Here is a 115,343-nt window from a genome sequence, read left to right as displayed (position 1 = left end):
GACCACGGGTGACTTCCCCCTCTCCCTCGGTGAGGTGTTCGACGCCCTGTTCGGCAGCGGCGGAGGTGCCGCGGACTTCATCGTCAACACCCTGCGGATGCCGCGCCTGGTGACCGCCCTGTGCGTCGGCGCGGCCCTGGCCGTCAGCGGCGCGATCCTCCAGAGCCTGACGGGCAACGCGCTGGGCAGCCCGGACATCATCGGCTTCACCAACGGCTCGGCCACCGGGGCCCTGCTGGTCATCGTCGTGGCGCACGGAAGCATGACGCAGATCGCGCTCGGGGCGCTGGCCGGCGGCCTGGCCACCGCCGCGGCCGTCTCCCTGCTGCTGCTCGGCCGCGGCCTCAACGGATTCCGGCTGGTCGTCGTCGGCATCGGCGTCAGCGCCCTGCTCCTCGCCGTCAACTCCTACCTCATCACCCGCGCGAGCTGGCAGGAGGCGCTGGAGGCACAGGCGTGGCTGCTGGGCAGCCTGGGCAACCGCGGCTGGGTCCACGCGAACGCCATCGGCCTCGCGGTCCTCGTCCTGCTGCCGCTCGCCTTCGTCCTCGCCCGCCGTCTGTCGATGGTGGAGATGGGCGACGGCATCGCGACCGCACTGGGCGTCGACGTGGGCCGCACACGCGCGGCCCTGCTCGTCATCAGTGTCGCGCTGGCCGCGTTCGCCACCGCGGTGACGGGCCCCATCTGGTTCATCGCCCTGGCCGCGCCGCAACTGGCCCGGGGGCTGACCCGGTCGTCGGGCCCCGCCCTGGTGCCCTCCGCCCTCATGGGCGCCCTGCTGCTGGCACTGAGCGACCTCCTCGTACAGCGCCTCTTCGCGCCCGCGCTGCTGCCCGTGGGCACGGCCACCGGGACCATCGGCGGGCTGTACCTCATCTGGCTGCTGATCACCGAGTCCCGAAAGAGCCGCGCATGACTGGACCCCAGACCCCGGCACACCGACTGCGCGCCGAGGACCTCACGCTCGCCTACGACCAGCGGACCGTGGCCACCTCCCTGGGGGTGGACATCCCCGACCGGTCGTTCACCGTGATCCTCGGGCCGAACGCCTGCGGCAAGTCCACCCTGCTCAAGGCGCTCGCCCGGATGCTCAAGCCCAAGGCCGGCCAGGTCTACCTCGACGGGCAGTCCATCGCCTCCTACCGGTCCCGCGAAGTGGCCCGCCGGCTCGGGCTGCTCCCGCAGTCCTCCAACGCGCCCGGCGGCATCACCGTCGGCGACCTCGTGGCCCGCGGCCGCTACCCCCACCAGCGGCTGCTGAAGCAGTGGTCGGCGGAGGACGAGGACGCGGTGACCGAAGCCATGAGGCAGACCGGCGTGCTCGAACTCGCCGACCGGCCCGTGGACGACCTCTCGGGCGGCCAGCGCCAGCGCGTCTGGCTCGCCATGGTCCTGGCCCAGCAGACCTCCATCCTGCTCCTGGACGAGCCCACCACCTACCTGGACATCTCGCACCAGGTCGAGGTCCTCGACCTCTGCGCCGACCTCCACGCCCGCAAGGGGCACACGGTCGTGGCGGTCCTGCACGACCTCAACCAGGCGTGCCGCTACGCCACGCACCTCGTCGTCCTGCGGGCGGGCGGCACGGTCGCCGCCGAAGGCCCTCCCGCCGACGTCATGACCGCCGAGCTGGTCGAGGACGTGTTCGGGCTGCCCTGCCGGATCATCGACGACCCGGAGACCGGCACCCCGCTGATGGTGCCCGCCGCCCCCCGGCGCCACGTACCCGAGGGCGGTGCGGCCGCCGATCCCGTGATGGCCGAGACCAGCTAGGACCGACCCCATGATGCTGTGCAAGAGGCTCACGAACGCCACCTTCGTCACCATGGACCCCGCCCACCCCGTGGCCCGGGAGCTGGGCGTGTGGCGGGGACGGATCGCCGGACTCGACGACGCCGTGCGGTCCCTCCCCGCGCGTGAGGTGATCGACCTCCAGGGCGCCACGGTGCTCCCGGGATTCATCGACAGCCACGTCCACCTCGCGTGGACGGGCCTGAGAGCGGGCTCCCCGAGCCTCGCCGGTGTCACACGCGTCGAGGACGCCCTGGCCGTCGTCGAGGACGCGGCCTCCCGCAAGGGCGACCCCGGCTCGTGGGTGTCCGTCGGCGACTACGACCAGCGGGCCCTCGGCCGCCATCTGACCGCAGCGGAGCTGGACCGGGCCGGCCACGGCCGCCGGGTGTTCCTCATGCACACCTCCGGCCACGCCTGTGTGGTCAGCAGCGCGGTGCTCGACCTGCTCCCCGCCGACGTGCCCCACGACGACGGCCTCCTCGTGGAGAGCGCCATGGGGGCCGTACGGCGGCTTCGCCTGCCGTACTCGCAGAGCGAACTCGCGGACGCGATCGAGCACGCGGGACGGGTCTGTCTCGCCGAGGGCGTCACGGCCTGTGCCGAGGCGGGCATCGGCGGCGGCCTGCTGGGCCACAGCCCGGTCGAGCTCGGCGCCTACCAACTGCTGCGGGACCAGGGCCGACTGCCGCTGAGGGTCCAGCTCATGCCGGGCGGCGACACACTGCGGCCGCTCGGCGCCCACCGGGACGACGGCATCCCCCGCGCGCTGGACCTGGGCCTGAGGACCGGGTTCGGCGACGACTGGCTGTCCGTCGGCGCCCTCAAGATCTACACCGACGGCGGCATGATGGCCCGAACGGCCGCGCTCACGGAGCCGTACGAGGGCATGACCCACACCGGGCAGCTCCAGGACGACCCCGGCAGCCTGACGGACCTCATCGTGGACGGGCACCTGGCCGGCTGGCAGCTCGCCGTCCACGCCATCGGCGACCGCGCGGCCGACCTCGCCCTGGACGCGCTGGAGAAGGCGCAGGAGCTCAGGCCGCGCCCGGAGGCACGGCACCGCATCGAGCACGCGGGACTGATCAGACCCGACCAGCTTCCGCGGTTCGCCCGGCTCGGTGTCAGCGCCGTCGTCCAGCCCAGCTTCCTGCGCTACTTCGGCGACGACTACGCGACGGTGATGGGGCCGCGGCGGGCGCCGTGGATGTACCGGGGCCGGGGCTTCCTGGACCACGGGATCACGCTCGTCGGCAGCTCCGACCGCCCGGTGGCGGACGGCGCCCCGCTGCGCGCGATCCAGTTCATGGTCGAACGCGCCTCCACCTCGGGGCAGGTGATCGGCCCGGACGAGGGCATCACCGTGGAACAGGCGCTGCACGCGTACACGGTGGCCGGCGCGTACGCCTGCCGGTGGGACGACAGCGCCGGCAGCCTCACCCCGGGCAAGCGCGCCGACCTGGTGGTGCTCGGCGACGACCCGCGGCGCGTCGATCCCGCCAGGATCGGCGACATCGACGTCGTGGCGACGTTCGTGGACGGTCGAGAGGCGACGGAGGGCGGGAAGCTGTGAGCGGGTACCCGGACGTGATGGAGCGCCTGACGCCGTTGTGGGACACCGCGGTGTTCCCGCCCCGTTACGTGATCTGGGACGCGGGGGAGCGCGACCCCGTCGTCTTCGACCGGGAGTACAACGTCCCCGTCGACGTCGAGCCGGAGGTCCTGGAAGAGGTGCTGCGCCGGATGCGTGAGGCCGGTGTGCCGAAGAGCGCCGCGTACCCCGGCCGGCCGTGCGCCTAGGGGCACTCTTCCGGCCGAGGCCGGGCGTCGTGGGCGGCGCCCCGGATGGTTCCGGCTAGGTGGCCCGCCAGTACCCGAGCGCGTGCAGCCGTTCCCTGGGAACGCCGAGTTCCTTGCGGACGAAGGCGGCCAGTGTCCGCGTGGTGACGGTGTCGCAGGCGATCCACACGTAGGAGGCGGGGCCCAGGTGCTCCGGCAGTTCCGACCTCACCGTCCTGACCAGGTGCGCCCCGCCGTCGCGCCGGGGTACGTGGACGACCTCGCGGTCCGGGGCGCCGTGGCGCGGGATTCCCCGCTCGCGCGCCGGGTCCGGTGTCTCGAACCAGATCCTCGCCGGTGTCGAGGGCATGGACTCCAGCAGGGAGTTGATGGCGGGGCGCGAGGCGGGGTCGCCGACCACGAGCAGCCGCGAGGGCGGCGGGTCGGGCGGGGCGAACGCCGTGCCCTGCACGGTGGCGTGGATCGTGTCGCCGGGCCGGGCCCCGCGCGCCCAGTCGCCGGCCGGGCCGGTGTGCAGGGTGAACTCCATGGCGAAGGTCCCGGTTTCCGGATCCGGATCCACCAATGTGTAGCCCCGCTGGTGGGGGCGTCCCGCCCGTTCGAACCAGAGCCGCACCCACATCGTGGGATGGACGCCCGTGACGCCCAGCATGCCCCCGTCACCGAAGCGCAGCCGACGGAGGTGCTCGGAGACTTGCTCGTTCGACCGGACGGTGAACGTGAAGTCCTTGCCCCCCAGCAGCTTGAGGGTGACGCCCTGCCAGCCGTGTCGCACGAGCCCCCCTCTCCTTGAGGTAAGGAAGCCTAAGGTTGCGTCCGGCAGGGTGTCCAGGCCGCCGACGAGGCCGGCCCGCCGGCCGGACACCGCACAGGCCCACGCTCCGAACCGGACGGGGGCGGCGGCCGTGCTAGGTTCCCGCCCGACATGATCACACGCCTGATACCGCGCTCCACGCGCGCCCGTTGCCTGCTCGTCGCCGCCTGCGCCGCCCTGGCCCTCGTTCTCGGCCTCGCCCTCACCGGCGTGTTCGGGCCCCCCGAATACGGCCCCGAAGAGCGCCGTATCACCGTGGAGGCGGGCGACGCCTTCACCCTCGAGGTCCCGGCCCGGCCCTGGATGGGCGAGCACTGGTACCTGGCGGACGACCCCGGGCCCGACGCGGGCGTCATCGCGTACGAGGGCACCCGCGAGGAGATCGAGGGGACCGACGAGGACATCGCCGGCGGCGGGGACGGCACCGCCTACTTCGACTTCACCGCCCGCGCCCCGGGGACGACGACGGTGACCCTGCTCCACTGCCCGATGGCCCGCTGCGCGGGTGTCGCGGGGGCGAGGGCCAGCGCCTCGCCCGTCCCCACGGCCGGTGCGACGGAACGGCCGGGCGACGACCCGGCGTTCTTCCGTTACGAGATCACCGTTCGCTGACCCGTCACCGGCTCTTCACCGGCTCCTCGCTGACGAGATTTCTACCAAGGGGTAGGCCCGGGCGGCCCTCCTGCTATACGGTCCGACCCACAGCTTGTTTACGTCACGTCTAACAAGCTGTGACCGAGCCACCGGAGCGAGGAAACCCCGCTCGACCCGAGGAGCCCCCGCATGGCACGCAGCACTGTCCGGCACGAGGTCCGCACCGGTCCCCCCGCACACGACGTCGCCCGCCGCCTGCTCGACTCGGCGGCCACACTGTCGTACGACCCGGCCACCGAGGTCGACTGGGAGACACCGCTCGACAAGGACTTCCACGGCGCCAGCCCCGAGTGGAGCACCCTGTACGGCACGGCGTACTGGCGCGAGATGACCGAGGAGCAGCGCAAGGAGCTGACCCGGCAGGAAGCGGCGTCGGTGGCCAGCACCGGCATCTGGTTCGAGATGATCCTCCAGCAGATGGTGCTGCGCGACATCTACGCCAAGGACCCCACCGACCCCCGCTTCCAGTGGGCGCTCACCGAGATCGCCGACGAGTGCCGCCACTCGATCATGTTCGCCCGGGGGGCCCAGAAGCTCGGAGCGCCCGCCTACCGGCCGCACAGGGTCGCCGTCGAACTCGGCCGCGCGTTCAAGACCGTCGCCTTCGGCGAGGCCGCGTACGCCGCCATCCTCGTCGCCGAGGAGGTGCTCGACGTCATGCAGCGCGACTGGATGCGTGACACCCGGGTCGTGCCCTTCGTCCGCACCATCAACAACATCCACGTCGTGGAGGAGTCGCGGCACATGAAGTTCGCCCGCGACGAGACCCGCAAGCGCCTGGAGGAGGCGGGGCCGCTGCGCCGCCGCGTCCACGCCCTGGTCATCGCGATCGCGTCGTACGTCATCGTCACCAGCATGGTGAACAAGGACGTCTACCGGCACGCCGGACTCGACACCGAGCGCGCCGTGCGCGAGGCCCGGGCCAACGAGCACCACAGGGCCCTGATGCGGTCGAGCTGCTCCGGCCTCATGGAGTTCCTCGCCTCGGCCGGGCTCCTCACCCGGCCCGCCCTGGTGTTCTACAAGCGCGCCCACCTGATCTGACCGGAGCGGGACCGAGCCGACGCCATGACCTTCGCCATCACCCAGACCTGCTGCGGCGACGCCACCTGCGTCTCCGTGTGCCCCGTCAACTGCATCCACCCCGCCCCCGGCGAGCCGGGGTTCGGCACCACCGAGATGCTGTACATCGATCCCCGGGCGTGCATCGACTGCGGCGCCTGCGCCGACGCCTGCCCGGTGGACGCCGTCTTCCCCGCCGACGAACTCCCAAAGGCGCAGCGGCACTTCGCCGGCATCAACGCGGCCCACTTCGCGGACGCGCCGCCCCCGCCGGACGACCACGGACCGAACTTCCACGCCTGGGGCGCACCCCGCTTCGAGCGCGACCTGCCGGCCGACTTCGCGCCGATCCGGGTCGCCGTCGTGGGTACCGGGCCCGCCGGCATGTACGCCGCCGAAGACCTCCTGCTCCACACCAACGCCCACGTGACCCTGCTGGACCGGCTCCCGGTCGCCGGCGGCCTCGTACGGTACGGCGTCGCCCCCGACCACCCGGCGACCAAGCGCATCGGCGACACCTTCGCCCGGTTCCACTCCCACCCCCGCGTCCGGCTCCACCTGGGCGTCGAGGTGGGCCGGGACATCACGGCCGGGGAACTCGCCGCCCACCACCACGCCGTCGTCTACGCGGTGGGCGCCCGCACCGACCGCAGGCTCGGGATACCGGGCGAGGACCTGCCCGGCAGCCTCTCCGCCACCACGTTCGTCTCCTGGTACAACGCGCACCCGGAGGTCGCCCCCGACGCGGTCCGCCTGTCCGGCGAGCGCGTGGTCGTGGTCGGCAACGGCAACGTCGCCCTGGACGTCGCCCGCATCCTGCTCACCGACCCCGATGCGCTCGCCGCCACCGACATCGCGGACCACGCCCTGGCCGCCCTGCGCGCGTCACGGGTGCGTGAAGTGGTGCTGCTCGGGCGGCGCGGACCGGCGGACGCGGCGTACACGGCGCCCGAACTGCTGGCCCTGTCCCACCTGGACGGCGTGGAGACGGTCGTCGACGACCACGACCCGCGCACCGGTGAGGCCGTCGACGGAGCCGGACCGGGCGGTAAGGCCGGGCTCCTGCGGGGCCTGCCACGGGAGCGGACCGACTGGTCACGGCCACCGGCACCGGGGCGCCGGATCGTGTTCCGCTTCCACTCCGCACCCGTCGAGGTCCTCGGTGCCGGCGCCGCCCGCGCCGTGCGCGTGACGGAGGGGGACGGGCACCGGGAGATCCCGGCCGGCATGGTCCTGCGCGCGGTCGGCCACCGGGGCGAGCCGGTGCCGGGGCTGCCGTTCGACGAGGCGGCCGGGACCGTACCGCACGAGGCGGGCCGCGTGGCCGGAGCGCCGGGCACCTACGTCGTCGGGTGGATCAAGCGCGGCCCGTCCGGGGGCATCGGGGCCAACCGCACCTGCGCCGCCGAGACGGTGGGCGCCCTCCTCGCCGACGCGGTCGCCGGCCGCCTGCCCGAACCGCCCGGCGGTGCCAAGGAGTTCCGCCGGCTGCTGCGCCGCCGCGGGCGGGACGTCGTCGACGCCCGAGGGCTGGCCGCCATCGACAGGGCCGAGCTGACCAGGGGCCGCCTCGCCGGCCGCCCCCGCGTCAAACTGGCCACGGTCGAGGAACTGCGGGCGACGGCACGGCGCGTCCCCCGGCTGACCGGCCGCTGAACGGTCACCGGCCGCCGGGCCGCCCGTGAGGCGGCGGCCCGGCCGGCGGCCCGCGTCAGCACGCCTGGCGCCAGGTGTCCAGCCGTGGCCGCTTGCGCATGGACGACAGACCCAGCTCGCGCGCCTCGGCGCAGAAGTCGGCCGGGGCCAGCGCGTACTCGACGTGGAACACCGCCTTGCCCGCCCGGACGAACGGGGTGAGCCGCCCGCACTCGCCGTACTCCGCGCACTGCTCGTTGACCGCGAAGTCGAAGTCACCGACGAGCGCGGGGATCTGCGGCAGGTCGTTCTTCAGCCCCACCGACAAACCCCGCTCCCGCGCGGCCCGGGCGAGCATCCTGTTGTACGCGAGCTGGTCCGCCGCCACCAGCGGGAACCCGGTGTCGTGCAGGTAGCCGTCCATGAGGTCCGGCTCCACCGCGTCGAACCCCTTGCGGCGGCACATGTCCAGCCGCCGCTCCATCAGGGGCCGCAGCACGTCCAGACGGCGGATGTCCAGCCAGCGTTCGCCGGCCCAGCCGTTGGGCCTGCCCCGCACCGATTCGGGGAAGTCGTCCCTGTCGGGGCGGAAGTCCTCCCAGGCACCCGCGTTGACGTAGCAGATGACGCGCCGCCCCTCACGGTGGAGCCGTGCCACGTCGCCCGCCGTGTTCTCGAAGCCGTCGATGTCGTACACGGGCACGTCGGCACCCGGATCGACCCGCCCGTCGAGCTGCCACTGCCACGGCGTGCCCGGCCGCGGCACCCACCGCGCCGCCGGCGGCGGGCCGGGCACCGGGGAGGTGTCCCCGGTGCACCCCGCCACCACCAGCAGCAGCGCGGCCAGCAGCAGTGCCGGACGCCCGCCGGTCCGGCCGCGACCGCTCACCGCACGGCACCCCCTCCCGGCGCCGCCACGGCACCGCCCGCCCCCGCCCGGCCGGCCCGTCCCGGCGGCCCGCCGGCGACGGACGCCCACAGCGCCGCCAGCGAGTCCTCCAGCCCCAGGCGCGGCTCCCAGCCCAGCGCCCGGCGCGCGGCTGTGATGTCGGAGCACTGCCAGCCGACGGCCGCGGAACGCGCCGACCCGCCGCCCGCCTCCTCGATCCGGCCCGCGAACCCGGCCGTACGGACCAGGGTGCGCACCAGTTCGCGCACCCGCACCGCCCGCCCGCCGCCGACGTTGAGCACCGGCGGCACCGGCTCCGGCCGGGTCGCCGCGAGCACCGCGGCCCGGGCGACGTCCCGTACGTCGACGAAGTCGCGGTACGCGGAGAGGTCACCGAGCCGGACCACCTCCGCCGTGTCGCCGCCCGCCCGGTGCAGCCGCCTCGCCAGCCCGCCGGGCAGGCCCGCCTCCGGAGCGCCCGGACCCACCGGATTGCCCACCCGCAGGACCACGGCGTCGAGGCCCGAGGAGGTCACGGCGACCGTGCCGGCGAGCTTGGTCGCCCCGTAGGGCGCGACCGGCCGGGTCGGCGCCTCCTCCGTGACCGTCTCACCGGCCCGGCCGGGGCCGTACTCCGCCGCCGAGCCGAGGTGGACCAGCCGGGCGCGGGGCGCGGCCTCCCGCAGCGCGGCGCACAGCACGGCCGCCCCCCGGGCGTTCACCTCGGCCAGGGTCACCGGGTCGCCTCCCACCGCCCCCGCGCAGTTGACCACCGCGTCGGGCGAGAGCGCGGCCAGCGCCTCGGCGAGCCGCCCGGCGCGGGCCGTGGCGAGGTCGACCACCAGGTCCGCGCCGGGGGACCGGGCACCGATGAGCGTGCGCACCCCCTCGGTGGCGCCCAACCGCTCGGTGACGTGACTCCCCAGGAAGCCCGAGGAGCCGAGGACCAGGATGCGCATCGGGTCTCAGACCCCCTTCAGCAGGAGCGACTGGTGGGTGGTGAACTCGGCGTTGGCCCGGTCGTAGTCGTCGGGGCGCCCGATGTCGAGCCAGTACCCGTCGAACTCGTACGCCGCCGGAGGGCGCGAGGTCTCCAGCAGGTCCAGGATCAGCTCGTCGAAGCCCAGCGGAAGCCCCGGCGTGTAGGCCTCCAGGGTGGCGCGCGACAGCCCGTACACGCCCATCGAGACCCGGTAGTCCAGGCTCGGCTTCTCCCGGAAGCCCACGACCCGGCCCGCGTCGGTGGTGAGCACACCGAAGTCGATGTGCACCTTGCGGCAGTAGGTCGCGATCGTCAGGGGCGCGCCGCCGTCCGTGTGGCGCCGCAGCAGATCGGCGTAGTCGAGGTCGGTCAGGACGTCACCGTTCATCACCAGGAAGGACTCCGGCAGCCGGTCGCGGATCGTCAGCAGCGGTCCGATGGTGCCCAGCGGGCTCTCCTCGGTGGAGTAGTCGACGTCCATGCCCCAGCGCGAGCCGTTGCCGACGTAGGCGCGGATGATCTGCCCGAGGTGGCCGATGGCCAGGGTGCAGCTCGTGAAGCCGGCCGACGCGAGCTGCCGCAGCACGATCTCCAGGATCGCGTGCTGGTCCCCGATGGGGACCAGCGGCTTGGGCAGGGCGGTGGTGTACGGACGCAGCCGGACGCCCTTGCCCCCGGCGAGTATCACAGCGTGCATGGGAACCCTCCCTCTCCATGGAAATCGGTGGGTCAGATGTTGTAGATGTCCGTCTTGTACCGGGCGAGATGTGCCGGGTCGCGGAAGAACTCCACCGTCCGGGCGAGCCCGTCCTCCAGGTCGTGCGCCGGGGTCCAGCCCGTGGCCTCCCGCAGCCGGGTGGCGTCCGCGACCAGCCGCATCACCTCCGACGCGGCCGGCCGCACGCGCTGCGGGTCCTCCTGTACGTCGAGCCCGGCGTCCATCACCTTGCCGATCAGGCGGACCAGGTCGCCGACCGAGATCTCCTGCCCCGTACCGGCGTTGAAGGTCCGCCCCACGACCCGGTCCGCCGGGGCGGTGCCCACGGCGAGGAACGCCCGGGCGGTGTCGGCGACATAGGTGAAGTCCCGCGTCGGCCGCAGGTCCCCGAGCGTGATCGTGCGGGACCCGGCCGCGACCTGCCCGATGACCGTCGGGATGACGGCCCGCATCGACTGCCGGGGGCCGAAGGTGTTGAAGGGGCGCAGCGTGACCACCGGGGTGCCGAAGCTGGCGTGGTAGCTGTCCGCGAGCCGGTCCCCGCCCGCCTTGGACGCCGCGTACGGCGACTGGGTGTTGATGGGGTGGTCCTCGGTGATGGGCACCGTACGGGCGGTGCCGTACGTCTCGCTCGTGGAGGTGTGCACCAGCCGGGGCGTCCCCAGCGTCCGTACCGCCTCCAGCACGTTGAGGGTGCCCGTGACGTTGGTGTCGACGTAGCTGTGCGGCGCCCGGTAGGAGTACGGGATCGCGATGAGCGCGGCCAGGTGGTACACCGCGTCCGCCCCCTCGGCCAGCGCGCGCACCGAGCCCGGGTCGCGCACGTCGCCCAGGACGATCTCGACCTCGTCGAGCACGTCGCGCGGGAGCACCTCCAGCCAGCCGTACGAGGAGAAGGAGTTGTACTGCGCCATGGCGCGCACCCGGTGCCCGGAGGCCACCAGGGCCTGGGTCAGGTGGGAGCCGATGAAACCGTCGGCTCCGGTGACTGCGGCGAGCGGTGCGGAGGTCACGTGGTCGTCCTTTCGTCCGGTGAGCATGGCGGGCGTGCACTGCGAGGTGGTGCCGGTGGTACGTCGGTGGTCAGGCGTGCGCGAAGGGGCGGCCCAGGGAGTACAGGGCGAGGCCGGCCAGGACGGTCGCGGCCGTGGCACAGCAGGCGGTGGCGAGCCATGGCCACGGGGACGGGCCGGTGGCCGCCACCGCGACCGGCGCCGCGGCCGCGAGGCAGACGCCCGCCGGAGGCCAGCCGACGCCGAACGCCTGCAACAGCAGCGCCACCCACAACACGGCGCCCAGCGCGGCCAGTTCCCCCGCGGGCGCCCCCGTCAGCAGCGCGGCCGGAACCAGGGGCACCGTGTACGCCCCGAGACATACCGCCAGGGCGCGCGCCACCCGCAGCCGGAAACCGCGCATCGTGGTCGAGGCCCGCAGCGCCGCCACCGCCGCCCCCCGGAAGCGGTACAGCAGCCACTCCGCGGGCCCCATGCTGATGGTGAGCGCCACCACGGCGTAGGGATGCCGGGCACCGGCCGACAGCACGAGCACCCCGGCCGCCAGCCCGAACAGCCCGTACGGCACGGAGGGCAGGTGCCCCGGCCGGGCGGCTCCCGGCACCGCGGCCGCCCCGAGGGCGTCCCGCACCGCGCGCACCGCCAGGACGGCCGTCGCCGCCAGCGACAGCAGGGGCAGCCCCACCCGTACGGCGGGCCCCGGCTCCCCGTGCAGCAGCAGCGCCCCACCGGCGGTGAGCGGGACCAGAGCCGCCGCCAGCAGCCGCTCCCGGCCCAGCACCAGCAGGACGCCCGCGGCGGCGAGGTACACGGACTGACCCAGGGCGAACAGCGCCGCCGCCCCCGGCCCGGCCACCGCCAGCCCCGCCAGGGCCGCGAGGACCGCGCCCGCCGGTGCCCCGGTGCTCAGGGTGAGCCCCGCCTCGCGCCGCCCGGTGGCCAGGCGGCCGTACGTCCGGTGGCTCAGCGCCTGTCCCCAGGCCCAGGACAGCAGCCCCGCGACGACGAGCGCGGGCACCGCCCCCGGGCCGTTCCACCACGGTGCCGTCAGCGGGTAGGACAGCCCGGGCAGCGCGAACAGCAGCCCGCGCAGCACGCAGCGCAGGTGGTCGGGGGCCCACGGGTCGGCCCCCGGGCCGGGCTCCGGGAAACCGCGCGGCACCCGCCGGTGGAGCTCCCGCGCGAGCGAGAAGATGTCCGGGTGCCCGTACCGCTCCCGTACCTGATCGCCCGTCAGCCCCTCGGACTCCAGCAGGGCGGCGACCTCGTACGGGTGCACGGCGGGGGCCGTCCGGTCCGCCAGTTGGGCGGCCAGCTCGTCGACGGGCCCCGCGACGCGCAGCGGGACGGTGTCGCCGTCGGGCCGCGCCGGGGAGGGGCCGTTCATCCGGCCACGCTCCCGCGCCCGGCGGAGGGAACGGCACCCTGGGGAACGGGGACACCTGCGGGGACAGTGCCCGAGGAGAGCTCCAGGTAGATCGAGCGGAACGTCTCCACGGTCTGCCGCAGCGTGAACTGCTCGATCACCCGCAGCCGGGCCGCCTCGCCCATCGCCGCCCGGCGGGGCGCGTCGGTCAGCAGCTCCAGCGCCGCCGCCGCCATCGCCTCCGGGTCGCGCGGCGGCACCACCAGCCCCGCCGTCCCCACCGCCTCGCGGACCCCGCCCACATCCGTGGAGACGGTGGCCCGGCCGCACGACATCGCCTCGATGAGGGTGAAGGGGAACCCCTCGCTGATGCTCGACAGCATCACCACGTTGCCCGCCGCGTAGGCGTCGCGGATGTCCTCCACCCGGCCCTCGAAGGTCACGGCGTCACCGTGCCCCAGCGACCGGGCCAGCTCCTCGCACCGCTCCCGGTACGCCTCACCGCCCCGGGGCGTCCCGCCGAAGAGCCGCAGGGCGGCCTCCGGCACCCGTTCGCGCACCAGCGCGAAGGCACGTATCAGCGTCTCCAGGTCCTTGATCGGGTCGACGCGGCCGGCCCAGCTCAGGGTGGGTTGGAGCGGTTCCGGACCGGCCGCCGGGAACGCCGCCGGGTCGACGCCGTTGTAGACCGTACGGATCAGGGCGGGGTCCGCGCCGCCCTGCTCCTCCCACAGCCGGTTGTAACGGTTGCCCGGGGTGATCAGGGCCGCCCGGCGGTACGTCTCACCCGCCAGGAGCCGGAAGAAGCCCAGCATCACCGCCTTCACGGGCCAGCGGTAGGGAGCCCCGCGATAGCCGAGGTACCGCTCCCGCAGGTACACCCCGTGCTCCGTCAGCAGCAGCGGAACGCCGTACAACTCGTGTGCGGCGAGGCCGGGGAGGGCCGCGATGCCGCCGCTGACCGCGTGGGCCACGCCCCGGCGCGGCGGGTCGGCCGCCAGCGGCCGCAGGGCGTGCTCCAGCAGGTTCGTCGCCGTCACGGCGTCGTGCAGCGTGGGCCGGGCCTCCCGGACCGTCAGACCGGGGCGGTTCCACACCCCGGTGAGCACCCGGATCGCGCGGTCCTCCCGCAGCGCGGGGGTGAGGAGCCCGTCACGGGCGGCACGGGCCAGTTCGTGCAGCGCCGGCCCGAACAGCTCCTCCTGGACCGGGTCGAGCAGGGCGGTGAGGAACCCCTCGTACGCCGCCATGAGACGGCGACGGCGACGCCCGGCGGGCGGGGAACCGGCCGGAGTGGGGCCCCACATGGGGACCGAGACCGGCTCGGCCACATGGGACGGGATCTCCCAGACGAGCGGCTCACGGCCGGTGCCGGTCACCGCGATCACCTCGAAGTCGATGTCGGGCATGCCGTTGACGAGCTGGTCGCACCAGACGCTGACCCCGCCGTGACTGTGCGGGTAGGTGCCCTCGGTGAGCAGGGTGACGCGCGCCGCGCCGGTGCGCGACGTGGGGTGCGGTATGTGCATGGACGTGCTCCGCGGCAGCAGGGGACCGGCCCGGGGCGGCAGCGGCGGTGTGCCGGTGACCGGGGCCGGAGAGGGACGGGGTGCGGCGGTCAGCGCCCGGGGCCGTGGAGCACCGGCCGCAGGACGCCGGCGGGCACCGGGGTGCGCGGGGCGGGCCGGTACGGGACGTCCTCGTGCGTGGCGTCCCCGGCGGCCGGGCGCACCGCGTCCGCCCCGGCGGAGGACCCCGGCAGCGTCAGTGACGTCGTGCCGTCCCCGTCGCCCGCGACCCGGCCGGAGAGCGAACCGGCGTACGGCTCCCCGAACGTGGTGGTGCCCTCGCCGGTGACCCGGACGGTACCGGCCGGCACGGTCGCGGCGACCGGGAGGCCGGCGGGCGTGCGGACGGTCACCGTGCCGCCGGTGCGGTAGGCGGTGACCTCTCCGGCGCGCACCGCGTCCCGCCACGCCGCCCGGTCGCGCAGCTCGGCGCCGATGGCGCTCATCGGCAGGTTCACCAGTGGCGTGTCGTCGGCGAAGAGGGCGGCGTACCGGTCCAGCACCCCGTCGAGGACGGGGTAACCGATGCGGTCCTCGGCGAGGTTGGACTGGTGGATGAAGTGGGGAAGGGGATCGCCGGACAGGACGTGGCCGAGCGCCACCCGGGTCTCCAGGGGCACGATGTGCCCGGTGTAGCCGGTGGCGGTGTCGAGCGGCTCGTCGAGGCAGGTCGTCGTGGCCAGTTCCTCGCAGAGCCCGCTGCCGCCCTGGGCGCGGCTGGTGTAGATCCAGTTGTACTCGTCGACCTGCTCGGCGACGCGGCCCGCGTTGTAGAAGATGTTGACGGGGTGGCGGGCGACGGTGAGGGCGGAGCCGACCCGGCGCTGGGCGGGGTCGCGGGAGTTGTCCGCCCCGAGCCAGGCGATGCGGTGGGCGGTGAGCGAGGGCGCCAGGTGCGGGTTGTCCTCGGGCTGCTGGGGCAGCAGCCGCAGCCCGGAGTGTTCGCCCGTGATCAGCTCGCCGGCGCGCAGCGGCAGCCCGGCGTCCTCGGCCCACGTGCGGTTGCCGGCGATCTGGCGGTCGATCTCGGCGCGGTCCACGTAGCGGATGCCGCCGTCCGGGTCGGTCGCGCACCGCCACGGCACGCTGCTGACGTCCTGCTCGCAGCCGAGGTACGGGTGGTCGTAGGTGTGGTTGATCCAGCGGAACGCGTCGCGGTCGGCGATGAGCCGGTCGGCGGCCGGGTCGGCGCCGCCGTGCTCCTCGCGGTGCTCCACGCTGCCGCCGCCGTTGAACGCCATGTCGAGGGTGAGGCCGCGCTCGCGCGACCACTGGACGGCGTGGCGGACGTCCGCCTCCGTCATCCGGATCGGGTCCGGGGTGCCGGTGCCGGGGAGGCAGTCCACGTCGCCGGGGGTGCAGTTCAGCTCGGTGTCCCAGCGGTCGTCGGCGGCGAACACGTCGTCGACGTGGACGGCGAAGTAGTGGCGGGAGGTGCCCAGCCTGGTCCGGTCGGTCATCCAGTCGACGATCCCCCGGGCGAGGAGGCGGAACTGCTGCTGGTGCTGGTTGTAGGCGAAGGTGACCACCAGTTCCCGGCGGCCGTCGTGGCGGTACTCGCCGACCAGCACGCCCCGGGTCTGCCGCCCGGGCAGGGCCACGTCGACGTAGGCCGTGAAGTCCGCCCCGGCGGCCGGCCGGGACAGGAACGCGTAACTCTCACTGACCGAGGGGGAGTTGTCCTCGAACGGCACGGTGCCGTCGAGGTACCCGAACGGACCGGTCCGGCCGGCCTCGGTCACCCCGGCGCGCACCCCGTCCACGGAGCCCGTGTAGCCGCCGCGCGCGGGGTACTCCAGTCCGACCTGGGGCCTCGCGTACGCGTAGGCGTCGACCTGCGGGATCGCGTACGCCTTCTCGTAGGCGACGAGCGCGGCCATCTCGCCGGAACCGGCGGGGAACGGGGCGTCGTCGGGCAGGACGACCGCCTGGAACTTCGCCCGGGGCCGGCCGTCGACCGTGTCCGCCAGGAACGCCGCGTCGATCAGGGGCCGCCCCGGCCGGGTCAGGTCCACCAGGGTGTACGGCGTTCCCGCACCGTCGAGTTCGGAGGCGATGGCCGCGGTGGCGGGGCCGCCGTCCGAGACGACCAGCACCCTCAGGTCCACGCGGGGCGCCGGGTCCGCCGCGGCGGCGGTCGCCTCCGTGCCCGGAGCCCCGAACCCGAGTAACAGCGCGCCCATGGCGAGCGCGGTCATGCGCAAGGTCCGCTTCATGCGGTGACGTCCCTCCCCGGAAGGACGGCCCGCCTCTCCCCGGCGGACGCGCCCCACCCCCCAGCGTCACGGACGCGCCCGCACCCAGGCGTCGCCGCTCCGCTCCGACGCGTCACATAGTGCGGGCTGTGTGGAGGCTTCGTGAGCGCGATGTGGAACATGACGGAAAAGTGCAGGTGCCCCCTGGCGCGCGGGTGGGTTCCGCGGGGTCCTCGAAGACGTGTGTGGCGGGCGCTTCCGCGTTCGCCCCCGGCGGGTGCCGCCCAGGTGCGGCGCGCGAGCCGCCGTTCGCGCCGGGGGAGCGCGGGCGCCCGTGCGGGTCCTGGTGGACACGCGGGCGGGGCGTGCCGCCGTCTGCCGGTTTTCGGCCAGGTCGTACGGGGTCGGGGGCGGTGACCGCGGCCGGACACGGGGCGGCCGGCCGCACGCGGGGGTGCGGCCGGCCGGTGTCCTGACCGGGGAGGTGGTTCAGGACCGCGCGGAAGCCGCGGCGGGGGCGCAGGCGACCCGCGTCTCGGGGGTGGTGAACATCCCGTCCTTGGTGGCCTGACCGCCGTTGTACTCGTAGTACAGATACGAGTAGAAGCCGATGTTCCCGTTGCAGCCGGAGTTCTCGGCGATCCGGAGCGTCAGCGTCACCGTGCGGGTGGCGCCCGGCGGGAGCGGGACGGCGTAGCTGACCCCGAGGCTGGTGGTGCCGGTCCCGGTGCACGTGACGCCGTCGCCGGTGCAGGAGGTGAACGCGTAGGCGAGGTCCTTGCGCTGGGTCGTGAGCCAGGTCGGCTGCACCGACTGGTAGACGAACCAGATGTCCGTCTCCTGGTTGTTGGTGAAGGTCATGGTCAGGGCGACCGTGGAACCCGGGGTCACGGTCTGCTGGTCGACCGTGAAGCTCAGGTCGGCCGCGGCGGGTCCGGCGGCGGGTCCTGCGGCGGTCGCCGGCCCGGCCGGGCCGAGCAGTACGGCGGCGAGGGCGAGGAGCGCGGTCAGGGACAGTCTGGTGAGGTGTGTGAAGCGCATGGCGCGGGAGGCTAGGTCACGCCCGGCGGGGCCGTCTGCCCCGTCCCGCACGGGCGTACGCCCCCTCGGCTCGAACACCACGCGCACGCCCGGCCGGTGCCGCGGGTGCCTCCCGGGGCCGCCGGGGCGCATATGCCCGGGGTGGGAGCCGTGCGCCCGCCGGGCCCGGCGCGGTCACGGTACGCGGGCAAGCGATTGCTCCCGGTCGCGGAGGAATGGCGCATTCCGCCCCGGTGCGTCCCGCCACGCGGCCCACGGGCGGGGCCCGCTCAGGGGCCGGGCACACCCTGGGGCCGGGCGGCCCCGCCGCGCGCGTAGGCCCGGCCGATCGGTTCGGCGCTCAGACCGTGCAGCACGATGCTGAGCAGGACGGTGATCACCATCACGCGGGTGATGAAGTCGCCTCCGTGGTCCGGCAGTTCGACCGCCGCGAGCAGCCCGAACACGATCGATGTGACCCCCCGGGGCCCCATCCACCCCAGAAACAGCCGGTCGCGCGCCCGCAGTCCCGTACCCGCGAGCACCAGCATCACGGGCACCACACGCACCAGGCTGATCGTCACGGCGGCGTACAGGATCACGGACAGGTGGAAGCCGTCCCAGAACTCGTCGTTCACCATCTGCCCGAAGACGAACCACAGCCCCAGGCACAGCAGCGCGACCACGTCGTCCGTCATGGCCACCGCGTCCCGGGGGAGCCGCCGCATCGCCGGTGCCAGGCAGACCCCGGCGACGAAGGAGGCGACGAAGCCGTTGCCGCCCAGCGCCACCGACAGGGTGTACGCCGCCACCGGCACGGTCAGCACGCCCAGTCGCGTCGCCGAGGGCTGCGTCCAGCCGTGCTCCCACGAGCGGCGCAGCAGCCACCCGGCCGCGTACCCGATGACCGACCCGGCACCGAGCGCCCACCCCGCCGAGGCGACGGCGTCCACCACCGCCTCCGCGTAGTCCGCGCTCCGGGTGTGCGCCTCGGCCGCGGCGGCGACGCACAGGAGGAACACCGGCGAGACGATGCCGTCGTTGAGGCCCCCCTCCACGTTGAGCACGTCGCGCAGCCGGCCCGGAATCCTCCGGTCCCGGACGACGGCCGTTGTGGGCGCCAGGTCCAGGGGGACGACGACGGTCGCCAGGGCCGCGAGGATCCAGCCGGGCTGATCGGGGAAGAAGGCCAGCGCGGTGAGGAACGCGGCGCACAGCGTCAGTGGCAGCGCGCCACCGAGCAGGCGGGTCACGATGCCCTTCTCCGCGCGGATGACGCCCTGGGGCACCTCCGTCGCGTCGACGAAGAGGATCAGTGCCAGCACCACCTCCACCGCGTGCTCGAAGGAGGCGGTGTCGAAGTCGAAGCGCAGCGGGGGGTCGGCCCCCGCGGTGAGCGCGATACCGGCCATCACCATCGCGATGGGGGCCGTGATGCTCCACCGCGCCAGCCGGTGCGACAGGACGGCCCAGGTGAACAGGATGCCCGCGATGACGGTGACGGCCAGCATGACGCCCTGTCCCTTCCGGCCGGGACCCTCCCGACCGGGCGCAGCTTAGGGCGGGCCCGCCGTCCCGGCGGCGCGCGCACGCCGACGGTCGACAAGTCGGATGGTCCGCCCGGCGACCGGGCCCGGAGAAGGATGTTGGTGCGATCCGGCTTTCCGGGGCAGCATGGTCGCCGACCGGACCGGCGCGGCCGGTGACCGCTCGGGAGAGGAACAGCGTGGCAGAGCCGTTCGCCGTGGCCGTCGTGGTGCGCGGGTACGAGACCGACACCCAGGGCCATCTGAATCAGGCCGTCTACCTCCAGTACGCGGAGCACGCCCGCTGGTCGCTGCTCCAGCGGGGCGGCATCCGCCAGACGGACCTGCTCGACCGGGGGATCGGACCGGTGGCGCTGGAGGTGACGGTGCGTTACCTGCGGGAGCTGCGGGCGGGCGACGAGGTGGAGGTCACGTGCGCCTTCCACTGGGGCGAGGGCAAGACGTTCCGCATCGAGCAGACGATCCGCAAGACGGACGGCACCGTGGCCGCCGAGGTGTCCGGCGTCGGCGGCCTGCTGGACCTCGAGCGGCGCAGACTGCTCCCCAACCCGCGCGAGTACTTCGAGGAATTGGCCTCCGACCCCGGGGTCTTCGGCCTCTGACCGGGTGACCGGCCGGCAGCGCCGGCGGCCGGCCGGTCCGGTGGTCCGGGTCAGCGGGAGGTGTCGAGCACCAGCTTGCCGACGGTCCTGCGGGCGCGCAGGTCCTCGTGCGCGCGTGCCGCATCGGCCAGCGGGTAGACGCCACCGACCTGCGGCGCCAGGCGTCCGTCACCGACCATCGCCAGCAGCTCGGCCATCGGCTCCCGGTACATCCCGGGGCGGCCGATCGCGTGCATCAGCCAGAAGCCGACCACGGCCCGCGAGCGGCCCATGAGCTGTGCGGCGTGGACGGGCTCCGGGGCCTGCCGGCTCGCCATGCCGTACGTGACGAGCCGGCCGAACGGGGCCAGCGCGGCCAGGGACTCCTCGAAGACCGGGCCGCCGGTCATCTCCAGGACGACGTCGACCTTCCGGCCCCCGTTGGCCTCCACCAGCCGGTCCTTCATGCCTTCCGGGGCGGAGTCGACGGCGGCGTCGGCGCCGAGGGACAGGGCGAGGTCGCGCTTCTCCTGGGTGGAGGCGGTGGCGATGACGCGGCCCGCCCCGAACGCCTTCGCGAGCTGGACGGCGAGCGATCCGGTGCCGCCGGCGGCGGCGTGCACGACGAGCGACTCACCCGTGGCGACGCGCCCCGAGGTGCGCAGCAGGTGCCAGGCGGTGAGCCCTTGCACGATGAGGGCCAGGGCCTGGCCGTCGCTCACCCCGTCCGGGACGTCGATGGCCAGGTCCTCCCGGACGGAGGCCTTTTCGGCGTACCCGCCGTAGTTGTCCGCGAGGGCCACGACCCGGCGTCCGTCATGGGTGCGGCCGACCACCTCGCCGCCCGGGATCATCGGCAGGGCGGAACGGGACAGGTACGAATCCTCCACCGCGTGCGTATCGGCGTAGTTGACGCCGGCCGCGGAGACGTCGATCAGCAGGCGGCCCGGCTCGGGCCGGGGGTCGGGCGCCTCCACGAGTCGCAGCACTTCCGGCCCGCCGAATTCGGTGACGTGTATCGCACGCACGGTCGCTCCTCACTTCCTGACCTGTCCCGCGCGACGCTCCGCGGGGTCCCGGGCGTCACGTTCCCATCAGGTGAGGGAGATTACCAACTGCTCAGTATGTGAGCTGCGCCACGTCACCGGCATCGGTTCGGCTTATGGATTCTCCAAGCATGTATTGCGGTGGCGCACCATCCGTGATGGCGGCAATTCCTTGGAGTGAGCGATTCCGTTGACGTTCGGTCGAATAGCGGCGACGCCTATCTCAATTGAATAACGACAACCGCCGCAAGGACTGGACCAATCCCCGGTGCTCTGGCCAACTTGCCTCTCGATGAAGCGATTTGATGATTCGTCATTTCGAACCACCCGGTAACGGAACGCACATATTCTTTCGGCCCCTCTATGTCTGAATTCTCCGCCCCGGCGTTCTGGCAGGCTTCCGCGCACCGTTCCCCGATCAAGGAAGAGGTGCCTCTTGTCAGGACGCCGAAGACTGAAGCCCCAGCGGCGCAAGACCCCCCGGCTCATACTCGCGACGGCCGCCGTCGCGGCCGTCGCCGTCCTGGGCGCCGTGGCCTACGACGCCACCGCGCCGGCAGCCGGGACGGACCGCCCGCTGCCGCTCGCCCAGCCCGCCGCCACACCGACCGCGGCCCCCGAGCCGGCCGCCGCACCCACCCGGGACGAGGAGCCGGAGCCCCTCGTCGAGAAGCCGAAGAGCGAGCCCGGCCGCGGACTCGTCTACGAAGGCCTGACACCCGCGCCCGAGGGGGATCCGTGCGCCGGCGTCTACCGCACGACCACCGGCCACTGCACGCACGGCCCGGACGCCCCTCCGAAGGGCGTCGACATCAAGAAGGACACCCCGCCGGCCGTCCGCACGGCGGTTCCCGCCGAGGACCCCGCCAAGCCGGGGCGTGACACCTCCGGCGGCGAGCCCGGCACCGAACTGCCCCGGACCATACCCCCGCTGGACGCCGCCGCGCCCAAGGCGGGGGAGCCACCGGCCGCCACGGGCCCGAGTGCCCGCAAGGCGCCCGCCAACGGCCCCGCCGGACAGACCGTGCAGTGCGACGGCGACGGCACGACCGGCAACCGCGTCCAGGTCGTCTACGCCCACGCCCCCGGAAACGACCGGTACGCCACCTACCTGGCGTCCTTCCGCAAGTGGGCGGCCGACGCCGACCTGATCTTCTCCGAGAGCGCCGAGGACACCGGGGGAGTGCGGCACATCCGGTACGTCACCGGCTCCGACTGCGTCCCGACCGTGCTCAACATGGAGCTCCCCGCCTCGGCGATGGGCGAGTTCAGCGCCATGAACCGCGCGCTCGCCGCCCGGGGCCTGGACCGCCGCGACCGCAAGTACATGATCTTCGCCGACGCCCAGGTGTACTGCGGCATCGGCACCTTCGCGGGCGACGAGCGGCCCGCCCAGAACAACCTCAGCAACTTCGGCCCCTCCTACGGCCGTACGGACACGGGCTGCTGGGGCGGGCACACCGCCGCCCACGAACTGGGCCACAACCTCGGCGCGGTGAACAACAGCGCCCCCAACACCAGCCGGGGCGCCCACTGCACCGACGAGTGGGACGTCATGTGCTACTCGGACAGCCCGTACTACCCGCGGATGCGGTCGGTCTGCCAGGACGGCGCCTACGAGAACCGGCTCGACTGCAACCACGACGACTACTTCCACACCAGCCCCAGGCCCGGCAGCTATCTCGCCACGCACTGGAACATCGCCGACAGCCAGTTCCTCATGAGGAACAAGGGCACCACCCGGCCCGATCCCACGCCCACGCCCACCCCCACGCCGACGGGCGGGCCGACCACCGGGCCGTCGACGGCCCCCACGGTCACCGTCGGGCAGATCGCGCCGGACTCGGTCGTGACCACCTGGCAGGCCGTCGCCAACGCCGCCTGGTACCAGGTGATCCTCGACGGCAAGCCCATCGGATGGGTGGGGACGAACAGCGCCCGCGTATACAACCTGAAGCCCGGCACCGACCACACCCTCGCCGTCTCCGTGCGGGACCGGTCGGGGCGCGACAGCGGTCCCGGCAGGGCCACGGCCTTCCGCACCGCCGGCGACGGCGGCGGCGCAACACCGAACACCCGCTACCTGCTCACCAACGGCCCCACCGGCACGGCCGCCGAGGTGTGGGGCGGCCGGAGCGCCGACGGGACCGTCCTCGTCGGGTCGGCGCACAACGGCTACGCCCAGCAGCAGTGGTACGTCGACGACGCGGGCAACGGCTACAGCCGTATCCGCTCGGCCGCGACGGGCAAGTGCCTCCAGCCGGGTGGCACGGCGGGCGCGGGCATGTGGGTGTCCCAGCAGCCCTGCGGCACCACCGCCGCACAGCAGTGGAGGCTCACCCCGGCCGGCAACGGCGTGACGATCACGTCCGGTACGAGCCGCTTCGCGCTGGGCGTCAGCAACCGGCCGTACTACGGGTCCTGGCTGATCGAGCTCCAGCACGCGGTCTCCGCACCCGCGCAGATCTGGACGCTGCGGAAGTCCGCCTGACCTGACCCCGCCGGCTCCGGCCGGACCCATGACGGCCGACGGGCGGCCCACCGCCGCCCGTCGGCCCCCCTCGCTTTCCTCACCGGAGGACACCTGTGCACGCACCGCGTTCCACGGCCGTCGCGGCCACCGCCCTGACCGTGGCGGCCCTGACGGCCCTCGGCACGGCCACCGCCCACGGCCACGGAGGCACCCTGGCGGTCGACATCGCCGGACACGAGCAGGGCCGCGTGACGGCCCGCGTCACCTGGGAGAACGACCGGGACTCCGTCGACGAACGGGTCGCCGCGACCGTCAACGCCGTGAGTGCCGACGGGCGCCGCACGGCGGGCCCGTGGCGGCTGGTGCGCGACCCCGCCGACGACCGGCGCTTCACCACCGCCGAGGCACTGCCGCCCGGCCGCTGGAAGGTCCTGGTCGAGGTGGGCCACCCGGCCCTCGGCCGCGACGAGGCCGACCTCACCGTGACCGCCGCACCGGCCCGGCCCCCGGCCGCCGCGTCCCCCCGCCCCACCAGCGCGACCACACCGGCCGCCGCCGCCGAGCCCGCCCCCGCCGCACGGCCCGGCACCCTGGCGGCCGCGGCGGGCGCCCTCCTGGCCGTGGCAACGGCCGCCGTCCTGGCCGTACGCGCCACACGCCGCCGCCGCTCGTAGCGGCTCACGCCGAAACGATTCCCCTCCCCGCCCGGCTCACGGCCGCAATCGCTCCCCGCCCGGGTCACGCGTGCCGGGCGACCTTGACCGCGGAGACGAGCAGGATCACCGCCTTGTTGAGGACGACGGCCGCGAGCGCGGCGAACCCGAACAGGCCGATCAGCAACGGCGGGCGGAACTCCGCGCCGCCCAGGCCGATCACTCCGCCCAGCACGCCGACGGCCGCGCCGGCCCCGAACACCAGGGCCACCGCGCGCGTCGCCGGACGTGCGGGAGCGAGGTCGTGATCGGCGGTCATACGGGACGTCCTCGCCGGTGAACGCACCGGCGGCCATGCCGGCGGCCCCTCTTCGGAGGAAGGCACCGGGCACCCGCTCACGGCTCGTCCGGTCGCCCCGAGCACCGCGCGGGGCTTCCACCGCCAGGGACACCGCACGCCGCTCAGGTTGTCCGAAAGCCGTCGTCGCCCCGGCAAACCCCGTACCAAGCAAGATCACTTCATTGAGGTAATACCAACGGCCCCATGGGGCGCACCGGGCACACCCGCCGTTACTGTTCCCCGAGATCTGGACGGATTCCCAGAGATTCCTCCTGTTATCTCCCTTTCCACCCCGGCCGGCGCGTGCCCACGCCGCTCACCATCCCCGCGAAGGAGAGCCCGCCCGAGATGACCGTTGAGACCGGCCCCGAGGCGCCGGCGGAGCCGCCTGCGCAGTCCAGCCTGAGCACCGCGGCCGCCCGCAACCTCGCCACCACCACCAAGTCCGCCCCGCAGATGCAGGAGATCACCTCCCGCTGGCTGCTGCGGATGCTCCCCTGGGTGGAGACCAAGGGCGGCACCTACCGGGTGAACCGCCGGCTGAGCTACGCCGTCGGGGACGGGCGCGTCGAGTTCGTCCAGGACGGCGCCCACGTCCGGGTGATCCCGCGGGAACTGGGCGAACTGGCCCTGCTGCGAGGGTTCGACGACGTGGAGGTGCTCACCGCGCTCGCCGGGCGGTGCGTCCAGCGCGACTTCCGGGCCGGTGAGGTGCTGGCCGAGCGCGGTGCCCCCGCCGAGCACATCCACCTCATCGCCCACGGCCGCGTCAGCCAGACCTCCGTCGGCAAGTACGGTGACGACGTCGGTGTCGCCGTACTCGCGGACGGCGACCGGTTCGGTGACCACGCCCTGCTCGACGCCGACGCCACGTGGGACTGCACGGCCACCGCCGAGACGTCCGGCACCCTGCTCACCCTCTCCCGCGCCGACTTCGCCGCCGTGCTGTCCACGGCGCCGAACCTGAGGGCGCACGTCGAGCGGTTCAGGTCGCTCCCCCGCCAGCGGCAGAACAAGCACGGCGAGGCCGAGATCGCGATGTCGGCCGGCCACACCGGCGAAGTCCCGCTGCCGGGCGCCTTCGTCGACTACGAACTCCGTCCGCGCGAGTACGAACTCTCCGTCGCGCAGACCGTCCTGCGGGTCCACACGAGGGTCGCCGACCTCTACAACGGGCCGATGAACCAGACCGAGCAGCAGCTCAGGCTCACCATCGAGGCCCTGCGCGAACGCCAGGAACATGAACTGATCAACAACCGGGAGTTCGGGCTGCTCCACAACGCCGCCTTCAAGCAGCGCATCCAGCCCCACTCCGGTCCGCCCACCCCGGACGACATGGACGAACTGCTCTGCCGCCGCCGCGGCACCAGGCTCTTCCTCGCCCATCCCCGGGCCATCGCGGCGATCGGCCGGGAGTGCAACGCCCGCGGGATCGACCCGGGGCACCTGGAGATCGACGGACACCGCGTCCCGGCCTGGCGGGGCGTACCGATCCTGCCCTGCGACAAGATCCCCGTCACCGGCGACAACACCAGCTCGATCCTCGCCATGCGCACGGGCGAGGACAAGCAGGGGGTCATCGGTCTGCGTCAGACCGGCCTGCCGGAGGAGATCGAACCGGGCCTGTCGGTGCGCTGCATGGGCATCGACGAGCAGGCGATCATCTCGTACCTGGTGACCACGTATTACTCCGCCGCCATCCTGGTGCCCGACGCACTCGGCGTGTTGGAGAACGTGCAGGTCGCACGCAGGCAAGACTAGTGGACCAGTCCGCCGGCCACGACGGTCCGGCCCCTCCTGGGCCGGGCGTCCCGCCCGGGATCCGGGACAGCCCACCCACGTCACCAAGGAGCTACGGATGCCCGATCCAGGGCTTTCCCCGCTGCAGTCGAGCCTGCCCGGCGCTGCGGCCCGCTTCGGCGCCCACGTCATCGCCCACGTCCACCGCCACACCCTCACCACCGTCACCGGAGCGGCCGAGGCAACGCAGGCAAGCGAGGCTGCCGGGGCTGCCGACGCGGCCGGGGCGGCTGAAGCAGCCGAGGCAAAGGCAGTAACCGAGGCGATCGGGGCGGCCGCGGCCGTCGACGGCGCCGCACCCGCCACACCGGCCCCGCCCGCCGAACCCGCCGCGCCCACCGCCTCCTCCGCGCCTTCCGTACCCGCGCCTTCCGTACCCGCGCCTTCCGTACCCGCGCCTTCCGTACCCGCGCCTTCCGTGCCCGCGCCCGCCGCGGCGGCCCTGCCCGCCCCCTCCGTGTCCGGGAGCACCCTGGGCGGCGAGGTGACCACCGGTCAGGTGCCGGGGCCCAGCCCCGCACTGGAACGCATCCTGCGCGGCCCGAGCGGTCTCGGCACACAGGGGCTGTACCTGGGCCGGCGCGAGGAGCCGGCGCCGCCCCCCGCGCCCGAGCCGTCGTCCCAGGGCACACCCATCCCGGGTCTCTACCACCATCCCGTGCCCGAACCGGACCCTGTCCGGGTGGAGGAGGTCAGCCGCCGGATCAAGCGGTGGGCGGTGGACGAGGTCCAGGCCTACCCCCCGGAGTGGGAGGACCAGTTCGACGGATTCTCCGTCGGCCGCTACATGGTCGCCTGCCACCCGGACGCGCCGACCGTCGAGCACGTCATGGCCGCCACACGGCTGATGGTCGCCGAGAACGCGGTCGACGACTGCTACTGCGAGGACCACGGCGGCTCGCCCGTCGGCCTCGGCAGCCGCCTGCTGCTGGCGCACACCGCTCTCGACCCGGTGCACACCACCAAGGAGTACGAGCCGGAGTGGGTCGAGTCGCTCGAGTCGGACGCCCCCCGGCGCGCGTACCGCTCCGCGATGGAGTACTTCGTCCAGCTCGCCACGCCCTCCCAGGCCGACCGGTTCCGGCACGACATGGCCCGTCTGCACATGGGCTACCTCGCCGAGGCCGCCTGGGCCGAGAAGGACCACGTGCCCGAGGTGTGGGAGTACCTGGCGATGCGTCAGTTCAACAACTTCCGCCCCTGCCCCACCATCACCGACACCGTCGGCGGGTACGAACTGCCCGCCGACCTGCACGCCCGGCCCGCGATGCAACGCGTCATCGCGCTCGCGGGCAACGCCACCACCATCGTCAACGACCTGTACTCGTACACCAAGGAACTGGCCAGCCCCGGCCGGCACCTGAACCTGCCCGTGGTGATCGCCGAACGCGAGGACCTCCCCGAACGGGACGCCTACCTGAAGGCCGTCGAGGTCCACAACGACCTGATGCACGCCTTCGAGGCCGAGGCCGCCGCCCTGGCCGCCGCCTGCCCCGTGCCGAGCGTCCTCCGCTTCCTGCGGGGAGTGGCCGCGTGGGTCGACGGCAACCACTACTGGCACCAGACCAACACCTACCGATACAGCCTGCCCGATTTCTGGTAAGAAGGACACATCTGTGACCAGCGAACTCAGCACCGTCAGCACCACCACCGCCTCCGGGTTCGTCCCCGCCCCGGCCTCGCCCTACCAGGGCGACATCGCCCGCTACTGGGACCAGGAGGCCCGGCCCGTCAACCTGCGTCTCGGCGACGTCGACGGGCTCTACCACCACCACTACGGCATCGGTGACGTCGACCACGCCGCCCTCGGGGACCCCGAGGACAGCGAGTACGAGAAGAAGCTGATCGCCGAACTCCACCGCCTGGAGTCGGCGCAGGCCGAAGTCCTGCTGGACAACCTCGGTTCCATCGGGTCCGACGACACGCTCGTGGACGCCGGCTGCGGCCGGGGCGGGTCGATGGTCATGGCCCACCAGCGCTTCGGCTGCAAGGTCGAGGGCGTCACGCTCTCCGCCAAGCAGGCCGAGTTCGCCAACCGGCGGGCGCAGGAACTCGGCATCGGGGACCACGTCCGCGCCCGCGTGTGCAACATGCTGAACACGCCCTTCGAAACGGGGCGTGCGGCGGCGTCGTGGAACAACGAGTCGAGCATGTACGTCGACCTCCACGACCTGTTCGCCGAGCACTCCCGCATCCTCGGGGTCGGCGGCCGCTACGTCACCATCACCGGCTGCTGGAACCCGCGTTACGGCCAGCCCTCGAAGTGGGTCTCGCAGATCAACGCGCACTTCGAGTGCAACATCCACTCCCGCCGGGAGTACCTGCGCGCCATGGCCGACAACCGGCTCGTGCCGCAGGCCGTCATCGACCTCACGGCCGCGACCCTGCCGTACTGGGAGCTGCGGGCCACCTCCTCCCTGGTCACCGGCATCGAGGAGGCGTTCATCAACTCCTACAAGGACGGCTCCTTCCAGTACGTCCTGATCGCGGCCGACCGCGTCTGACGGCGACCGCACCACGGGGACCGGGCCCGTCACCCGACGGACCCGGCCCGCGTCACGCGGTGGCCTGGTCGATCAGGTGGTCGACGACGTCGTGGAGGCTGTGCCGCCGGCGGTAGGCGGCCCGCTGCCGGTCGGCGCCGTTGCCCGCCGAATCCAGGTGCCGCCGGGCCGCGCGGACCGCCGTGCGGTCCACCGGGGCCAGGGCCGGCAGGGCCGTGTCCCAGAGCCTGGCGAGGTGGGCGGCGGCCGGTTCCAGGCGGCCGGTGTGCAGGTTGATGCTCCGGCCCCGGACGCCGTCGCGGGCGGCGCGCCAGTACGCGGCCCGCAGCAGTTCCGGCTGCGGACGCGGGGCGGGCCGGGCGTCCCGTACGGCGGTCAGGGCGGCGGTGGCCAGTCCTTTGACCGCGGCGGCGACCAGCAGGGTGTCGTCGACGGTGGGGACGGCGTCGGCGATGCGGAACTCCAGGGTGGGTACGTGGTGGGACGGGCGGATGTCCCAGTACAGACCTCCCCGGTCGAGCAGGGTCTCGCTGGTGAGGAGGCGGTCGACGAGCCCCTCGAAGTGGGAGACGGACTCGAAGAACGGCGGGGGACCGGCGGCGGGCCAGCGTCCCCAGGTGAGGGTGCGCCAGCTCGCGTAACCGGTGTCCCGGGCGGCCCAGTAGGGCGAGTTCGCGGCGAGGGCGATCAGGGCCGGCAGCCAGGGACGCAGGTGGTTGCTCACCCCCAGCGCGGTGGCCAGGTCGGGGACGCCGATGTGGACGTGACAGGCACAGGCGGTCTGCTCGTGGTCCAGGGCGCGGAAGGTCGCCAGGCTCCGGGCGTAGCGGTCGCCGGTGGTCAGCGGTGGGGGAGTGTGCTGGCCCAGGACGGGCGTGCCGCTGGAGACGATGCGCAGCCCCAGGGCCGCGGCGGCGCGGGCGACGGCACGGCGGGTCGCGCGCAACTCCTCGCCCAAGTGGACCAGATCGGTGTGCGGGCGGGTGCGGATCTCCACCTGATAGCGGGTCAGTTCGGTGGTGACCCGGTCGCCGAGCTCCGCGGCCGCCTCGGCGACGACCTTGTCCGCCCGGGTGCTCACGTGCCGGGACACGGGGTCGACCAGCAGGTACTCCTCTTCCACGCCCACCGTGACCGGGGGCGCGGTGCCGGTGGTGCGGGGTGACGGGTCGTCGCCCGTCGTCGAAGGCCGCGCGTCGGTGGAGGTCCACTTCTCGCTCTTCATGGCCCTCAGTGTGTCACTGACAGTCACGGTGCCGGAGCCCCTTCCCGCCCGAAGGGGCCAACCTGCCGAGGCTGTCCCGGCCGGCGCGGGGCCGGCCGGGACACCGTGGGTCAGCGCAGGTCGAACCGGTCGAGGTTCATCACCTTGTCCCACGCGGTCACGAAGTCACGGAGGAACTTCTCGTCCGCGTCGTCGGCCGCGTACACCTCGGCGACCGCCCGGAGCTGGGAGTGCGAACCGAAGATGAGGTCGACGGCGCCGGCGGTCCACCTGACCTCGCCGGTGGCGCGGTCGCGGCCCTCGTAGACGTTCTCGGCGGACTCCGACGCCTTCCACTCCGTGCCCGAGTCGAGCAGGTTGACGAAGAAGTCGTTGGTCAGCGCCTCCGGCCGGTGGGTGAACAGCCCCTGCCGGGAACCCTTGAAGCCGGTGTTCAGAGCGCGCATGCCACCGATCAGCACCGTCATCTCGGGCGCGGTCAGCGTGAGCCGGTTGGCGGTGTCCAGCAGGAGGGTCTCCGGTGACAGCTTCTCGCCGGCGCGGAGGTAGTTGCGGAACCCGTCCGCCTTCGGTTCGAGCACGGCGAACGACTCCACGTCGGTCTGCTCCTGCGAGGCGTCCGTGCGCCCCGGCGCGAACGGGACGGTGATGTCGTGCCCGGCGTTCCGCGCGGCCTGCTCGACGGCCGCGCATCCGCCGAGGACGATCAGGTCGGCGAGGGAGACCCTCGTCCCGCCGGTCTGTGACCCGTTGAAGTCCCGCTGGATGCCCTCGAGGGTCCGCACCGTTTCGGTCACCTCGGGCAGGTCGTTGACCTCCCAGTCCTTCTGCGGCGCGAGCCGGATGCGGGCCCCGTTGGCCCCGCCGCGCTTGTCGGTGCCGCGGAAGCTGGCCGCGGCCGCCCAGGCGGTGGTGACGAGCTGCGGGACGGACAGCCCCGAGGCGAGGATGCGGCTCTTGAGGGCGGCGACGTCCTCGTCGCCGATCAGGTCGTGATCGACCGGCGGTACCGGGTCCTGCCAGAGCTGCGGCTCGGGGATCCACGGGCCGAGGTAGCGCGAGAGGGGACCCATGTCGCGGTGCAGCAGCTTGTACCAGGCCCTGGCGAACGCGTCGGCGAGCTCGTCCGGGTTCTCGTGGAACCTCTTGGCGATCGGCCCGTAGACCGGGTCCACCTTGAGCGCGAGGTCCGTCGTCAGCATCATCGGGGCGTGCCGCTTCGACGGGTCGTGGGCGTCCGGCACGGTGTCCTTGGCCGCGGGGTCCGTGGGGGTCCACTGCTTGGCGCCGGCGGGGCTGGTGGTGAGCTCCCACTCGTAGCGGAACAGGTTGTCCAGGTAGCCGTTGTCCCACTGGGTCGGCCGGGAGGTCCAGGCGCCCTCCAGGCCACTGGTGAGCGCGTCACCGCCCTTGCCGGTGCCGTAGGTGTTCCGCCAGCCCAGGCCCTGCTGCTCGAGGGGGGCGGCCTCGGGCTCCGGGCCGATGTACGAGGGGTCGACCGCGCCGTGGCACTTGCCGAACGTGTGACCGCCGACGATGAGCGCGACCGTCTCCTCGTCGTTCATCGCCATCCGCCCGAAGGTCTCGCGGATGTCCCGGGCGGCGGCCACCGGGTCCGGGTTGCCGTTGGGTCCCTCCGGGTTGACGTAGATCAGGCCCATCTGCACGGCGGCGAAGGGGCCGGCGAGCTCCCGGTCGCCGCTGTAGCGCTCGTCGCCGAGCCAGGTGTCCTCGGGGCCCCAGAAGATCTCCTCGGGCTCCCAGATGTCCTCGCGACCGAAGCCGAACCCGAACGTGGTGAAGCCCATCGACTCCATGGCGCAGTTGCCGGCGAAGACCAGCAGGTCCGCCCAGGAGATCTTCCGGCCGTACTTCTGCTTGACCGGCCACAGCAGGCGGCGCGCCTTGTCGAGGCTCGCGTTGTCGGGCCAACTGTTGAGGGGCGCGAAGCGCTGGGCGCCGGCCCCGCCGCCGCCCCGGCCGTCGGCGATGCGGTACGTCCCCGCGGCGTGCCAGCTCATCCGGATGAACAGCGGCCCGTAGTGGCCGTAGTCGGCGGGCCACCAGTCCTGGGAGGTCGTCATCACCTCGAAGACGTCCCGCTTCAGGGCCTCGACGTCGAGGGTCGCGAACTCCTTCGCGTAGTCGAAGTCCTCGTCCATCGGGTTGGAGCGGGACGAGTGCTGGTGGAGAACCTGGAGGTCGAGCTGATTGGGCCACCAGTCGCGGTTCGTCCTGGGCCGGGTCGGCGTGGGGGTCGGGGAGGGGATCGAGGGGTTCTCGCTCTCGCTGCGGGACACGTCCGCCCTTCTTCCTGTCTCGGGGTTTCCTTCTGCTGGGTGCTGCTCTGACGCTGTTCGCCTTGCCGGTACCGAGCACCGCGACACACGCTCGTGGCGCGTCCGAGGCGCCCGGCGGCGCGGAACGCCCGCCGGGCCCGCGTCCTCGAGAACACCGGGCCGGCGGCCGGCGGGAACCTCTCCACACGTACGACGCCGATGGCTGTGCCCGTGTCGGCGTCCGTATGGTCGCGCACCGCGGACCGCACCGCCACGAGAACACGCAGGGCACCCCCGCCCAACCGGAAGTCACGGCCGCAAGGAACCGCTCAAACCCCGACGACCCTGCCCTTGGCGGACACCTCGTAGACCAGGGTGACCGTGCGGCGGCCGCCGGGCGCCAGGGGGACGTCCCAGCGGACGATGCCCTCGGCGTCCACCGCGTCGGGCGCGGGGGAGCAGCTCTCCCGGCGCAGGCGGACCTCCACCGCCGAGACCTCGGAGACCGGGACGCGCTCCCGGACGACGACGACCCGCTCGTCCCGCTCCCCGGGCGCGGAGAACCGGGACAGGTGCAGCGTGACCGTACGGGTCACCACGGTCCGCTGGGTGAGGCCGGAGACGTCGCGGGACTCATCCGCGCACCGGACGACCCGGTGGTCGTCACGGCTGCCGAAGGCGAGCTCCACAGGGGCGCCGGGGGCGGTGAACTCCAGCGTGCCGCGGCCGCTGAAACCACTGCCGCGCACCAGGTCCACCGGCCCGGCGAGCAGGGCGTGACCGGAGAGGTTGTCGCACCGCACCACCTCGGTGACCAGTGGCGACAGCTCGGGCGAGCAGGCGTACTCGCGGCCGGCCGCCGTGGTGAACGAGGAGAGCGGCACCCGGTGGGCGCGGCCGTCCGCGGGCACGGAGACCGGCGCGGGAGCGTGCAGCACCCTCGCCTCACCGCCGTCGTCCACGCCCGGCAGGCCGAGGACCGGGGCGGGCCCGAGGTCCCCGATCTCCTCCTCGCGCAGCTCGACGTCGACCGTGCGGCGCTCGGCGGGGGAGCGGTCCTCCAGCGTCAGCCGGTCCTCGCCGAGCCGCGGCGGGTCGGTGGCCAGCGCCGAGCGGGCCGTCGACAGCGTCAGCCGCACGCCGGACCAGTCCTCCCCGGTCCGCTGCCAGACCACCGCGTCGGTCTCGAGCGTCAGACGGTCGCCGTCGAGCACGGCCCGGTAGGCGGGCCGCCACAGCGCGCACGGGGTGAGGTGGCTCAGCCGCAGCCGGGCCGGCCCGGCTGCCGAGGACTCCACGGTCAGCTCGACATGGCCGACCAGCTCGGCGGGCTCGCTCCCGGCGAGGCTCATGCCCTGGAGCGCCTCCCCGATCTCGGTGGCGAGGGCGGCCAGGCGGGCCTGTGCGGCGCGCAGCTCCTCACCGTACGCGTCGCGCTCGGCGTCGACCCGGTCGAGTTCGCGGTTCCAGCGCACTCCGTCCGTCTCGCCGGCGCCGGCGCCCTCGCCGATCTCGCGCAGCAGGTCGGTGGCGAGGCGGCCGAGCAGGTCGAGGCGGGTGCGCAGCCGCTCGACCCGCTGCTCCAGCCCGTCCCGCTCCTCTTCGAGGGCGTGCACATGGCGGCGCAGGGCGGAGTCGTCCTCCGCGGGCGGCCGCGGGCCGCGTGGCGTCCAGTCGCGGACGATCCGCACGTCCAGCACGGTCGCGGGGTGATCGGCGGTCAGTTCGGCGTGGAGGGTGCGGTCGACGGCGGACGCGCCGACCGGACCGAGGCGCAGCCGCTGGACCCCGGCCTCCAGGTCGAGCACGGCGGTGCGCTCGACGTGGGCGCGGTCCTCCAGGCAGGTGACGGCCGTGACGGGCAGGGCGATCGGCTTCGAGGGGGTGGACATGGTGGGTGTCAGCTCCTGCGGTTGCCGCCGACCAGGGCCTTGCCGGCCGGGATGCGGATCTCGTAGCCGCCCTCCAGGGCGGCGGTGCCGCCGGCGGGCAGGTCCACCCGCCGGACGCGGGTGCCCGGCGCGTGGTGCTCGGGCGCGGAGCCGGTGTCGACGGCGGTCCAGCCGGCCCGTTCCTCGATCCGCACGTCCGGGTCGGAGGTGACCGGCACGCGTTCGCGGACCTCGACGGTGACGGACCGGGCGAGCCGGTTGGCCAGCTCGACGTGGACGCGGTGGTCGAGCACGGTGGTGCTGCCCCGCAGGCCCGAGGCCGACTCGTGCAGGTGGGTACGGCGGGTGACCGCGATGCCCTCGGCCGGCCCGAGCCCGACACGGCTGACACCGCCGGGGGCGAGCGTGGGCAGGGCGGTGGTGAGCAGGAAGTCGTCGTCGACGGTGACCTCGACCGGCCCGGCCAGCAGTGCCTGGTCGGTGGTGTTGGAGAGCACCAGCGTCGCGTACACGGTCTGCTCCACGGACGGCACGCTGAGGTACTCGGTGCGCAGGCCGACCGGGATCTCGGTGACGGTGACGGTGTGCCAGGTGCCGTCCGAGGGGATGTCGGCGCGGGCGGCGGCGTCGAAGCGGTGGTCGAAGGAGCCCGCCGACTCGCGGGGCCGTACGGCGTGTCCCGGCAGCGGCAGGGCGGCCACCGCTTCGGCGCGGCGGCGGTGTTCGGTGCCCACGGGGTCGAAGGACGTGTCGGGGAACAGCCGCCCTCTGCGGGCGGCCGGCTCGTCGGGGCCGCACAGGACGAGCGCCGCGTAGTCCAGTTCGCCGCCGCTGGGGCGCGGAGGGCCGGTCACCGGTGGCGGGGGCGCGGCGGGCGCTCCGGGCGCGGGGGGCGCCATGGCGGCGGGGGGTGCCGGGAAGGCCCCGGCGCCGGTGCGCGGCCGGCCGGCCGGGCGGGACGGGGCGGACCGCACGGGGGCGGGGACGGGGCCGCCCGGTGCCAGGGGTGCGGCGGCCGGTCCCCCGTAGCCCTGGTGCGGTGCGGGCGGGGGTGGCGGCGGCGGGGGAACGGCGCCGGGTGCGGCGCCGCCCGCGGCCACGGCTGTGGCGGACCCGGCCGGCGTGGGGCGTGGGCCCGCCGCGTCGTACCCGGCGAACAGGTCGGCGAGCCCGGCCGGGGGCTCGCGCCAGCCGGACGGCGCGGGGGCGGGCTGGCGGCGGCCGATCCGCTGGGAGCGGAGCCTGGGCAGGTCGGTGCGGCGGCGCAGGTCGGCGGTGGCGAGGGCGACGCGCACGCCGGTCCAGTCCTCGCCGGTGCGCTGGGCCACCGAGGCGCGCAGCACCAGGCGGCCGCGGTCGTCGCCCTGGCGGTGGGTGAGCCGGTAGGCGGGCACCCAGACGGCGCCCGGCACGCCGTACTCCAGCTCCACCTCCACCTCCGCCGGCGCGTCGCCGGTGCCGTCGAGCGTCAGCAGCGCGCAGAGCGTGGTCCGCACGTGTGCTGACGGTGCGTCGGTGGAGGCGCGGGCCAGCCGGTCGGTGGCGACGGCGAGTTCGTGCCCGACCCGGCTCAGCTCCTCCTCCAGCCCGGTCAGCCGGGCGTGCAGCCGCGCCAGCCGCCCGTCGACGAAGTCGGCGAGCTCCAGCCACGCGTCGACGGGTGTCCGGCGGTACGGTTCCTCCCGCTTGCGGCCGGGCGGCGCCGGCCGCAGCGCGCCGACCTCCTCGATCAGGCCGAGCTGCCGGTCCCGGCGGTCCTGCGCCGCCGCGTACGCGTCCTGGAGCCGCTCGACCTCGCGCCGCAGCTCGTCGGGGGCGCCGGTGCCGGCCGGCTCCGCCTCGACGTCCACCCGGGCCTCGGTGACGCGCACGCCGGGGGCGCCCAGGACGCGGGCCCGCAGCGAGCCCGGGTCCATCGACCGGGGGAGCCCCGTCACCCGCACCCGGCCGCCGGGCGGCACGCTGCCCCGCGCCAGGCGGCGGCAGAGCGCGCCCTGCGCGTACACCACGACCCCGTCGAGGGTCGATGCCCACCTCTGTGCCGCCCCGGTTGTCATCCGCTCCGCCCCCCGCCGAGTCCGTTCGGGGCGAAGCCTACGCGAGCCGTCCGCCGCGGTCGTGCCCGTTTCCGGCGAGGGGCAGGCGGGTCAGCTCCCCGGCTGTTCGATCACCTGGGCGATGTAGAGGGATTCGCCGAGCGTGCCGATCAGATCGAGCTGGGTGTCCAGGTAGTCGATGTGCTCCTCCTCGTCGGCGAGGATCGACTCGAAGAGGTTCGCGGAGGTGACGTCGCCCTTGCCGCGCATGACGTCGATGCCGCGCCGGAGGCGGTCGATCGCCTCGACCTCGATCTGCCGGTCGGCCTCGAACATCTCCTTGGCCGTCTGCCCGACCCGGACGTGGAACAGCCGCTGGTAGTTGGGCAGGCCGTCGAGGAGCAGGATGCGGTCGGTCAGTGCCTCCGCGTGGTTCATCTCCTCGAACGACTCGTGGCGCGTGTGTGCGGCCAGGCGCGTCCAGCCGTTGCTCTGCTGCATCTTCGCGTGCAGGAAGTACTGGTTGATCGCCGTCAGCTCGGCGGTGAGCTGCTCGTTGAGGAACGCGACGACTTCCGTGTCGCCCTTCATGGCGGTTCTCCTTCCGCACGGGGGCGGGCGGATGCCTTCATCGTCGCACCGCTGGAATGATCGGTTCCAGTAAGTTCGGCCTTCCTTGCCGGGCGCCCGGGCGGGTCGTCCCCGGGGGCCGGATCAGCCGTCCGCGTCCAGGCGCCGTACGCGCTCCGCGTCGCACGTCCTCGGGCAGGTCAGGCACGCCTGGGCCGGCTCCAGCGTGTAGTACAGGCAGCAGCCGAGCCGGGTGCGGGTCGGGTACCGCCGCCCTTCGGCGCCGTGCAGGACGCGGAAGGCGGCGCCGCCCGGGAACGGGGGAAGGCCGGCCGGGAGCAGCTCGGTCGCGGCGGCGATGGCCCGCTCCTCCTCGCCCAGCGCCCGGCCCAGGTACCAGATCCCGGAGACCAGGTCGTCGGTGACCATGCCCCACAGGGCGCGCGGCCCGCGCCGCACGTACGGCCCGGCCGCGGCCAGCAGGGGGCGTACGTGGTCGGCCACCGCGGCCCGCAGCTCGGCCCGCAGCGCCTCCTCGTGGCCCAGCACCCGCGTACCCGGCAGGCCCGCCGCCGGGTCGTCCGGCAGGCAGGCGAACCCCGACGCGGGCAGGACCTCGAAGGCGCCCGTCGACGGGTCGAGCCGCACCTCGCGCGGGTGGACGCGGGGCACGCGCCGCTCCAGGTACCAGGCGCCGCTCATCAGCAGGCTGACGGTCCAGAGGTAGCCGTGCAGGGCCCGGGAGGCGGCGACGTCGCCGCGCGGGGCCCGTCCGTGGTGGGCACGGATGCGGGCGGCCTCGGCGCCGACGAAGGCGTCCAGGGCGGCTGGGCTCTCCGCCAGCTCCGCCCCGTCCAGTTGCCCCCGGGCGGCCGGACCCGGGGCCGCGACCCGCGCGTCGAGCGCCTCGCAGCAGGCCGTCAGCCGCTGATAGGTGCTGGTCAGGACGGCGGCCGTGGTCAGGGCCCGGCCGGTGGCGGCGGTCCCCGGTGCCATGGTCATCGGCGCTCCAGAGTGAAGGGAGGTAGGTAAGGCTTACCTTAACCACACGTCGGGAGTTGAACGTCCTCCGGGGGTCATGTCCGGCGCAAGCGGCGGAAGTTGAACCCTTAGGGTTGCCTAACCTAGGCTGGCGCCGCCGATGTGGCGGAATCCACCGGCTCCCCACCTCTTCGATCGGAAGGGGCCACCGCCATGCGGTTGTACCTGCTCGCCCTCAACCCCACCGACTCGGTCAGCGAAGGCTTCCTCCCGGCAGCGGCCCGGCTCGGCCTCGACGTCACCGTGCTCACCGACCAGCCCGGACCCCACCTGCGACGCCACCCCGGCACCGAGGTCCTGGAGTGCGACGTGCGCGACTTCCGCGCCGTCATCACCCGCGTGGCGACCCACCACCCGCCGGACGCGGTCTTCACCAACAGCGACCACCTCCAGACCCAGGCCGCCCTGGCCGCCGAGTACTTCGGGCTGCCCGGCAAGAGCTGGCGGACCGCGCTGCGCACCAAGGACAAGGCGCACCTGCGCCGCCACCTCGCCGCGACCGGCGCCGACACGGTGTGGTCCGCCGAACTCCCCGCCGGACACGACCCGGCCGTGCTGACCGGCCTCGACGTCCCCCACCCCTGCGTGGTCAAACCGCGTGAGGGCGTGGCCAGTGAGGACGTGGTGCTGGTCGGCGCGCCCGGGGACCTGCTGCCGCGCTGCCGCGAGATCCAGGCGCGGCGGCCCGACGCGGCACTCGTCGTCGAGGAGTACCTCGCCGGAGAGCTCCACACCCTGGAGACGCTCGGCGACGGTCGCGTACGCCACGTCCTGGGCGGCTTCCACACGGAGCTGTCCCCGCCGCCGTACTTCATCGAGGAACGCCTCACCTTCGTCCGGGCCCACCCCGAGCCGGTCGTCGCCCAGGTCCTCGCCCAGCTCGACGCCCTGGGCGTCCACTTCGGCGCCTGCCACACCGAGTTCGTCGTCCACGAGGGCCGCGCCCGCATCATCGAGGTCAACTACCGTGCCATCGGCGACCAGTGCGACCTGGTGCTGGCCCAGCTCCTCGGCATCCCGCTCTTCGAGCACATCCTCCGCACCCACCTGGGCGAACCGCTCCCGGCGGACCTCGGCGCCCGCACCGACGGCGCGGCCCGGCTCGAATACCCCTGCGCCCACCGCGCGGGCACCCTGACGGCCGCCCCCGCCGCCGCCGACCTGACGGTGGACGGGGTGAGGCTGACGTACCGGCCCCTGCGCGAGGTGGGGGAGCGGCACGAGCTGTACCACACCAACCGGGACTTCGTCGGCGTGCTGCGGGCCACCGGCACCGACCAGCGCACCGTCGACCGCGTCGCCGCCGGCTTCCTCGCCGCACAGCGCTGGGAGATAACCCCGTGACCACCGTGACCCCCTCCGGCGCCACCGGGTCCGCCACCGACGAGCGCGAACTGATGCTCCGGGTGCTCGGCGCGCTGCTCCGGGAGGACGTCGCCGGGCTGCGCACCCGCTCCACACCCGTGGAGCGGGCCGACGGCCCCTGGCTGCGCCTCCCCGACCCCGGCCGGGAGGGCGGCGCCCTGCTGCTGCCCGTGACGGAGGACGGGTTCCAGAGCGTGTACGCGGCCCGGCTCCCGCTGCTCCTCCGCGAGCCGGACGGCGCCGGACTGACCGGCCACGACGAGGTGCTCGACGCCCTCGCCGCGCTCGCCGACCCGGCCGACCGGGACGGCTTCCGCGCCTTCGCCGAGGAGTGCCGCCAGACCCTCGCCACCATGCGGCTGCACCGGCGCACCCACGACGACGTCACCCGCGCCCTGACCGCCCGCCACGGCACCGACCCGGCCGGCTGGACCGGGCTCACCGGCGCCCTCGCCCACGACACGCTCGCCGCCCGCCACGACCACCCCGTCTACCCCACCGCCCGGGGCCGGGCCGGACTGGACGAGCGACACCTGCGCGCCTACGCCCCGGAGTTCCACCCGCGCTTCGCGCTGCGCTGGCTGGTCGTACCGCGCCGGGCCCTCACCGTGACCGGCACCCTCCCCGACCTCTGGCCCACCCCGGCGGCGCTCGGCCTGCCGCACCTCGACACCGGCCACCTCGCCCTGCCCGTTCACCCCCTCACCCTCGGCGAGCCGCTGCGCGAGGCCCTGCGCGCCACCGGACTCCAGGCAGAGGCGGTCCTCGCCGACCGCCCGTACCTCGACGTCGTCCCCACCCTGTCCATGCGGACGGTGGCCCTCACCGCCGACCCGGCCCTCCACCTCAAACTGCCCCTCGCCACCTCCACCCTGGGTCTGCGCAACCGCCGCACCATCAAGCCCGGCACCCTCGTCGACGGGGCCGCCGGCCAGCGGCTGCTGGAAGCGGTGACCGCCCGCGAGCCCCGCTTCCGCGCCACCGTGCTGCACGCCGACGAGACCGTCCACGCGCACGCCGGGCACGAACTCCTCGCCGTGCTCTGCCGCCGCTGGCCGGACGGGCTCGACGGCGCGGCGGTCGTCCCCCTGGCGGCCCTGCTGAGCCGGGCGCCCGGAGGCCGGCTGGTGATCGACCACCTCGCCGACCGCTTCTACGGCGGTGACCCGGTCGCGCTGCTCGACGCCTGCCTCACCCTGCTCCTCGACTGGCACACGACCCTCTTCGCCTACGGCATCGCGCTCGAGTCCCACCAGCAGAACACCTCGCTGGTGCTGGACGGCCCACCCGGCCGCACCCGGATGCGGCTGCTGCTGAAGGACAACGACGGGCCGCGCGTCCACACCGCCCGCATGCGCGGCGCCCTCGGCGCGGACGCCCCGCACCCGGCCGCGTTCGCCGACGCCCGTGTCTTCGGCGACGACGACCGGCCCGTCACCGACCTGTTCACCACCATCACCGTCCATCTGTGCGCGGGCGCCCACGCCTTCGGGCTGGCCCGGCACGGCCGCGCCCCGCTGGACCGGCTGCTCGGCCTCGTCCGCGACCGGCTGGCCGAGGCCGTCGAGCGGCTCGGCACCGCGCCGGGGGAGCCGGGAGCCGTGCTGCGCGCGCACGTCCTGGACGCGCCCGAGCTCCCGGTCAAGGCGATGGTCACCGCCGGGACCCTGCTGACCAAGGAACGCTCCGGCGCGGCCGACATCAACAAGCACTACACCACCGGCCCCAACTACCTGCGCCGTGCGCCGTGACCGTGGCCCCACGCCCGCCCGCCCACGACCGGCCCTCCGCTCCCCCCGATCACTCCGCACTGGAGCCCTGTGATGTCCCCCCTGAACAACCCGCCCACCGCCACCCCCACCGGCCTGCCCACCGCCGGCGAGGTGACGGCCCACACGCTGCTCAACTGCCTGCTGCGTGAGGTGTCCGGCCCCGAGGAGCAGGCCGAGGTCACCGGCGGTCACCTGCTGCTGCGCCTGCCCCGCCGGGGCGTGCTGCTGCGCGTCGCCCTGCGCCGCACCTCCCTGTCCGGCGCGCACCGCTTCACCGGGCCCGTGCGGGAACGCCGCGACGGCGACTGGGCGGAGGTCGGCTGGCGGCGCCTCGCGGCGTACGTACAGGACGAGCTGGCACTGCGCACGGGCGTCCGCAACGAGGAGTTCCCCGACCAGCTCGCCTCCAGCCACCGGGCGCTCGCCGCCACGCTCGCGGCCCGCACCCCGGCCCGGCCCGCCGACGAGGGCGGCACCGGGGGCGGCGACAGGGCCGCGACCTACCTGGCCTCCGAGCAGTCCCTGCTGTTCGGCCACCGCTTCCACCCCACGCCCAAGGCCCGCTCCGGCGACACCGCCTCCTGGCTGTCGTACGCCCCCGAGGCCCGGGCCTCCTTCCCGCTGCGCCACCTCGCCGTCCGCGCGCACCTCATCGCCGAGGAGAGCGCCGCACCGGGCGCCACCGCGCCGCTCGACCGGCTGAACCCCCGCGTCCCGGACGGCTACCGGACGCTGCCCGCGCACCCGTGGCAGTACGAGATGCTGCGCGACCACCCCGCCCTCCGCGCGGCCCTCGGCCGCGGCGACGTCATCGACCTGGGCCGCGGCGGGCCGCCCTTCGCCGCCACCGCATCGGTGCGCACCCTCTACGACGGCGAGACGTTCCTTAAGTTCAGCCTGAACGTCCGCATCACCAACTGCCTGCGCAAGAACGCGCACTACGAACTGGCCGGCGCGGTCGCCCTGACCCGACTGCTGGAGCCGGTCTGGGCCGACCTGGCCACCCGCTTCCCCGGCAGCGCCATGCTGCGCGAACCCGCCTACCGCACGCTCGCCCTGCCCGGCCCCGACGGCACCCCGGACCGCGACCTGTTCGAGGGCCTCGGCGTGATCGTCCGCGAGGGCCTGGCCGGCCGGCTCATGCCCGGCACCACCCCGCTGCTCGCGGGCGCCGTCGCCGACGAGTACCCGACCGGCCCCGCCCACGTCTCCCGACTCCTGGCCGGGGCGGGCCCGGCGACCGCCCGCGAATGGTGGGCGGCCTACCTCAGGCTCCTCGTCCCGCCCGTCCTGGCGGCCTACTTCGACCACGGGGTGGTCCTGGAACCGCACCTCCAGAACGTCCTCGTGTGCGTGGACGACGACGGCATGCCCGCCCAGGTGCTCTTCCGTGACCTGGAGGGCACCAAGCTGCTCGCGGACCACCACGCGCGGACCCTCGCCGCCCTGCCCGCCGAGGTCGCGGGCCCCCTGACGTACGACGCCCGGCGGGGCTGGGACCGCGTCGTGTACTGCCTGCTGGTCAACCACGTCGCCGACATGCTGGCCGCCGTCGCCGACCTGCACCCGGGCACCGAACGCGCCCTGTGGGCCCAGGTCCGCACCACCCTGCGGTCCCACGCCCGCCGGTACGGCAGCCCGCCGCCGCTCACCGCCCTGCTCGCGGGCGGGCCGCTGCCCGCCAAGGCCAACCTGCTCACCCGCTGGCAGCGCAGGGCCGACCGCGAGGCCGGTTACGTCCGCCTGCCCTCCCCGTTCACCCAGCTCGTGCCGTCCACCGCCGACCCCGTCCGGAGCGCCGCCCGATGACCGCCCCCACCGCCGCCGTCCGTGACCGGGTCCTGGCCCTGTCCTCCGCCGAACTGCCCGCCTACGTCTACGACCTCGCCGCGCTGCGCGCGCACGCGGCGGCCGTGCGGGCGGCCCTGCCGGGGTGCGTGGAGCTGCACTACGCCGCCAAGGCCAACCCCGAGCCGGAGATCCTGGCCGCGCTCGCCCCGTACGTGGACGGCTACGAGGTGTCCTCGGGCGGCGAACTCGCCCACGTGGGCCGGGCGGTGCCGGGCCACCCGCTGGCCTTCGGCGGCCCGGGCAAGACGCCCGACGAGATCGCGGCGGCGCTGGAGCGGGGCGTCGCGCGCTTCCACGTCGAGAGCGCGCACGAACTGCGCGTCCTGGCCGAACTCGCCGGACGCGCCGCGCCGGACACCCCGGTGGCCGTCCTGCTCCGCGTCAACCTGCCGCCGGCCGACGGGGCGCTGGCGGGCAGCTCCCTGACGATGGGCGGCCGCCCCACACCGTTCGGTCTCGACCCCTCCGAGGCCGGCGCGGCCGTCCGCCTCCTCACCGACGGCACCCACCCGCACCTCGAACTGCGCGGCGTCCACGCCCACCTGGCCAGCGGCCTCCACGCGCCCGAGCTGCTGGCGGTGGCCGGGTCGGTGGTGAGCTGGGCCGTGGAGCTGGCCGCTCGCCACCGCGTCCGCCTCGCGGAGGTCAACGTCGGCGGGGGCATGACCGTGGACTACGCGGCCCCCCGGCGGCGGTTCGACTGGACCGCGTACGGCGCCGGTCTCGCCCGCCTCGCCGCGGCCCACCCGGACCTCACCCTGCGCATCGAGCCGGGCCGGGCGCTGACGGCGTACTGCGGCTGGTACGCCACCGAGGTGCTGGACGTGAAGCACAGCCACGGCGAGGAGTTCGCCGTCGTCCGGGGCGGTACCCACCACCTGCGCACCCCCGCCACCAAGGGGCACGACCAGCCCTGCTCCGTGCTGCCCGTGGAGTCCTGGCCCCACCCCTGGCCGCGTCCCTCCGCCCGGGGGGACCGCCTCACCCTCGCCGGCCAGCTCTGCACGCCCAAGGACGTGCTCGCCCGCAACGTCCCGGCGCACGGGCTCCGGGCCGGTGACCGGGTCGCGTTCGGCCTCGCGGGCGCCTACGCCTGGAACATCTCGCACCACGAGTTCCTCATGCACCCCCGGCCGGGCTTCCACTTCCTCGGTGCCGGACTCCCGGGCCCCAGCCCGCTCGAAGATGGCGGTCGACCTGCTGATCGCACGGCGGGAGGTGCACCCGCGGGAGAAGACCAAGCCGGCCGAGCCGCACGCTGAACGGCAGCGCCAGCGCCTTCCGTCATGCGCGGGCCTCAACTCATCAACGCCGCCGAGTAGTTGACAGGCGATCCAGGGCGACGCTTTGATCAGGCACTCGTAACGTCCGAACACCTACAGGGGGAACGCTTGATGAAGCGCAGCACAGCGGCAAAGGCCGGTATGGCTCTCGCGGCGAGCGTCATCATCGTCGGGGGCATGGCGGGCTCGGCTTCCGCAAGCGGAAGCAACGTGACCATCTCCCGGACCTGGGGCACAGCGACCTTCACGACCTACGGCGACGAGCTGAAGGTGAAGGACCTGACCGCGGACGGCTACTCCGTGCATGCGAAGATCCAGCGCTACCAGAAGGTCAACATCGACGCGTGGAGCTGGGTGGATCACCGGACCGGCTGCTACGACACGACCACCACGAGCCACACGACCGACGGCTACTCGGTCTGCGACTACGACCTGATCGAGAACGACCCGGTCCGGGTCTGCATCGTCCGCTCGAAGGACGGCGTCCGCTACGGCGACTGGGTCTGCAGCGCCCAGACGCAGGCCTGATTCCCGCCGTCCCGCGCGCCTCCGCCCGTGCTCGGCCGCGGGCGCGGGCGCGCAGGACGCTTGCGCCCCACCCTCGCGGTAACGGTCTCCTCGCGGTGGACGGTTTTGCCCACGTCGTGGCGGGGTGCCTGGTGCTTGTCCGCTGTGCCGGGCGGTCGTCCAGGGCCGGCGGGCTCGGGCCGCGGAGCTGGTCGGCGGTAACCGCGGTGGCGGTACGCAGGTGCAGTCGATGAGTTTGGGCGGCTCTGGGAGTCTGATGGAGGACACGCGATCCCTGGAGGCCGCCCCATGGCTGAACCACATGTTCCGGAAACTCGGAAAGCTCTGGAACGGGCGATCCACGTCGAGCGGTTGGCGCTCGCTCAAGACCTCGCCGAACTCAGCGAGGCTCAGTGGGCGAAAGCATCACTGTGTGAACGCTGGACCGTGGAGGAGGTCGTAGCCCATCTGACGGCAGGCGCCGGCACGAGGATGTGGCGCTGGCTGCTGAGCATGCTGGCCGCGCGGTTCGACCCCGATCTGCACAACGACCGACGACTCGCGAAGCACCGTGGTGCTACACCTGAAGAGACCTTGCGGCGATTTCGCGAAGTTGTCGCCGGGCCCGCCGGGCCGACAGGACACACTGCGGCCTGGCTGGGCGAAACAGTCGTCCACGGCGAGGACATCCGCCGGCCATTGGGTCTCGTGCGGACACCCCCGGTGGCCACGACGACCGCCGTGGCTCGGTTCTTCGCCAGCCGCGATTTCACTGTCGCGAGCAGCACTGCGATCGCGGGCCTGCGAGTCGAGGCCACAGACGGACCGTTCACCACCGGCTCGGGGGATCTGCTCCGGGGGCCGACCCTCTCGCTGGTGATGGGGATGGCGGGCCGCGCAGCAGCCTGCGAGGACCTTGAGGGGGACGGGGCGGCAGTCCTGCGGGCCCGACTGCGTTCGGGTTAGAGCCGCGCCGGCGGACGGGGGTCACCTCGCCCTGGCCGCCTTCGTGGCGATCGGCCGTTTCGCACGGGACCCTTCACCGGCTGACCGGTCCGTCCCTCGGGGCGGGTGCGCGCGGGAAGGGCCGGGAGTGGCGCACACGTTTGGCAACTCGATTAGGTGAGGCTAACCTTAGTCCTCCGGTGTCCCAACTGCCGCGAGAAACGGCCCTCTTGCGCGACGTGGTGGGACCGAAGGAAGGGACCCCTTTGACCACGGCCACCCCCCGCCTCGTCGCCCCGCCGTCACGTCTTCTCGCGCTCGCCCCGCCCCTCGTGCGGGCCGCGCACGCCGGTGACGCCGCCGCGCTCGAAGCCCTGTCCCGGCCGTTCGTCCGCTCGGGCGCCCTGCGTGAGCGCCCCCGCTCCCTGTACGCCGCGGACGCGGCCGACTTCCTGGTGGCGGAGGGCCCGGACGGCACGCTCGAAGGCTGCCTGGGGCTGCGCGTCCACCGCTCCGAAACGGCCGGGGACCGCGGTCCCACGGGCGTCCTGTACAACTTCTGTGTCGCCCCGCACCGGCAGGGGCGCGGGGTGGGCCGGCTGCTGATGCGGGCGGCGCTCGCCCGGGCGGCGGCCCAGTCGCTGAGCGCGCTGTTCACCGCGACGACCGGGGGCGGGGACCTCTTCCTGCGGTGCGGCTTCACCCCCGCCGGGACGCGTCCGGCGCCCACCGCCTGGGTCGACTCGCTGGACCCGCGCCGCAATTCACGGATACTCGTCCGCGCGCTCTGACCGGTGGCCCCGCACGGGGGCGGGGTCCGGTCCGGCAACCGGCGTCCGGACCCGCCCCCCGGGCGTCCAGGACATCCGGCTCCTCCGCGGTGCCGCCCCCGCCGGCCACCAGAGCCGGCGGGGGAGTACCTCACGGCACGCGGCGGCCGGTGAGCACCTCGTACCGGTCGGAGGTCACGCGCCGCCCTCCTCGGGATCGGGCACCACGGTCGTGCCCGAGCCGCCGTCGCCGAGGACGCCCCGCAGCACCGCGTGGGGCACCCGGCCGTCCAGGACGTGCGCCGCGCGCACACCCGACCGGACCGCCCGCAGGCACCCCTCCATCTTGGGCAGCATCCCGCTCGCCAGTTCCGGCATGAGCTTCTCCAGCTCACCGGCCGTCAGGCGGTCGATCAGTACGGGGTCGTGCGGCCAGTTCGCGTACAGGCCCTCGACATCGGTGAGCACCACGAGCCTCTCCGCCTCCAGGGCCACCGCCAGCGCCGACGCCGCGAGGTCGGCGTTGATGTTGTACACCTGCCCGTCGTCCCCCCGCGCCACCGGGGACACCACCGGGACGCGGCCCTGGTCCATCAGGGCCAGCAGGACCCGCGGGTCCACGCCGACGATGTCACCGACCAGCCCGATGTCCACCGGCTCACCGTCCACCCACGCCGCCCGCCGCACGGCCGTCATGGTGTGGGCGTCCTCGCCCGTCAGCCCCACCGCGAGCGGCCCGTGGGCGTTGATGAGCCCCACCAGCTCCCGCTGCACCTGACCCGCCAGCACCATCCGGACCACCTCCATCACCTCCGGGGTGGTCACCCGCAGCCCCGCCTCGAAGCGGACCTCCAGGTCCAGGCGGTCGAGCAGCGCGCTGATCTGCGGTCCGCCCCCGTGCACGACCACCGGGCGCAACCCGGCACGCCGCAGCTCCACCACGTCCCGGGCGAAGGCGCGCTTCAGCTCCTCGTCGACCATGGCGTTGCCACCGAACTTGACCACGACCGTCCGGCCACCGGACTCCTGCGGCCGTGTCACCCCCGCGCTCATGAGCTGTACGCGCTGTTCTCGTGGACGTACTCGGCGGTCAGGTCATTCGTCCAGATCACCGCCGACGCGTCACCGGAGCGCAGGTCGGCCGTGATCCTGATCCGGCGCCCCGACAGGTCCACCCCGGCACGGCTCTCACCCGCCGCGCCGTCCCGGCACACCCATACGCCGTTGATGGCCACGTCCAGCCGGTCGGGGTCGAACACGGCGTCCGTCGTACCGATCGCCGACAGCACCCTGCCCCAGTTGGGGTCCTCCCCGTGCAGGGCGCACTTGAGCAGGTTGTTCCTCGCGACCGAGCGGCCCACCGTCACGGCGTCCTCCTCCGACGCCGCCCCGACGACCTCCACCTCGATCTCCTTCGACGCGCCCTCCGCGTCCGCGACCAACTGCCGTGCCAGGTCCTGGCAGACGGCGTGCACCGCCCCGGCGAAGGCGGCCGCGTCCGGTGTCACTCCCGAAGCGCCCGACGCGAGCAGCAGCACGGTGTCGTTCGTGGACATGCAGCCGTCGGAGTCGACCCGGTCGAAGGTCGTACGGACCGCCTCGCGCAGTGCGGAGCCGAGCGCGGGCGCGTCCACCTCCGCGTCCGTGGTGAGCACCACCAGCATGGTGGCCAGCCCGGGCGCGAGCATGCCCGCGCCCTTCGCCATCCCGCCCACGACCCAGCCGGGACCACCGGCCACCGCCGTCTTGTGCACCGAGTCCGTGGTCTTGATCGCGACGGCCGCGTCCTCGCCGCCCCCGGGCGAGAGCCGGGCCGCGGCGGCGTCGATGCCCGCGGAGACCTTGTCCATCGGCAGCATGACCCCGATGAGTCCGGTGGAGCACACCGCGGTCTCGTACGGGTCCACTCCCGCCGCCCGGGCGGTGCGCTCGGCCATGATGCGGGCGTCGACGGCTCCCGCCTGACCCGTACAGGCGTTGGCGCCACCGGAGTTCAGCACCACCGCGGACACCCGGCCACCGGCGAGCACCCGTCTGGACCAGCGCACCGGGGCGGCCTGGACCCGGTTGGAGGTGAACACCCCGGCGGCCGCGCGGGACGGGCCGCGGTTCACCACCAGGGCGAGGTCCGGGTCACCGGATTCCTTCAACCCGGCGGCCACACCGCTCGCGAGGAATCCCTGGGCAGCGGTCACACTCACGGAGCCACTCCATTCTTGGGCAGGCCCAGGCCTTCCGGCAGGCCGAGGGCGACATTCATGCTCTGCACCGCGCCACCCGCGGTGCCCTTGGTCAGGTTGTCGATCGCGCTCACGGCGATCAGGCGACCGGCCCGCTCGTCCACGGCCACCTGCACCTGCGCGGTGTTCGAGCCGAGGACGGCACCGGTCGACGGCCACCGGCCGGCCGGCAGCAGCCGGACGAACGGCTCGGAGCCGTACGCCGCTTCGTACGCGGCACGCGCCGCCCCACCCGCACCGGCGGCGGACCCGGACCGGTGCGCCGGGCGCAACCGCGCCGAGCAGGTGGCGAGGATGCCCCGCGCCATCGGTGCCAGCGTGGGTGTGAAGGAGACCGTCACCGGCTCGCCCGCCACCCGGGAGAGGTTCTGCGTCAGCTCCGGTGTGTGCCGGTGGCCGCCACCGACTCCGTACGGGCTCATGGCGCCCATCACCTCGGAGCCGAGCAGGTGCGGCTTGACCGCACGGCCCGCCCCGGAGGCCCCGCTCGCCGCGACGACCACGGCCTCCGGCTCCACCAGGCCCGCGGCGAAGGCCGGGTACAGCGCCAGGGTCACCGCGGTCGGGTAGCAGCCGGGTACGGCCACACGGGCCGCGCCCGCCAGTTCCGCACGCGCGCCGGGCAGTTCGGGAAGCCCGTAGGGCCAGGTGCCGGCGTGGGCGGAGCCGTAGAAGCGTTCCCAGTCGGCGGGGTCGCGCAGCCGGAAGTCGGCGCCGCAGTCCACGATCAGCGTCCGCGGGTCCAACTGGCCGGCGACGGCGGCCGACCGCCCGTGCGGCAGGGCGAGGAAGACCACGTCGTGCCCGCGCAGCGCCGCCGCCGAGGTCTCCCCGAGCACCCGGTCGGCGAGCGCGGTCAGGTGCGGCTGCACCTCCCCGAGCGTGCGGCCCGCGCTGCTGTGCGCGGTGACCGCGCCGATCTCCACCTCCGGGTGTGCCGCCAGCAGGCGCAGGATCTCCCCGCCCGCGTAACCGCTCGCTCCGGCCACCGCGACCCGTACCGTCATGTGCGTCGTCCCTCTTCGTGCGTGCTCGATGTCCGGCCGGTGCCCGGCCGGTTGTCTGATGGCGGGTCAGGCCCCCTCCGCGGGGCGGCCGGCCGCCAGGTCGCGCAGCAACCCGTCGGTGGTGCACACGACGCCGCTGCGCGCGGCCCACCGCAGGGCCATGGAGTGCTCCTCGGCGGAGAAGTCGGCCACCGCGTCGGCGACGACGAAGGGCTGGATGTCGTTCATGAAGGCGTCCGCCGCGGTCAGCAGGACGCCGAGGTGGGCGTACACCCCGCAGACGATGAGCTGGTCGCGCCCTTGGGACCTCAGCAGTCTGCCGAGGTGGCTGCGGAGGAAGGCGTTGTGGCGCACGTTGGCCAGCAGGTGCTCACCGGGGCGTGGTGTCAGCGGGGCCACGATCGCGGCGGCGTCGGACCCGTCGCCGATGCCCGGGCCCCAGACGTCGGCGAGCAGGCCGCGCCGGCCCGGCTCCTGCGCGGCCGGTTCGGCGCTGAAGACCACCGGCATGCCCAGGGTGCGAGCGAGTTCGCGGAGCGCGGCGATGTTGTCGACCAGCTCCACCACGGGCGAGCGGCCCGCCGGGAACGCCCGCACGAAGTGGTTCTGCATGTCGTGGACGAGCAGCGCGGCGCGCGCCGGGTCGACGGTCCAGGGGACGGAGGAGGCGGGGAGTGTGGAGCGGTCGGGCATGGGATAGGCCCCGATGACCGGCAAGCCCATGAATGGTCTCCTCCCCTGACGGACGTCCGCGGCGCTCAGCTTAGGGCATATGGTTAGGTCAGGCTAACCTAAGCTCACGTGTATGTGGGCGGGAAGAGGCGGAGAGAGAAGTGACGGTGACGACGTATCGGGACGCCTGGGGCATTCCCCACCTCAGGGCGTCCGACGCTCTGCAACTCGCCCGCGGTCAGGGCGAGAACGCCGCGCTCGACCGCGCCTGGCAGATCGAGGTGGAGCGGCACCGCTCCCAGGGCACCACCGCCTCCTTCCTCGGCGAGGACGCCCTCTCCTGGGACCGGCTCGCCCGCCGCGCCCGGCTCGACGACACCGCCCGCCGGTGCTTCGAGAACCTCGACGAGCCCACCGCCGCCTGGGTGTCCGCGTACGTCGACGGCGTCAACGCGGCTCTCGTACGCGGCGCCTCGGCGGCCCCGGAGTTCGCCGCCACCGGACTGGAGCCCCGGCCCTGGGAGCCGTGGACGCCGCTGGGCGTCTGGCTGGCCCACCACATCCTCTTCGCGGGCTTCCCGACCAAGCTGTGGCGCGAGGAGGTCGCCCGCCGGCTCGGTGACGACGCCATCGAGCTGTTCGCCACCGACGACCCGGGCACCGCCGGGTCGAACGGCTGGATGGTCTCGGGCGAACGCACCGCCACCGGTGCGCCGCTCATCGCGGGCGACCCCCACCGCTTCATCCAGGACCCGGGTTTCTACCAGCAGATCCACCTGTCCTGCCCCGAGTACGACGTCGTGGGCTTCGCCGTCCCCGGCGTCCCCGGCGTCGCCCACTTCGGCCACACCGGAGGCGTGGCCTGGGCCATCACCAACGCCATGTCCGACTATCACGACCTGTACCGGGAGCGGCTGCGCCGGACGGACGGCGGCGTCGAGGCCCTGGGCCCCGACGGGTGGCGGCCGGCGGTCCACCACCGGGAGACCATAGAGGTCGCGGGCGGCGAACCGGTCGAGATCGAAGTGATCGAGACGGAACGCGGTCCGGTCGTCATCGGCGGCCCCGACGAGGCGCCCGAACCGTCCGGCACGGCCGGGCGGCCGGACCAGGACCCGTCCAACCAGGACCCGTCGGACCCGTGCGACCTGTCCGGCGCGGCCGGGCTGCCGGGGGCCTCGGGGATCAGTCTGCGCTACCCGCCACGGGTCACCGCCGACCTGGGGTTCGCCGTGATCCCCGCCCTCATGCGGGCCCGCACGGTGGCGGACGTGGACCGAGCGCTCGACGGCTGGATCGAGCCGGTCAACGTCGTGCACGCCGCCGACACCGCCGGGGAGCTGCTCCACCGCGTGGCCGGGTACGTCCCCGTCCGGCACCGCGACAACCGCCTGCGCGTCGTGCCCGCCTGGCTGCCCGGACACGCCTGGCGGGGGCGCCACGACACCCCCCGCGCCGAGGTCGACGGGGTGGCCGTGATGGCCAACGCCCGTGGCATCGCGACCCCGCTGGGCGTGGAGTTCGCGCCGCCCCACCGCGCCGCCCGCATCGAGACCCTGCTGCGCCGGTCCGAGGAGTGGACGGCCCACGAACTGACGGCCATCCACATGGACACCCACCTCGCGGCCGCCAAGCCCCTTCTGGCGCAGGTGGCCGGACTGGAGGGGCTGGACCCCGCGTCGGAGCGGCTGAGGCGGCGCCTGCTGTCCTGGGACCTCCACATGGACGCCGACAGTGTCGAGGCGGCGGACTACGCGCGGCTGCGCTCGGCCGTCACCCGCCGGATCGCGGCGGCACCCGCGCTGAAGGACCTCGCCGCGCCGCTGTCGTACCCCGCGGTGTTCGCCCCCTGGCTGACGCTCACCGCCAAGGTCGCCTTCGCCCTGGAGACCCTGCTGACCACCGACCGGCTCCCGGGGCTCGACGTCCCGGCCGTCGTCCGCGCCGCCCTGGCCGAGGCCGCCGCGGCCGAACCCGTCCCCTGGGGCGGCCTCCACCGCCTCGCCCCCTGCCGGGCCCTGCCCGCCGGCCGGGAGGAGCACTGGCCCGGAGTAGGCGGCGACCACGACTGCGTCCTGGCCACCTCCAGCACGCCCGGGGTCACCCACCTCAGCTCCCGCGGCCCGTCCGCCCGTTACGTCTGGGACCTCTCCCACCGCGACAACAGCCTCTGGGTCGTCCCGCTGGGCACCCGTGGCATGCCGGGTGACCCGCACCACCGCGACCAGCTCCCCCTGTGGCAGCGGGGCGAACTCGTCCCGGTCGTCACCGACTTCGCCCGCCTGACCCAGGAGCCGGAGAGGCCGTGACGCGGGCGGCGCCTCAGTCGTGCGCCGGCCGGCCGCTGAGGCGGTGGTCCGCGAGACTGAGCGCCTCGTCGACGAGGCGGCGCAGGTGGCCGTCGCGCAGGGCGTAGACCACCCGGCGGCCCTCCTTGCGCGTGGTGACCAGTCCGGCGAGGCGCAGCCGCGCCAGGTGCTGGCTGACGGCGGGGCGGGCCGCGCCGCACACTCCGGTCAGGGTGCTCACGTCGGCCTCGCCGCCGGACAGCGCGTGCAGCAGTGTCAGGCGGGTGCGGTCGCCGAGCAGCGCGAGGAGCTCGGCGGCCAGGGCGAGCTGTTCCTCGCCCGGGTCTCGCGGATGCGCATCATGCGCAGGTGACAGGTGCGTGCGTGCGCTCATACGCACATAATGGGTGTGTGGGCCGTGTCGTGTCCACCTCCATGGCGGAAGGGGTTCCAGGTGAGCGTCCACCACGACCACGACCACGACCACGGCCACGGCCACGCGCACGATGGCAGTCACCACCACGACGGCGGCCACCACGGCCACCACCACGGACACGAGCACGGTCATGGCCGCCGGTGGCACCGGCTGAGGCACCTGCTCGCCCCGCATTCGCACGAGGCCGCCGACAAGGTCGACACGGCGCTGGAGTCCTCCGCGCGCGGCATGCGGGCGCTGTGGACGTCGCTGGCCGTGCTCGGGGCGACGGCCGTCGTGCAGGCCGTGGTGGTCGTCCTGTCCGGCTCCGTCGCCCTGCTGGGGGACACCGTGCACAACGCGGCGGACGCCCTGACCGCGGTGCCGCTCGGTGTCGCCTTCGTCCTGGGGCGACGCGCGGCGACCCGCCGCTTCACCTACGGCTACGGGCGGGCGGAGGACCTCGCGGGCATCGTCATCGTCCTCACCATCGCCGCCTCCGCCGGCTTCGCCGCGTGGAGCGCGGTCGACCGGCTCCTCGATCCGCGTGACATGAGCCATGTCCCCGCCGTCGCCGCCGCGGCCGTCGTCGGGTTCCTCGGCAACGAGTGGGTGGCGCGCTACCGCATCCGTGTCGGCCGGGCGATCGGCTCGGCCGCGCTCGTCGCCGACGGCCTGCACGCCCGCACCGACGGGTTCACCTCGCTGGCGGTGCTGCTGAGCGCGGGCGGCGCGGCACTGGGTTGGCGCCTGGCGGACCCGGTGGTGGGCCTGCTGATCACGGGGGCGATCCTGCTGGTGCTGCGGGACGCCGCCCGGGAGGTCTTCCGCCGGGTGATGGACGCGGTGGACCCGGCGCTGATCGACCGCGCCGAGCGGGCACTGCTCGGGGTCGGGGGCGTCCGGGGCGTCGGGGAGCTGCGGCTGCGGTGGATCGGGCACCGGCTGCGCGGCGAGGTGGCGGTCGTGGTGGACGCCGATCTGACGGTGCGACAGGCGCACGACATCGCCGTGGAGGCGGAGCACGCCCTGCTGCACGCCGTGCCGAGGCTGACCGCGGTCCTGGTGCACGCCGACCCCGCGTGCGGCGACGGTGCGCCCGACCCGCACCGGGCGCTCGCCCACCACCTGGCCGGGTCGCCCGGCGCGGGCGGCTGAGGACCGCGTACCGGCCCTCCTCGCGAGGGGGTGGGGAACCCCGTACGACGTGGGGGCGTCGCCCGGGGCTCCCGGCCGGTGGGGTGGGACGGAGGGTCAGCGGTCGTCGCCGAGCTCCTGGTGCATCTGCGGCTGGTCGTCCTTGTCGTGCGTCAGCGCGTACCTCTCGATCTCGTTGAAGTGCTTGGAGGCGGTGCCGAGGACCTCCTTGTAGGGGTTCACGCCGACCGTCTTTTTGGCGGTGCCGCCGAGGAGCCCGCCACCGATGCCGCTGACGACCTCGTGGCCCTCGGCGAGGGGCTTGGCGGGGATGTCGATCGGGCTCTTGGGGACGCCCGCCATGTCGGCGTAGGTGTCGCCGAGGCCGACGCGGATGACGGCGATGAACGCGTCACTGACCGCCGGGGGGAGCAGTTCGCGGTAGAACTTGACGGCCTGGGCGGTCATGAAGACGCCGTCGTCGGTCTTCTGCCACTCACGGGCGCGTTCCTGCTGCCACAGGTCCCGGACGATGCCGACGTCCTTGGGCAGGAGCCACTTGTCGGGTGTGCCGAGGTAGTGGTTCACGTAGTGCCAGGCGCACATGAAACCGTGGGCGTCCTCCTTGGAGACGTCGATGCCGAGGTTCTTCATGGCCTCGAGGATCTGGACGCTGAAGACGCAGGCGGCCCCGGTGGTGTACTTCTGCGAGACCGGCTCCCCCCACGTCTCGTAGTCCCACTCACCGCTCTTGTTGTGCAGTTGCCGCACCGAGGCGTGCACCAGGCGCACCTTGGTCACGGTGGCGGCCAGGGTCCCGTCCCGCAGTGCGTTCTTGTTGCCCATGTCGATGAAGAGCCGCGAGGACTGGGACAGCCGCCGGCCCGGGCCCTTCACCCCGCCGAGGCGGCCGGTGGACCGCAGGGTGAAGGCGCCCGTGGGGGAGAGGTAGGTGCCGATCAGGCCCACCGTGCCCTGGAGCATGGACACTTCGCCGTGGTGGTGGGCGAAGAACCCCTCCGCGGCCCTGACGTCCGCCTCGGTCCAGCCCGGCGGCTCCGCCTCGGCCTCGTCCAGGAACCGCGCCAGCCGCTGCGGCAGGTGCGAGCGGTCCTGGCCGGGACCCAGCGTGTTGATGGTGCGGAAGAGCTGGTTGACGCCGTCGATTTCCCGGTTCTCGATCAGCTCCGACACCAGCGCGTCGGCGGCCGGGTCCCCGACCTTGCTCGCGGCGTCCAGCTCGGCCGCGACCGTTTCCTTCGTCAATGCCACGGTGACACTCCCTTCCTCGTCCATCGGTGGGGGTGGCTGATCCGGCCCGGGGCATGACGGTGCGCCGGTGGGACCGACCGGCCGCGGGGCAAGATCACCGATCGTGATCATTCCCCCGTCGGGCCGGGCTCGCGATTCCCCGCCGGGAGGACGTGGAAGTGCGCCGGGCGCGCCCGAGGGGCGCACATGGCCGCGTGGTCACGGCGCGGAGCGATCCACCGCCGTCCCGTCCCTGTCCCCGGGCAGGAACGTCACCTGCGGCGCGCCCGTGCGCGGATGGACCGCCACCTCGCCCGCCACCCCGTACACCTCGGCGAGCAACCGCGCGGTGAGCACCTCGGCGGGCGGTCCGGACGCGTGGACCTCGCCGTCGCGCAGGACGTGGAGGCGGTCGCAGTAGTAGGCGGCGAGGTTCAGGTCGTGCAGCGCCACCAGGACCGTGGCCGGGAGCCGCCGCAGGACGCCGAGCACCTCCAACTGGTGCCGGACGTCCAGGTGGTTGGTCGGCTCGTCGAGCACCAGCAGGGCGGGCTGCTGGGCCAGGGCGCGGGCGATCAGCACCCGCTGCCGCTCGCCCCCCGAGAGGCGGTCGAAGAGACGGTCCGCCAGGCCGGTGGCGTCCACCGAGGCGAGGGCCGACGCGATCAGCCGGGCGTCCTGCGCGGTGTCGCCGTCCAGCAGCCGCTTGTGCGGGCTACGCCCCATCGCGACGACCTCCCGCACGGTCAGGTCGAAACCCGCGCCCGGGTCCTGCACCACGGCGGCCAGCGTACGGGCCAGCCGCCGCACCGGCAGCGACCGGACGTCCGTCCCGTCCACCCGTACGCACCCGGAGTCCGGACGCAGCACGCGGTAGACCGCCCGCAACAGGCTGGACTTGCCGCTGCCGTTGGGGCCGACCAGGCCGACCACCTCACCCGGCCGGGCCGTCAGCGACACGTCCCGCACCAGGAGCCGCGCCCCGGCGCTGAGCGTGACGCCCTCGACGGTGAGCTCGCTCGCGCTCATCCCACTCCTCGGTCGGTGTCCCGCCGGGCGTCCCGGCGCATCAGCCACAGGAAGAACGGCCCGCCGCACAGCGCCGTCAGGACACCGACGGGAATCTCCATCGGCGCCATGACCGTACGGGCGGCGATGTCGGCCCAGACCAGGAACACCGCTCCGGCCAGCGCGGCCGCCGGCAGCACCCGGCGGTGGTCCCCGCCCACGAAGAGGCGCACGATGTGCGGCAGCATCAGGCCGACGAAGCCGATCGGCCCGGCCGCCGCCACCAGCACGCCGGTGACCAGCGACAGCAGCACGAACATCCGGGCCCTGAACCGTGCCACGTCCAACCCCATCGTGGTGGCCGCCTCCTCACCCGTCAGCAGCAGGTTCAGCGCACGGGCCTGCACCAGCAGCACGGCGATGCCGGCCAGCAGCGCGGCGGCCGGCAGCCACAGCGTGCCCCACTGGACACCACCGAGGCCGCCCAGCGTCCAGGCGAGCACGGCACGCGCCTCGTTGCCCCCGTCGGAGGTGAGCAGCAGCAGGTCCACCACGGCCGTGAGCACCGCGCCCACAGCCACGCCCGACAGCACCAGCCGCACCGAGGTGATCCGCCCGCCGGCCCGCGCCGTGCTGTAGACGAGCAGCAGGGTGAGCAGGGACCCGGCGAACGCGGCCACCGACAGCGACACCGGCCCCAGCAGGCTCACCCCGAAGACGATGACCGCCACCGCGCCCAGGGAGGCGCCCGAGGACACGCCCAGCAGGTACGGCTCGGCGAGCGGGTTGCGCACCAGCGCCTGCATGGCCGTGCCCACCACCGCGAGCCCGGCCCCCGTCACCGCCCCGAGCAGCACGCGCGGCGCCCGTACGTCCAGCACGATCGTCTCGCGCGCGCGGGACCACACGGGCTCCGACCAGTCGGCGCCCAGCGCGTGCGTCACGATGCCCCACACCTGACCGGGTGGCACGTGCACCGAACCGATGGCCATGCCAGCCGTGACCGACACCAGGAGGAGGGCGCCGAGCGCCACCAGCGTCACGGCGAACGCCGGCCGGCGCCCCCGCTCCCCGCCACCGGTGCGTGGCACCCCGGGCGCGGCGGGGGGCGCGGTCTTCGCCGGTGCCGTCACCGGAACCTCTCCGGGTGCAGCCCGCGGGCCAGGTCCTCGACGGCGTACGGCGGCCGTACCCCGACCAGCGTCGCGGTCAGCGGCAGCACCACGAACCGCTTGTTCTTCACGGCCGGGACGTCCGCGAGGGCCGGCTGGGAGAGCAGGAACCTCTTCTTCTGCTCCACGCTCCCGGCGCCCGCGTAGTCGTAGATGGCGATGACCTCGGGCCTGCGGGCCACGACCTGCTCCCAGGAGGCGTCGCCGAAGACCTCGTCCAGGTCGGCGAAGACGTTCCGCCCGCCCGCCAGCCGGATGATCTCGGTGCCGAGGCTCTTGCCTCCGGCCGTGAACGCCGACTTGTCGCCGCTGTCGTAGACGAACACCGGTACGGCGGGCGCGCCCTTCACGGCCTCGGCCGTCCTGGCGATGCGTCCCCGCAGGTCGGCGACCAGCCGGTCGGCCCGGTCGCGTACGCCGAACACCGCGCCGATGGTGCGGATCTCGTCGTAGGTGTCCTGCATGGACACCTGCTTCTTGCCGCAGTACTCGCGGTTGAGGTAGGTGTCGATGCCCGCGTCGGCGAACGCCTTGCGGGAGCGGCCCTCGTTGTCGGCGAACGCACTGCCGTAACCGCCGTAGACGAAGTCCGGCTCGGCCTCCAGCACGGTCTCGAAGGACGGTTCCTTCTCCGCCAGTTCCGGGACGGCCTCGAAGTCCTTCCTGAGCGGGGGCAGGACGGCGGAGTCGGGGAAGGCGGTGCCGACCATCCGGTCCTTGAGCCCGAGCGCCAGCATCAGCTCCGCCGGATGCTGGTGGATGGTGACCACCCGGGAGGGCGGCCTGTCGTACGTGGTGCGGGTGCCGCAGTTGTCGATGGTGACCGGGAAGCCCGCGCCGGACGGCGCGGCGGCCTTCCGGTCACCGGCGGCCCGCTCGGGCGAGCCGCAGCCCGCGAGCAGGGCCACGGACAGGGCGAGGGCCACCGCCACGGCGCGCGGGGCACGGCGGCGGGGACGGGTCCGGGCGGGGGAGGGGGAAGAAGGACGGGGCGTGCCGTCGTACACGTAAAGCCTCCTGGGGAGTCCGCGCTCCTCGGAACGGGCCCGCGACAGGCCAGTGTCCTGACTCCCGGATCGACGTTCCCCCCGCCTTCCCGCGCGTGGTGCGCAGTGGCCTTCTCGAAGGGTTCCACTCCCCGGTCACAGTGGCGGGACCGTGCCGGAATCGCACCGGCTTCCTGTCTCCCGTCGCGGTGATGACCAGGTGATACTACGTTTCCGTCGATGACGGTCAAAAGGGCGCATGGCCGGAATCGTGCGCTCCGGGGACGTCGTCCGCGCCCCGACCGTCCGGTGCCGCGTCCGTCCGGCCCCGGGTCCCGGGTCTTCGCCGCGCGGTCCCGGCGACGCGGCCCTCCTCGCATGCCGCTGCCGGGGCGTTGTCCTGTTGTGGCCGGTGACACAGGGCGGGACCTGGCGCGTGGCGCGACGCCTCTGGAATGCTGCCGTCGACCCCACGGCCGAGAGGACGGTGGCACCCGTGTGCCCGCGTGTGTGTGACGGAGCGCCGGACGGCGACCCCGCCCCCGATGTCCTCGCACGGGTCCGGGCCATCGGCCCCTACTTCGCCGTCACCTGCGGGCCGCGCCCCGACGCCGCGCGCTTCCGGCCGCTCACCGACCTGTACGCCGACCGGGACGGGGCGCTGGGCGCGTACGTCGCGGAGGTGGGGCGGCGGCTCGGCACCGGACAGCGCCGGGTGGCCGCGTCCACCCTCCACATCGGCACGGCCGCCCGCCTGTGGTCGGTCACGCTGGCCGTCGCCGCGCTCACCGGCCGGGCGCCCGGTCTCGCGCCCGACCGCGTGTGGTGGAGTACGCCCGAGTCCGGCCCGGTCGACCTGTGGCTGCCCGAGGTGCCGGCGCTGTCGGCCCCGGCGGGCGGCGACCTTCCCGGGGCGCTGCACGAGACCGTCGTCGTACGCCACCTCCAGCCGCTGGGCGACGCGTTGCGCGCACACTGCGGGCTGTCCCCGCACGTGCTGCGCGGCAACGCCGCCGCCGCCCTCATCGGTGCCCTGCGGGTGCTCACCACCCATGCCCCCGACGCCCCGTGCCCGCCACTGCCGCTGGTCGCCGGCCTCCTGGCCCGGGAGCCGCTGGCGGGCGCCGGGGCGTTCACGCCCCGTCCGCTCACGTACCGCCGCCGGAGCTGCTGCCTCTACTACCGCGTCCGTGGCGGCGGTCTGTGCGGCGAGTGCGTCCTCAAGCCAAGCGGTACGCCCCGTTGAGGTAGTGCTCGCCGATGTCACGGAGCCGGTGGGCCGCGGAGCGGTGGGCCGTCAGCACGCGGGCGTTGCGCCAGAACCGGTCGAGGCCCGGCGCGTCGGCCAGCTCCAGCACCCGGGTGGTGACGCGCAGTGCGGCGTCGGCCGTGACGGTCTCGGCCGTGGCGACGAGGGCCGCGACATCGGCGGGCTCGTCCGGGTCGAGGTGCCGCCCGGCTTCGAGGGCCCTGGCCATGGCGTCCGTCGCCCGTTCGACGACAGCGGCCGCCGTCCGGGCAGCGGAGGCCAGTTCCCCGTACGCGAGGAGGACGTCCGGGTCCCTGACGGGCAGCCGGCCGTGGTCGGCCGGTGCCACCGGCCGGTCCGGCAGGACCGCGGGCGTGGTCCTGCCGGCGTCGCGGGCCTCCGACAGGGCTCCCTCGGCGATGCCCAGGCCGACGTGACACAGGGCGAGCCGGAGTGCGGGGCCGGCGAGCGCGGTGAAGGGCGCGGTCGACTCCTCGTCGTACGGCCGGGGGCCGAGGACCTGCGCGGGTGCGACGGCCACCCGGTCGAAGGCCACGGTGCCCGCGCCGGCGACCCGTTGGCCGAGCCGGTCCCGGGCCGGTTCGACGGACACCCCCGGGTGGTCGGAGGGCACCCGCACCACCAGGACCTCGCCCGTCACGGCGCACAGCGCGTCCACGACGAACCGGTCGGCGACGGTCACGGCCGTGTCCACCGGACGGCATCCGGTGAGGAGGTGGCCGGAGTCGAGCGGGGTCAGCGTGAGGTCGCGCCCGCCGCCGTCCGGGGCGGTGCCGAGCACGCGGCCGGCCATCAGCAACTGGCCGCGTGCGGTGTCCCGTTCCAGCGCGCCCGCGCGGTGCGGTGTGCCGTAGAAGCGTCCGCTCCAGGCGTGCACGTAGTGGCGGGCGAGCAGCTCGCCCACGGAGCTGTCCGCCGTGGCGATCTCCCGGACGGCGGCGCAGCCGGTGCGCCAGTCGACACCGTGGGCACGGCCCGGGGGGACGAGGGCCGCGAGCAGCCCGGCATCGCGCAGCCGGGCCACCTCGTCGGCGGGCGGCCTGCCCGCCCGGTCGCGGGTGACCGCATCGGCGGCGAGGTCCTCCGCGACGTCCCGCGCCGCGCGCAGCGGCGCACCGGGCTCGTGGGCAGGGGCAGGGGCGGGGGCAGGGGCGGTCGCGGACATGGCGGGCGTCATCGGCAGGCCCCGGCGGGGTGAGGCGGGTTGACGGCTGACGGTGCGTCGGAGCCGTGGGGGGTGGCCGTGGTCATCTGCGTACTCCAAGAGGGGGGGGGGGCGGGCAGGGTGGGCGCCGGTGGCGCCGCGTCCCGGGGGCTCGGACCGTGGTGCGGGTCCTGGGGGCCGTTGTCCGGGCGGGGGTGCTGTTCAGGGTCGTGGCCGGACCGGCGGACTGGCGGCGGCGCTCCCGGAAGGAGCACGCCAGGGCCGCCGCCCAGACCGCGTGGATCAGCGCGTAGACGGTCCACTGCACGGCGTCGCCGGCGCCGAGCCAGTCGCCGCGCAGCAGGGTGCGGACGTTGGTGAGGACGATCAGGCCACCCACCGCCGAACCGAGGATGCGCGGCGGCACGTGGCGTACCAGCCAGGCGGCGACCGGCGCGGCGATCAGGCCGCCGGCCGGCAGGGCGACCGCCCAGGTGTGGTCGATCCCCTCGGAACCGGGGCCGACCAGGAAGCCGGTGCTCGCGGCGACGGCGACCAGGAACTCGCTGGTGTCGATGGAGCCGCTCACCTCGCGCGGTTCCAGGCGTCCGCTCGCGAGGATCGCGGGGGTGCCGACCGGGCCCCAGCCGCCGCCACCGGTGGCGTCCAGGAATCCGGCGACGGTCCCGAGCGGGGTGAGGAACCGTTTGCGCAGGGGCTTGCCCAGGTTGCCGGTGGGCAGGCCCAGGAAGGTGAAGCGGCCGAGTACGTACAGGCCCAGGGTCAGCAGGATCAGGGTCATGACAGGCTTGGCGACGTCGGTGGACAGTCCGGCCAGGACCGTCGCCCCGGCGAACGCCCCGGCCGCGCCCGGGATGCCGATCCTGGCGACGACGCGCCAGTCCACGTTGCCGAACCGCCAGTGGGCGGCGCCCGAGGCGAGGGCCGTACCGATCTCGGCGAGGTGCCCGTGGCGGAGGCGGCGGCGGGGTTCGTGCCGACCGCCAGCAACAGGGTGGTGGAGGTGACGCCGTAGGCCATGCCCGGGCTCCCGTCCACCAGTTGGGCGCCGAGCCCGGCAAGTGCCGGCAGAATCACGCTCTTCACGGCCACCTCGCAGATCCCTAGTTTCCCTATCGGGTTAGTAGGAATAGTGGCGGCGGAACACCGCCTCGGCAAGGGGTTGTTCACATCGCGGAAGGAACGCGCCCGTAGGGTGAGATGTCGCGGCCGGGGCGGCGGGCCGGGTCAGCCTGTCGCGCGAGGCGGCACCGCCGGCACCCGGGTCGTCACGGGTTGGTCCAGGCGGCGGGATCGTCCACCAGCGCGTCCACATCACCGGGGAGGCGGCCGGAGGCCACATCGGCCAGCGAGACACCCTCCAGGATGCGCCGGACGTTCGCCCGCAGGGCGATCCACAGCGGCAGCAGGGACTCGGCGGGCCCGTTGTACGACAACTCCGGGGGTCGCACGCCCCGTACGGAGACCAGGGGACCGTCCACCGCGCGCACGACGTCGGCGACGCTGATCTCACCGGCGGGCCGGGCCAGCCGGTAGCCGCCGTTGGCGCCGCGCTGGCTGATGACCAGGCCGCCCCGGCGCATGTCGTTCAGGATGCCCTCGAGGAACTTGTGCGGGATCTCCTGCGCCTCCGCGATGGCCTCCGCCTTCAGGGACCCGTCCGGGTCACCCGCCGCGAGCAGCAACGCGGCGCGCACCGCATAGTCCGCCCTGGCCGAGATCCGCATGCGGCCATTATCCCGCACCCGCGCCGCCGCCCTCCCCCCGGCCCCTGCGCCCGTGTCCCGCCGGCACGGAGAACGGCGCGACACCGGCGCCCCGGCCGGTGCTGGGTGCCGGTACCCGGGCGGTGCCCGGCCGTCCGTGCCGGACCGTCCGCGCCCGGCCGTCCGCGCCGGACCGTCCGCGCCCGGCCGGCCGGGCCGGGCGTGTCCCGCCGTGGTGGCTGATCGTTCCGGCAGTGGGAGCCGGTGGACCGAGCCGCCGGACGCCCGCCGACACAGGAGCCGCCCATGTCCGTCGACCGCCGACACGTCCTGGGGCTCGCGGGCCGGGGCACCCTGGCCGGCCTCGGGGCCGCCGTGCTGGGCGGCGCCGGAAGCCGCGCCTTCGCCGCCGCCTCCTCGCGGACGCACTTCCGGGCCCTGGTGATCGGCTCGGGGTTCGGCGGCTCGGTGGCCGCGCTGCGGCTGGGACGGGCGGGGGTGGACACCCTGGTGGTGGAGCGCGGCCGGGAGTGGCCCGTCGCCCCGCGACGGCACGTCTTCGGGTCGATGAACGGCGTCACCGACACCATGTTCTGGTTCCGCCGTACGACGCGCTGGCCGGCGCTGGTGCCCACGCCGGTGCGGCCCGCCCCGGGGGTGATGGAGGTGTCCGAGGAACAGGGCCTCGACATCGCCTGCGGGGCGGGCGTCGGCGGCGGCTCCATCGTCTACACCGGTGTCACGGTGGCCCCGCCGCGACGGTACTTCGAACGGCTCTACCCGCCCGGGCTGCGGTACGAGGAGTTCGCCCGCACGTGGTTCCCCCGGGTCCGCCGCGCGCTGGGCGCCACGGTGATGCCGGCGGACGTCCACCGCTCGGCGCCGTTCACCCACTCCCGGCTGTGGGACGAGCACCTCACCAGGGCGGGCGCCCGGACCTTCCCCCTGGACTCGACGTTCGACTGGGACGTCGTCCGGCGGGAACTGGCCCACACCGCCCCCCTCTCGGCCACCGTCGGCGAGTCCGACTTCGGCTGCGGCAACGGCGCCAAGAAGTCCCTGACGCGCAGCTACCTCCCGGCCGCGCTCGCCACCGGCCACGTACAGCTCCGTCCCCTGCACGAGGTGCGCTCCATCGGCCGGCGGCGCGACGGGCGCTTCCGTGTGGAGGTGCGCCGGCTCGAGCCCGGCGGGGCCGTGCTCGGCACCACGGAGTTCACCTGCGACCTGCTGTTCATGGCAGCGGGCACCCTGAACACCAACCGGCTCCTGGTGGCGGCACGCGACCGCGGCGACCTCGCCGGCCTGCCCGCGTCCGTCGGCACCGGCTTCGGCGACAACGGCGACCAGGCCACCGCCCGCTCCCAGCCGCTCCGCTTCCACGGCGGTTCACAGGGCTCGCCCTGCGCCTCGGGCGCGTTCTTCCCCACGGAGTTCGAGCTGCCCCTGCTGGCCGAGAACTGGGTCCTGCCCGGGTACCACGCGCTTCCCGCACTCGTCACGTTCAGCATGACCGTCGACACCGACCACCGGGGCACGTTCCGCTCCGATCCGCGCACCGGCCGGGTGCGGCTGGCCGACTGGTCGGCCGACAAGTCCGCGGCGGCGGCGAGGTCCGCCACCGCGCTCAGCGACCGCGTCATCGGCGCCAACCCCGGCATGCTTCCCGTCACGGTCACCACCCGCCCCTTCACCGGCCACCCGCTGGGCGGCTGCGTCATCGGCCGCACCACGGACCTGGAAGGGCGGGTCCACGGCGTCAGGGGGCTGTACGTCCTCGACGGCTCCCTGCTCCCGGGCAACGCCGGCGGGGCCAACCCCTCCCTCACCATCGCGGCCCTCGCCGAGCGCGCCATGGCCGGCATCGTCGCGGCGGCCGGATGACCCCGCCCGGGCGCCCCGCCGTACGGGGTTACCGGCGCACCGGACGTGCACGGGCCCGCCGGGGGCGGTAGACACGAGGGTGTGCAGACGTTCCTGCCGTTCCCATGCTTCGAGGAGTGCGCCCGGGCCCTCGACCCGCGCCGCCTCGGCAAGCAGCGCGTCGAGGCGCTCCAGGTGCTGCGCGGGCTGACCGTGCCGGGCTACGGCTGGCGGCGGCACCCGGCCGTGCGGATGTGGACCGGCTACGAAGAGGCGCTGGTCCGCTATGGACTGGAGGTGTGCGAGGCGTGGACCGCCAGGGGGCACCGCGACACCTGCGCCGACTCGCTGCTCGTCGGCTTCCACGGCGTACGCCCGGGGGCGCCGGTCCGGCGGCAGGCGGAGCTGGCCGAGGACGGTGAGCTGCCGCCCTGGCTGGGCGATCCGGGCTTCCACCTCAGCCACCGGTCGGCCCTGGTGCGCAAGGACCCCGGCTTCTACACGGAACGTTTCGGCGATGTCCCGGCCGACCTCCCCTACGTGTGGCCCGGCTCCGACCGGGACCCGGAGAACCGGCCGCCCGGAGACGTCTGACACCCCGGATGTGACGCGTTTTGCGCTTGTGCCATACTCAGCCGCGCTCAAGCACTTTCGCAGTCGGGGGAACATCGTTGGTATCCGAGCCTGCCGTCCTCGGCACGTCGCCGGCCAGAGGCACGGGCGGCGCCGCATGAGCGGTGGCATAGCCCTCACCACCCCGTACCTGGACACCGACGCCGACCAGTTGGCGTTCGTCCTCGGGCGCCCCGCCCTCGACGCGCTCGCCGTCCGTGAGCTGACGGTCGGCGGGATCGACGTGCGGCTGCGCCTCCTGGGCGCCTCCCACCAGGTCTTCGCCGGGCCGGTGCGGGAGACCGTCGCCTGCCTGCCGGGCGTGGAGGGCGGCCTGCCGGACACGGCGGCGCGCGACTTCGAAGGCTGGCACTACCGCTTCACCGCCCGCGTCGAGCGCTTCGGCGCGGCGGAGTTCGGCGCCCGCGTCGCAACGATCCGCGACCGCTCCGAGGACCACCCCCGTGCGCTGTACGGCATCTTCCCCGGCTCCCCGGAAGCGGTCACCGCGATGACCGTCGAACGGGAGAGCACCGGGCTGAGCTGGCGCACCTGGCACACCTACCCGCAGAGCCGCCGGATCGTGGCGACGCACACCCGGCTGGAGGCCCGATGAAGACCGCCCTACGCATCAGCGCCGTGTTCCTCGCCATGGCGGCCCTCGCCGCCTGTTCCAGCGACTCGGACGACGACGACGGCGGCAACGCCGTCCCGTCCGCCTGGATCCGCGGCCAGTACACCTCCAGCGGGACCGGCTACGTCGACCGGACCGATGCGGCGCCGCAGGTGGCCAGGGAGATCGACGGCAACACCACGGCGGTCGCCCGCCTCACCGACGGCGACCGGGAGTTCCTGCGCTACCGCGACGACATCGTGGCGATCAGCCCGCACGCCAGCGGCACGGGCAGCCTGATCGAGATCGACGACTACCGCACCGGCCACCGCCGCTGGCGGACCCACATCGGCTCCGCGTGGCCGGACCCGGACAGCGCCGCCTTCCGCGGCGGCGGCCCCGGTTCCGGGAAGTGACCCGCCCGGCCCCGGCACCCTGAACCACCCCTTTCGTTCCGCACCCTTACGACGACGTCCCCGAAAGGCACACCGTGGCAGAGATCTTCGAGTCGGCAGGCATCGCCCTGCTCTACGGCCTGGTCGGCTTCGTCGTGATGGCGGTCGGCTTCATCGCGCTCGACCTCGTCACCCCCGGCAAGCTCGTCCACGTCGTGTGGACCGAGCGCAACCGCGGCGCCGCCGTCCTCCTCGCCGGCCAGACGATCGCCATCGGCCTCGTCATCGAGCAGTCCATCCGGGCCAGCGAATCCGAGCAGGGCCTGACGCAGGGCCTCCTCAGCACCCTGCTGTACGGCCTCGCCGGCGTCGCCGTGATGACGTTCATCTCCGTCGTCGTCGGCCTGCTGACCCCCGGACGGCTGGGCCACGCCGTGCTGGACGACAACGGCACCAGCCCGCACCCCGCCGCCTGGGTCCAGGCGGCCATGTACCTCGGCACGGCCTTCATGGTCGGCGCCGCCGTTTCCTGAACCACCCATGAGCACCACCCTCCAGGACCGCACCACCGGGGCCGCACCCGCCCGGCCGCCGGCCGCCCACCCGCGCGGAACCCGCTTCCTGCTGCTGCTCGCGGTGTTCGTCTGCGCGGCCTGCGGCCTTGTCTACGAGCTGGCGCTGACGGCGCTGGGCAGTTACCTCATCGGCAACTCCGTGATGCAGACCTCCGTGGTCATCTCCGTCATGGTGTTCGCCATGGGCATCGGGTCCCTGGCCGCCAAGCCCCTGCAACGGCGCGCGGTCGGGGCCTTCGCCCTCGTCGAGATCCTGCTCGCGCTCGTCGGCGGCCTGTCGGTGCTCATCCTGTACGCGGCGTTCGCCTGGCTGCGGCTGTACATGCCGGCCATGGTGGTGGTCTCGTTCGTCGTCGGCCTCCTCGTCGGAGCCGAGATCCCGCTGCTGATGACCCTGCTTCAGCGCATCCGGCGCCAGGAGGCCGGCAGCGCGGTGGCCGACATGTTCGCCGCCGACTACGTGGGCGCGCTCGTCGGCGGCCTGTGCTTCCCCCTGCTGCTCCTGCCCGCCTTCGGCCAGCTCAAGGGCGCGCTGGTGGTGGGGGCGGTCAACGCCGTGGCCGGGGTGGTGGTCGTGCTGTGGATCTTCCGCCGCGAGACCCGCCCGTTCGTGCGCAACGCGCTGCTGGGCGGTGCGGCCGCCACCCTCGCCGTCCTGGCCACCGTGTACGTCCTGGCCGAGGACATCGAGGTCACGGCACGCCAGCAGCTCTACCGGGACCCCATCGTCCACGCCGAGACCACGCCGTACCAGGACATCGTCGTCACCCGGTCAACCGCCTTCACCGGCGAACCGGACACCCGGCTGTTCCTCAACGGGGACCTGCAGTTCTCCTCCGTCGACGAGTACCGCTACCACGAGGCGCTCGTCCACCCCGCCCTCGCGGGCAGGCGCTCCTCCGTCCTGGTCCTCGGTGGCGGCGACGCGCTGGCCCTCCGGGAGGTGCTGCGCTACGACGACGTGGAGAAGGTGACCCTGGTCGACCTCGACCCGGCGATGACGCGGCTGGCCCGCACCTTCCCCCCGCTGGTCGAGCTCAACGGCGACGCCCTGTCCGACCCCCGGGTCACCGTCGTCCACGCCGACGCCTTCACCTGGCTGCGGGACGCCACCCGGCGCTACGACGCGGTCCTCATCGACTTCCCGGACCCCGACACCGCCGCTCTGGCCAAGCTCTACAGCGTCGAGTTCTACCACCTGCTCGGCCGCGTCCTCGCCCCCGGCGGCCAGGTCATGGTGCAGGGCGGCTCGCCGTTCTTCGCGCCCAAGTCGTACTGGTCCATCGCCGCCACCATCGGCGAAGCCGGCTACGCCACCACCCCGTACCAGGTCGACGTGCCCAGCTTCGGCAACTGGGGCTTCATCCTGGCCACCCCCGGCGCCGACGGCCCGGCCCCGGCCCTGCGCCTGCCGGCCGACGCCCCGCCGCTGCGCTTCCTCGACGACGACGTCCTCGCCGCCGCCACCGTCTTCCCCGTGGACCGGCGCCCCCAGGACGTCCGCGCCAGCACCCTGCTGGACCCGGCGGTGCTGGAGTACACCCGCCACGAATGGCAGAACTACTAGCGGGACGCACGGCCAGGCCGCCGCCGAACGGGCCCTGAACGGGTCCGCCGAACCGGCACGCGCCGGGGCGAACGGGGATAATCCCTCGTAAGGCAGGTCCTACCGCAGGGGAGTGCCAGTGATCCGTGTTCTTCTCGTCGAGGAAAACGGGCTCCTGCGCGGGGCGCTCGCCGCGGTCCTGACCCGCGAGGACGACATGGAGGTCGTCGCCGAGTCCGGCGGGAACGGGCACATCCTCGCCAGGGCCCTGTCGTACCGCCCCGACGTCGTCGTCATCGACGTCGACGCGCACCAGGACCGGGCGCTCGCCACCGCGGGCGAACTGTGCGAACGGCTGCCCGAGTGCCGCACCCTGCTGGTGGCCGGGGCGCCCACGCTGGAGCGGCTGCGCCGGGTGCTCTCCCTGCGGCCGCCGGGCCTCATCGGCAAGGACGGGCCCCCCGACCGGCTGGTCGAGGGCATCCGCAAGGTGGTGGGCGGGCAGCGGTACATCGACCCCGACCTGGCCCTGCAAGTGCTCGACGCCGTGGAGAACCCGCTGACCCCGCGCGAGCGGGAGGTGCTGCGGCTCGCGGCCGAGGGCACCCCCGGCATGGAGATCGCCGACCGGCTGTCGCTGTCCGTGGGCACGGTGCGCAACCACCTGTCGGCGATCACCCGGAAGATCGGAGCGCGGAACCGGATCGACGCGATCCGGATCGCTCGGGAGTCGGGCTGGCTGTGACCTCCCAGTGGCCCACGAGGTCGCGATAGAGCGCCGAGCCCGCCAGCAGCTCCTCGTGCGTGCCCAGCCCCGCCCGCGCACCGTCCAGCACCAGGACGCGGTCCGCCCGCAGCGCCGAACTGATCCGGTGCGCGCACACGACCAGCGTGCCCGGGCGGCGGGCGAACGCCTCCTCCGCGCACGCCTCGGCCGCCGGGTCGAGGTGACACGTCGCCTCGTCCAGCACGACGAGCCCGGCGGGCGGCAGATAGGCCCGTACGAGCGCGATGAGCTGGCGCTCCCCGGCCGACAGCGCCTGCGGGTCGACGGGCGCCCCGTACCCGCCGAGGCGGTCCACCAGCGCGCGGGCGCCGACCGCGTCCACCGCCGCGTCCACCGCCGCGGGGCCCGCACCGGGCTCCAGGTACGTCAGGTTCTCCCCGAGCGTCCCGGCGAACACGTACGCCTCCTGCGGGATCAGCACCCGGTGGCGGGCGAGCCCGCCCGCGGGGAGGCTCCGCACGGGTACGCCGCCCAGCCTCACCTGCCCGGCGGCCGGTTCCAGCACGCCCGCCAGCAGCGCGGCGAACGTCGACTTCCCCGCCCCGCTGGGCCCCACGACGGCCAGGTGCTCACCCGGCCGCAGCACCAGGTCCAGCCCGTCGATCACCGGCTCGGCCGAACGGGCGTACCCGAACGTCACCCCGGCCAGCTCCACGCCCGACCCGCGCGGCGCCGCCGCCGCACCCGGCTCGCGACCCGGCGGCCCGGCGGCCCCGGCGGGCCCGCCCACCTCGGCGATCCGGCCCACGGTGACCAGCAGCCACAGCCCGCTGCCGCCGACGCCCTGGACCAGACCCTGCAACGCGGGCTGGAGGCCCTGCGACACGTACGTCACCGCACCGAGGATCGCGCCCGCCGTCACACCGCGCTGCACCAGCCACGGCGCCCCGGCCAGGAGCAGCAGCAGGGGCAGCCAGCCGCCCACGCCCAGCGACGCGGTGCGCAGCGCCGTCGCCCGCGCCAGCGCCCGGGTGGCCCCGGCCGCCGCCTCGATCCGCTCACCGGTCCGCTCCCGTACGACGTCCTCGGCGCCGCACGCCACCACGTCCCGCAGCCCGCCGGTCACCGCGCCGACGCTCTCGGCCATGCGCTCGTCGGCCAGCACCACCGCCCGCTGGCGCGCGGCCAGCGCCCGCAGCGCCACGGCGAACAGGACCAGGCCCGCGAACAGCGGGGGCAGGACGAACACCAGCAGCGCCGGGTCCAGCGCGGCCAGGCCCAGCAGCACCCCCGCCACCGTGACCACGAAACCCTGCACGAACATCACGACCGCGCCGTACGCCTCCCGGGCGATCTCCACCTGCTCGGTCAGCCGGGCCACCCCGGCCGTGTCGGCCGGACGCCCCGCCCGCGCCGACCGGTGCAGCGTGCCCGAGGCGACCAGCGTGACCAGCTCGTCCCGGAGCGGTTCCACGACGGCGGACAGCACGAGCGTGGCATGGTGCGTCGCCCACGCCCCGACCACCACGGCCGCCGCCAGCGCCCCCAGCCACGCCAGCCCGGTCCCGGTCCGGCCGGCGAGGAAGCCGTCGTCCACGGCCCGTGCGACCGCCCACCCGGACAGGAACGCCGGCACGCCCTGGAGCAGCGACCAGCCCGTGAGCCGCACGAACGCCCCGCGCCGCCTGCGCAGCGACGCCAGCAGCAGCCCTGAGGCCCGCCCCCTCACGCCGGCCCCTCCGCCGCCGCGGTCCGCGGCACCCCCGCACCCGCGGCGCCGGACGCCGCACCGGACGGTTCCGGCTGGAACGCGGCCCGGTACGCGGGCTCCGACCACAGCTCCCCGTGCGTGCCCCGGCCGCGCACGCGCCCCGCGTCCAGCCAGACGACGAAGTCCGCCCGGGCGGCCGTGGAGGCCCGGTGCGTCACCACCAGACGGGTGCGGCCCGCCAGGGCGCCGGTGCCGGTGAGCACCCGGCCGATGTGGTGTTCGGTCACGGTGTCCAGGCTGGCGGCCACGTCGTCCAGCACCAGCACGCGCCCCGCCTGGAGGAACGCCCGCGCCAGGCCCACCCGCTGCGCCTCGCCGCCGGAGACGGGGGCGTCGGCGAGCCGCGTCGCGTAGCCGTGCGGCATCCGCCGGACGAACTCGTCCGCCCGCGCCGCCGCCGCCTGCCGGGCCACCTCCTCCGGGCCTGCCCGCGGCGCCCCCAGGGCGATCGCGTCGGCGAACGTCTCACCCAGCAGCACCGGCCGCTCGAACCCGTACGCCACCGATCGCCGCAGCGCCGTCCGGCCGAGGCGCCGCAGCGGCACGCCGTCCAGCAGCACCTCGCCCTCGTCGGGGTCCAGCAGCCGCCCCGCCAGCGCGGCCAGCAGCGACTTGCCCGACCCGGAGGGCCCCGCGACCGCGACCAGGGCGCCTCCCGGGACGGTCAGCCACAGGTCCGCCAGGACGGCCTCCCCGCCCGCCCCGCGCACGGTGACGCCCCGGAACTCCAGCCGCCCCGGCCCGTCGGGCGGTTCCCCGGCTCCGTACGCCACCGGCGGCTCGGCGAGCACCTCACGGACCCGGCCCGCGGTCGCCCGGGCGAGGGCCAGCCGGTGGGCCGACGACACCAGGGAGCTGATCCCGGTGGCCAGGGCCACGTACTCGCCGGCCGCCAGCACCTCACCGGGGGTGATCCGGCCGCGCGCCAGCTCCAGGCCCGCGACCGCCAGCACGGCCACCTCCAGCAGCGGGACGGCCAGCGCCTCCCGCGACGACACCCGCGCCAGGGCCCGCCACATCCCCGACCCGTGCCGGCGCAGCTCCGGCAGCGGGCCGAGCACACGCCGCACCTCCCGGTCCAGCGTCCCGGCGGCGGTGATCGTCCGGATGCCGGCCAGGGCGTCCACCAGCCGGGCGGCCAGCCGGCCCTGCGTGTCGAAGTAGCGCTCGTTGATGTCGGAGGCGTCGCGGACGAAGGTGCGCACCAGCCACAGCACGACGGGCAGCCCCACCAGGAAGGTGAGGCACAGCCAGGGGTCGATCAGCGCCAGGGCGACGACCGCGCCGAGCGGGGGCACCAGGTCCATGACCGCCCACACCAGGGTCGACGCCACCTGCCCGGTCCGGGCGGTGTTGCCGACCAGCCGGCTCACCAGGTCCCCGGCCGTGAAGCGGCGCGTGGCGCGCACGCCCAGGCCCAGGACGGCGCCGAGCAGGGTGCGGCGCAGCCAGGCGACGGAACGCGCCTCGGCCAGTTTGCCCGCGAGGTCGTCGGCGATGTCGCACACCATCAGCAGCGCGATCGCGGCGACGCTCAGGGACAGCCACAGGGCGACGTCGCCCCCACTGAGCACGGCGTCCAGCGTGCGGCCCATCAGGGCCGGCAGCACCGTGTAGACACCGGCGAGCAGCAGCGCGGTCGCCAGCATGACGGGCACCCAGGGTCCGCCCCGCCGCGCCGCCTTCAGCAGCAGGCGGTCCGCGCCGCGTCGGTCCATGGGCCTCTCCCGTACGTACACGTGCCCGAGCATGCGAAAGGGGCGGGGACGCCGTGGGCGTCCTCGCCCCGGTCCGGTTCAGCAAAGCAACAGGCTGAGCCTGCTGGCGCCGCCGCCGCAGTACTTGCTGGCGCCGCTCCTCCTGGGCTTGCCGTGGTGCCTGGTTTCCATGCCCTGCAGGTCGAGGATCGTCATGTGGTGTCACCTCCGTTCTGCAACTTCGTGGGGACGGGGACTTACGTGGCTCGGGGCCGTTCCGAGGAACGGCAGGTGCACGGGTGCGTCGTGGAGCGCTGCGCCGAGCGCCAGCAGCACACCGGCGCTCCCGGTGCCCAGGTCGAGGGAGAGCCGCAGCAACTGCTCGCCCGGGAACGTCAGCCGGCCCCGGCGCACCACCGCGTAGCGCGCCAGCCGGCGGATGTGCTCGGCGACGACGGGGTCGCGGTCGGCCGCCGTGCCGGGCGGGTACGCGCGGGCGAGGTGGAGGATCATGCCGGCCAGGCCGTCGAAGAGGCCCGGCTCCATGTAGAACCCGCCCTGGGCGGCCCGCCGGATGGCGGCCGACGCCCCGGCGAGCCCGTCGTCGTGGCGGCGCGCCAGGTAGTCGTCGAGGACCAGGCCGATGCCCACGCTGCCGTCGGCGAGGTACGGCATCGTCCGCCAGCCCTCGTTGACCTCCATGTCGCCCTCCTCGCGCACGAGGCACCGGCGCAGGTCCTGCCGGAGTGCCGTCTCGGCGAGGTCGAGGAGCACCGGCTCGCCGGTGCGGTCGTACCACCGCAGGAAGAGCAGCGCGGGTCCCGCCGAGCCGCGCATCAGCCCGGCGTACGGGTGGGCGCCGCCGCTGGTCTCCGGTACGGCGTCGACCGGTCCGAGCCGGGCGGCGACGGCCTCCACGGCCTGCACGGCCGCGTCGTGGAGGGCCGGGTCGCCGGTGACCGACGCGAAGTGGAGCAGGTTCAGGCCGATGCCGGACAGCCCGCCCTGGAGGTCGAGGCCGAGCTCCTGCCAGTGCTCGCCCGCGCACTGGTCGAGCACCTTCAGCGCCTCGTGCCGGTGGCCGAGGTGGTCGAGTGCCCAGGCGACGCCGTGGAGCCCGTCGTAGAAGCCGAGCCGTGTGCCCGGCTCGGGGCGCATGGCCCGCCCGATCAGCCACTCCTCGTGCCCGGGGTGGCGTCCGGCGCCGGTCACGTCGAGCGCGTACAGCACTCCGGCCGCGCCGTACGCGAGGCCCAGCCCGCCGCCCGGCGTCTCGAACTGCTCGATGTCGCCGGGGAAGAGCCGGTCGTCCCGCCGGGGTGTGGCCTCGGCGAGGATGGCTCCGGCCAGCGACGCCCGGGCCTGTGCCCAGCCGTCGCGGTCGGGCCGCAGCCGGGGCTCGGCGCCCACCGGCGCCGGGGCGCCGGCCGTGAGGGTCCGCACCGCGTCGTCGAAGAAGGAGCGGGGCACGGGGAAGGTGCGCGCCGCCTCCCGGGCGAGCTGTGCCGCCTTGCCGGGCTCCAGGCCGAACAGACCGGTCAGCGGCAGGAAGAGGAAGATCTTCAGGCAGGCGAGGGCGTACGCGTCGACGGCGAAGCCCCGCCGCTCACGGGGTGCGGTGAACCCCTGGGTGCCGAGGATCTGGCGCCGCCCCTCCGCCACGTCCGCCGCGCCCTCGAAGTCGATCAGCACCACGCGCCCGTCGGGCCGGACCATGATGTTCGACGGCTGGAGGTCCCCGATGACCACGCCGCGGTCGTGGACGGCGGTGACGGCCCGCTCCACCCGCTCGTACACGTCCAGGGCCCAGGCGGTGTGCCGGGCCAGCGCCGCGTCGTCGGTCCGCGGCCCGACGAGGGGGAAGCGGTCGACGAAGAGGTGCTCCAGCTCGGTGCCCTCGACGAACTCCTCGACCAGGAAGTGGTGCTCCGCCCGGACGAAGTGGTCGTGGAGCGCGGGTACGCAGTCGAGGCCGCGCAGCCGTTCCAGGATTTCCTTCTCATTGGTCAGCCGGGCGACCGCGTCACGGCCGTCGGCCGTCAATCCCGCGTACGGCCGGGCCTCCTTCAGCACCACCCGCTCCCCGGTGCGCTGGTCCTCGCCGGCGTAGAGGCCGCCGCCGTTGGAGAAGTGCAGGGCGCTGTCGAAGCGGTACGGCAGACCGGCGAGCGCGGCCCCGGCGCCCCGCGCCGCCAGGTGCGGGGCGAGGAAGCCGGGCAGCTCCACCCAGTCGGGCACCTGGAAGGTCGGCCCCCGGACGTCGGGCACCAGCCGGCCCTCGCCGTCCTCGATGGCGAGCTGCACCTCACCGTCCTCGGAGACGCAGTACCGCTCGGCGAAGGCGCCGTACCGGACGTACAGGGGTCCTTCGCCCCAGCGCAGGTCGCTGAGGATGTACGGGCCGGGGCGGCCGGAGAGGACGGCGCCCAGTTCGGTGAGCACCCGCTCCAGCGCGGCCTCGTCGGAGGGGTAGATCGTCATGAACTTGCCGCTCGACCCGCGGTGCGCGTACTTGGCGTTGGCGAGGAGCAGCACGTCCCTGCTGGGCAGGAACTTGAAGGCGATCCTGCGCGGGAGGCAGTAGTCCCATACGTCGGCGAGGATCTGTGCCGCGTCGTCGAGACATGCGGAGACGTGGATCTTCCAGCCCTGGAGGGGGAGGGGGACGCCGTCGGGCCGGAGCACGACCCACTCGTCGACCTCCGAGCGCCGCCAGGTGGCGGGAGCGGGACGTGTGGCCTGGGCGAACGCGGTGTCACCGCCCTGGGCACGGCCGGGTGCGTCGTAGAAGTCCGCGTCCATCAGGCAGTAGGCCTCGTAGCGCTTGTCCACCAGTTCCTCCCGTCCCGGGACCGGTCGGGCCCGTGAACCGGGTGGTGTCACCCTGCGCGGCGCGGATGCGGAGGGAAGGTCCGTTCCGATGCCGCTGTGGCACCGCCTCAGCAGCGACGATGGCAGACTCGGGCGCCCGGGAACACCACCGCGTGTCACCCGATGGGCGTGAAAATCGCATCGCCGGGCCGTGACTCCGTCAGGGCCCGCGGCGCGGCCGAGCCGGTGGGCGGGGTGGACGACTCGCCGGGTTCTGGGCGGAGTCGGGCCTCGGCGGGACCGGTCCCGGCACAGGTGCGCGCAGCCAATTCCCGTAAGGGAGAAGTTTCCTGACGGTTCGTCGGGTGGTCACGTCCGGCCGGGGCGCTGGCAGGTGGGGCACGGCCGGTCATGGCCGTGGGTGTCGATCACGGTGCCCCACTCGCCGCAGTCGTGGCAGTCACGGGCACGGGAGATGTCGACGCGGAGGGAGGGGGTGGGAGCAGTCGGGTCGGCTTCGTGGGCCATTCGGTGGAACTCCTCGGTAAAGCGCGGTATGGCCATATTGTCATCCTTTGCATAGGTATGCAATGGGTTCCCGCAGCCCCCGCAGCAGCAGCCCGCCCACCGCCGGCTCCGGACCCGGCACCAGCACGACACCGGCCACGGCCGGGACCGTCAGGGCGCGGGACCACCGGACCACGGGAAGGCGGCCGAACCGGGTGGCGAGGTGCCCCCCAGCACCGCGCCGACCGCCCCCCAGGTGCAGTACGGTCAGCGCCACCGTGCCGGCCGCGCCCCCGCCGCCCGTGCGCCCGGCCGCGTACAGCGGCAGGAAGGCGCTCAGGCCGACGAACACCACCGAGCCGCACACCACGGCGCCCGACAGTCCGGCGAAGGAGACCCGGTCGTCCCGCCCGGCGTCGGCCCGCCCCGGCCCGGAGGCGGCCGCCGCGGCGCCGGGCGGCCCCATCGACCGCAGCGCCGCCCCGCACAGGCCCGTCCACCGCCCCCACCGACCCCCGCTTCATCGACGTCTCCCACCGTGCCTTCGGCCACACCCCCGGCGCCCACGGCCGCCACTCCTGAGCGCGGGCACCGGGGGCGCGGGCGTCAGACGTTGGGCACCTTCAGCCTGTCCCAACTGGCCCTGCCCGGGGTGCCGTCGGCGTCGGCGCCCGTGTAGCCCAGCTTGCGCTGCCACGCGGCGTACGACCTCCGGTCGGCCTCGCTCCACTCGGGCCCGGGGCCGACCTCGTAGCGTCCGCAGCCCTCCGCCACCAGCCGCCTGCCCATGGCGGTGATCACCGGGCTGCGCCGGCCCGGCGCGAAGAACGCGGCGCCGGGGAACGGCTCGTAGGACACCGGGGGCTTCGGCGCGGGCGGCCCGGCCGGTCCGCCCGGCTGCCCGCCGAGCCGCTGTCTGATCCGGCCGCGCATCGCGTCCATGGTGAATCCGCGCGGGTCTGTCTTGCCCGGCTGCCACTCCTTGTGCCCGATCACCGAGCGGTCCGACCAGTCGTGTGCCCGGCAGAGCGCGGCCGCCGCCCTCTCCACCGCCTCCAGTTGCGCGGCCGGCCACGGGTCGCTGCCGTTGCCGAGGTTGACGCACTCGAAGCCGTAGAAGTGCCGGTTGCCGTCGGTGTTGGCCTCGTTGTCGGCGGGCAGCGGCGCGCGCTCGTCGATCACCGCGCGCAGGACCTCGTCGTCGCCGAGCCCCGCGTGATTGGCCCGGCCGTTGCCGACGAGGTGGACCGAGCCGTCCTTGGCGATCACCCCGTGACACAGCGGCCCCGGCAGACTCGCGTAGCCGTCGTAGCAGAGGTTCACGGAGTTCTGGGTGCCCGAGGTGACGGTGTGGTGGATCATCACCCCGTGCACCGGTCCCCACGGGCCCTTGTGATTGCGGTTGTGCGTACGCCAGCTCCGGTGCTCCACGACCTTCAGGCCCTCGTCACGCAGGACCCTGAGCAGTTGGGAGGCGGACAGCGGAGTCGCCATGGTGGTGCTCCCTTCCGGTGGGGATGCTCCGTCGGTTCCCTTCCTGCACCGGTGCACCGGCCCCTGGGGAGAGCTCACCTGCGTGGATCATGGAAAATGTGGCCGCGCTCCGCGCGCCCTCCCCCGTCGCCCGTCCCATGGGACCTTCGGTCTCGCGGAGTCATGGGCTCGGGCGTCTGCTCGCGGCTCCTGCACGAGTGCCTGTGGGCGAGTCTGGTTCGGCGCGCGCACCAGGGTCAAGGCGCCGTTTCGGTCCGCCCGTGGTGGGAAACCGGCCGTACTCCGGCAGGCCCGGCGCGCCGCCTTGTGCAACGCCGGGAGCACAACGCCGCCGGGGCCGGCCGCGGGTGTGCGGCCGGCCCCGGCGGGGGAGTGGAGGGGTCCGGTCAGTACGGGCCGTTGACGTTGTCGATGGAGCCGTACCGGTCCGCCGCGTAGTTGCAGGCGGCGACGATGTTGGCGACCGGGTCGTAGGCGTCCTTGGCCGTCCCGGGCACGTGGTACGCCTCGAAGGTCGGCGCGATCACCTGGAGCAGGCCCTTGGAGGGCGTGCCGTTGATGGCGTTGATGTCCCAGTTGTTGATCGCGAACGGGTTGCCCGAGGACTCGCGCATGACGTTGCGGTGGATGCCGTCGTAGCTGCCGGGGATGTTGTGGCGGGCCATGATGTCCAGGGCCTCACGGATCCAGCCGTCGAGGTTGTCCGGGTACGTCTTGACGGCGGCCGGTGCGGCCTTCCGCTCGGCGGACCGGTCGGCCCGCTCCGGGGCCGCAGCCCGCGTGGCCGGGGCCTTGGCGCCGATCGTCAGCTTCAGGCCCGGGCGGATCAGGGACGGGTCGGCACCGACGGTCTCGCGGTTGTCCTCGTACAGCTTCTTCCAGCCGCCGCTCACCCCGTGCTCCCTCGCGATCTTGGAGAGGGAGTCGCCCGCGACCACGGTGTACGTGACAGGGGCGGCCTTCTTGGCGGCGGCCGGTGCGGCGGTCACGGCGGTGGTGACCGCCTGCGCCGCGCTCGGGGCGGCCTCGGCGGCGGTGGCACCGAGCATGGGGAGCGCGAGCGCGGCGCCGCCCGTTCCCGCGGCGACGAAACGGCGGGCGAGCGGATTGTTCTTGGGGCGGCGGTGCTTACCCTTTGCGGGCATGGCGGATTCCTCTCCGTCGCCTGCGAGGTGAGCTGTCGGGTTCGGGCTGGAGATGCCCGGCCGCGTGTCGGCGCGGCTTCACCCCGAGCCGTCCCCGGTGGTCTCCGGAAACGGCGGCTTACCTGGTTCCCCCGCTCCTGCCGTGCGTACGTGAGTGGGTGGGTGCGATTCTCCGGGCGGCGGCAGGATTCGGCGGTCCGTCCGGATTGAGGGTGACCGTAAGCGAGAGGAGCCGCGCGGAACAAGGCTGGAATTCCACCCGCCGACTCTTTCCCGAACGTATGACGGCCCATCAACTTTGCTGCTGAAAAGCCAAAACAAGGCCGGCGGGACAGGGCGGGAGCCGTAGAGGGCGGTGATTCTTGTCACGCGGCGGTGCGATGCACCGACAAGTCGCCTATGTGCGCCTGGATATGGGTGAGACAGTCATAACTGCGAAAGTCCCCATACGGGAGAAAATGGGACGCAATGGCCTCGGTGACGGGTGGGACCGCCGGTTACTCGCGAGGAATGCGAGGCGTGAACTAAGGTGAGCGCCCCGATCGGCTCCCCCTCTGGATCGCAGGACAAAACGGTCCTGGTCAGTCCGATCGAAGGATGTCCTGTCAACCAGGGCGCACATTGCAGTGCAGGGCGACGTGATGTCGGCAACTCCGCCAGACGTCGGCTCCGTACGGGCCGGCGAGCCCTCGTCCTGTCATCCGGGACTCGAGGCGTTGGCCCCTTCTCTCATTCACCTACCTCGCGAAGGCAAGGCAGAGATGGCACGAGTCTCCCGGCAGCACTCCGGGAAGCAGACGCATCCCGTCGATGAGCTTCTTCCCCTCCCCAAACTCACCCTCTACGGCTTCCAGCACATCCTCGCGTTCTACGCGGCGGCGGTCATCGTCCCCGTACTCCTCGGGAACGCCCTCGGGCTTTCCCGGGAGGAACTGGTCTACCTGATCAACGCCGACCTGCTGACCTGCGGCATCGCCTCGATCATCCAGGCGCTCGGCGTCTGGAAGGTCGGCGCCCGGCTGCCCCTGGTCCAGGGCGTCACCTTCACCGCCGTCTCACCCATGGTCGCCATCGGCATCGGCGCGGGCGGCGGCACGGCCGGCCTGCTGGTGGTCTACGGCGCGGTGATCACGGCCGGCATCGCGACGTTCCTCCTCGCGCCCTTCTTCGGGAAGCTGGTGAAGTACTTCCCGCCGATCGTCATCGGCACGATCCTCACCATCATCGGCATGACCCTGATACCCGTGGGCCTCCAGGACGCGGCCGGTGGCGCGCACCTCATGGGGGAGCCCGAGTACGGCTCCGGGAAGAACCTCGCGTACGCCCTCGGCACGCTTCTGCTCATCCTGGCCGTGGTCCGCGTCGGCAAGCCGTTCCTGAGCAGCCTCGCGGTCCTCATCGGGCTCGTCGCCGGCACCGCCGTCGCCTGGCTCCTCGGCGACGCGCACTTCGGCGCCGTCAAGGACGCCGACTGGTTCGGCGTCAGCACGCCCTTCCACTACGGCATGCCGAAGTTCGAACTCCTGCCCGTCATCGCCATGGTGGTGGTCATGCTGATCACGATGGTCGAGACGACCGGTGATGTGTACGCGATCGGCGAGATCACCCGCAAGAAGGTCGACAGCGACACCGTCACCCGGGCGCTGCGCGCCGACGGCGTGGCGACCGTCCTCGGCGGCGTGCTGAACTCCTTCCCGTATGTGGCGTTCGCGGAGAACATCGGACTTGTCCGGATGTCCCGGGTGATGAGCCGTTTCGTGGTGGTCGCCGCGGGCGTCTTCATGATCGTGCTCGGGCTGCTGCCGAAGGCCGGGAGCCTGGTCGCCGCCGTTCCCCATCCGGTGCTGGGCGGCGCGGCGATCGCGATGTTCGGCATGGTCGCCACGGTCGGCATCCAGATCCTGGGCAAGGTCGACCTGCGCGAGGAGCGCAACGCGCTGATCCTCGCCGTCAGCCTGGGCGCCGCCCTGCTGCCCACGACGGTCGCCCCGTTCTTCGACCGCATGCCGGCCGACGTGCGGGCGGTCCTCGACAGCGGCATCACCCTGGGCGGCCTCACGGCGATCGCGCTGAACCTGTTCTTCCACGCGTTCTCCCGGCGCAAGGCGATGGAGATCGACTGGGAGGACTACGAGGACGACGGCACGCCGCCGCCGGTCGGCGCCGCGACGCGCTGACCCGGACGGCGCCCCGCGGCGCCCCCGCCCCCGCCCGCCCCCGGGACGGCCGCCGACTCCGGCCCGGGGGCGGGCGCACGGACGGGCCCGGCGCCCCGGGGCGTGGTCGGCGCTCCGGGGACGGGCCCGGCGCCCCGTGGGCGGGCTCAGTGTCCCGTCGCGTCGAACGGGGCCCGGTCGCCCACGTCGCCGATCAGCTCCCAGAAGTGGTCGGTCAGCCGGTGGAGGTAGGCCGAGCGCTCGGCGGCGACCTCCTTGAGGCGGGCGTCGTCGTTGCGGGCCACCAGGTGGCCCATGTAGCGCTCGGAGAACTCGGCGAACTCGGCGTGCATGGTGCGCAGCGCGTCGCCCACCAGGGTCTCGTTCACCACGACGATCTCCGCCACGGGCGCCACATGGGCCTTCCAGCGGCCCTCGACGGCCGAGCGCAGGTGCCGGGCCAGTTCCTCGCCCCGGCCCATGATCCCGACCAGCTTGCGCAGCGACAGGCCGAGCGCCTCCACCAGGGCCCTGGTCTGCCGCAGGTCACCGTCCCAGAACTGGGCCGCCTCCGCCTTCCGGTACTCCGCCGGGTCCATCCCGATCCGGTGGGCCAGCCGCTCCACGCCGAGCTGCCGGGCCAGCCGGTGTTCGGCCAGGGTCCGCGGCTCGACGCCCATCAGCGTGGTCGCCGAGCACCACAGCACATCGGCGAGGGCGAAGAGCTGCGGCTCCGAGGGGACGTGGGAGCCGTGCTCCCACGCGGCGACCAGGCCGGGGTGGACCGGGACACCGCACGCCGCCATGGAGTGCGCCACCTGGGCGGTGCTCAGGCCCATGCGGGCCCGCGCCGCCCGGGCCTCTGCGGCGGAGAACGGAGTGCTGTACACGAATGAGACACCTCGCTGCACCCGGCGAGCGCAGGGCGCTTGGGGGAGAGGGAACCGCTGGACGAACATCCAGGAGCGGGCAGATTAACAGATGGCCGAGTGGTGCAAATGGCCAACTTTCCCTTCGATAGCAAGGTGTAACGCGTGTTTCAAGGAGCAATGATGGGATGAACGGGTTCATTCCTGCCCTGATCGAAGGATCATCGTCCGCTGGCCGGAAGCTCCCGGCCGGTAGTCGGACACCCGGCTCCGGAGGGTCACGGCGACGGGGACGGCTCCGCGCTCCGGGGCCGCGCGCGTACGTGCATCCGCTCGCCCTGACGCCCGAAGAGGCTGAGCACCTCCACGGCTCCGTCCCCCGTGCTGCCGAACCAGTGCGGCACCCGGGTGTCGAACTCGGCCGCCTCGCCCGAGCCCAGCACCAGGTCGTGGTCGGCCAGGACCAGGCGCAGCCGCCCGGACAGCACGTACAGCCACTCGTAGCCCTCGTGGGTGCAGGGCTGCGGGGTGTTCCGGTCGGGCGGGAGGATCATCTTGTACGCCTGCTGCGGGCCCGGCTGGCGGGTCAGCGGCAGCACCGTGGTGTTGCCGTGCACGGTCCTGGGCGTGAGGCGCACGCGCGGGTCGCCCACCTCGGGCGCGCCCACCAGCTCGTCGAGCGGTACCTGGTGGGCCTGGGCGATGGGCAGCAGCAGCTCCAGGCTCGGCCGGCGCTGACCGGACTCCAGGCGGGACAGGGTGCTCTTGGAGATGCCGGTGGCCTCCGCGAGCGCGGTCAGGGTGACGCCGCGCCGGGTACGGATGCGCCGCAGGCGCGGGCCCACCTCGGAGAGCGTGCGGGCGATGGCGTCCTGGTGTTCTTCCCGTTCTTCCACGCGCCCATTAACCACCAGCCGTCCACAAGCGGCAAAGAACGTTGCCGTTTCCGGGAACACTCCTCACCACGACACGTCGTCCAGCACCAGTTCCATCGGCTGCCGGGGCTCCGTGCCGGGGGACTGCTCGGTCCACATCACCTTCCCCGTGGGCGTGTACCGGGTGCCCCACCGCTCGGCGAGCTGGGACACCAGGAACAGTCCCCGCCCGCCCTCGTCGGTCGTGGCCGCCCGCCGCAGGTGCGGGGAGGTGCTGCTGCCGTCGGACACCTCGCAGATCAGGCAGCGTTCGTACAGCATCCGCACGTGGATCGGCTCGGAGCCGTACCGGATGGCGTTGGTGATCAGCTCGCTGAGCATCAGCTCCGTGGTGAACCCCAGGTCGTCCAGCCCCCACTCCTCGAGCTGCCGGCCGCACGCGGCCCGCACCCGGGCGACGGCCGACGGATCGGGGGGCACGTCCCAGTCCGCGACCCGGGCCCGGTCCAGCAGGTTGGTGCGGGCGACCAGCAGCGCGATGTCGTCCCGGCGGTGAGCCGGCAGCAGGGCGCCGAAAACGGCCTGGCACGTCTCCTCCGGCGTCCGGTCCGGGTGCCCGGCCAGCGTGTCCCGCAGCACCCGCAGGCCGGTGTCGAGGTCGCGGTGGCGGTGCTCGATCAGCCCGTCGGTGTACAGGACGAGCCGGCTCCCCTCGCGCAGGTCCAGCTCGGCGGTCTCGAACGGCAGGCCGCCCAGGCCCAGCGGCGGGAAGACCGGCACCTCCGGGCAGTCCACGGTGCCGTCCGGCCGCACGAGCACCGGCGCGAAGTGCCCGGCCGTCGCCACGCTGCACCGGCCCGACGCCGGGTCGTAGATGGCGTACAGGCAGGTGGCGCCCGTGATGCCGTCCCCGTCGCCGTCGGCCCCCTCCTCCTGGTCGATCCGGGACACCAGCTCGTCGAGGTGGCCCAGCAGCTCGTCCGGCGGCAGGTCCAGCGCCGAGAAGTTGTGCACCGCCGTCCGCAGCCGGCCCATCGTGGCGGCCGCGTGCAGCCCGTGCCCCACCACGTCACCCACCACCAGGGCGACCCGCGCCCCGGGCAGCGGGATCACGTCGAACCAGTCGCCGCCCACCCCGGCCTGGGCGGGCAGGTAGCGGTACGCGATGTCCAGCGCCCCCTGCTCCGGCAGGACCCTCGGCAGCAGGCTCCGCTGGAGGGTGACGGCCATGGCGTGCTCGCGGGTGAAGCGACGCGCGTTGTCGATGGCCACGGCGGCCCGGGCGGCCAGCTCCTCCGCGAAGGCCAGGTCGTCCTCCTCGAACCGCTCGGCACGCTCGGCCCGCCAGAAGTTGGCCATCCCCAGCACCACGCCCCGCGCCTGCAACGGCACCGTCACCAGCGAGTGGATGCCGTACGCCAGTGCCTGGTCCGCCCCGGCGGGGTCCTGCGCCCGCCAGCCGTGGGCCACGTTCAGGTCCGGCTCCAGCACCGCGTGCCCGCTCGCCAGCGCCGCCGCCATCGGCGTGGTCGGGACGGCGAACCGGATGAGGTCGCCCACCGGCTGCAGCGGGTGGTCGTCGCGGATGCCGCTCACCGCCGTACGCCGCATCTCGGTGTGCGCGCCCGCCGGCTCCTCACCGCGCAGCACCGGGTCGAGCAGCTCCACCGTCACGAAGTCGGCGAACCGGGGGACCGTCACCTCCGACAGCTCCTCCGCCGTCCGCACCACGTCCAGCGTCGTGCCGATCCGCCCGCCCGCCTCGTACAGCAGCTTCAGCCGCTCGCGGGCCACCTCCGCCATCCCGGACACCGCACGCAGCTCGGTGGTGTCCCGGAGCGTCGCCACCGTGCCGGACGCCCCGCCGTAGGGCGCCGTCGGCCGGGTGTTGACGGCGAGCAGACGATCCCCCGCCAGGTGCACCTCGTCGGTGACGGTACGGCCCGACGCCAGCAGCTCCGCCATGCCCGCGTCCAGGCCCAGGCCCGTGACATGGCGCCCCTCCGCGTCCGGCGGCAGCTCCAGCAGGCGGCGCGCCTCGTCGTTGGCCAGCGTCAGGCGCCCGTCGTCGCCGATGATGAGCACCCCCTCGCGGGCCGCGTGCAGCACCGCGTCGTGGTGTTCGTACATCCGGGTCATCTCGGTGGGGCCGAGGCCGCGCGTCTGGCGCCGCAGCCGCCGGCTCACCAGCGCCGAGCTGCCCACCGCCAGCGCCAGCGCGGCGCCGGCCGAGCCCAGGAGCACCGGCAGGTGGCGGTTGACCGCGTCGCCGACGTTCTCGATCGAGACGCCCGCGCTCACCAGGCCGACGACCGTGCCGCCGGAGTCGATGACGGGCACCACGGCCCGGGCCGCGTCGTTCGGGGCCCCCTCGAAGATCTCGGTGAACGCGGAGCCCGCCGCGGCGCGCTCCACCTGCTCGGCGCGCCTGCCGATCAGGGTCGGATCGTTGTCGGCGACGCGGACCCCGTCCGGCGTCATCACCGCGATGAAGTCCAGTCCGGAGCCCTCCTTGGCCTTGCGGGTCGACTCCTGGAGCGCCGCCGTCGGGTCGGCGGCCCTCAGTGCCGTGGCGACACCGGGGGCCTCGGCGAAGGACTGGGCGGCCGCGAGCGACCGGTTCTGGGCGTCCCGCTCGCTGTCGTACCGCGCCTGGAACGCCAGCCCTGTGACCGCGGCCGTGATCAGCAGCACCGCGACCAGGATCTGCAGGAGCAGCACCTGGCCGGCGACGGTCCGCACGCCCAGCAGGGAGCGCACTCCCTCCTGCCGCGGGCGCCGTGCCATCCCGGGGTGGAGCCGGTGCGGAGCCCTCGGCGCGCGTCCCGGGGACGGGCGGCCCGACGCCCGCCTGGTCCGTCCGAGACGTCCGCTCATGTCCCATTTCTAGCACTGCATCCTCACGGGGAGCGACCCGCGCGGGCCCACGGCGGCCACGGAGCGTCACGGCCCGGCGCGCACGGCGGCCCACCCGGGCCGGACGTTTTCCCCGCCCGCTGAACGCAACCGGCACCACGCGCGTACCAACGGGCGGACGCGTCCCCCGGTTGCCGACGGCATCCGGAGTCCGAACCACCAGCAGGAGCAGCGGAGTTGAGTCACAGGCGCATACCCAAGCGAAAAGCCGTCCTCGCAGGAGCCGGGGCGGTCGGCATTGCCGCGGCGGCGATCCTGCTGCCCAACGCCAATGCTTCCCAGTCCGGGACCCGGCCGGCCCCTCTCACCGCCAAGACGATGAGCGCCGCGTCCGCCGCACAGGTGGCCCGGCAACTCGGCCAGTCCCTGGGCGACTCCTACGGCGGGGCGTACTACGACGCGGCCAAACGGCAGCTCGTCGTCAACGTGGCCGGCGGCGACGACGCGCAGAACCGCCGGGTCCAGGAGGCCGGCGCGGTCGCCCGGCCCGTGGAGAACAGCACCGGCGAGCTGACGGCGGCCACGCGCACCCTGTCGCAGAAGGCCGGCATCCCGGGCACGGCCTGGGCCGTCGACCCGCGGACGAACCAGGTCCTCGTCACCGCCGACCGCACGGTCACCGGTGAGCGCTGGGACCGACTGGAGTCGGCGGTCACGTCCCTGGGCCAGGGCATGGCCCGCATCCAGAAGTCCAAGGGCGAGTTCAAACCGTTCGTCGACGGCGGCGACGCCATCTTCGGCGGCGGGTCGCGCTGCTCGCTCGGATTCAACGTCACCACCCAGGACGGACGCAGCGGATTCCTCACCGCCGGGCACTGCACGGCCGCCTCCCAGGAGTGGGCGGACGAGAACGGCCAACAGCTCGGGACGGTGCAGGAGAGCGTCTTCCCCGGCGAGGGCGACTTCGGCCTCGTCACCTACGACGACCCCGCCGCCGAGGCACCGAGCGTCGTGGACGTGGGCGGCGGCCAGAAACTCCCCATCGGCCAGGCCGCCGAGGCGGCGGTCGGACAGCAGGTGTTCCGCATGGGCAGCACCACCGGGCTGCGGGACGGACAGGTCACCGGCCTGAACGCCACCGTGAACTACCCGGAGGGCACCGTCACCGGGCTCATCCAGACCAATGTCTGCGCCGAGCCCGGCGACAGCGGCGGCTCCCTGTTCACCCGCCAGGGGGACGCCATCGGCCTCACCTCGGGCGGCAGCGGCAACTGCGACGTGGGCGGCGAGACCTTCTTCCAGCCCGTGACGACCGCCCTCGCCGCGGTCGGCGCCACCCTCGGCAACGGCTGACGCCTCACCCCCCACCAGCCGGTCCCGCGCGGCGGCCGCGCGGGACCGGCCGGGACGGCGCGTCACCCGCCGGTCCCGCACGGCGTCCGGTGCGCCCGCCCCTCCTACCTCTTCACCGGCACGTACGGGGCGGACGGGAGGGCGGGCCGCACCGCGGGCACCCACCAGTTCGCCCGGCCGAGCAGCGCCATCAGGGCGGGCGCCAGCAGCAGCCGGATCACCGTGGCGTCCACGAACACCGCCACGGCCAGGCCCACCCCCACCACCTTCAGCAGCAGCAGCCCCGACGCCGCCAGCGCCGCCATGACGACGATGACCACCAGCGCGGACGCCGTGAACAGACCGGCCGTGTGCTGCACCGCCCGCGCCACCGCCTGCCGCGTCGAGGCGCCCGCCTCGTGCTCCTCCACGGTCCGCGACAGCAGCAGCACCTCGTAGTCCATCGACAGCCCGAACGCCACGCACAGCACCAGCACGGGGACGACGGTGTCGGTCACCCCCGTGGCCGTGAAACCGCCGAGCCGGCCGGCCAGGGCCCCCTCCTGGAACACCCACACCATCACACCGAACGTGGCGCTCAGGCTCAGCACATTGAGCACCAGGGCCTTCACCGGCAGCACCACACTGCGCGTGCACCACCCCAGCAACAGCAGCGTCACCACCGCGATCAACGACAGCGCCGGCACCACCCCGCCCCGGATGGCGTCCCCCAGATCGGCCAGCCACGCCTGCGTGCCGCCCACCAGTGCCGGCACGGGCGAGGACACCGCCCGCACCGCCCGTACCACCTGCGCCCCCTCCGGTGTCTCCGGGCCGACGTCCGTGACGACCGCCGCCCACACCCCCGCCGCCGACGCGTAGCCGTGCCCCGGCTCGGGGCGCCCCACCCGCCGGCCCTCCCGGTAGGTCCCCGTCGCCGTCTCCACCCGGGTCACGTGCTCCAGCCCGGACAGCCGCCGGGCGTAACCCTCCAGCGCGGCGGCCTCCGCGCGGGCGTCCAGACCCGGCAGCGCCACCTGCACGGGGCTGAGCGCGTGGTGGTCGAAATTCCGGCGCACCGTCTCCGTCGCCTGGCGCGTCGCCGAACCGGCGGGCAGCGCCCGGTCGTCGAACGTGCCGAACCGGGCACCCGTGAACGGCAGCACCAGCGCGGTCAGCAGGACGCCCAGCACCAGGACCACCGGCACGGGGCGGCGCATCACCCCGTACGCGAGGCGGTACCAGCGGCCGCCGTCCGGGACGGCCCAGGACCGGCGGCGGTGCACCGACAGCGCGTCGATCCGCGGGCCCAGCAGGAGGAGCGCCGCGGGCAGGGCGGTGATCGCGAGCAGGGCGCTCAGCGCCACCACGGCGATGCCGCCGTACGCCACCGAACGCAGCATGTCGAGCGGGAACAGCAGCAGGGCCGCCAGGCTGCCGATCACGGTCAGCGCCGAGCACACCACCGTGCGGCCCGTGCTGCACACCGTGGCGAGGAGTGCCTGGTGGGTGGCCTCGCCCGGGTCCCTCTCCTCGCGGTACCGCGCCCGCTCCTCCCGGTAGCGGGCCAGCATGAACAGGCTGAAGTCGACCGCCAGCGCGAAGCCGAGCGCGGTGGTGAGGTTCAGCGCGATCACCGACACGGTCGTCAGCCCGGACAGCCCGCTCAGGAACGCGGCGGCGCCCACCACCGCGCACAGGCCCACCAGCAGCGTCAGGCCCGCCGCGACGACGCTCCCGAAGACGACGACGAGGATGGCGGCCGTCAGCGGCGCGGCCAGCAGCTCCGTACGGTGCAGGTCCTGCCGGCTCTGCCGCTCGATGGCGAGCCCCACCGGTGTCTGCCCGGTCGCGGCGACCGTCAGCGGACCGTGGCGGCCCGTCAGCTCCCGCAGCAGCGGCTCCACGTCCTTGTGGGCCGTCGCCTCGCCGCCCGCCACCCGCAGCAGCACCAGCGCCGCCCGCCCGTCCCGGCCGCGCAGCGCGGCGGGGCGGTGCGGCCAGTACGCGCGGACCTCCACCACCTTCGGCAGCCGCCGCGCCCGCTCGGCGAGCCGCGTCCCGGCGCGCACCGCCGCCGGATCGTCCACCGACGCGCCGGTCGTCGCCACCAGCGTCACCGTCGGGCTCCCGCTGCGGAACGCCGTGGTCAGCGTGTGGTCGGCCCGTGCCGACTCGGCGCCCGGCGGTGTCGTGCCGCCGTGGTAGAGGTTCTCACCGACGCCCACCGCCGCCACCGCCGCGAGCAGCAGCGTGCAGCCGGTCACGACCAGCGTACGGACGGGGAAGCGCAGCACCAGCCCGGCGAGGGCGCCCAGCGGGTCGGCGGGCAGGACACGCGCGCGCCGCTTCACGATGCCGGACCGCACATGTGTCTCCTCACCCTCCGCTGTGGCTCGGACTGCTCAACCTTGCACACGGGCCGCCGGGACGGGCGGCGCGACCCGGCGGGTGTACTCGGACGGCGGAAACGCGGAGGGGTCACACCCCGTCGGGCTCCGGGTCGGCCTGCGGACGCGCGTGCGACGCGGCCCGGGTGTGGATGAACAGGTCCTGGCGGCCGGGCGGGGTCGCGCTGTGCCTGGGCAGTGGCAGCTCGTACCGCACGGGCCGCCGGTGGTCGGCCATCTGGCGCCGCACGTTGTAGACGCTGCCGAACTTCCACAGCATCCGCGCGAAGTTCGTCTGGCCCCGGGCCAGCGTGCGTCCCAGCACCCCCAGGGCGCCGATGGCGTTGCTCAGCCCCAGGTGCTTGCGGTTCAGCACGGCCTGGGTGCGCACCAGCTCCCGGTAGAACTCCTCCAGCGGCAGGGCGGTCGGCACGACGGCGTGCTGAATGTCGAAGAGCCGGTAGTCGCGGGTCGTGAGCTGGCGCGACTCGGTGTGCCAGATCTCCGTGCCCGGGTACGGCGTCATCACCGTCAGGTGCACGATCTCGGGGACGGAGAGCGCGAACTCCCGTACCAGGCGGAAGCGTTCCGCGTCCCAGGCGGGGTCGACGATCAGGTTGATGGCCACCATGATGCCCAGCCTGCGGGCCGTCTCCAGGGCCTTGAAGTTGTCGTCCGGGCTCACCCGCTTGCGGTAGAGGTCCAGCCCCTCCGCGTCCAGCGCCTCCATGCCCAGGAACATGTACCGCAGGCCCAGGCGCGTCCAGCGGGCGAAGACCTCCTCGTTGCGCAGCAGGACGTCGCTGCGGGTCTCCAGGTAGTACTGCTTGCGGATGCGCCGCCGCTCCAGCTCGGCGGCGATGCCCTCGCCGTGCTCCGGGCGGATGAAGGCCACGTCGTCCACGATGAACACGTTCGGCTCCCGGATCGACGCCATCTCCTCCGCCGCCGCCTCGGGGGACGCCTTGCGGTAGCTGCGCCCGTAGAACGTCCACGCGGAACAGAACGAGCAGTCCCAGGGGCAGCCCCGGGTGAACTCGATCGAGGCGCACGGGTCCAGCTCGCCGATGAAGTAGCGGTTGCGCCTGCGCATCAGATCACGGGCCGGCCGGGGGCTGTCGAGGGTGTCGAGCAGCTTGGGGGCCGGGCCGCGTCCCTCCGCGCACACCACGCCCGGCACGTCCTTCAGTCCGCCGTCGCGCACCGCGGCCAGCAGCGGTTCCACGGCCGGCTCGCCCTCACCGCGGACGACCGCGTCGACCGCGCCCTCGGCCTGCTCCAGCACGTGCTCGGCGATGAACGAGACGCTGTGGCCGCCCAGGAAGACGAAGCAGCCCGGCGAGGCGGCCTTGGCGTGGTGGGCGATCTCGATCGCCTCGGGGATGTTGGCCAGATAGTTGAGCGAGATGCCCACCGCCTCCGGAGCGAACGACTCCAGCTCCCGGTCGAGCAGGGCGCGCGAGAGCACCTGGAGGTCCACCACCCGTACCTCGTGACCGGCGTCCCGCGCCGCCGCGGCCACCCGTTCCAGCCCCAGTGGCTCCAGCCGCAGGAAGATCTCCGAGTACATCAGGGCACTCGGGTGAACCAGCATCACGCGCATCTCAGTCTCCAGCCGACGGCGGCACAGGGCAGCTACGTGAACCATTTCTGCCCCTTTGGCCGTATTCCGTGGGGGAGGCACGCCGGGGCCGGGGACGCCGCACGACCCGCCGCGGGCCCCCTCCGGCAGCCCGCCCGCGCACGGGCGGCGCTCTTGTGGCACGGCCGGGCAGCCGCCAAGGTGAACCCGTCCGGCCGTCCCCTCCCGAACGGAGCGACCATGGCCCCCTTCACCCTGCCCCACCAGCGGATCGGCGACGGGCCCCACCCGGTCCTCGCCGTCCACGGCTGGTTCGCCGACCGCACCGCCTACGTACCGCTCCTCGACGACCTCGACCGCGACGCGTTCAGCTACGCCGTCGTCGACCTGCGCGGCTACGGCGAGGCCAAGGACGCCCCCGGCCCGTACACCACCGCCGTGGCCGCGGCGGACCTGCTCGCCCTCGCCGACCGGCTCGGCTGGGACCGGTTCTCGGTCGTCGGGCACTCCATGGGCGGCAGCGTCGCCCAGCGCGTCCTGGCCGCCGCCCCCGGCCGGGTCCGCCGGCTCGTCGGCATCTCCCCGGTCCCGGCGGCCGGGCTGCTGATGCCGCCCGAGCAGTGGGAGCTGTTCGCCGGCGCCGCCGAGAACCCCGGCAACCGGCGCGCCATCATCGACGTCACCACCGGCGGCGACCGGCCCGGCGCCTGGCTCGACCGCATGGTGCGCCGCTCCCTGGAACGCAGCGACGCCACGGCGTTCCGCGCCTGGCTCGACTCCTGGGCGACCGAGGACTTCCACGCCGAGGTCCAGGGCAGCGACGTACCCGCCCTCGCCGTGGTCGGCGCGCTCGACCCGGCGCTCGGCGCCGACCTGATGCGCGGGACGTGGCTGCGCTGCTACCCCAAGGGACGGGTCACCGAACTGCCCCGCGCCGGCCACTACGCCATGGACGAGACACCGCTGGAGCTCCTGCGCGTCGTGGAGGACTTCCTGCGCGCGGACGGCCCCGCGTGAGCGTTCCCCCGCCGCCGGACGTCTTCGACCCCCGCCTGTACGCGCGCGGCCTCCCGCACGACGCCTACCGGGAGCTGCGCGACCACCACCCGGTGGCCTGGCAGGACGAGTACGAGGTGCGTGGCTGGCCCGCCGGGCCGGGCTTCTGGGCGGTGACCCGGCACAGCGACGTCGTCCGCGTGCTCAAGGACGCCCGCACCTTCTCGTCCTGCCTGGGCGCCACGCAGATCCGCGACCCCGACCCGGCCGACCTGCCCTTCATCCGCCGGATGATGCTCAATCAGGACCCGCCCGGCCACGCCCGGCTCCGGCGCCTGGTCAGCCGGGCCTTCACCCCGCGCCGTACCGACCGCTTCGAGGCCACCGTCCGGCGGCGGGCCCGCGAGCTGCTCACCGCCGCACACGCCGCCGCCCGTGACGGCGACGGCACCACCGACGCGGTGCGCGCCGTCACCGACGAGTACGCCCTGCTCAACCTCACCGACCTGCTGGGCGTGCCGGGCGCCGACCGGGGGCTGCTGCACACCTGGACCGAGCGGGTCATCGCGTACCAGGACCCGGACGAACCGCCGGTGCTCGGTGCCGACGGCAGGCCGCTCAACCCCCGCTCGCCCGCCCAGCTTTCGGAGATGTTCGCCTACGCCCGCGGTCTGGCGGCCCACAAGCGCGACCACCCCGGCGACGACGTGATGACCTCGCTCGCCCACGCGGACCTCGCCGAGGGGGAGCTGGAGATGTTCTTCTTCCTGCTCACCGTGGCCGGCAACGACACGGTCCGCAGTGCCGCCCCCGGCGGGCTGTCCGCTCTCGCCGCCCACCCCGACGCACAACACCGACTGCGCGCGGGGGAGTTCGCCGTCACCACCGCCGTCGAGGAGCTGCTGCGGGTGCACCCTCCCGTACTGACCTTCCGCCGCACGGCCGCCGAGGAGTGCCTCCTGCACGGGCGGCGGGTGCGCCGGGGCGACAAGGTGGTGGTCTTCCACGCCTCCGCCAACCATGACGAACGGGTCTTCGCCGGCCCGCACCGCTTGGACCTCGCCCGCTCGCCCAATCCGCACGTGTCGTTCGGCGACGGCCCGCACGTCTGCCTGGGCGCCCACTTCGCCCGGCTCCAGTTGCGGGTGCTGCACGAGGAGGCGCTGCGCGTGCTGCCGCCCTACGAACCCGCGGGGCCGCCCCGGCGCCTGGTGTCGAACTTCATCAACGGCCTGAAGTCACTGCCCCTGCGCCTTCTCGGATGAGACCAGCACCCCGATCTTGTCGATGCGGTGCTCGGGGTTGCCCTTGGCGTCCCGCCAGAAATTGCCCGCCGCGTCGTCCTCGGGCGTCGCGCACGTGGAGACGGTGATCATCGCCTTGACCGGCCGCTGGCCGGGCTTGCCCGGGACCGGGGCGCGCTGCTCGGCGAGGGAGCGCGCGGAGCGGAAGGACGTCTGGCGGGTCTCGGTGATCCGGTACTCGTGGACCGTGCCGCCCGACGTGACGAAGACCGACTCGCCCACGTCGAGGGCCGGGAGGTCGCGCAGCGGGCCGCCGGCCGAGAGGCGGTGGGCGGTGACCAGGTAGTTGCCGACCTCACCGGGCCCGGCGCCGCCGCCCTTCCCGTACGGGCTGGCGGCCACGCCCCGGTCCTGGATCCTGGTCCCCGGCCAGTCGTCGGTCGTCCCCTTGTACGGCACGACCCGCAGGTCCTCCACACCGATGGCGGGGATGGCCAGCACGGCGGTCCGGGTACGGGCCGTCTCGGCGGGCGCCGGGTCGGGGGAGGGCGCGGCGGGTGCCGCGGGGGTCCCGGGGGCCCTGGGGGCCACGGGCCCGGCAGGTGCCGGATCGGCGACGGCGGCCGCGGAGGCCGGTGCGGTGGGCGCGGCCGGGGCGGGGGCCGCCGCGGGGCGCTCGGCGGCGCCACTGCCACCGGCGGCGCATCCGACGAGCGCGATGACGAGGGCGCTCGTGAGCGCGGCGGAGGCGGTGCGGACCGTGAGCATGGACTTCCGGTGGGGTGTCAGGGACGGGTCGGTCACACCAACGTAAACCGGACACCTGTTCCCTGGATAGCCCCCTTGGCTCTGCGCGACCGGTCCCGCGCGTACCGTCACGGTGCGCCGACCCCGCCATCGGTCCTCCGCGCCGCCGCCGGGCCCGGCCGTGCGGCCGCGGGACCCCGCCCGCGTGTCGCTCTCAGCCGCTGCCCCTGGCGGCCCGGCGGGCGGCGCGGCGGCGCTTCAGCGCGCGGCGCTCGTCCTCGGTCGTTCCGCCCCAGACCCCCGCTTCCTGCCCCGACTCCAGCGCCCACTCCAGGCACGGTTCCCGCACCGGGCAGCGGCGGCACACGGTCTTGGCCTCCTCCGCCTGGAACAGGGCCGGGCCCGTGTTGCCGATCGGGAAGAACAGGTCGGGGTCCTCGTCGCGGCAGACCGCACGCTGGCGCCAGTCACTCATGGAACTCTCCCAGTTCGTCGGACGGTTCGTCCTTTCGGGTCGCCGGTGACGGCGGGGCTGAAACAGATCCCGGCGGACAAATCACGCCTGCCGCACCAGAAGCCGCACGGGTGCGGCGCCCGGCGGCCCCGGCAGACGCAGCCCGCCGCGGCCCGGTGTGAGTGAACCGAGGACGCTCGGATGCCGCGCGCCGGTGCACGCCGGTACCGTCCCCGCCAGCCCATGGACCGTCAGAAACCCCAGCACCGCGAAGGCGTACGCCTCCTTGGCGGCCGACGGCAGCCCCAGCTCGTCCGAACCGCGCAGCGGGACGCCGCCGAGTTCCTCGCGCAGCATCGACATCAGCACCGGGTTGCGGGTGCCGCCACCGGAGACGACGACCTCCGTGCCCCGTACGGAGCGGACCGCGCCGGCCACCGTCCGGGCGGTGAGCCGGGTGAGGGTGGCGACGACGTCCTGGGCGGGCAGCGCCTCGTGCCCGCTCAGCGCGGCACGCAGGTACGGCAGGTGGAACCGCTCCTTGCCGGTCGTCCTGGGCGGCGGCTGCGCGTAGTACGGATCGTCCAGCAGCCGCCGCAGCAGTGCCTCGTCCACCCGGCCGCGGGCGGCCAGGGCGCCGTCCTCGTCGTACCCGCGCGCACCGCCGGTGAAGTGGTGCACGGCCGCGTCGATCAGAGCGTTGGCCGGTCCGGTGTCGAACGCGGCGGGGGGCCCGGCGTGGGCGGCCACGGTGATGTTGGCGATGCCGCCCAGGTTCAGGGCGACCGGCACGCCGGGCCGGCCGCGCAGCCACAGCACGTCCACGACGCTGACGAGCGGCGCGCCCTGGCCGCCGGCGGCCACGTCCCGGGCGCGGAGGTCCGACACCACCGGGCGGCCGGTCGCCTCGGCGATCCAGGCCGCCCGGCCGAGCTGGAGCGTGCCGTGCACGGTGCCGCCCTCCACCCAGTGGTAGACCGTCTGCCCGTGGGAGACCACGAGGTCGGCGCGCCCGCCGCACAGCTCCTCGTCGGCCCGTACGGCCAGCGACGCGAAGGCCCGGCCGATGTGCGTGTCGAGCCGGCACACCTCCTCGAGGGTCGTGGCCGCCGGGGGCAGCGCGGCGGCCAGCGCGGCCCGCAGCCCGGCCGGGTAGGGCGCGCTCACCATGCCCAGCGGTGCCAGCACGAGGGCGTCGCCCTCCAGTGACAGATCGGCGGCCGCGGCGTCGACGGCGTCGTACGACGTCCCCGACATCAGCCCGATGACCCGCATCCCACTGCCTCCCGGTCAGTCGCGCAGCGCGCGGCGGTGGTCGTCGCCCCGCAGCGTCGCCAGGGCGAGGGCGCTGACCGCGCACGTGCCGGCCACGTAGTACGCGGGGATGTCGGCGCTCCCGGTCCGCTCGACCGCCTCGGTGATGATCAGCCCCGCACAGCCGGAGAAGACCGCGTTGGCCAGCGCGTACGCCAGCCCCAGACCGGTGTACCGGGCCCGGGTGGGGAACATCTCCGCGAGCATCGCCGGCCCCGGCCCCGCCAGCAGGCCGACGACCGCCCCGGCCCCGCACACCGCGAGGCCCTTCACGGCCGTGGGCGCGGCCGGGTCCTGGAGCAGGTTCAGCAGCGGGAACGCGGCGAGCGCCGCCACCACCGCGCCGGAGACCATCACCGCCCGCCGCCCCACCCGGTCGCTCAGCGCACCCGCCGGCAGGATCGCGGCGGCGAACCCCGCGTTGGCGAGGACCGTGGCGGCCAGCGCCTGCCGGAACGACGCGCCCAGGACGCTCTGGAGGTACGACGGCATGACCACCAGGAAGGTGTAACCGGCCGCCGACCAGCCCATCAGCCGTCCCGCGCCCAGCACGACGGCCCGTACCGTCTCCCGTGCCGGGGCGGCGGCCGGCGCCGCCCGGCGCTGCCGGAAGGACGGCGTCTCCTCCAGCCGCAGCCGCAGCCACAGGGCGGCCAGCCCCATCGGCAGCGTGAGCAGGAACGGCAGCCGCCAGCCCCACGCCCCGAGCTGGGCCTCGGTCAGGACGGTGGCGAGCAGGGCCGCCGCCCCGGCGCCGCCGAGCAGGCCGAGCGCCACGGTGAAGGACTGCCACGCCCCGTACAGGCCGCGCCTGCCGGGCGGGGCGAACTCCGTCATCAGGGACACCGCGCCGCCGAACTCCCCGCCGGCGGACAGGCCCTGGACGATCCTCAGCAGCGTCAGCAGCCAGGGCGCGGCGGCGCCGATGGTGGCGTACGTCGGCAGCAGACCGATCAGCGTGGTGGCCGCGGTCATCAGCAGCACCACCAGGATCAGCGTGGGGCGCCGCCCGACGCGGTCGCCGACCCGGCCGAAGAGCGCGGCGCCCACCGGGCGGAAGAAGAAGGCGAGCGCGAACGAGGCGTACGTCCGGATCAGCGCCTCGGCCTCGCTGCCGCCCGCCGGGGTGAAGAAGGCGGCGGCGATGACCGTGGCGAAGTAGCCGTAGACGCCGAACTCGTACCACTCGATGAAGTTGCCCACCGAGCCCGCCACCAGCGCCCTGCGGGAGCACGGCGCCCCTTCGGCGGGGCTGGACGGGCCGGTGGGCCCGGTGGACCCGGAGGGGCCGGCGGACTCGTCCGCGGGGCCGTGCACGGAGGTCGTCATGCGGTGCCCTTCCGGCGGTGTCGACTACGTCATCGCTTCCCTCCCCGCCCCGCCGAGGAAACGATCCAGCACCGCGTCCAGGCCGGCCGCCAGGACCTCCTCGCCGCCCCGCTCGGCGAGCGCGGGCACGACGGCGCGCAGATGGGGCAGCTCGTGCACGGGCATGCGGTGCAGGCCCAGCCGGATGGCGGGCTCCGGCTCGTCGGGGTCGTCCACCACGGCGGTCAGCTCCACGAAGACGTACCCCAGGGCCCAGGCGATCACCGCCCGGTACGCGAGCTGCGTACGGTCGTCGTCGAACCCCGCGCGGACGAGCGGCGCCAGGATGTGCTCCTGCGCCCGCAGCACCGCCGGCGGGCGGCGGGCCAGCGGCACGGCGAGCATCCGGGTGGCGAGGAGGGGCACCACGTGCGGGTGGCGCAGGGCGGTGCGGTGCATCTCCCGGACCGCGCGGTGCAGTTCGGCGCGCCAGCCGGTGTCCGGCCCGGCCGGCCGGCCGGCGCCGGGCCCCGCGGGGCGGGCGGTGTCGGGTTCGGCCGGCTGGTCGGCGTGGCGGTCGGTGTCCGCTCCGGCCGGCCGGCCGGCAACCGGCGGCTCGGCCACGGTGTCCAGAAACTCGGTGAACACAGCCTCGACCAGCCCGTCCAGCAGCGCGTCCTTCCCGGCCGCGTACCGGTACAGGGCCATCGCCTCCACCCCCAGCTCCGCCGCGAGGCGCCGCATGCTCAGGGCGGACAGCCCCTCCCGGTCGACCAGCGCGAGCGCCGTGGCCAGCACCAGCTCCCGGCTCAGCCGGCCACGCCGGCGTTTACGCCGCCCGGAAGCTGCCTGCTCGGGCATCCCTTGACCCTCGTCACGTATCGGAGCAAGGTGTACATGTACGTTGTAAATATACTCTTTCGGGCTAATCCAGAGCCACTGGCAGGTCACCGTGGAGCCGATCACCCGTCTCGAACAGTGGTTCCGGCCGGGGGGCCCACGCGTGCCCGGGCGCCCGTCCGGCCCGGACACCGGGCGCGGGAAACCACCCGTCTCCGCGTCCCGGCTGATGGTGGCGTACGTCCTGTTCGTGATCCCCTGCACCGTCGTCTACCTGACGGTCCCGGAACGGCACACCAGCATGTGGGCGGCGATCGGGCTCTCCGGCGTCGTGGCGATCCTGGTCGGCATCCACGTGCACCGCCCCGTGCACCGCTGGCCGTGGCTGATGCTCGCCGCCGCCAACCTGACGTTCACGGCCGGGGACACCACGTACAACATCCTGGAGAGCGTCTTCGGCCAGACCAATCCGTTCCCGTCGGTCGCGGACGTCTTCTACCTCTCCACGTATCCGCTCTTCGCCGCCGGGTTCTTCGGCTTCATCCGGTACCGCACCGAGTCCCGCGACCTCGCCAGCCTGCTCGACGCCCTCATTCTCACGTCCGGGCTGGCGCTGCTGTCCTGGGTGCACCTGATCAACCCGCTCACCATGACCGGCGGGGACACCTGGGTGCATCAGGCGGTCGCGCTCGCCTACCCGCTCGGAGACGTGCTGATCCTGGCCATGATGGTGCGGCTGCTCACCCTCGGCGGCACACGGGAGCGGTCCGTCCAGCTCCTCGCGCTGGGCACCGTCGGCATCCTCACCTCGGACGTCCTCTACGGGCTGCTCCAGCTCCAGGGCACCTGGCGCGTCGGCACCTTCATGGACCTCGGCTGGGTGGTCTTCTTCACCGCCTGGGGCCTGGCCGCCCTGCACCCCTCCATGGTCCGGCTCACCGAACGGGTGCCCCAGCCCGGGCCCGGGCTGGCCAGGCGCCGGCTCGTCGTCCTCGCCGGGGCGTCGCTCATCGCTCCGGTCATGCTGCTGGTCGAGGCCCTGCTCGGCTCGGTGCGGAACGCCGCCGTCATCGCCGCGTTCTCCTCCCTGATGTTCCTGCTGGTCATGGGGCGGCTGTACGAGCTCGTCTCCGAGCACCGCCGGGCCGTCACCCGCGAGCGGAGCCTGCGCGTGGCCGCCGCGTCGCTCGTCGGCGCGGTGACCCCCCGGGACGTGGCGCGCTGCGTGGAGACGGCCGCCGCCACCCTGTTCGGCGCCGGGGTCCCGCACCAGGCCGTGCTGCTCGCCGTGGACGCCGACCGGCGGCTCCGGCCGGTGAGCACCGCCGCCCGGCCCTGGACGCGGAGCCTGGACATCCCGGCCGAGACCCTCGACGCCCCCGGCCACCCCCGACGGCCGGGCAGCCGCTCCCGGCGCCGTGCCGCCCCCGCTCGTGGACGGGACGCGGCTCATGGACGTGGCCGCGCTGGGCCCCGAGGCGGCCGCGGCGCTCGCGCCGGCCACGCGGGTGATGCTCAGCCCGCTGACGCTCGAAGCGCCCCAGACGGTCAGCCCCCTCATCGGCGCCCTCCTGGTCGCGGGCCCGCACCGCCGGCTGGAGCAGATCGGCGTGTCCGTGGACTCCCTCGCCTCCCAGGCCGCCCTGGCACTCGAACGCGTCGGGCTCAGCGAGGAGATCCACCGCCGCCGCAGCGAGGCGTACTTCCGCACCCTCGTGCACAACGCCTCCGACGTGATCCTGATCGTCGACGACGACGACACCGTCCGCTACGCCAGCCCCTCCGCGCGGGGCATGTTCGGCGGCGCCCTCCTCGGCGGCACCCCGCTGGCGCGGCTCGTCGACGAACAGGACCGCGAGCGGGCCGTCCTCACCCTGCGGCGCGTACGGTCCGGCAGCGCCCGGGACGTCCACGACGACTGGCGCGTACTGCGCTCCGACGACCAGCGGCTGGACGTGGAGGTCCGGTGCAGCAACCTCCGCCACGAGCAGACCGTCCACGGCATCGTGCTGACCCTCCGGGACGTCACCGAGCAGCGCGAACTGGAACGGGAACTCACCCACCGGGCGTTCCACGACTCGCTCACCGGCCTGCCCAACCGGGTCCTGCTGCTGGAACGCATCGAGCGCGCCCTGCTGCGCGGCCGCCGCGACGGGACGCTCACCTGCGTGCTCTTCGTCGACCTCGACGACTTCAAGGTCGTCAACGACATGATGGGCCACTCCGTCGGCGACGAACTCCTCGTCGCCGTCGCCCGGCGCCTGACCGGCGCGCTGCGCCGCACCGACACCGCGGCCCGCCTGGGCGGTGACGAGTTCGCGCTCCTGATGGAGGGTGCCAGGGGACCCGAGGACGCCGAGAAACTCGCCGCGCAGGTCGTCGACGCCCTCGACGAACCCTTCCGGCTCACCACCGGTTCGACCAGCGTCTCCGCCTGCGTGGGCGTGGCGACGGCCCGCGACAGCGACGAGGCGGAGGAACTCCTCGGCCACGCCGACCTCGCCCTGTACGCCGCGAAGACCGCCGGGAAGGGCCAGTGGCAGCGCTACCGGCCCGACCTGCACGCCGGCATGGTCGAGCGGCACGAACTCCAGGCGGGCCTGGACACCGCCATCAGCGAAGAGGCGTTCGCCCTCCGCTACCAGCCCATTGTCGAGATCAACGGCAGCGGGGTCGCCGGCTTCGAGGCGCTCATCCGCTGGCCCCGCCGGCGCGGCCTCGTGCCGCCGGACCAGTTCATCACCCTGGCCGAGGAGACCGGGCACATCATGCCGCTCGGCGCGTGGGTGCTGGAACGCGCCGCGGGCGACGTCGCCCGCTGGCAGCGCGACCACCCCCGCAACCCGCCCCTGTGCCTCAACGTCAACGTCTCACCGCGCCAGTTCATCGACCCGGGCTTCGTCGAGGACGTACGGCGGGTCGTCGACACCTCGGGCCTGGCGCCCGGCTCCCTCGTCCTGGAGATCACCGAATCGGTCCTGATGCGGCGCGACGAACAGATCCGGACCACCATGCGCACGCTCAAGCGCCTCGGTGTGTCCATCGCGATCGACGACTTCGGCACGGGGTTCTCCTCGCTCAGCTACCTCCGCGAGTTCCCCATCGACGTGCTGAAGGTCGACAAGTCGTTCATCGACGACATCGTCACCGACGGCCAGCAGGTCGCGCTCGTCGAGGGCATCGTCCGCATCGCCGACGTCCTCGGTCTCCAGGTCATCGCCGAGGGCATCGAGAACGCGGGCCAGCGCGACCTGCTCGGCGCCATGGGGTGCAGCTTCGGGCAGGGCTTCCTCTTCGCCCGGCCCATGACCGCCGACGAGTCGCGGCGCTTCCTCTCCGTCTCGGCCGGGAGCCGGGCGGCCTCCCTCGTCGGCCGGCGCGGTGAACGCCGCACCGTGACCCACCCGGTGGCCCGCGGCGAGCAGCACGTCGGCGACCTGTCCCGCCTCCAGAAGACCAGCCGCATGTGCGACGCCGTCATCGACGAGGTCCACGGCCGGCGCATCCGCTGCGGCGACCAGTGGCTGGTCGACTTCGCGTCCTGCAACTACCTCGGGTTCGACTTCGACCCCGAGATCATGGAGGCCATCGGCCCCCACGTACGCCGCTGGGGCACCCACCCGAGCTGGTCCCGGCTCATCGGCAACCCGCGTCTCTACGCCGACATCGAGGAGCGCCTCGCGGGCCTGCTGGGAGCCCCCGACACCCTGCTGCTGCCGACCATCACGCTCATCCACGCCTCCGTGATCCCCGTCCTCGCGGCGGGCGGCCTGGTCTGCGTGGAGGCCCGCGCCCACCGCACCATGTACGACGGCTGCATGGTCGCCCGGGGGCAGGGCGCGTCGGTACGGCGCTTCCACGGCGACCACCCCGAGGAGCTGGAACAGCTCCTGGCCTCCGCCCCGCCCGGCGCGGCCCGGCTCGTCTGCGTCGACGGCGTCAACAGCATGACCGGCAACCTCACCGACCTGCCCGGGCTGGCCGCCATCTGCCGTGCCCACGAGGCCCTGTTGTACGTGGACGACGCCCACGGCTTCGGCATCATCGGGGAACGCGGCCCCGGCGAGACGTCGCCGTACGGCTCCCGGGGCAACAGCATCGTGCGCCACATGGGCGAGTCGTACGAGGGTGTCGTCCTGGTGGCCGGGTTCTCCAAGTCGTACTCCTCGCTCCTGGCGTTCCTCACCGCGCCCCCCGACGTCAAGGAGCACCTCAAGGTGACCGCCGGGCCCTACCTGTACTCCGGCCCCTCACCGACGTCCTCGCTCGCCACCGCCCTCGCCGGACTCGACGTCAACGACCGGCGCGGCGACGCCATCCGCGCGGGCCTCCACCGCAAGACGCGCCGCGTGCTGGACCACGTACGGGGCCTGGGCGTCGCCACCCCGAACACCGACGACCTGCCCATCATCGAGATCCCCCTCGCCGACAGTTGGGACCTCGACGCCGTCGGTGACTTCCTGTGGGACCACGGCATCTATGTCACCCTCGCCGGCTACCCGCTCGTCCCGCGCAAGCAGGTCGGCTTCCGCATCCAGGTCACCGCGCTCAACACCGACGAACACATCGAGCAACTCCTGGCCACGCTCACCGAACTGGCCGACCGTTTCCCCCTCCAGCAGCACCTGTCCACGCCCTCCCCGCCCGAGAGGTGGGCACCGTGACCGATCCCCGCCCCGACGACGGCCTGCCGCCCCGCCACCACCGCCACAACGCGGACGCGGACTGGGACCAGTGGCCCGTCACCGCCTACCTGGCCGAGAACTACCGGCGGATGCACGCCTCCGACGCGGCCGTCATCCGCCACCACTCCGGCTTCTACCGCCGGTTCCCCGCCGACGGACTGGCGCGCTCGCTGGAGTTCGGCGCCGGCCCCAACCTGTACCCGCTGATGCCCGCCGCCGCGGTCGTCCGCCGCATCGACGCCCTGGAACCGAGCGCCGCCAACGTCGCCTACCTCACCGCACAGCTCGAGCGCCCCGACGGGAGCTGGGACGCCTTCTACGCCCTGTGCCGCGACCTCGACCCCCGGCTGCCCCCGAGCCTCGGCCAGGCCCTCACCCGGGTCCGGGTGCTGCACGGCGACGCGTCGGCCGTCCCGGCGGGCACCTACGACGCGGCGTCGATGAACTTCGTCGCCGAGAGCGTCACCGAGGACGCGGACGAATTCACCGAACTGTGCGGCCTGTTCATCCACTCGGTACGGCCCGGAGGCCACCTGGTCGCCGCGTTCATGGAGAACATGCCGAGCTACCACATCGGCGCCGGACGTGCCTGGCCCGCCTTTCCCGTGGACGCGGCCGCCGTACGCCGCGTCTTCGCCCCGCACACCGAGGCCCTCCAGGTCACCCGGGTCGACAAGGACCCCACGCTGCCGGACTACGGCGACACCGGGATGGTGCTCCTCCAGGCGGAGCGCATCCCCGCCGGCGACGGCGCGTGACCCACCGGGGGCTCACGGGTGGTTCAGCAGCTCCCGGTAGAGCCGGAAGTACCGCGCCGCGAACCGCTCGGGCCCGAAGCGCTCCTCCACCGTGGCGCGGCCCTGCTCCGACAGCACCTGCCACCAGTGCGGCCGGTCCAGGAGCTGGCGCAGCAGGTGGCCGGTGCGGCGCGCGTCACCGACCGGGGCCCGCAGCACGGTGTCCCCGAGCGCGGCGAACTGGGGGTGGTCGCCCAGGATCACCGGCCGGCCGGTGCTCAGCGCCTCCAGCACGGTCAGCGGAACGTCCGACTTCACGCCCAGCAGGCGCGGCACGAACAGCAGCACGTCCGCCGACGCGACCAGCGGCCGCATGTCGCGTACGGGGCCGAGGACTTCCACGTCCCGCAGCCCCTCGCGCTCCGCCAGGGCCAGCACCGAGGCGCCGGACGTCCGGGCAGGGTGACCGGGGCGGGGGCGCAGCGCGAGCGTCAGCCGGAACCGCGCCCCGGCCCTGGCGGCGACCCCGGCCGCCATGACGGCCTCCTCGGCGCCCCCGTGCGGGCCGTGGTGCCCGATGACCAGCACCCTGGGCGTGGGCCCCGAGGGCCGCGGTGTGTAGGGCCACCGGTCCAGCCGGACCACCGGGGGGACGACCAGCACCTGGCCGAACCCGGCGGCGCTCAGCTCCCTGGCGGTGGCCGAGGACAGCGCCACCGTCTGGCCGAGCGGCCGCGACCGGCGCAGCAGCCGCGCGTCCTGTACGCCCGGAACGGTGTGCAGCACGGGCGTACCGCGCAGCAGCGACGGCAGCACCCGGGAGAACAGCGGGAAGGCCTCGTCGACCGCCAGCACCGCGTGGACGAGGTCGGCGTGCCGGGCCACCACGGCGGCGGCGACGGCCGTCTGAAGCCGCTGGGCGCGCTGGGGCAGGCCCTCCAGGACGGGCATCGTCACCGGCCGCCCGCGCTCGACGAAACGCGGACCGCGTGGCCGGGGCCACCGCGTGAACCACGTGAAGTCCACGTCCGTCACCGCGTCCGCGACGGCCGCGGCGAGTTCGCTGTCCGCCCCGTCCCGGCGGTCGAGGGGGCCACTGGCGAGCAGCAGCACGCGCGGGCGGCGCGCTCCGGCGGTCATGGCGGGGCGGGGCGTCGGAGCGTCATGGGCCGCGGGGCGACGGCGTTCCCGGCCCGGTGGGACCAGCACCGGACCGGGAACAGCGGCGCCGCGATGCCGAAAGCCGTCGGTGAGCGGGCGTCGCGCGGCACCAGCGCGTACGCCTGCCACGGCCCGGCGGCCGATATCGGCATCGCTTCCCCGGGGATGGTGACCGCGGCGCGGAGCGTCCGCATCCGCCCGCGGGCCCGCGGCCACCCGACAAGGATCGTGGTCACGCGCCCGCGCCCGCGCCCCACGCCGGTGGCGAGGGCGGCGGCGAGCACGCGAAGGGGGGCGAACACGCCCGCGGGCAGCGCCCGGTGCGGAGGACCCGGCCACCGCGCCGTCGGCGGACCCGCCGGCGAACAGCGCGAGAACGCGGGTGTCGCGGAGAAGAGCACCGCACGGGGGCGGGCGCCGAAAGCCCCGGCGACGTGCGCGTCGAAAGCCGGAACCCCGCCGCGGCCGGCGTGGCGGCCGAGGACCGGGTCCCCGCCGGAACCACCGCCGGAACCACCGCCGGAGTCACCGTCGGAAGCGCTGTCGGAACCGCTGTCGGGATGACCGCCCGGACCGCCGTCGGAATCGTTGTCGCCGCGGCGTGCCGTGGCGCGTGAGGCGACGGCGCGGCCCCTGCGGCGACGCCCGGCGGAGCACGGCCTGCGCACCGCCACGCACCGTGCGGTCGCGGCGAGTGTCACGCGGTCGGAGGCGCGGCGGGCGGGGTGGACGCCGGGCCGGTCGGAGACCGAGTCCGCGGCGACAGGCCAGTCCGTCACCCGTCGCAGCGGGTGCGGGACATAGGGCGCCGGATTCCGGCGTGCCTGGACGGAGGACACGGGGGACCTCTTCCTGCGACGTACCTGCCGGGAATGGCCTGCTTTCCATCCGTAGCACACCGCTTCGGGCCCGTCAATGCGAATGTGCACAGGCATGGAATGCCCCGGGAATTCATGCGGTTCCGTGCTGTTGCCGTGACATCCGGAGCCGGGATTAGAATTCTTGTCATGGTCGGGCGAATCGAGGACTACGCCCTCATCGGAGACCTTGAAACGGCGGCCCTGGTCGGCAAGGACGGGGCGATCGACTGGCTGTGCGTGCCGCGTTTCGACTCCCCCGCCTGCTTCGCCGCCCTCCTCGGCACCGACGACAACGGCCACTGGCGGGTCGCGCCCGCCGGAGCGGGGGCGTGCACCCGGCGCTCCTACCTCCCCGACACGCTCGTGCTCGAATCCGTCTGGGAGACCGTCGGCGGCACCGTGAAGGTCACCGACTTCATGCCGCCCCGGAGCGGATTCCCCCAGGTCGTACGGTGCGTTGAGGGTGTCTCCGGACGGGTGGACATGCGTGGCGACATGACGCTGCGCTTCGACAACGGGCGCATCGTCCCCTGGACCCGGACCGTCGACGGGCGGACGGTGGCCGCCGTGGCGGGCCCCGACTCCACGCTCCTGACGGCCGACGCCCCGGTGGAGATGTCGGTCGGCACCTCCCGTACGTCCTGCGTCTTCTCGGTGTCGGCGGGGGAGCGGGTCACCTTCGTCCTCGGCTGGAGTCCCTCGCACATCCCGGCGCTCGTGCTCATGGACCCCGGGGCGGCCCTGGACGGCACGACGGAATTCTGGCGCAATTGGGCCGCGAAATGCCTGTACCAGGGTCCGTGGCGCGACGAGGTCGTCCGGTCCCTCATCACCCTCAAAGCGCTCACCTATGAACCCACTGGCGGAATCGTCGCGGCCGTCACCTCCTCCCTCCCGGAATTGCTGGGCGGGGAACGCAACTGGGACTACCGGTTCTGCTGGCTGCGGGACTCCACCTTCACGCTCTCCTGCCTGCTGCGGTCCGGATACCGCGAGGAAGCCGTCGCCTGGAAGGACTGGCTGGTACGGGCCATCGCCGGCGAACCCTCCGATCTGCAACCGCTGTACGGGCTGGCCGGGCAGCGGCGGCTCGCCGAGACGACCGCCCCCTGGCTGTCCGGCTACGAGGGCTCGCGCCCCGTGCGGTTCGGCAACGCCGCCGTCGGCCAGCTCCAGCTCGACGTCTACGGCGAGGTCCTCAACACCATCTACTCCGCGCTCCGGGCCGGGGTCGCCATCGACGCCCAGGTGTGGCGTCTGATCGCCTCGTTCATGGACTACCTGGAGGAGCACTGGCGGGAACCGGACGCGGGGCTGTGGGAAGTGCGGGGCCCGCGACGCCACTTCGTCCACTCCAAGATCATGTCCTGGGTGGCCGCCGACCGCGCGCTGCGGATGGCGAGGGTCGCCGGTCTGCGCGGCTCGGCCGAGCGCTGGCGCGCGATGCGGCAGGAGATCCGCAAGGACGTGCTGCGCCACGGCTGGGACGACGAACTGGGCTGCTTCGTGCAGTACTACGGATCGCGGCGGGTGGACGCGTCCGCCCTGCTGATGCCCCGGCTCGGCTTCCTCCCGCCCGGGGACCGCAGGCTGCACGGCACGCTGGAGGCGGCCCGGCGGCTCGACCACCACGGTTTCGTGCGCCGGTACGCCGACACGGGCGGCGGCGGCCGGGTCAACGACGTGGACGGGCTGCGCGGCGCCGAGGGGGCGTTCGTGGCCTGTTCGCTCTGGCTGGCGGACTCACTGGCCCTGACCGGCCGCCGGGACGAGGGCCGCGAGCGGTTCGAGCGCGTCCTGGACGTCCGCAACGACGTGGGCCTGCTGTCGGAGGAGTGGGACCCCGTCCGCGGCCGCCAGCTCGGCAACCTGCCCCAGGCGTTCAGCCATGTGGCGCTGGTGAACACGGCGTTCGCCCTGCACGGTACGCGCACGGTCAGCCGCGCCGGCCACGGCTCGCGCGACGGCCACGGTGCGCCCGGCGGCGAGGGCGACGGGAACGGCAACGGCCACCGCCCCCGCGACGGTGTCCGCAGCGGGGACGGTGACGGGAGCCGCGCGGGGAGCGGCTCCCGTGTGCGGGCGGCCCGCTGAGGGCGTCGCCCGTCATGCCCCGTTGGTCGCGTCGGGCTGTCTCTGCCGGCGCAGCAGGGCCGAACCGGCCATGGCCGCGGTGAGCGCGGCGCACACCACCGCGACGGCGCTCGCCCAGCCGAACGACTGGCCCACACTGGTCGCCAGCAGGTCGAAGGCGCTGCCACCGGACACGGCGTGCAGGGCGACCACCCCGACGGCCGTCGCGCCCGCCGCCGCCCACACCCGTACGGTGTCCCGCGCACCCAGCCACAGGCCCAGGATCAGGCACAGCAGGGTGACGGCGAGGGCGACCGCGTCCGTGCTCCCGCCGGACCGCAGCCCGGCGAAGTCCGTCGGCAGGTGGATGACACCGCAGGCGGACAGGGCCGCAGCCGCGGGCCACCGCAGACCGGACCGCAGGGCGGGCGAGGTCCCGCCGGCCAGGTCGGCCACGGAGACCGGCTTCTCCAGCGAGGGAGTGGACTGGGCGGACTGGGCCACCGAAGCGGACCGGGGCGGGCGGACGTTGGGGTTCTCCGGCACGGTGATGGTGCCGTCGACCGCCTTCGTACCGGGCGCGGGGGCCGAGCCGGGAGCCGGGCGGGGCCGGGGGCCGGCGTCACCGGTGCCGAGGATGCTCACCAGTTCGGCGACGTCCTCGATCGGCCTGCCGACCGCCGCGGCACGCAGTGCTGTGTCGGCCTCGTCCAGCGGGTGGCCGGCCTCGTTGAGCATGGCGACGAGCTGCCGCACCTCTTCCAGGGGCCGGACCACCGCCGCCGCGCGCAGCGCCTCGTCCGCCGGGCTGGAGACCGCTCCGGTGCTCTTGAGCAGGGCCACCAGCGCGGCGACCTCCTCGAGCGGCCGGTAGGTGGCCGCCGTCCAGAGCAGTGTCCTTATGGGCTCGTCGCCGTCGTCGCCGTTCTCGCCGGCGCTCTTCGCCTCGGCCAGGACGGCGTCCACCAGCGCGGCGTCCACCGGCCCGGCACCGGCCCGCACGGCGTCGGCGGCGGAAGCGGCCCCCGTGCCCTCGGCGGAGGCGGTCCCGCCCGCGGCCCGGTCGGCCGGATCGGCCACGGCCCGCTCGGCGGTGGTGCCGTCCGTGGCGGTCCCGTCCGCCGGGGTGCCGGGCGTGCGCGTGGGGGCAGGCTCCGTCACCGCGTCGGTGCCCGTGACCGGCGGGGCCGGTGCCGCGGCCGGCATGGCCGCGCGGGATACCGGAGCGGGCTCGGCGGGCGGCGCCGTCGCCGGGCGCGCCGCCTCGAACGGCGCGGTCTCCGGGCGCGGCGGCACGGTGGCCGGTGGCGTGGGCGGCGCGTCCGGTGTGAACGGCGCCGTCGCGGGACGCCCGGCCTCCGGGTACGCGCCGTAGGCGCCGTTCGCCTGCGTGCCGTTCGTGCCGTTGGCGCTGTGCGTCTGTGTGCCGTTCGTGCCGTTGGCGCCGTTCGTCTGCGTGCCGTACGCGCCGTTCGTGTGCGTCGTCGCGGACTGGGCCGTTCCCGGGTACGGGGCCGCCGGGTGCGCCGTGTCGGCCGGTACCTCGCGCACGCGGGAGGGGGCGGCACCGAGGCGTATGGCGTCCGCGTACGCGGCGTCCACGGACGCCGCGCCCGTTTCGCGCGGGTCGCGCGCCGGGGCGGGCGGGTCGGGTGGCTTCGCCCGGTCAGGGGCCGCCGCCGGGGCGGGAGTTGTGGGGTCGTCGGTGGTCATGGCGTGGCTCCGTTCGCCGGACTCCGGTGAGGCACACACCGTGTCGGTCGTCGTGCGCCGCGAGGACGCGGCGCGGCGGTTCGCTCCATCTAAGGGGCAAGCCGGTCAATTGCGCCATCCGGGAAGGGCAGACGGGGGAGCGCCACCCGCGTGCGGACGTTGAAGCCTGTACCGAAAGCGGTTGCCCGCGCCGTTTGCACCCCGTGCCGGACTGCGTTCCACTGGAAGTGGAAGCAAGCATTCCTTTCCGCATAAGGGGATGATGGTATGACGTCACGCGAGCACGTGGTCCAGGGCCGGACGAAGGTGCCGGTCGCGGACATCGAAGCCGCCCTCAACCCGGGTGAAGCCGAAGGCTTCCACCGCGACACCCGTGAGTGCGGGCTTCTGGCCCTGCAAGGGGGCAAGGCGCAGTTGCTGCTGGCTCCTCCGACGCCGAGGCCGAAGAAGGGCTGACGCGGCAGTCATGGCCTCCGCCCGCGCGCGGCGCGGGCGGGGGCCGACCCGTCCGCGCCCCACGGCGGGAGGCGGGCCCCCTCGGGCAATCGATCATTTGCGCCCCCGGCGGCGCTGGTCTCCACTGGAACGGAAGCAAATATTCCATTTCCCTAGGAAGGGATGGTGGCATGACGTCGACCGACCACGAACTCCGGGACCGGACCAGGGTCCTGGACGACGACATCGAAGCGGCCCTCAACCCGGGTGAGCTCCAGGGCTTCCACCGCGACACCCGTGAGTGCGCGGCGCTGGCCCTCCAGGCGGGGAAGCTGCAACTGCTGCTCGCCCCACCGGCCCCGCGCCCCAAGAAGAAGGGCTGAAGGGCACCTGCATGGAGCAGAACGGCACTTCGTCCCCGCTGACGGACGCGGTGCGGGAACTGTCTGCCCAACTGGTCTCCGCTCTCGCGAGCGGGGGCCATTCTCCGGTCTCCGCCGGCACGGCGGTCACCATCGGGGACGACGAACTCGGCCTCGCGGCCGTACGCGTCGTGGGAGCGGACGTCCTGCTGCCGAGCGTCCTGCACGGCACGCCACCCGCACCCGTCGACCTCGCGGTGTGCGAGAAGGCGGTGCTCGCCTACCCGCCAGGCCCCGACGCCTCCGCCACCTCGATGTGGAGCCACTGGGCCATGACCCGCACCCTCGCCGGCCTGGGCGCCCCGGCCGCCGGGGCGGCCCCCGACGGGGCGGAGCCCGACGCCACCTGGCTGGAGGACCTGCCCTGGCAGGCGCTGACCCACCAACTCGCCCTCCTGGCCGCCCTCGCCGTCCCCGCCGCCGACAACGCCGTCGCCCGCGTGGCAGGGAGCCGCACCGTCGACCTCGCCCGGGGCTTCGTCCGGGCCGTACGGCGCCGGGGCTGGCTCCAGGCGGCCGGCGCGGGCCGCTGGCTGGCGCTGCTCGACGGCGTACCCGACACCCTGGGGCTGGACGCCGGTCTCGACTTCGTCGCCGGGATGGGGGGCGACGACCCCCGTGTGGCGCTGCACGTGCGGGCGGCGCGGCTGCTGCGCCCCGCCGCCGGGGTGGAGCCGCTGTGACGGCGCCGGCGACGACCACGGACGTACGGCGGCTGGCCGAGGACGCCCTGGGCTGGCTGTCCGACAACCGCGCCGGCTTCCGGCTCGGGGACGACGCCCTGGACGCGGGCGGCGACGTCAACTCGTCCTGGAAACCCCTGGGCGAACTCGCCCAGATCTGCGTCTGCGTCCGCCGCCACAGCCGGCCCGGGACCCTCCTGCACGACACCGCCGACGACCTGTTCCGCCACGCCTGGCGCGAGACCGGCGACGGGGCGCTCTTCCTGGAGCTGCAACGGCTCGAACCCTGCGCGACGTACCCCCTCGAGGTCTACGCCGCGTTCGCCTCGGGAGGGCTGCGGCACCCGGCGTACGAGGAGTTCACCGCCGGGCTGGTGCGCACCCGGAGCTGGCGGCAGACGGAGATGCTGCCGAACCGGGTGCTCAGCGTCCTCAACTCCGAGCGCCGCACCGGCTTCCCCCCGCACCGGGCGGCCCGGGAGGTCCTTCCCACCACCTGGCTGGGCGGCCTGCCGGAGCCCTGGACGTTCGAGCGGACCGCCGGGTACATGCTCACCCACGTGGTGTTCCACCTCACCGACTGGGGCCACGACGTGCACGGCGTACCCGCGGACCTCGTGGACTACCTGGAGACCTGGCTGCCCGCCTGGCTCGACAACTGCGTGGAGTGCCGGCACTGGGACCTGACCTGCGAGCTGCTCGCCGTCGCGGCCAGCCTGCCCCGGCCCCCGTCGCCGGAACTCACCGAGGACGCCTGGCGGGCGGTCGCCGGTGCCCAGGACGCCACGGGCGGCCTGCCGGAGGTGGGCCACGGGCCCCACGGCGAGGAGGTGCTGCGGATCTTCCCCAACTGCTACCACTCCACCCTGGTCGCGGCGATGGCCGCCACCCTGACCGCCGCCCGCCGCCCCGGCCATGGGACAGGAGTGCCGGAATGACCCCCGCCACCGCCGCCGACACCCGCCTCGTCCACACGGTCGGTGTGGGCGCCCTCGAATGGCTCTACGAACACCGCGACGGATTCCGGCTGGAACAGGACGCCGACCCGGAGACCGGCTTCCTGGAGCGCTTCAAACCGGTCGGGGAACTCGCCGTCATCTGCAAGGTGCTCTTCCGCGAGGGAGTGGCCGGCTCCCGCCAGGCCGACCTCGCCCGCAAGCTGCTCGACCACGCCTGGCGCGACGTCCTGGACGGCGGCCGGATGCTGGTGCGCGGCCAGCGCGGCGAACCGATGTCCCCGATCCCGTTCGAGGTGTACGTCCCGTTCCGCGAACTCGGCTACAGCCAGCCGGAGCTGGAGGACGCGATCCGGCTCAACCACCGGCTCGCCTCCTGGGCGGGCCTGGAGGTGGTGCCCGTCCGCAGGCTCGGCCTCGGCGCCTTCGAGCGCCGCTTCGGACTGCCGCCCAGCCTCCCCGAGGACGAGGCGTTCAGCAGGACCTGGCTGGGCCGCGCCCCCGAACCGTGGACCGTCGACGCCCGGATCGGGTACGACATCACCCACACCGTCTTCCACCTCACCGACTGGGGCGAGAACCGCGGGGGCCTGCCGTCCCCGGTCGCGGACCACCTGGCCCTGTGGCTGCCGGTCTGGCTGGACGACTGGCTCGACCTGAAGCGCTGGGACCTCCTCGGCGAACTGCTCGTCGTCGACGCCTGCCTGCCCCGCCCCACCCTCGACGCCGCCGCCTGGGAGGGCCTGGCCGGCGCCCAGCAGCCCGACGGCGCCATGCCCGCCCTGGGGCCGATGCCCGACGGCGACCCCGAGGACGTGTTCGACGTCGTGTACCACCCCACACTGGTCGCCGCGTTCGCCTCCGTCCTCGCCACCTCGCGCGCCCTGGAGCGGCTGTCCGCCGAGGCGAGCGGATGACCGACGCCGGGAGCCTCGACGAAGCCGTACGCGCGGTCGACGCTCCCGACGTGGTCTTCGCCCTCTCCCGGCACGGCCACCGCACCGTCCGCAGCGGCGGCACCGCACCGCCCCCGCCCGTACCGCGCGACGGCCTCCGGTACGAGATCGGGTCGGCGTCCAAGACCTTCACCGGCCTGCTGCTGGCCGACCTCGTCCGCAGCGGCGCCCTGTCCGGCACCACACCGGCCGCCCGCCTGCTGGACCCGGCCCGGCCCCCCGGCCGCCACCCCGTCACACTCACGCACCTGATGACCCACACCTCCGGGCTGCCCCCGCTGCCCGCCGACTTCTACCCCCAGGCCCTGCCCCGCTGGCGGACCAACCCCTACGCCCACTACCCGCCCGAACGCGTCGTCCGCGCCTTCCTCCGCGGCCGCCCGCGCCACCGCCCCGGCACCCGGTGGCGCTACTCCAACTTCGCGGTCGCCGTCCTCGGGCACACCCTCGCCGCCGCCACCGCCACCCCCTGGGAACGGCTCCTGAGCGAACGCGTCCTGCGGCCCCTCGGGCTGAACGACACCGCACCCCACCCCACCGGCCCCGGCACCGACGCCACCGGGCACCGCGCCGACGGCACCACCCCGGTCCCGCCCCTGCGCATCGGCGGCTTCCAGGCGGCCGGCGCGCTGCGGGCCACCCCGCACGACCTGCTGACCTTCCTCGAGGCGCACCTGGAGGCGCCCCGGCGCCCGGACGGCGCCCCGCTGACCGCCGCCCTGCGCGAGGTGCGCCGCCCCCTGCTGCGCCGCGGCCGCGGCCACGCGCACACCCACACACTGGCCTGGTTCCACCACCCGGCCGGCGGCGGCGCCACCATGTACTTCCACATCGGCGCCACCAGCGGACAGGTGGCCTTCCTCGGGTTCCGCCCCGACACCGGCACGGCGCTCGTCGCCCTGTCCACCCGTCGCCACCGCACCTCGGACGCCCTGGTCCCCACCGCCTACGCGATGCTCAGCTCCCCTTAAGGACCCGCCATGCTGACGACCGACTTCGTACCCGGCAGCCCCAACTGGATCGACCTCGGCGCCCCCGACACCGACGCCGCCGTGGCGTTCTACTCCGCCGTGTTCGGCTGGACGTTCCAGTCCGCCGGCCCGGACGCCGGCGGCTACGGCTTCTTCCAGCGCGACGGCGGCACCGTCGCCGCCCTCGGCCCGCTCACCGAGGAGGGCGCGAGCCCCGCCTGGACGCCCTACTTCCACACCCCGGACGCCGACGCCACCGCCACCGCCGTCCAGCGGGCGGGCGGCTTGGTGCGCGTCCCGCCCATGGACGTCTTCACCGCCGGGCGGATGGCCGCCTTCACCGACCCCACGGGCGCCGACTTCGCCGTGTGGCAGCCGGGCGACACCACGGGACTGGAGACGGTCATGGAACCCGGCACCCTGTGCTGGACCGAGCTCCAGACCACCGACGCGGCCGCCGCCAAGGACTTCTACCGCTCGGTCTTCTCCTGGGACTACCAGGACATGGACACCGGCGCGGGCCCGGCCTACTCCGTCGTCTCCTCACCCGGCGGCGGCAGGGCCGGCGACCCCGGCCAGGGCGGGATCATGCAGCGGCCCCAGGAAGGCCCGGTGGCCGGCCCCGGCTCCACGTGGTACCCGTACTTCGGCGCGGCCGACTGCGACGCCACCTTCGCCGCCGCCACCGGACACGGTGCCACGGCCCTGTTCCCGCCGACCGACCTGCCCGGGGTCGGCCGGCTCACCCTGCTCACGGACCCGTCGGGCGCCACCTTCGCCCTCATCAAGGGCGACCCGTCCACCACCTGACCCCCGGGCGGCTCAACCCGTCCGTGGGCGCCACGCAGACCGCCGCCTCCGCCCTCGGCGGCGTGCTCGTCGCCACCCTGTCGCCGCGCGGCACGCTGCCGGCCGCCGCCGCGCTGTACGGGGTGGCCGCCGCCGTCGCCCGGTGGGGGCTCACCCGTCGGCCGCCCCGCGCCACCGGGCGCCCCTCCATCGCCGCGACCTGGCGCGACAACGCCCGCCTGTGGTCCTCGCGGCCCCGCCGGTACGTGTTCCTCGCCCTGTGGGTGCCCAACGGGCTGATCGTGGGCTGCGAGTCGCTGTCCGTCGCGTACGCCCCCGAGGACGCCGGCGCGCTCCTCGCGTCCGCCGCCTCCGGCATGCTGACCGGAGACCTCCTGGCCGGCCGGTTCCTGCCCGGGCGGTGGCGCCGGGTCCTCGCCGTCCCGCTGCTGTTGCTGCTCGCCGCCCCCTACGCGCTGTTCGCGCTCCGGCCGCCCCTGCCGGTGCTGGTGGCCGCCACCGCCCTCTCCGCCCTCGGCTACGCGGCGAGCCTGCTGCTCCTGGAGCGCCTGATGGACCTGACGCCCGACGGCCTCGCCGGACACGCCCTGGGCCTGCACACCTCCGGGATGCTCGCCCTGCAGGGCGTGGGCGCCGTCCTCGCGGGCACCGCCGCCGAACTCACCTCGCCGGCCACGGCGATGGCCGTCATGGCCGCCGTCTCGGTCGCGGTCACCCTTACCCTCGCTCGCGGTCTGCCACGCGGCGACCGGGGGCGTCCCGCGGCCCCCGGGCCCGGCACCGGCCGAGGAACCCGCTGGCGTGTGCGCCGGTAGGCGCGGGTGGCGCAAGGCCGCGCCCGCGTACCCCAGTTGATAGTATGACTAGCTTTTGTCGTGCTTTGGGCGGTCCGCGGTCCGGACATCCACTGGGAGGAAGCCACACCCCCCGGAGGAGGCCGCATGGTGGACGTCGAGCGACTGCTGGCCGACTGCCTGCAGGACGCGCGTACCGCGCCCTTCGGCGCCCTGCCGCTGACCGCGGAGGGCGCCGCGTACGCCGAGGCTCGCCGCACCTTCCTCACCGCCGGCCTGCGGGCGCTGCGCGACGACCTGCCGGAGACCGGCTGGGTCCAGCTCGGCCTCGCACCCTGGCCGGACGCCTGGCCCGCCCTGTACCGGCGGCTCGCCGAGACAGCCCACGAACTCCTCGGCTGCGGCTGGGCGCACGACTTCTTCTTCATGCACAAGCCACCCGGCCTGCGCATCCGGTTCCACGCCCCGCGGCCGGCCGGTGTGGCCGCCCTGCGCGCCGAACTCCTGCGCCGCTTCGACCGCCGGGACGGCGCCTGGGCCAGCCCCACGGAGGGCGTGTACGAGCCCGAGACGTACCTCTTCGGCGGACCTCGCGCCATGCCCCTCGTGCACGGCCTGTTCACCGCCGACTCACTGGCGTGGCTGGACCACCACGCCGCACGCGGCGGGGGAGGGGAGCCGCCGCCGGCCGACTGGCGCGTCTCCCTCACCCTCCTGCGCGCGGTCCTGGACGGCCTGGGCGTCGTCGGCTGGGAGCACCGGGGGGTCTGGCAGGTCGTACGGGAGGAGACCGGGCGGCGCCTCGTCGGCGGCCTGCACGACCCGTCCCTCCGGCGGGCGGCCGAAGGCATCCGCGGGTACTGGCACCTCACCTGCGAGGAGCAGCTCGACGCCCTCCCCAAGGCGTGGCGACACGGCCTGCGCGACCACCAGGACGCCGTACGGCGGGCCGCGTCGCGCTGGCGCGCCGACCACCTCGAGACGGGCGAGGCGCTCGTCGGCCCGCGCCGGGCCGCCGCGCACTACGCCGTCTTCCACTGGAACCGGGGGCGGTTCTC

Annotated in this window: 96 protein-coding genes, 2 pseudogenes and 2 riboswitches (2 of these 100 only partly in view); of the genes and pseudogenes, 46 read left to right on the top strand and 52 right to left on the bottom strand. The window is 74.2% G+C overall.

The features are described from left to right. The 4 genes in view from E2B92_RS03610 to E2B92_RS03595 are tightly spaced (at most 13 nt apart) and all read left to right on the top strand, a layout consistent with a single transcriptional unit that may run on beyond the window. Positions 1-919 carry the 3' portion of a FecCD family ABC transporter permease gene (locus E2B92_RS03610; RefSeq protein WP_126883338.1) on the top strand. Its footprint begins 212 nt before the window's first position, so the window shows 919 of its 1,131 coding nt (coding positions 213-1,131); its start codon lies off the left edge, out of view; the stop codon is at positions 917-919. Next, on the top strand, positions 916-1,776 hold the full coding sequence (locus E2B92_RS03605) for an ABC transporter ATP-binding protein (RefSeq protein WP_126883337.1): 861 nt from the start codon (positions 916-918) through the stop codon (positions 1,774-1,776). Before E2B92_RS03610 ends, E2B92_RS03605 begins: the two co-directional genes overlap by 4 nt. A gap of 13 nt (positions 1,777-1,789) precedes the next feature. Then, on the top strand, positions 1,790-3,370 hold the full coding sequence (locus E2B92_RS03600; RefSeq protein ID WP_126883355.1) for an amidohydrolase: 1,581 nt from the start codon (positions 1,790-1,792) through the stop codon (positions 3,368-3,370). Then, entirely contained in the window at positions 3,367-3,597 is a 231-nt protein-coding gene (locus E2B92_RS03595; RefSeq protein ID WP_126883336.1) for a hypothetical protein, read from the top strand. The genes E2B92_RS03600 and E2B92_RS03595 overlap by 4 nt, the downstream gene beginning before the upstream one ends. Positions 3,598-3,652: 55 nt before the next feature. On the opposite strand, the gene E2B92_RS03590 is transcribed toward E2B92_RS03595, so the two are convergent. After that, on the bottom strand, positions 3,653-4,372 hold the full coding sequence (locus tag E2B92_RS03590; protein WP_126883335.1) for a siderophore-interacting protein: 720 nt from the start codon (positions 4,370-4,372) through the stop codon (positions 3,653-3,655). 150 nt (positions 4,373-4,522) lie between these two features. Between E2B92_RS03590 and E2B92_RS03585 the strand changes: the two genes are divergently transcribed. From E2B92_RS03585 to E2B92_RS03575, 3 genes are all read left to right on the top strand, one after another. Continuing rightward, positions 4,523-5,023, top strand: coding sequence for a protease inhibitor I42 family protein (locus tag E2B92_RS03585; protein ID WP_126883334.1), 501 nt, complete (start codon positions 4,523-4,525; stop codon positions 5,021-5,023). A gap of 171 nt (positions 5,024-5,194) precedes the next feature. Next, the gene (locus E2B92_RS03580; protein ID WP_126883333.1) at positions 5,195-6,109 is read left to right on the top strand and encodes an AurF N-oxygenase family protein; all 915 of its coding nucleotides are present in this window, start codon (positions 5,195-5,197) and stop codon (positions 6,107-6,109) included. 24 nt (positions 6,110-6,133) lie between these two features. Further along, positions 6,134-7,783 (top strand): FAD-dependent oxidoreductase, encoded by a 1,650-nt coding sequence (locus E2B92_RS03575; RefSeq protein ID WP_126883332.1) that lies wholly within the window; start codon positions 6,134-6,136, stop codon positions 7,781-7,783. A 55-nt stretch (positions 7,784-7,838) separates the two neighbouring features. Here E2B92_RS03575 and E2B92_RS03570 read toward each other — a convergent pair whose 3' ends face one another. From E2B92_RS03570 to E2B92_RS03530, 9 genes are all read right to left on the bottom strand, one after another. Continuing rightward, on the bottom strand, positions 7,839-8,651 hold the full coding sequence (locus tag E2B92_RS03570) for an endo alpha-1,4 polygalactosaminidase (protein WP_185923486.1): 813 nt from the start codon (positions 8,649-8,651) through the stop codon (positions 7,839-7,841). After that, on the bottom strand, positions 8,648-9,610 hold the full coding sequence (locus tag E2B92_RS03565) for an NAD-dependent epimerase/dehydratase family protein (protein ID WP_126883331.1): 963 nt from the start codon (positions 9,608-9,610) through the stop codon (positions 8,648-8,650). The genes E2B92_RS03570 and E2B92_RS03565 overlap by 4 nt, the downstream gene beginning before the upstream one ends. Before the next feature lie 6 nt (positions 9,611-9,616). Continuing rightward, positions 9,617-10,330: a nucleotidyltransferase family protein gene (locus E2B92_RS03560; protein WP_126883330.1), complete on the bottom strand. Its 714-nt coding sequence runs from the start codon at positions 10,328-10,330 to the stop codon at positions 9,617-9,619. A gap of 32 nt (positions 10,331-10,362) precedes the next feature. Then, positions 10,363-11,364 carry a GDP-mannose 4,6-dehydratase gene (locus E2B92_RS03555; RefSeq protein WP_126883329.1) on the bottom strand — a complete coding sequence of 334 codons (1,002 nt, stop codon included), beginning with the start codon at positions 11,362-11,364 and terminating at the stop codon, positions 10,363-10,365. A 70-nt stretch (positions 11,365-11,434) separates the two neighbouring features. Beyond that, the gene (locus E2B92_RS03550) at positions 11,435-12,751 is read right to left on the bottom strand and encodes a hypothetical protein (RefSeq protein WP_126883328.1); all 1,317 of its coding nucleotides are present in this window, start codon (positions 12,749-12,751) and stop codon (positions 11,435-11,437) included. Further along, positions 12,748-14,259, bottom strand: coding sequence for a GT4 family glycosyltransferase PelF (pelF, locus tag E2B92_RS03545; RefSeq protein ID WP_126883327.1), 1,512 nt, complete (start codon positions 14,257-14,259; stop codon positions 12,748-12,750). Before pelF ends, E2B92_RS03550 begins: the two co-directional genes overlap by 4 nt. Before the next feature lie 89 nt (positions 14,260-14,348). Beyond that, positions 14,349-16,514, bottom strand: coding sequence for a hypothetical protein (locus tag E2B92_RS03540; RefSeq protein WP_126883326.1), 2,166 nt, complete (start codon positions 16,512-16,514; stop codon positions 14,349-14,351). A 468-nt stretch (positions 16,515-16,982) separates the two neighbouring features. Beyond that, positions 16,983-17,534 (bottom strand): hypothetical protein, encoded by a 552-nt coding sequence (locus tag E2B92_RS03535; RefSeq protein WP_126883325.1) that lies wholly within the window; start codon positions 17,532-17,534, stop codon positions 16,983-16,985. Between the two features lie 269 nt (positions 17,535-17,803). Then, positions 17,804-19,024, bottom strand: a complete 1,221-nt coding sequence (locus tag E2B92_RS03530; RefSeq protein ID WP_126883324.1) for a cation:proton antiporter — start codon at positions 19,022-19,024, stop codon at positions 17,804-17,806. A gap of 215 nt (positions 19,025-19,239) precedes the next feature. Between E2B92_RS03530 and E2B92_RS03525 the strand changes: the two genes are divergently transcribed. Then, the gene (locus E2B92_RS03525; protein WP_126883323.1) at positions 19,240-19,662 is read left to right on the top strand and encodes an acyl-CoA thioesterase; all 423 of its coding nucleotides are present in this window, start codon (positions 19,240-19,242) and stop codon (positions 19,660-19,662) included. Positions 19,663-19,712: 50 nt separating this feature from the next. Here the strand turns inward: E2B92_RS03525 and E2B92_RS03520 are convergent, their stop codons facing one another. Further along, the gene (locus E2B92_RS03520; protein WP_126883322.1) at positions 19,713-20,669 is read right to left on the bottom strand and encodes a quinone oxidoreductase family protein; all 957 of its coding nucleotides are present in this window, start codon (positions 20,667-20,669) and stop codon (positions 19,713-19,715) included. 454 nt (positions 20,670-21,123) lie between these two features. Between E2B92_RS03520 and E2B92_RS03515 the strand changes: the two genes are divergently transcribed. Together E2B92_RS03515 and E2B92_RS32890 are read left to right on the top strand one after the other, a co-directional pair. Further along, a complete protein-coding gene (locus tag E2B92_RS03515; RefSeq protein WP_235023668.1) occupies positions 21,124-23,178 on the top strand; it encodes an RICIN domain-containing protein in 2,055 nt (684 codons plus the stop codon). Positions 23,179-23,273: 95 nt separating this feature from the next. Continuing rightward, positions 23,274-23,834 carry a hypothetical protein gene (locus E2B92_RS32890; protein ID WP_200836908.1) on the top strand — a complete coding sequence of 187 codons (561 nt, stop codon included), beginning with the start codon at positions 23,274-23,276 and terminating at the stop codon, positions 23,832-23,834. A gap of 64 nt (positions 23,835-23,898) precedes the next feature. On the opposite strand, the gene E2B92_RS03500 is transcribed toward E2B92_RS32890, so the two are convergent. After that, positions 23,899-24,132 (bottom strand): hypothetical protein, encoded by a 234-nt coding sequence (locus E2B92_RS03500; RefSeq protein WP_235023667.1) that lies wholly within the window; start codon positions 24,130-24,132, stop codon positions 23,899-23,901. A gap of 369 nt (positions 24,133-24,501) precedes the next feature. On the opposite strand from E2B92_RS03500, the gene E2B92_RS03495 reads away from it, so the two are divergent. From E2B92_RS03495 to E2B92_RS03485, 3 genes are all read left to right on the top strand, one after another. Further along, positions 24,502-25,914, top strand: a complete 1,413-nt coding sequence (locus tag E2B92_RS03495; RefSeq protein WP_126888508.1) for a family 2B encapsulin nanocompartment shell protein — start codon at positions 24,502-24,504, stop codon at positions 25,912-25,914. A 97-nt stretch (positions 25,915-26,011) separates the two neighbouring features. Continuing rightward, entirely contained in the window at positions 26,012-27,556 is a 1,545-nt protein-coding gene (locus E2B92_RS03490) for a family 2 encapsulin nanocompartment cargo protein terpene cyclase (RefSeq protein WP_185923737.1), read from the top strand. A gap of 13 nt (positions 27,557-27,569) precedes the next feature. Next, positions 27,570-28,457 (top strand): geranyl diphosphate 2-C-methyltransferase, encoded by an 888-nt coding sequence (locus E2B92_RS03485; protein ID WP_126888509.1) that lies wholly within the window; start codon positions 27,570-27,572, stop codon positions 28,455-28,457. A gap of 52 nt (positions 28,458-28,509) precedes the next feature. Here the strand turns inward: E2B92_RS03485 and E2B92_RS03480 are convergent, their stop codons facing one another. The 6 genes from E2B92_RS03480 to E2B92_RS03455 all read right to left on the bottom strand — a co-directional run bounded on the left by E2B92_RS03480 (position 28,510) and on the right by E2B92_RS03455 (position 37,461). Further along, positions 28,510-29,682, bottom strand: coding sequence for a carboxylate-amine ligase (locus E2B92_RS03480; protein WP_126888510.1), 1,173 nt, complete (start codon positions 29,680-29,682; stop codon positions 28,510-28,512). Positions 29,683-29,792: 110 nt separating this feature from the next. After that, positions 29,793-31,982 (bottom strand): catalase/peroxidase HPI, encoded by a 2,190-nt coding sequence (katG, locus tag E2B92_RS03475; protein ID WP_126888511.1) that lies wholly within the window; start codon positions 31,980-31,982, stop codon positions 29,793-29,795. 308 nt (positions 31,983-32,290) lie between these two features. Next, a complete protein-coding gene (locus E2B92_RS03470) occupies positions 32,291-33,853 on the bottom strand; it encodes a mucoidy inhibitor MuiA family protein (RefSeq protein WP_126888512.1) in 1,563 nt (520 codons plus the stop codon). An 8-nt stretch (positions 33,854-33,861) separates the two neighbouring features. Beyond that, the gene (locus E2B92_RS03465) at positions 33,862-35,910 is read right to left on the bottom strand and encodes a DUF4139 domain-containing protein (protein ID WP_133087384.1); all 2,049 of its coding nucleotides are present in this window, start codon (positions 35,908-35,910) and stop codon (positions 33,862-33,864) included. Positions 35,911-36,000: 90 nt separating this feature from the next. Then, the gene (bfr, locus tag E2B92_RS03460) at positions 36,001-36,480 is read right to left on the bottom strand and encodes a bacterioferritin (protein ID WP_126889298.1); all 480 of its coding nucleotides are present in this window, start codon (positions 36,478-36,480) and stop codon (positions 36,001-36,003) included. A 123-nt stretch (positions 36,481-36,603) separates the two neighbouring features. Further along, entirely contained in the window at positions 36,604-37,461 is an 858-nt protein-coding gene (locus E2B92_RS03455) for a (2Fe-2S)-binding protein (RefSeq protein WP_126889297.1), read from the bottom strand. 192 nt (positions 37,462-37,653) lie between these two features. On the opposite strand from E2B92_RS03455, the gene E2B92_RS03450 reads away from it, so the two are divergent. The 7 genes from E2B92_RS03450 (at position 37,654) to E2B92_RS03420 (ending at position 46,014) form a co-directional block, all read left to right on the top strand. Further along, positions 37,654-38,844 carry an ATP-grasp domain-containing protein gene (locus E2B92_RS03450; protein WP_126889296.1) on the top strand — a complete coding sequence of 397 codons (1,191 nt, stop codon included), beginning with the start codon at positions 37,654-37,656 and terminating at the stop codon, positions 38,842-38,844. Positions 38,845-38,897: 53 nt separating this feature from the next. Next, positions 38,898-40,616 carry an IucA/IucC family protein gene (locus E2B92_RS03445; protein WP_126889300.1) on the top strand — a complete coding sequence of 573 codons (1,719 nt, stop codon included), beginning with the start codon at positions 38,898-38,900 and terminating at the stop codon, positions 40,614-40,616. A 72-nt stretch (positions 40,617-40,688) separates the two neighbouring features. Continuing rightward, a complete protein-coding gene (locus E2B92_RS03440) occupies positions 40,689-42,446 on the top strand; it encodes an IucA/IucC family protein (RefSeq protein ID WP_133087383.1) in 1,758 nt (585 codons plus the stop codon). After that, entirely contained in the window at positions 42,443-43,750 is a 1,308-nt protein-coding gene (locus E2B92_RS03435; RefSeq protein ID WP_126887271.1) for a type III PLP-dependent enzyme, read from the top strand. Before E2B92_RS03440 ends, E2B92_RS03435 begins: the two co-directional genes overlap by 4 nt. Positions 43,751-43,981: 231 nt before the next feature. Then, a complete protein-coding gene (locus E2B92_RS03430) occupies positions 43,982-44,299 on the top strand; it encodes a hypothetical protein (protein WP_126887270.1) in 318 nt (105 codons plus the stop codon). A 288-nt stretch (positions 44,300-44,587) separates the two neighbouring features. After that, positions 44,588-45,244, top strand: a complete 657-nt coding sequence (locus tag E2B92_RS03425; RefSeq protein ID WP_126887269.1) for a maleylpyruvate isomerase family mycothiol-dependent enzyme — start codon at positions 44,588-44,590, stop codon at positions 45,242-45,244. Between the two features lie 245 nt (positions 45,245-45,489). Beyond that, positions 45,490-46,014: a GNAT family N-acetyltransferase gene (locus E2B92_RS03420; protein WP_126887268.1), complete on the top strand. Its 525-nt coding sequence runs from the start codon at positions 45,490-45,492 to the stop codon at positions 46,012-46,014. 174 nt (positions 46,015-46,188) lie between these two features. Here E2B92_RS03420 and argB read toward each other — a convergent pair whose 3' ends face one another. The 4 genes from argB to E2B92_RS03400 form a co-directional block, all read right to left on the bottom strand. Beyond that, a complete protein-coding gene (gene argB / locus E2B92_RS03415) occupies positions 46,189-47,046 on the bottom strand; it encodes an acetylglutamate kinase (protein ID WP_126887267.1) in 858 nt (285 codons plus the stop codon). Beyond that, positions 47,043-48,194, bottom strand: coding sequence for a bifunctional glutamate N-acetyltransferase/amino-acid acetyltransferase ArgJ (gene argJ, locus E2B92_RS03410; protein ID WP_126887266.1), 1,152 nt, complete (start codon positions 48,192-48,194; stop codon positions 47,043-47,045). The genes argB and argJ overlap by 4 nt, the downstream gene beginning before the upstream one ends. Further along, on the bottom strand, positions 48,191-49,240 hold the full coding sequence (gene argC / locus E2B92_RS03405; protein WP_126887265.1) for an N-acetyl-gamma-glutamyl-phosphate reductase: 1,050 nt from the start codon (positions 49,238-49,240) through the stop codon (positions 48,191-48,193). Before argC ends, argJ begins: the two co-directional genes overlap by 4 nt. A 66-nt stretch (positions 49,241-49,306) precedes the next feature. Beyond that, complete coding sequence (locus E2B92_RS03400; RefSeq protein WP_126887264.1) at positions 49,307-49,963, bottom strand: isochorismatase family protein; 657 nt, start codon at positions 49,961-49,963, stop codon at positions 49,307-49,309. A 110-nt stretch (positions 49,964-50,073) separates the two neighbouring features. On the opposite strand from E2B92_RS03400, the gene E2B92_RS03395 reads away from it, so the two are divergent. After that, positions 50,074-52,221, top strand: a complete 2,148-nt coding sequence (locus tag E2B92_RS03395; protein WP_126887263.1) for a penicillin acylase family protein — start codon at positions 50,074-50,076, stop codon at positions 52,219-52,221. A gap of 13 nt (positions 52,222-52,234) precedes the next feature. Here E2B92_RS03395 and E2B92_RS03390 read toward each other — a convergent pair whose 3' ends face one another. Continuing rightward, positions 52,235-52,594, bottom strand: a complete 360-nt coding sequence (locus E2B92_RS03390; protein ID WP_126887262.1) for an ArsR/SmtB family transcription factor — start codon at positions 52,592-52,594, stop codon at positions 52,235-52,237. A gap of 60 nt (positions 52,595-52,654) precedes the next feature. On the opposite strand from E2B92_RS03390, the gene E2B92_RS03385 reads away from it, so the two are divergent. Further along, positions 52,655-53,773, top strand: a complete 1,119-nt coding sequence (locus E2B92_RS03385; RefSeq protein ID WP_235023666.1) for a cation diffusion facilitator family transporter — start codon at positions 52,655-52,657, stop codon at positions 53,771-53,773. Positions 53,774-53,869: 96 nt separating this feature from the next. On the opposite strand, the gene E2B92_RS03380 is transcribed toward E2B92_RS03385, so the two are convergent. The 4 genes from E2B92_RS03380 to E2B92_RS03365 form a co-directional block, all read right to left on the bottom strand. Continuing rightward, a complete protein-coding gene (locus tag E2B92_RS03380) occupies positions 53,870-55,024 on the bottom strand; it encodes an oxygenase MpaB family protein (RefSeq protein WP_235023665.1) in 1,155 nt (384 codons plus the stop codon). A gap of 198 nt (positions 55,025-55,222) precedes the next feature. Then, positions 55,223-56,032 (bottom strand): ABC transporter ATP-binding protein, encoded by an 810-nt coding sequence (locus E2B92_RS03375; protein ID WP_126887259.1) that lies wholly within the window; start codon positions 56,030-56,032, stop codon positions 55,223-55,225. Continuing rightward, positions 56,029-57,144 carry a FecCD family ABC transporter permease gene (locus E2B92_RS03370; RefSeq protein WP_399432051.1) on the bottom strand — a complete coding sequence of 372 codons (1,116 nt, stop codon included), beginning with the start codon at positions 57,142-57,144 and terminating at the stop codon, positions 56,029-56,031. The genes E2B92_RS03375 and E2B92_RS03370 overlap by 4 nt, the downstream gene beginning before the upstream one ends. Then, a complete protein-coding gene (locus E2B92_RS03365; RefSeq protein ID WP_126887258.1) occupies positions 57,141-58,190 on the bottom strand; it encodes an ABC transporter substrate-binding protein in 1,050 nt (349 codons plus the stop codon). Before E2B92_RS03365 ends, E2B92_RS03370 begins: the two co-directional genes overlap by 4 nt. Before the next feature lie 30 nt (positions 58,191-58,220). Further along, positions 58,221-58,405: riboswitch (cobalamin riboswitch) on the bottom strand. A gap of 260 nt (positions 58,406-58,665) precedes the next feature. Between E2B92_RS03365 and E2B92_RS03360 the strand changes: the two genes are divergently transcribed. Then, complete coding sequence (locus tag E2B92_RS03360) at positions 58,666-59,415, top strand: (2Fe-2S)-binding protein (protein WP_235023664.1); 750 nt, start codon at positions 58,666-58,668, stop codon at positions 59,413-59,415. Here E2B92_RS03360 and E2B92_RS03355 read toward each other — a convergent pair. The 3 genes from E2B92_RS03355 to E2B92_RS03345 form a co-directional block, all read right to left on the bottom strand. After that, on the bottom strand, positions 59,390-60,604 hold the full coding sequence (locus E2B92_RS03355) for an acyl-CoA dehydrogenase (protein ID WP_235023695.1): 1,215 nt from the start codon (positions 60,602-60,604) through the stop codon (positions 59,390-59,392). The genes E2B92_RS03360 and E2B92_RS03355 overlap by 26 nt on opposite strands. Before the next feature lie 82 nt (positions 60,605-60,686). Continuing rightward, positions 60,687-61,490, bottom strand: coding sequence for a sulfite exporter TauE/SafE family protein (locus E2B92_RS33740; protein ID WP_235033016.1), 804 nt, complete (start codon positions 61,488-61,490; stop codon positions 60,687-60,689). A gap of 382 nt (positions 61,491-61,872) precedes the next feature. Then, on the bottom strand, positions 61,873-62,331 hold the full coding sequence (locus tag E2B92_RS03345) for an RrF2 family transcriptional regulator (protein WP_126888739.1): 459 nt from the start codon (positions 62,329-62,331) through the stop codon (positions 61,873-61,875). Positions 62,332-62,616: 285 nt separating this feature from the next. On the opposite strand from E2B92_RS03345, the gene E2B92_RS03340 reads away from it, so the two are divergent. The 7 genes from E2B92_RS03340 to E2B92_RS03310 all read left to right on the top strand — a co-directional run bounded on the left by E2B92_RS03340 (position 62,617) and on the right by E2B92_RS03310 (position 68,659). Beyond that, on the top strand, positions 62,617-64,194 hold the full coding sequence (locus tag E2B92_RS03340) for a GMC oxidoreductase (protein ID WP_126888740.1): 1,578 nt from the start codon (positions 62,617-62,619) through the stop codon (positions 64,192-64,194). Positions 64,195-64,275: 81 nt separating this feature from the next. Beyond that, positions 64,276-64,767 carry an MSMEG_6728 family protein gene (locus E2B92_RS03335; protein WP_126888741.1) on the top strand — a complete coding sequence of 164 codons (492 nt, stop codon included), beginning with the start codon at positions 64,276-64,278 and terminating at the stop codon, positions 64,765-64,767. A gap of 136 nt (positions 64,768-64,903) precedes the next feature. After that, positions 64,904-65,401 (top strand): DUF2617 family protein, encoded by a 498-nt coding sequence (locus E2B92_RS03330; RefSeq protein WP_126888742.1) that lies wholly within the window; start codon positions 64,904-64,906, stop codon positions 65,399-65,401. After that, positions 65,398-65,814 (top strand): DUF4247 domain-containing protein, encoded by a 417-nt coding sequence (locus E2B92_RS03325; protein ID WP_126888743.1) that lies wholly within the window; start codon positions 65,398-65,400, stop codon positions 65,812-65,814. Before E2B92_RS03330 ends, E2B92_RS03325 begins: the two co-directional genes overlap by 4 nt. Before the next feature lie 74 nt (positions 65,815-65,888). Next, complete coding sequence (locus tag E2B92_RS03320; protein WP_126888744.1) at positions 65,889-66,326, top strand: DUF350 domain-containing protein; 438 nt, start codon at positions 65,889-65,891, stop codon at positions 66,324-66,326. 7 nt (positions 66,327-66,333) lie between these two features. Further along, on the top strand, positions 66,334-67,935 hold the full coding sequence (locus tag E2B92_RS03315) for a polyamine aminopropyltransferase (RefSeq protein ID WP_126888745.1): 1,602 nt from the start codon (positions 66,334-66,336) through the stop codon (positions 67,933-67,935). Positions 67,936-68,053: 118 nt separating this feature from the next. Next, on the top strand, positions 68,054-68,659 hold the full coding sequence (locus E2B92_RS03310; protein WP_126888746.1) for a response regulator transcription factor: 606 nt from the start codon (positions 68,054-68,056) through the stop codon (positions 68,657-68,659). Here the strand turns inward: E2B92_RS03310 and E2B92_RS03305 are convergent. The 8 genes and pseudogenes from E2B92_RS03305 to E2B92_RS03275 form a co-directional block, all read right to left on the bottom strand. Further along, on the bottom strand, positions 68,589-70,370 hold the full coding sequence (locus tag E2B92_RS03305; protein WP_126888747.1) for an ATP-binding cassette domain-containing protein: 1,782 nt from the start codon (positions 70,368-70,370) through the stop codon (positions 68,589-68,591). The genes E2B92_RS03310 and E2B92_RS03305 overlap by 71 nt on opposite strands. Continuing rightward, positions 70,367-72,130, bottom strand: a complete 1,764-nt coding sequence (locus E2B92_RS03300; protein WP_235023663.1) for an ABC transporter ATP-binding protein — start codon at positions 72,128-72,130, stop codon at positions 70,367-70,369. Before E2B92_RS03300 ends, E2B92_RS03305 begins: the two co-directional genes overlap by 4 nt. 78 nt (positions 72,131-72,208) lie before the next feature. Continuing rightward, positions 72,209-72,325 carry a SapB/AmfS family lanthipeptide gene (locus E2B92_RS03295; protein WP_126887049.1) on the bottom strand — a complete coding sequence of 39 codons (117 nt, stop codon included), beginning with the start codon at positions 72,323-72,325 and terminating at the stop codon, positions 72,209-72,211. Positions 72,326-72,331: 6 nt separating this feature from the next. Further along, positions 72,332-74,941: a class III lanthionine synthetase LanKC gene (gene lanKC / locus E2B92_RS03290; protein WP_126887048.1), complete on the bottom strand. Its 2,610-nt coding sequence runs from the start codon at positions 74,939-74,941 to the stop codon at positions 72,332-72,334. Positions 74,942-75,289: 348 nt separating this feature from the next. Continuing rightward, positions 75,290-75,448: a hypothetical protein gene (locus E2B92_RS32615; RefSeq protein ID WP_160159733.1), complete on the bottom strand. Its 159-nt coding sequence runs from the start codon at positions 75,446-75,448 to the stop codon at positions 75,290-75,292. 109 nt (positions 75,449-75,557) lie between these two features. After that, positions 75,558-75,917, bottom strand: a pseudogene (locus E2B92_RS32610) (MFS transporter); the annotation flags it as partial. Between the two features lie 116 nt (positions 75,918-76,033). Continuing rightward, entirely contained in the window at positions 76,034-76,921 is an 888-nt protein-coding gene (locus E2B92_RS03280; RefSeq protein WP_126887047.1) for a peptidoglycan-binding protein, read from the bottom strand. Positions 76,922-77,307: 386 nt separating this feature from the next. Then, positions 77,308-78,066, bottom strand: a complete 759-nt coding sequence (locus E2B92_RS03275; RefSeq protein ID WP_126887046.1) for a LysM peptidoglycan-binding domain-containing protein — start codon at positions 78,064-78,066, stop codon at positions 77,308-77,310. A gap of 4 nt (positions 78,067-78,070) precedes the next feature. Beyond that, positions 78,071-78,237: riboswitch (cyclic di-AMP (ydaO/yuaA leader) on the bottom strand. A 590-nt stretch (positions 78,238-78,827) separates the two neighbouring features. On the opposite strand from E2B92_RS03275, the gene E2B92_RS03270 reads away from it, so the two are divergent. Further along, positions 78,828-80,243 carry a nucleobase:cation symporter-2 family protein gene (locus E2B92_RS03270; RefSeq protein WP_133087381.1) on the top strand — a complete coding sequence of 472 codons (1,416 nt, stop codon included), beginning with the start codon at positions 78,828-78,830 and terminating at the stop codon, positions 80,241-80,243. 146 nt (positions 80,244-80,389) lie between these two features. Here the strand turns inward: E2B92_RS03270 and E2B92_RS03265 are convergent, their stop codons facing one another. The 3 genes from E2B92_RS03265 to E2B92_RS03255 form a co-directional block, all read right to left on the bottom strand. Beyond that, positions 80,390-81,112, bottom strand: coding sequence for a helix-turn-helix domain-containing protein (locus E2B92_RS03265; RefSeq protein WP_133087380.1), 723 nt, complete (start codon positions 81,110-81,112; stop codon positions 80,390-80,392). A gap of 257 nt (positions 81,113-81,369) precedes the next feature. Further along, the gene (locus tag E2B92_RS03260; protein WP_126887045.1) at positions 81,370-81,987 is read right to left on the bottom strand and encodes a helix-turn-helix domain-containing protein; all 618 of its coding nucleotides are present in this window, start codon (positions 81,985-81,987) and stop codon (positions 81,370-81,372) included. A 63-nt stretch (positions 81,988-82,050) separates the two neighbouring features. Further along, on the bottom strand, positions 82,051-84,843 hold the full coding sequence (locus E2B92_RS03255; protein ID WP_126887044.1) for a SpoIIE family protein phosphatase/ATP-binding protein: 2,793 nt from the start codon (positions 84,841-84,843) through the stop codon (positions 82,051-82,053). A gap of 357 nt (positions 84,844-85,200) precedes the next feature. On the opposite strand from E2B92_RS03255, the gene E2B92_RS03250 reads away from it, so the two are divergent. After that, positions 85,201-86,175, top strand: coding sequence for a S1 family peptidase (locus tag E2B92_RS03250; protein WP_312846074.1), 975 nt, complete (start codon positions 85,201-85,203; stop codon positions 86,173-86,175). Between the two features lie 104 nt (positions 86,176-86,279). Here E2B92_RS03250 and E2B92_RS03245 read toward each other — a convergent pair whose 3' ends face one another. Then, complete coding sequence (locus tag E2B92_RS03245; RefSeq protein ID WP_133087379.1) at positions 86,280-88,523, bottom strand: MMPL family transporter; 2,244 nt, start codon at positions 88,521-88,523, stop codon at positions 86,280-86,282. 112 nt (positions 88,524-88,635) lie between these two features. Next, a complete protein-coding gene (gene hpnR, locus E2B92_RS03240; protein WP_126887041.1) occupies positions 88,636-90,147 on the bottom strand; it encodes a hopanoid C-3 methylase HpnR in 1,512 nt (503 codons plus the stop codon). Between the two features lie 219 nt (positions 90,148-90,366). Here hpnR and E2B92_RS03235 point away from each other — a divergent pair, with 219 nt between their 5' ends. Continuing rightward, complete coding sequence (locus tag E2B92_RS03235) at positions 90,367-91,143, top strand: alpha/beta fold hydrolase (protein WP_126887040.1); 777 nt, start codon at positions 90,367-90,369, stop codon at positions 91,141-91,143. Beyond that, positions 91,140-92,387 carry a cytochrome P450 gene (locus E2B92_RS03230; RefSeq protein WP_126887039.1) on the top strand — a complete coding sequence of 416 codons (1,248 nt, stop codon included), beginning with the start codon at positions 91,140-91,142 and terminating at the stop codon, positions 92,385-92,387. Before E2B92_RS03235 ends, E2B92_RS03230 begins: the two co-directional genes overlap by 4 nt. On the opposite strand, the gene E2B92_RS03225 is transcribed toward E2B92_RS03230, so the two are convergent. From E2B92_RS03225 to E2B92_RS03200, 6 genes are all read right to left on the bottom strand, one after another. Beyond that, the gene (locus tag E2B92_RS03225; protein ID WP_200836915.1) at positions 92,361-93,134 is read right to left on the bottom strand and encodes a sortase domain-containing protein; all 774 of its coding nucleotides are present in this window, start codon (positions 93,132-93,134) and stop codon (positions 92,361-92,363) included. The genes E2B92_RS03230 and E2B92_RS03225 overlap by 27 nt on opposite strands. A 193-nt stretch (positions 93,135-93,327) precedes the next feature. Continuing rightward, positions 93,328-93,588 (bottom strand): WhiB family transcriptional regulator, encoded by a 261-nt coding sequence (locus tag E2B92_RS03220; RefSeq protein WP_126888283.1) that lies wholly within the window; start codon positions 93,586-93,588, stop codon positions 93,328-93,330. A gap of 81 nt (positions 93,589-93,669) precedes the next feature. Beyond that, positions 93,670-94,842, bottom strand: a complete 1,173-nt coding sequence (locus tag E2B92_RS03215; protein ID WP_126888284.1) for an anhydro-N-acetylmuramic acid kinase — start codon at positions 94,840-94,842, stop codon at positions 93,670-93,672. Positions 94,843-94,857: 15 nt separating this feature from the next. Further along, the gene (locus tag E2B92_RS03210; protein ID WP_126888285.1) at positions 94,858-96,210 is read right to left on the bottom strand and encodes an MFS transporter; all 1,353 of its coding nucleotides are present in this window, start codon (positions 96,208-96,210) and stop codon (positions 94,858-94,860) included. Between the two features lie 24 nt (positions 96,211-96,234). Next, positions 96,235-97,050, bottom strand: a complete 816-nt coding sequence (locus tag E2B92_RS03205; RefSeq protein WP_126888286.1) for a TetR/AcrR family transcriptional regulator — start codon at positions 97,048-97,050, stop codon at positions 96,235-96,237. 798 nt (positions 97,051-97,848) lie between these two features. After that, a complete protein-coding gene (locus tag E2B92_RS03200) occupies positions 97,849-98,385 on the bottom strand; it encodes a hypothetical protein (RefSeq protein WP_126888287.1) in 537 nt (178 codons plus the stop codon). A gap of 95 nt (positions 98,386-98,480) precedes the next feature. On the opposite strand from E2B92_RS03200, the gene E2B92_RS03195 reads away from it, so the two are divergent. After that, positions 98,481-101,693, top strand: coding sequence for an aminotransferase class I/II-fold pyridoxal phosphate-dependent enzyme (locus E2B92_RS03195; protein WP_126888288.1), 3,213 nt, complete (start codon positions 98,481-98,483; stop codon positions 101,691-101,693). Beyond that, complete coding sequence (locus tag E2B92_RS03190) at positions 101,690-102,472, top strand: NNMT/PNMT/TEMT family class I SAM-dependent methyltransferase (protein WP_235023661.1); 783 nt, start codon at positions 101,690-101,692, stop codon at positions 102,470-102,472. Before E2B92_RS03195 ends, E2B92_RS03190 begins: the two co-directional genes overlap by 4 nt. 12 nt (positions 102,473-102,484) lie before the next feature. Here E2B92_RS03190 and E2B92_RS03185 read toward each other — a convergent pair whose 3' ends face one another. After that, positions 102,485-103,591 (bottom strand): glycosyltransferase, encoded by a 1,107-nt coding sequence (locus tag E2B92_RS03185; RefSeq protein WP_126888289.1) that lies wholly within the window; start codon positions 103,589-103,591, stop codon positions 102,485-102,487. Continuing rightward, the gene (locus E2B92_RS03180) at positions 103,588-104,391 is read right to left on the bottom strand and encodes a hypothetical protein (RefSeq protein WP_133087378.1); all 804 of its coding nucleotides are present in this window, start codon (positions 104,389-104,391) and stop codon (positions 103,588-103,590) included. Before E2B92_RS03180 ends, E2B92_RS03185 begins: the two co-directional genes overlap by 4 nt. A 228-nt stretch (positions 104,392-104,619) precedes the next feature. Here E2B92_RS03180 and E2B92_RS03175 point away from each other — a divergent pair, with 228 nt between their 5' ends. Next, positions 104,620-106,566, top strand: a complete 1,947-nt coding sequence (locus tag E2B92_RS03175) for a glycoside hydrolase family 15 protein (RefSeq protein ID WP_133087377.1) — start codon at positions 104,620-104,622, stop codon at positions 106,564-106,566. 12 nt (positions 106,567-106,578) lie between these two features. Here E2B92_RS03175 and E2B92_RS33250 read toward each other — a convergent pair whose 3' ends face one another. Then, entirely contained in the window at positions 106,579-108,258 is a 1,680-nt protein-coding gene (locus tag E2B92_RS33250) for a hypothetical protein (RefSeq protein ID WP_235023660.1), read from the bottom strand. A 267-nt stretch (positions 108,259-108,525) separates the two neighbouring features. On the opposite strand from E2B92_RS33250, the gene E2B92_RS03165 reads away from it, so the two are divergent. The 9 genes and pseudogenes from E2B92_RS03165 to E2B92_RS03125 form a co-directional block, all read left to right on the top strand. Next, positions 108,526-108,714: a hypothetical protein gene (locus tag E2B92_RS03165; RefSeq protein WP_126889467.1), complete on the top strand. Its 189-nt coding sequence runs from the start codon at positions 108,526-108,528 to the stop codon at positions 108,712-108,714. 170 nt (positions 108,715-108,884) lie between these two features. Beyond that, the gene (locus tag E2B92_RS03160; RefSeq protein WP_126889466.1) at positions 108,885-109,076 is read left to right on the top strand and encodes a hypothetical protein; all 192 of its coding nucleotides are present in this window, start codon (positions 108,885-108,887) and stop codon (positions 109,074-109,076) included. A gap of 11 nt (positions 109,077-109,087) precedes the next feature. Further along, positions 109,088-109,798 carry a hypothetical protein gene (locus E2B92_RS03155; RefSeq protein WP_126889465.1) on the top strand — a complete coding sequence of 237 codons (711 nt, stop codon included), beginning with the start codon at positions 109,088-109,090 and terminating at the stop codon, positions 109,796-109,798. Further along, entirely contained in the window at positions 109,795-110,736 is a 942-nt protein-coding gene (locus tag E2B92_RS03150) for a DUF6895 family protein (RefSeq protein WP_126889464.1), read from the top strand. The genes E2B92_RS03155 and E2B92_RS03150 overlap by 4 nt, the downstream gene beginning before the upstream one ends. Further along, positions 110,733-111,671 carry a DUF6895 family protein gene (locus E2B92_RS03145; RefSeq protein WP_126889463.1) on the top strand — a complete coding sequence of 313 codons (939 nt, stop codon included), beginning with the start codon at positions 110,733-110,735 and terminating at the stop codon, positions 111,669-111,671. The genes E2B92_RS03150 and E2B92_RS03145 overlap by 4 nt, the downstream gene beginning before the upstream one ends. Beyond that, positions 111,668-112,681, top strand: a complete 1,014-nt coding sequence (locus tag E2B92_RS03140; RefSeq protein ID WP_133087376.1) for a serine hydrolase domain-containing protein — start codon at positions 111,668-111,670, stop codon at positions 112,679-112,681. Before E2B92_RS03145 ends, E2B92_RS03140 begins: the two co-directional genes overlap by 4 nt. Positions 112,682-112,690: 9 nt before the next feature. After that, positions 112,691-113,491 (top strand): VOC family protein, encoded by an 801-nt coding sequence (locus E2B92_RS03135; RefSeq protein WP_126886905.1) that lies wholly within the window; start codon positions 112,691-112,693, stop codon positions 113,489-113,491. An 11-nt stretch (positions 113,492-113,502) separates the two neighbouring features. Beyond that, positions 113,503-114,306, top strand: a pseudogene (locus E2B92_RS03130) (MFS transporter); the annotation flags it as partial. A gap of 126 nt (positions 114,307-114,432) precedes the next feature. Further along, positions 114,433-115,343: the 5' portion of a thiopeptide-type bacteriocin biosynthesis protein gene (locus tag E2B92_RS03125; protein ID WP_126886904.1), read on the top strand. The gene runs 82 nt beyond the window's last position; 911 of the gene's 993 nt are visible here — the first part of the coding sequence; it begins with the start codon at positions 114,433-114,435; the stop codon falls past the right edge of the window.

This window comes from Streptomyces sp. WAC05374 (assembly GCF_004353505.1).
Lineage (GTDB): Bacteria > Actinomycetota > Actinomycetes > Streptomycetales > Streptomycetaceae > Streptomyces.
This window is presented reverse-complemented; position numbering and strand designations above follow the sequence as displayed.

What these genes read in the sequence shown, in the direction of transcription:
- E2B92_RS03605 (WP_126883337.1), top strand. Translation starts at nt 916, where the DNA reads ATGACTGGACCCCAGACCCCGGCACACCGACTGCGCGCCGAGGACCTC.
- E2B92_RS03600 (WP_126883355.1), top strand. Translation starts at nt 1,790, where the DNA reads ATGCTGTGCAAGAGGCTCACGAACGCCACCTTCGTCACCATGGACCCC.
- E2B92_RS03585 (WP_126883334.1), top strand. Translation starts at nt 4,523, where the DNA reads ATGATCACACGCCTGATACCGCGCTCCACGCGCGCCCGTTGCCTGCTC.
- E2B92_RS03580 (WP_126883333.1), top strand. Translation starts at nt 5,195, where the DNA reads ATGGCACGCAGCACTGTCCGGCACGAGGTCCGCACCGGTCCCCCCGCA.
- E2B92_RS03575 (WP_126883332.1), top strand. Translation starts at nt 6,134, where the DNA reads ATGACCTTCGCCATCACCCAGACCTGCTGCGGCGACGCCACCTGCGTC.
- E2B92_RS03565 (WP_126883331.1), bottom strand. Translation starts at nt 9,610, where the DNA reads ATGCGCATCCTGGTCCTCGGCTCCTCGGGCTTCCTGGGGAGTCACGTC.
- E2B92_RS03560 (WP_126883330.1), bottom strand. Translation starts at nt 10,330, where the DNA reads ATGCACGCTGTGATACTCGCCGGGGGCAAGGGCGTCCGGCTGCGTCCG.
- E2B92_RS03550 (WP_126883328.1), bottom strand. Translation starts at nt 12,751, where the DNA reads ATGAACGGCCCCTCCCCGGCGCGGCCCGACGGCGACACCGTCCCGCTG.
- pelF (WP_126883327.1), bottom strand. Translation starts at nt 14,259, where the DNA reads ATGCACATACCGCACCCCACGTCGCGCACCGGCGCGGCGCGCGTCACC.
- E2B92_RS03540 (WP_126883326.1), bottom strand. Translation starts at nt 16,514, where the DNA reads ATGAAGCGGACCTTGCGCATGACCGCGCTCGCCATGGGCGCGCTGTTA.
- E2B92_RS03535 (WP_126883325.1), bottom strand. Translation starts at nt 17,534, where the DNA reads ATGCGCTTCACACACCTCACCAGACTGTCCCTGACCGCGCTCCTCGCC.
- E2B92_RS03530 (WP_126883324.1), bottom strand. Translation starts at nt 19,024, where the DNA reads ATGCTGGCCGTCACCGTCATCGCGGGCATCCTGTTCACCTGGGCCGTC.
- E2B92_RS03500 (WP_235023667.1), bottom strand. Translation starts at nt 24,132, where the DNA reads ATGACCGCCGATCACGACCTCGCTCCCGCACGTCCGGCGACGCGCGCG.
- E2B92_RS03495 (WP_126888508.1), top strand. Translation starts at nt 24,502, where the DNA reads ATGACCGTTGAGACCGGCCCCGAGGCGCCGGCGGAGCCGCCTGCGCAG.
- E2B92_RS03490 (WP_185923737.1), top strand. Translation starts at nt 26,012, where the DNA reads ATGCCCGATCCAGGGCTTTCCCCGCTGCAGTCGAGCCTGCCCGGCGCT.
- E2B92_RS03480 (WP_126888510.1), bottom strand. Translation starts at nt 29,682, where the DNA reads ATGAAGAGCGAGAAGTGGACCTCCACCGACGCGCGGCCTTCGACGACG.
- E2B92_RS03470 (WP_126888512.1), bottom strand. Translation starts at nt 33,853, where the DNA reads ATGTCCACCCCCTCGAAGCCGATCGCCCTGCCCGTCACGGCCGTCACC.
- E2B92_RS03465 (WP_133087384.1), bottom strand. Translation starts at nt 35,910, where the DNA reads ATGACAACCGGGGCGGCACAGAGGTGGGCATCGACCCTCGACGGGGTC.
- bfr (WP_126889298.1), bottom strand. Translation starts at nt 36,480, where the DNA reads ATGAAGGGCGACACGGAAGTCGTCGCGTTCCTCAACGAGCAGCTCACC.
- E2B92_RS03455 (WP_126889297.1), bottom strand. Translation starts at nt 37,461, where the DNA reads ATGACCATGGCACCGGGGACCGCCGCCACCGGCCGGGCCCTGACCACG.
- E2B92_RS03450 (WP_126889296.1), top strand. Translation starts at nt 37,654, where the DNA reads ATGCGGTTGTACCTGCTCGCCCTCAACCCCACCGACTCGGTCAGCGAA.
- E2B92_RS03445 (WP_126889300.1), top strand. Translation starts at nt 38,898, where the DNA reads ATGCTCCGGGTGCTCGGCGCGCTGCTCCGGGAGGACGTCGCCGGGCTG.
- E2B92_RS03440 (WP_133087383.1), top strand. Translation starts at nt 40,689, where the DNA reads ATGTCCCCCCTGAACAACCCGCCCACCGCCACCCCCACCGGCCTGCCC.
- E2B92_RS03435 (WP_126887271.1), top strand. Translation starts at nt 42,443, where the DNA reads ATGACCGCCCCCACCGCCGCCGTCCGTGACCGGGTCCTGGCCCTGTCC.
- E2B92_RS03425 (WP_126887269.1), top strand. Translation starts at nt 44,588, where the DNA reads ATGGCTGAACCACATGTTCCGGAAACTCGGAAAGCTCTGGAACGGGCG.
- argB (WP_126887267.1), bottom strand. Translation starts at nt 47,046, where the DNA reads ATGAGCGCGGGGGTGACACGGCCGCAGGAGTCCGGTGGCCGGACGGTC.
- argC (WP_126887265.1), bottom strand. Translation starts at nt 49,240, where the DNA reads ATGACGGTACGGGTCGCGGTGGCCGGAGCGAGCGGTTACGCGGGCGGG.
- E2B92_RS03400 (WP_126887264.1), bottom strand. Translation starts at nt 49,963, where the DNA reads ATGGGCTTGCCGGTCATCGGGGCCTATCCCATGCCCGACCGCTCCACA.
- E2B92_RS03390 (WP_126887262.1), bottom strand. Translation starts at nt 52,594, where the DNA reads ATGAGCGCACGCACGCACCTGTCACCTGCGCATGATGCGCATCCGCGA.
- E2B92_RS03375 (WP_126887259.1), bottom strand. Translation starts at nt 56,032, where the DNA reads ATGAGCGCGAGCGAGCTCACCGTCGAGGGCGTCACGCTCAGCGCCGGG.
- E2B92_RS03355 (WP_235023695.1), bottom strand. Translation starts at nt 60,604, where the DNA reads ATGTCCGCGACCGCCCCTGCCCCCGCCCCTGCCCCTGCCCACGAGCCC.
- E2B92_RS03345 (WP_126888739.1), bottom strand. Translation starts at nt 62,331, where the DNA reads ATGCGGATCTCGGCCAGGGCGGACTATGCGGTGCGCGCCGCGTTGCTG.
- E2B92_RS03340 (WP_126888740.1), top strand. Translation starts at nt 62,617, where the DNA reads ATGTCCGTCGACCGCCGACACGTCCTGGGGCTCGCGGGCCGGGGCACC.
- E2B92_RS03330 (WP_126888742.1), top strand. Translation starts at nt 64,904, where the DNA reads ATGAGCGGTGGCATAGCCCTCACCACCCCGTACCTGGACACCGACGCC.
- E2B92_RS03325 (WP_126888743.1), top strand. Translation starts at nt 65,398, where the DNA reads ATGAAGACCGCCCTACGCATCAGCGCCGTGTTCCTCGCCATGGCGGCC.
- E2B92_RS03315 (WP_126888745.1), top strand. Translation starts at nt 66,334, where the DNA reads ATGAGCACCACCCTCCAGGACCGCACCACCGGGGCCGCACCCGCCCGG.
- E2B92_RS03300 (WP_235023663.1), bottom strand. Translation starts at nt 72,130, where the DNA reads ATGGACCGACGCGGCGCGGACCGCCTGCTGCTGAAGGCGGCGCGGCGG.
- E2B92_RS03295 (WP_126887049.1), bottom strand. Translation starts at nt 72,325, where the DNA reads ATGACGATCCTCGACCTGCAGGGCATGGAAACCAGGCACCACGGCAAG.
- E2B92_RS32615 (WP_160159733.1), bottom strand. Translation starts at nt 75,448, where the DNA reads ATGGCCCACGAAGCCGACCCGACTGCTCCCACCCCCTCCCTCCGCGTC.
- E2B92_RS03280 (WP_126887047.1), bottom strand. Translation starts at nt 76,921, where the DNA reads ATGGCGACTCCGCTGTCCGCCTCCCAACTGCTCAGGGTCCTGCGTGAC.
- E2B92_RS03275 (WP_126887046.1), bottom strand. Translation starts at nt 78,066, where the DNA reads ATGCCCGCAAAGGGTAAGCACCGCCGCCCCAAGAACAATCCGCTCGCC.
- E2B92_RS03270 (WP_133087381.1), top strand. Translation starts at nt 78,828, where the DNA reads ATGGCACGAGTCTCCCGGCAGCACTCCGGGAAGCAGACGCATCCCGTC.
- E2B92_RS03255 (WP_126887044.1), bottom strand. Translation starts at nt 84,843, where the DNA reads ATGAGCGGACGTCTCGGACGGACCAGGCGGGCGTCGGGCCGCCCGTCC.
- E2B92_RS03250 (WP_312846074.1), top strand. Translation starts at nt 85,201, where the DNA reads ATGAGCGCCGCGTCCGCCGCACAGGTGGCCCGGCAACTCGGCCAGTCC.
- hpnR (WP_126887041.1), bottom strand. Translation starts at nt 90,147, where the DNA reads ATGCGCGTGATGCTGGTTCACCCGAGTGCCCTGATGTACTCGGAGATC.
- E2B92_RS03235 (WP_126887040.1), top strand. Translation starts at nt 90,367, where the DNA reads ATGGCCCCCTTCACCCTGCCCCACCAGCGGATCGGCGACGGGCCCCAC.
- E2B92_RS03225 (WP_200836915.1), bottom strand. Translation starts at nt 93,134, where the DNA reads ATGCTCACGGTCCGCACCGCCTCCGCCGCGCTCACGAGCGCCCTCGTC.
- E2B92_RS03220 (WP_126888283.1), bottom strand. Translation starts at nt 93,588, where the DNA reads ATGAGTGACTGGCGCCAGCGTGCGGTCTGCCGCGACGAGGACCCCGAC.
- E2B92_RS03215 (WP_126888284.1), bottom strand. Translation starts at nt 94,842, where the DNA reads ATGCGGGTCATCGGGCTGATGTCGGGGACGTCGTACGACGCCGTCGAC.
- E2B92_RS03210 (WP_126888285.1), bottom strand. Translation starts at nt 96,210, where the DNA reads ATGACGACCTCCGTGCACGGCCCCGCGGACGAGTCCGCCGGCCCCTCC.
- E2B92_RS03205 (WP_126888286.1), bottom strand. Translation starts at nt 97,050, where the DNA reads ATGCCCGAGCAGGCAGCTTCCGGGCGGCGTAAACGCCGGCGTGGCCGG.
- E2B92_RS03200 (WP_126888287.1), bottom strand. Translation starts at nt 98,385, where the DNA reads ATGTCCAGGCTCCGCGTCCAGGGCCGGGCGGCGGTGCTCACCGGCCGG.
- E2B92_RS03195 (WP_126888288.1), top strand. Translation starts at nt 98,481, where the DNA reads ATGGACGTGGCCGCGCTGGGCCCCGAGGCGGCCGCGGCGCTCGCGCCG.
- E2B92_RS03185 (WP_126888289.1), bottom strand. Translation starts at nt 103,591, where the DNA reads ATGACCGCCGGAGCGCGCCGCCCGCGCGTGCTGCTGCTCGCCAGTGGC.
- E2B92_RS03175 (WP_133087377.1), top strand. Translation starts at nt 104,620, where the DNA reads ATGGTCGGGCGAATCGAGGACTACGCCCTCATCGGAGACCTTGAAACG.
- E2B92_RS33250 (WP_235023660.1), bottom strand. Translation starts at nt 108,258, where the DNA reads ATGACCACCGACGACCCCACAACTCCCGCCCCGGCGGCGGCCCCTGAC.
- E2B92_RS03165 (WP_126889467.1), top strand. Translation starts at nt 108,526, where the DNA reads ATGACGTCACGCGAGCACGTGGTCCAGGGCCGGACGAAGGTGCCGGTC.
- E2B92_RS03160 (WP_126889466.1), top strand. Translation starts at nt 108,885, where the DNA reads ATGACGTCGACCGACCACGAACTCCGGGACCGGACCAGGGTCCTGGAC.
- E2B92_RS03155 (WP_126889465.1), top strand. Translation starts at nt 109,088, where the DNA reads ATGGAGCAGAACGGCACTTCGTCCCCGCTGACGGACGCGGTGCGGGAA.
- E2B92_RS03145 (WP_126889463.1), top strand. Translation starts at nt 110,733, where the DNA reads ATGACCCCCGCCACCGCCGCCGACACCCGCCTCGTCCACACGGTCGGT.
- E2B92_RS03140 (WP_133087376.1), top strand. Translation starts at nt 111,668, where the DNA reads ATGACCGACGCCGGGAGCCTCGACGAAGCCGTACGCGCGGTCGACGCT.
- E2B92_RS03135 (WP_126886905.1), top strand. Translation starts at nt 112,691, where the DNA reads ATGCTGACGACCGACTTCGTACCCGGCAGCCCCAACTGGATCGACCTC.